This is a genomic window from Agromyces sp. NPDC057865, assembly GCF_042796995.1.
Lineage (GTDB): Bacteria > Actinomycetota > Actinomycetes > Actinomycetales > Microbacteriaceae > Agromyces.
On record NZ_JBHVMJ010000001.1, the window covers coordinates 56,795 to 172,137 of the forward strand.

General features: G+C 71.6%; 95 protein-coding genes, 2 tRNA genes and 1 pseudogene. 46 read left to right on the forward strand and 52 right to left on the reverse strand.

Features of this window, described 5'->3' with window-relative positions:
* Positions 1–106: 106 nt before the first annotated feature.
* A complete protein-coding gene (locus tag ACFVN5_RS00260; protein WP_187432516.1) occupies positions 107–271 on the reverse strand; it encodes a hypothetical protein in 165 nt (54 codons plus the stop codon).
* A gap of 309 nt (positions 272–580) precedes the next feature.
* On the opposite strand from ACFVN5_RS00260, the gene ACFVN5_RS00265 reads away from it, so the two are divergent.
* From ACFVN5_RS00265 to ACFVN5_RS00275, 3 genes are read left to right on the forward strand one after another with little or no spacing between them, the layout of a single operon-like run.
* Complete coding sequence (locus ACFVN5_RS00265; protein WP_376952622.1) at positions 581–1,462, forward strand: SDR family oxidoreductase; 882 nt, start codon at positions 581–583, stop codon at positions 1,460–1,462.
* A 39-nt stretch (positions 1,463–1,501) separates the two neighbouring features.
* The gene (locus ACFVN5_RS00270) at positions 1,502–1,768 is read left to right on the forward strand and encodes a Rho termination factor N-terminal domain-containing protein (protein ID WP_376952623.1); all 267 of its coding nucleotides are present in this window, start codon (positions 1,502–1,504) and stop codon (positions 1,766–1,768) included.
* A 7-nt stretch (positions 1,769–1,775) separates the two neighbouring features.
* Complete coding sequence (locus tag ACFVN5_RS00275) at positions 1,776–2,747, forward strand: DNA topoisomerase IB (RefSeq protein ID WP_376952624.1); 972 nt, start codon at positions 1,776–1,778, stop codon at positions 2,745–2,747.
* 36 nt (positions 2,748–2,783) lie between these two features.
* Here ACFVN5_RS00275 and ACFVN5_RS00280 read toward each other — a convergent pair whose 3' ends face one another.
* Positions 2,784–3,134 (reverse strand): hypothetical protein, encoded by a 351-nt coding sequence (locus tag ACFVN5_RS00280; RefSeq protein WP_376952625.1) that lies wholly within the window; start codon positions 3,132–3,134, stop codon positions 2,784–2,786.
* 32 nt (positions 3,135–3,166) lie between these two features.
* Positions 3,167–5,770: an ATP-dependent DNA ligase gene (locus tag ACFVN5_RS00285; protein WP_376952626.1), complete on the reverse strand. Its 2,604-nt coding sequence runs from the start codon at positions 5,768–5,770 to the stop codon at positions 3,167–3,169.
* An 82-nt stretch (positions 5,771–5,852) separates the two neighbouring features.
* Between ACFVN5_RS00285 and ACFVN5_RS00290 the strand changes: the two genes are divergently transcribed.
* Entirely contained in the window at positions 5,853–6,800 is a 948-nt protein-coding gene (locus ACFVN5_RS00290; protein ID WP_376952627.1) for a Ku protein, read from the forward strand.
* A 91-nt stretch (positions 6,801–6,891) separates the two neighbouring features.
* Here ACFVN5_RS00290 and ACFVN5_RS00295 read toward each other — a convergent pair whose 3' ends face one another.
* Positions 6,892–7,323 carry a hypothetical protein gene (locus tag ACFVN5_RS00295; RefSeq protein WP_376952628.1) on the reverse strand — a complete coding sequence of 144 codons (432 nt, stop codon included), beginning with the start codon at positions 7,321–7,323 and terminating at the stop codon, positions 6,892–6,894.
* A gap of 143 nt (positions 7,324–7,466) precedes the next feature.
* On the opposite strand from ACFVN5_RS00295, the gene ACFVN5_RS00300 reads away from it, so the two are divergent.
* Entirely contained in the window at positions 7,467–7,739 is a 273-nt protein-coding gene (locus tag ACFVN5_RS00300; protein WP_376952629.1) for a hypothetical protein, read from the forward strand.
* Positions 7,740–7,743: 4 nt separating this feature from the next.
* Complete coding sequence (locus tag ACFVN5_RS00305; RefSeq protein WP_376952630.1) at positions 7,744–8,019, forward strand: hypothetical protein; 276 nt, start codon at positions 7,744–7,746, stop codon at positions 8,017–8,019.
* Positions 8,020–8,022: 3 nt separating this feature from the next.
* On the opposite strand, the gene ACFVN5_RS00310 is transcribed toward ACFVN5_RS00305, so the two are convergent.
* Genes ACFVN5_RS00310 through ACFVN5_RS00330 form a run of 5 tightly spaced genes read right to left on the reverse strand, consistent with a single transcriptional unit; the run spans position 8,023 to position 14,964 of the window.
* Entirely contained in the window at positions 8,023–9,783 is a 1,761-nt protein-coding gene (locus ACFVN5_RS00310; protein ID WP_376952631.1) for a dipeptide ABC transporter ATP-binding protein, read from the reverse strand.
* On the reverse strand, positions 9,780–10,640 hold the full coding sequence (locus ACFVN5_RS00315) for an ABC transporter permease (protein ID WP_376952632.1): 861 nt from the start codon (positions 10,638–10,640) through the stop codon (positions 9,780–9,782). Before ACFVN5_RS00315 ends, ACFVN5_RS00310 begins: the two co-directional genes overlap by 4 nt.
* Positions 10,637–11,653, reverse strand: coding sequence for an ABC transporter permease (locus tag ACFVN5_RS00320; protein ID WP_376952633.1), 1,017 nt, complete (start codon positions 11,651–11,653; stop codon positions 10,637–10,639). The genes ACFVN5_RS00315 and ACFVN5_RS00320 overlap by 4 nt, the downstream gene beginning before the upstream one ends.
* The gene (locus tag ACFVN5_RS00325; RefSeq protein ID WP_376952634.1) at positions 11,640–13,292 is read right to left on the reverse strand and encodes an ABC transporter substrate-binding protein; all 1,653 of its coding nucleotides are present in this window, start codon (positions 13,290–13,292) and stop codon (positions 11,640–11,642) included. The genes ACFVN5_RS00320 and ACFVN5_RS00325 overlap by 14 nt, the downstream gene beginning before the upstream one ends.
* A 16-nt stretch (positions 13,293–13,308) precedes the next feature.
* Positions 13,309–14,964, reverse strand: a complete 1,656-nt coding sequence (locus ACFVN5_RS00330) for an amidohydrolase (RefSeq protein WP_376952635.1) — start codon at positions 14,962–14,964, stop codon at positions 13,309–13,311.
* Between the two features lie 190 nt (positions 14,965–15,154).
* Between ACFVN5_RS00330 and ACFVN5_RS00335 the strand changes: the two genes are divergently transcribed.
* Positions 15,155–15,898: a TetR/AcrR family transcriptional regulator gene (locus ACFVN5_RS00335; protein WP_376952636.1), complete on the forward strand. Its 744-nt coding sequence runs from the start codon at positions 15,155–15,157 to the stop codon at positions 15,896–15,898.
* Positions 15,899–15,922: 24 nt separating this feature from the next.
* On the opposite strand, the gene ACFVN5_RS00340 is transcribed toward ACFVN5_RS00335, so the two are convergent.
* Positions 15,923–17,821, reverse strand: a complete 1,899-nt coding sequence (locus tag ACFVN5_RS00340) for an adenylyl cyclase (RefSeq protein WP_376952637.1) — start codon at positions 17,819–17,821, stop codon at positions 15,923–15,925.
* 210 nt (positions 17,822–18,031) lie between these two features.
* Positions 18,032–19,138 (reverse strand): ThuA domain-containing protein, encoded by a 1,107-nt coding sequence (locus tag ACFVN5_RS00345; RefSeq protein ID WP_376952638.1) that lies wholly within the window; start codon positions 19,136–19,138, stop codon positions 18,032–18,034.
* Positions 19,139–19,353: 215 nt separating this feature from the next.
* Here ACFVN5_RS00345 and ACFVN5_RS00350 point away from each other — a divergent pair, with 215 nt between their 5' ends.
* Positions 19,354–19,815 (forward strand): methyltransferase family protein, encoded by a 462-nt coding sequence (locus ACFVN5_RS00350; protein ID WP_376952639.1) that lies wholly within the window; start codon positions 19,354–19,356, stop codon positions 19,813–19,815.
* A gap of 69 nt (positions 19,816–19,884) precedes the next feature.
* On the opposite strand, the gene ACFVN5_RS00355 is transcribed toward ACFVN5_RS00350, so the two are convergent.
* From ACFVN5_RS00355 to serS, 6 genes are all read right to left on the reverse strand, one after another.
* A tRNA-Ser gene (locus ACFVN5_RS00355) sits at positions 19,885–19,973 on the reverse strand.
* 207 nt (positions 19,974–20,180) lie between these two features.
* Positions 20,181–21,473 (reverse strand): LCP family protein, encoded by a 1,293-nt coding sequence (locus ACFVN5_RS00360; RefSeq protein WP_376952640.1) that lies wholly within the window; start codon positions 21,471–21,473, stop codon positions 20,181–20,183.
* A gap of 37 nt (positions 21,474–21,510) precedes the next feature.
* Positions 21,511–21,595, reverse strand: a tRNA-Ser gene (locus ACFVN5_RS00365).
* A 197-nt stretch (positions 21,596–21,792) separates the two neighbouring features.
* Positions 21,793–23,001, reverse strand: a complete 1,209-nt coding sequence (locus ACFVN5_RS00370) for an LCP family protein (protein ID WP_376952641.1) — start codon at positions 22,999–23,001, stop codon at positions 21,793–21,795.
* A 118-nt stretch (positions 23,002–23,119) separates the two neighbouring features.
* The gene (locus tag ACFVN5_RS00375) at positions 23,120–23,944 is read right to left on the reverse strand and encodes an HAD family hydrolase (RefSeq protein ID WP_376952642.1); all 825 of its coding nucleotides are present in this window, start codon (positions 23,942–23,944) and stop codon (positions 23,120–23,122) included.
* A gap of 2 nt (positions 23,945–23,946) precedes the next feature.
* Positions 23,947–25,215: a serine--tRNA ligase gene (gene serS / locus ACFVN5_RS00380; protein WP_376952643.1), complete on the reverse strand. Its 1,269-nt coding sequence runs from the start codon at positions 25,213–25,215 to the stop codon at positions 23,947–23,949.
* Positions 25,216–25,363: 148 nt separating this feature from the next.
* Here serS and ACFVN5_RS00385 point away from each other — a divergent pair, with 148 nt between their 5' ends.
* Positions 25,364–26,383: a diacylglycerol/lipid kinase family protein gene (locus ACFVN5_RS00385; protein ID WP_376952644.1), complete on the forward strand. Its 1,020-nt coding sequence runs from the start codon at positions 25,364–25,366 to the stop codon at positions 26,381–26,383.
* 7 nt (positions 26,384–26,390) lie between these two features.
* Here ACFVN5_RS00385 and ACFVN5_RS00390 read toward each other — a convergent pair whose 3' ends face one another.
* The 5 genes from ACFVN5_RS00390 to pheA form a co-directional block, all read right to left on the reverse strand.
* Entirely contained in the window at positions 26,391–26,702 is a 312-nt protein-coding gene (locus ACFVN5_RS00390) for a hypothetical protein (protein WP_376952645.1), read from the reverse strand.
* Positions 26,699–27,250: a hypothetical protein gene (locus ACFVN5_RS00395; RefSeq protein ID WP_376952646.1), complete on the reverse strand. Its 552-nt coding sequence runs from the start codon at positions 27,248–27,250 to the stop codon at positions 26,699–26,701. Before ACFVN5_RS00395 ends, ACFVN5_RS00390 begins: the two co-directional genes overlap by 4 nt.
* Positions 27,251–27,357: 107 nt before the next feature.
* Positions 27,358–29,748 (reverse strand): carboxypeptidase regulatory-like domain-containing protein, encoded by a 2,391-nt coding sequence (locus ACFVN5_RS00400; RefSeq protein WP_376952647.1) that lies wholly within the window; start codon positions 29,746–29,748, stop codon positions 27,358–27,360.
* A 141-nt stretch (positions 29,749–29,889) separates the two neighbouring features.
* Positions 29,890–32,280, reverse strand: coding sequence for a carboxypeptidase regulatory-like domain-containing protein (locus tag ACFVN5_RS00405; protein WP_376952648.1), 2,391 nt, complete (start codon positions 32,278–32,280; stop codon positions 29,890–29,892).
* A 136-nt stretch (positions 32,281–32,416) separates the two neighbouring features.
* A complete protein-coding gene (gene pheA, locus ACFVN5_RS00410) occupies positions 32,417–33,370 on the reverse strand; it encodes a prephenate dehydratase (protein ID WP_376952649.1) in 954 nt (317 codons plus the stop codon).
* 190 nt (positions 33,371–33,560) lie between these two features.
* Between pheA and ACFVN5_RS00415 the strand changes: the two genes are divergently transcribed.
* The 5 genes from ACFVN5_RS00415 (at position 33,561) to treZ (ending at position 43,131) form a co-directional block, all read left to right on the forward strand.
* Positions 33,561–34,862, forward strand: coding sequence for a DUF445 domain-containing protein (locus ACFVN5_RS00415; protein WP_376952650.1), 1,302 nt, complete (start codon positions 33,561–33,563; stop codon positions 34,860–34,862).
* 92 nt (positions 34,863–34,954) lie between these two features.
* Complete coding sequence (pgm, locus tag ACFVN5_RS00420) at positions 34,955–36,580, forward strand: phosphoglucomutase (alpha-D-glucose-1,6-bisphosphate-dependent) (RefSeq protein ID WP_376952651.1); 1,626 nt, start codon at positions 34,955–34,957, stop codon at positions 36,578–36,580.
* Positions 36,581–36,658: 78 nt separating this feature from the next.
* The gene (gene glgX / locus ACFVN5_RS00425) at positions 36,659–38,914 is read left to right on the forward strand and encodes a glycogen debranching protein GlgX (RefSeq protein ID WP_376952652.1); all 2,256 of its coding nucleotides are present in this window, start codon (positions 36,659–36,661) and stop codon (positions 38,912–38,914) included.
* A gap of 27 nt (positions 38,915–38,941) precedes the next feature.
* Positions 38,942–41,350, forward strand: coding sequence for a malto-oligosyltrehalose synthase (gene treY / locus ACFVN5_RS00430; RefSeq protein ID WP_376952653.1), 2,409 nt, complete (start codon positions 38,942–38,944; stop codon positions 41,348–41,350).
* The gene (gene treZ / locus ACFVN5_RS00435; protein ID WP_376952654.1) at positions 41,347–43,131 is read left to right on the forward strand and encodes a malto-oligosyltrehalose trehalohydrolase; all 1,785 of its coding nucleotides are present in this window, start codon (positions 41,347–41,349) and stop codon (positions 43,129–43,131) included. Before treY ends, treZ begins: the two co-directional genes overlap by 4 nt.
* 200 nt (positions 43,132–43,331) lie before the next feature.
* On the opposite strand, the gene ACFVN5_RS00440 is transcribed toward treZ, so the two are convergent.
* From ACFVN5_RS00440 to ACFVN5_RS00450, 3 genes are all read right to left on the reverse strand, one after another.
* Positions 43,332–44,786, reverse strand: coding sequence for an amidase domain-containing protein (locus ACFVN5_RS00440; protein WP_376952655.1), 1,455 nt, complete (start codon positions 44,784–44,786; stop codon positions 43,332–43,334).
* A 369-nt stretch (positions 44,787–45,155) separates the two neighbouring features.
* Positions 45,156–46,571 carry an MFS transporter gene (locus tag ACFVN5_RS00445; protein WP_376952656.1) on the reverse strand — a complete coding sequence of 472 codons (1,416 nt, stop codon included), beginning with the start codon at positions 46,569–46,571 and terminating at the stop codon, positions 45,156–45,158.
* 4 nt (positions 46,572–46,575) lie between these two features.
* Positions 46,576–47,388 carry a M15 family metallopeptidase gene (locus tag ACFVN5_RS00450; protein ID WP_376952657.1) on the reverse strand — a complete coding sequence of 271 codons (813 nt, stop codon included), beginning with the start codon at positions 47,386–47,388 and terminating at the stop codon, positions 46,576–46,578.
* A gap of 296 nt (positions 47,389–47,684) precedes the next feature.
* Here ACFVN5_RS00450 and ACFVN5_RS00455 point away from each other — a divergent pair, with 296 nt between their 5' ends.
* From ACFVN5_RS00455 to ACFVN5_RS00480, 6 genes and pseudogenes are all read left to right on the forward strand, one after another.
* Complete coding sequence (locus tag ACFVN5_RS00455; RefSeq protein WP_376952658.1) at positions 47,685–48,965, forward strand: ABC transporter substrate-binding protein; 1,281 nt, start codon at positions 47,685–47,687, stop codon at positions 48,963–48,965.
* A gap of 84 nt (positions 48,966–49,049) precedes the next feature.
* Positions 49,050–50,183, forward strand: a complete 1,134-nt coding sequence (locus tag ACFVN5_RS00460) for a carbohydrate ABC transporter permease (RefSeq protein ID WP_376952659.1) — start codon at positions 49,050–49,052, stop codon at positions 50,181–50,183.
* Positions 50,180–51,091 (forward strand): carbohydrate ABC transporter permease, encoded by a 912-nt coding sequence (locus ACFVN5_RS00465; protein WP_376952660.1) that lies wholly within the window; start codon positions 50,180–50,182, stop codon positions 51,089–51,091. The genes ACFVN5_RS00460 and ACFVN5_RS00465 overlap by 4 nt, the downstream gene beginning before the upstream one ends.
* The gene (locus ACFVN5_RS00470; protein ID WP_376952661.1) at positions 51,088–52,560 is read left to right on the forward strand and encodes a GH1 family beta-glucosidase; all 1,473 of its coding nucleotides are present in this window, start codon (positions 51,088–51,090) and stop codon (positions 52,558–52,560) included. Before ACFVN5_RS00465 ends, ACFVN5_RS00470 begins: the two co-directional genes overlap by 4 nt.
* 116 nt (positions 52,561–52,676) lie before the next feature.
* Positions 52,677–53,702 carry a LacI family DNA-binding transcriptional regulator gene (locus ACFVN5_RS00475; protein ID WP_376952662.1) on the forward strand — a complete coding sequence of 342 codons (1,026 nt, stop codon included), beginning with the start codon at positions 52,677–52,679 and terminating at the stop codon, positions 53,700–53,702.
* Between the two features lie 101 nt (positions 53,703–53,803).
* A pseudogene (locus ACFVN5_RS00480) lies at positions 53,804–54,682 on the forward strand (acyltransferase family protein); the annotation flags it as partial.
* Between the two features lie 54 nt (positions 54,683–54,736).
* On the opposite strand, the gene ACFVN5_RS00485 reads toward ACFVN5_RS00480, so the two are convergent.
* The 3 genes from ACFVN5_RS00485 to ACFVN5_RS00495 form a co-directional block, all read right to left on the reverse strand.
* Positions 54,737–55,660, reverse strand: coding sequence for a DNA-methyltransferase (locus ACFVN5_RS00485; RefSeq protein WP_376952663.1), 924 nt, complete (start codon positions 55,658–55,660; stop codon positions 54,737–54,739).
* A gap of 86 nt (positions 55,661–55,746) precedes the next feature.
* Positions 55,747–57,465 (reverse strand): amidohydrolase, encoded by a 1,719-nt coding sequence (locus tag ACFVN5_RS00490; protein WP_376952664.1) that lies wholly within the window; start codon positions 57,463–57,465, stop codon positions 55,747–55,749.
* Positions 57,462–58,943, reverse strand: a complete 1,482-nt coding sequence (locus tag ACFVN5_RS00495; RefSeq protein WP_376952665.1) for an APC family permease — start codon at positions 58,941–58,943, stop codon at positions 57,462–57,464. Before ACFVN5_RS00495 ends, ACFVN5_RS00490 begins: the two co-directional genes overlap by 4 nt.
* 106 nt (positions 58,944–59,049) lie before the next feature.
* On the opposite strand from ACFVN5_RS00495, the gene ACFVN5_RS00500 reads away from it, so the two are divergent.
* A complete protein-coding gene (locus ACFVN5_RS00500; RefSeq protein ID WP_376952666.1) occupies positions 59,050–59,667 on the forward strand; it encodes a TetR/AcrR family transcriptional regulator in 618 nt (205 codons plus the stop codon).
* Between the two features lie 188 nt (positions 59,668–59,855).
* Here the strand turns inward: ACFVN5_RS00500 and ACFVN5_RS00505 are convergent, their stop codons facing one another.
* The 7 genes from ACFVN5_RS00505 to ACFVN5_RS00535 are packed head-to-tail and all read right to left on the reverse strand — an operon-like array spanning position 59,856 to position 66,129.
* The gene (locus ACFVN5_RS00505; protein ID WP_376952667.1) at positions 59,856–60,707 is read right to left on the reverse strand and encodes an ABC transporter ATP-binding protein; all 852 of its coding nucleotides are present in this window, start codon (positions 60,705–60,707) and stop codon (positions 59,856–59,858) included.
* Positions 60,704–61,561: an ABC transporter ATP-binding protein gene (locus tag ACFVN5_RS00510; protein ID WP_376952668.1), complete on the reverse strand. Its 858-nt coding sequence runs from the start codon at positions 61,559–61,561 to the stop codon at positions 60,704–60,706. Before ACFVN5_RS00510 ends, ACFVN5_RS00505 begins: the two co-directional genes overlap by 4 nt.
* Positions 61,558–62,439: an ABC transporter permease gene (locus ACFVN5_RS00515; protein ID WP_376952669.1), complete on the reverse strand. Its 882-nt coding sequence runs from the start codon at positions 62,437–62,439 to the stop codon at positions 61,558–61,560. Before ACFVN5_RS00515 ends, ACFVN5_RS00510 begins: the two co-directional genes overlap by 4 nt.
* Complete coding sequence (locus ACFVN5_RS00520) at positions 62,436–63,386, reverse strand: ABC transporter permease (protein ID WP_376952670.1); 951 nt, start codon at positions 63,384–63,386, stop codon at positions 62,436–62,438. Before ACFVN5_RS00520 ends, ACFVN5_RS00515 begins: the two co-directional genes overlap by 4 nt.
* The gene (locus ACFVN5_RS00525; RefSeq protein WP_376952671.1) at positions 63,383–63,652 is read right to left on the reverse strand and encodes a hypothetical protein; all 270 of its coding nucleotides are present in this window, start codon (positions 63,650–63,652) and stop codon (positions 63,383–63,385) included. The genes ACFVN5_RS00520 and ACFVN5_RS00525 overlap by 4 nt, the downstream gene beginning before the upstream one ends.
* Before the next feature lie 36 nt (positions 63,653–63,688).
* Positions 63,689–65,011, reverse strand: a complete 1,323-nt coding sequence (locus tag ACFVN5_RS00530) for an ABC transporter substrate-binding protein (RefSeq protein ID WP_376952672.1) — start codon at positions 65,009–65,011, stop codon at positions 63,689–63,691.
* Between the two features lie 44 nt (positions 65,012–65,055).
* Complete coding sequence (locus ACFVN5_RS00535; protein WP_376952673.1) at positions 65,056–66,129, reverse strand: amidohydrolase; 1,074 nt, start codon at positions 66,127–66,129, stop codon at positions 65,056–65,058.
* Between the two features lie 101 nt (positions 66,130–66,230).
* Here ACFVN5_RS00535 and ACFVN5_RS00540 point away from each other — a divergent pair, with 101 nt between their 5' ends.
* The 4 genes from ACFVN5_RS00540 to ACFVN5_RS00555 are packed head-to-tail and all read left to right on the forward strand — an operon-like array spanning position 66,231 to position 70,177.
* Positions 66,231–66,914 (forward strand): FadR/GntR family transcriptional regulator, encoded by a 684-nt coding sequence (locus ACFVN5_RS00540; protein ID WP_376952674.1) that lies wholly within the window; start codon positions 66,231–66,233, stop codon positions 66,912–66,914.
* Positions 66,898–68,205, forward strand: coding sequence for an MFS transporter (locus tag ACFVN5_RS00545; RefSeq protein WP_376952675.1), 1,308 nt, complete (start codon positions 66,898–66,900; stop codon positions 68,203–68,205). The genes ACFVN5_RS00540 and ACFVN5_RS00545 overlap by 17 nt, the downstream gene beginning before the upstream one ends.
* Positions 68,202–69,611: an amidohydrolase family protein gene (locus ACFVN5_RS00550; protein ID WP_376952676.1), complete on the forward strand. Its 1,410-nt coding sequence runs from the start codon at positions 68,202–68,204 to the stop codon at positions 69,609–69,611. Before ACFVN5_RS00545 ends, ACFVN5_RS00550 begins: the two co-directional genes overlap by 4 nt.
* A 56-nt stretch (positions 69,612–69,667) precedes the next feature.
* Entirely contained in the window at positions 69,668–70,177 is a 510-nt protein-coding gene (locus ACFVN5_RS00555) for a flavodoxin family protein (protein WP_376952677.1), read from the forward strand.
* 208 nt (positions 70,178–70,385) lie between these two features.
* Here ACFVN5_RS00555 and ACFVN5_RS00560 read toward each other — a convergent pair whose 3' ends face one another.
* A complete protein-coding gene (locus ACFVN5_RS00560; protein WP_376952678.1) occupies positions 70,386–70,709 on the reverse strand; it encodes a hypothetical protein in 324 nt (107 codons plus the stop codon).
* A gap of 206 nt (positions 70,710–70,915) precedes the next feature.
* The gene (locus tag ACFVN5_RS00565) at positions 70,916–71,965 is read right to left on the reverse strand and encodes a biotin/lipoate A/B protein ligase family protein (RefSeq protein WP_376952679.1); all 1,050 of its coding nucleotides are present in this window, start codon (positions 71,963–71,965) and stop codon (positions 70,916–70,918) included.
* A gap of 100 nt (positions 71,966–72,065) precedes the next feature.
* On the opposite strand from ACFVN5_RS00565, the gene ACFVN5_RS00570 reads away from it, so the two are divergent.
* Positions 72,066–72,728 (forward strand): histidine phosphatase family protein, encoded by a 663-nt coding sequence (locus ACFVN5_RS00570; RefSeq protein ID WP_376952680.1) that lies wholly within the window; start codon positions 72,066–72,068, stop codon positions 72,726–72,728.
* A 25-nt stretch (positions 72,729–72,753) separates the two neighbouring features.
* On the opposite strand, the gene ACFVN5_RS00575 is transcribed toward ACFVN5_RS00570, so the two are convergent.
* The 4 genes from ACFVN5_RS00575 to ACFVN5_RS00590 all read right to left on the reverse strand — a co-directional run bounded on the left by ACFVN5_RS00575 (position 72,754) and on the right by ACFVN5_RS00590 (position 77,447).
* Positions 72,754–73,602, reverse strand: a complete 849-nt coding sequence (locus tag ACFVN5_RS00575; protein ID WP_376952681.1) for an alpha/beta fold hydrolase — start codon at positions 73,600–73,602, stop codon at positions 72,754–72,756.
* Between the two features lie 211 nt (positions 73,603–73,813).
* On the reverse strand, positions 73,814–74,659 hold the full coding sequence (locus ACFVN5_RS00580) for a transglutaminase N-terminal domain-containing protein (protein ID WP_376952682.1): 846 nt from the start codon (positions 74,657–74,659) through the stop codon (positions 73,814–73,816).
* A complete protein-coding gene (locus ACFVN5_RS00585; protein WP_376952683.1) occupies positions 74,656–75,585 on the reverse strand; it encodes an alpha-E domain-containing protein in 930 nt (309 codons plus the stop codon). Before ACFVN5_RS00585 ends, ACFVN5_RS00580 begins: the two co-directional genes overlap by 4 nt.
* Positions 75,579–77,447 carry a circularly permuted type 2 ATP-grasp protein gene (locus ACFVN5_RS00590; protein ID WP_376952684.1) on the reverse strand — a complete coding sequence of 623 codons (1,869 nt, stop codon included), beginning with the start codon at positions 77,445–77,447 and terminating at the stop codon, positions 75,579–75,581. The genes ACFVN5_RS00585 and ACFVN5_RS00590 overlap by 7 nt, the downstream gene beginning before the upstream one ends.
* Before the next feature lie 263 nt (positions 77,448–77,710).
* Between ACFVN5_RS00590 and ACFVN5_RS00595 the strand changes: the two genes are divergently transcribed.
* Together ACFVN5_RS00595 and ACFVN5_RS00600 are read left to right on the forward strand one after the other, a co-directional pair.
* Positions 77,711–78,133, forward strand: a complete 423-nt coding sequence (locus ACFVN5_RS00595; RefSeq protein WP_376952685.1) for a MarR family winged helix-turn-helix transcriptional regulator — start codon at positions 77,711–77,713, stop codon at positions 78,131–78,133.
* 5 nt (positions 78,134–78,138) lie between these two features.
* Positions 78,139–79,716 (forward strand): MFS transporter, encoded by a 1,578-nt coding sequence (locus tag ACFVN5_RS00600; protein ID WP_376952687.1) that lies wholly within the window; start codon positions 78,139–78,141, stop codon positions 79,714–79,716.
* Between the two features lie 11 nt (positions 79,717–79,727).
* On the opposite strand, the gene ACFVN5_RS00605 is transcribed toward ACFVN5_RS00600, so the two are convergent.
* Complete coding sequence (locus ACFVN5_RS00605) at positions 79,728–80,975, reverse strand: RNA polymerase sigma factor (protein ID WP_376952688.1); 1,248 nt, start codon at positions 80,973–80,975, stop codon at positions 79,728–79,730.
* Positions 80,976–81,129: 154 nt separating this feature from the next.
* Here ACFVN5_RS00605 and ACFVN5_RS00610 point away from each other — a divergent pair, with 154 nt between their 5' ends.
* Both ACFVN5_RS00610 and ACFVN5_RS00615 read left to right on the forward strand, forming a co-directional pair.
* Entirely contained in the window at positions 81,130–82,770 is a 1,641-nt protein-coding gene (locus tag ACFVN5_RS00610; protein ID WP_376952689.1) for a M20/M25/M40 family metallo-hydrolase, read from the forward strand.
* Between the two features lie 202 nt (positions 82,771–82,972).
* Positions 82,973–84,229 (forward strand): FAD-binding protein, encoded by a 1,257-nt coding sequence (locus ACFVN5_RS00615; protein WP_376952690.1) that lies wholly within the window; start codon positions 82,973–82,975, stop codon positions 84,227–84,229.
* Positions 84,230–84,287: 58 nt separating this feature from the next.
* On the opposite strand, the gene ACFVN5_RS00620 is transcribed toward ACFVN5_RS00615, so the two are convergent.
* The 5 genes from ACFVN5_RS00620 to ACFVN5_RS00640 form a co-directional block, all read right to left on the reverse strand.
* Complete coding sequence (locus ACFVN5_RS00620; protein ID WP_376952691.1) at positions 84,288–85,298, reverse strand: LacI family DNA-binding transcriptional regulator; 1,011 nt, start codon at positions 85,296–85,298, stop codon at positions 84,288–84,290.
* A gap of 96 nt (positions 85,299–85,394) precedes the next feature.
* Positions 85,395–87,527, reverse strand: coding sequence for an alpha-L-rhamnosidase C-terminal domain-containing protein (locus tag ACFVN5_RS00625; RefSeq protein WP_376952692.1), 2,133 nt, complete (start codon positions 87,525–87,527; stop codon positions 85,395–85,397).
* Positions 87,528–87,538: 11 nt separating this feature from the next.
* Positions 87,539–88,369: a carbohydrate ABC transporter permease gene (locus tag ACFVN5_RS00630; protein ID WP_376952693.1), complete on the reverse strand. Its 831-nt coding sequence runs from the start codon at positions 88,367–88,369 to the stop codon at positions 87,539–87,541.
* Complete coding sequence (locus ACFVN5_RS00635) at positions 88,366–89,301, reverse strand: carbohydrate ABC transporter permease (protein ID WP_376952694.1); 936 nt, start codon at positions 89,299–89,301, stop codon at positions 88,366–88,368. Before ACFVN5_RS00635 ends, ACFVN5_RS00630 begins: the two co-directional genes overlap by 4 nt.
* A gap of 68 nt (positions 89,302–89,369) precedes the next feature.
* Positions 89,370–90,695, reverse strand: coding sequence for an ABC transporter substrate-binding protein (locus ACFVN5_RS00640; protein WP_376952695.1), 1,326 nt, complete (start codon positions 90,693–90,695; stop codon positions 89,370–89,372).
* A 238-nt stretch (positions 90,696–90,933) separates the two neighbouring features.
* On the opposite strand from ACFVN5_RS00640, the gene ACFVN5_RS00645 reads away from it, so the two are divergent.
* The 7 genes from ACFVN5_RS00645 (at position 90,934) to ACFVN5_RS00675 (ending at position 101,144) form a co-directional block, all read left to right on the forward strand.
* Complete coding sequence (locus tag ACFVN5_RS00645) at positions 90,934–91,962, forward strand: LacI family DNA-binding transcriptional regulator (protein ID WP_376952696.1); 1,029 nt, start codon at positions 90,934–90,936, stop codon at positions 91,960–91,962.
* 74 nt (positions 91,963–92,036) lie between these two features.
* Entirely contained in the window at positions 92,037–94,709 is a 2,673-nt protein-coding gene (locus ACFVN5_RS00650; protein ID WP_376952697.1) for a family 78 glycoside hydrolase catalytic domain, read from the forward strand.
* A 193-nt stretch (positions 94,710–94,902) separates the two neighbouring features.
* Positions 94,903–95,283, forward strand: a complete 381-nt coding sequence (locus ACFVN5_RS00655; protein WP_376952698.1) for an L-rhamnose mutarotase — start codon at positions 94,903–94,905, stop codon at positions 95,281–95,283.
* A 36-nt stretch (positions 95,284–95,319) separates the two neighbouring features.
* Positions 95,320–96,486 carry an L-rhamnose isomerase gene (gene rhaI / locus ACFVN5_RS00660; RefSeq protein ID WP_376952699.1) on the forward strand — a complete coding sequence of 389 codons (1,167 nt, stop codon included), beginning with the start codon at positions 95,320–95,322 and terminating at the stop codon, positions 96,484–96,486.
* A 137-nt stretch (positions 96,487–96,623) separates the two neighbouring features.
* A complete protein-coding gene (locus ACFVN5_RS00665) occupies positions 96,624–97,565 on the forward strand; it encodes an alpha/beta hydrolase (protein ID WP_376952700.1) in 942 nt (313 codons plus the stop codon).
* Complete coding sequence (locus ACFVN5_RS00670) at positions 97,562–99,598, forward strand: bifunctional aldolase/short-chain dehydrogenase (RefSeq protein WP_376952701.1); 2,037 nt, start codon at positions 97,562–97,564, stop codon at positions 99,596–99,598. The genes ACFVN5_RS00665 and ACFVN5_RS00670 overlap by 4 nt, the downstream gene beginning before the upstream one ends.
* Before the next feature lie 115 nt (positions 99,599–99,713).
* Positions 99,714–101,144, forward strand: a complete 1,431-nt coding sequence (locus ACFVN5_RS00675; RefSeq protein ID WP_376952702.1) for a rhamnulokinase family protein — start codon at positions 99,714–99,716, stop codon at positions 101,142–101,144.
* Between the two features lie 67 nt (positions 101,145–101,211).
* Here the strand turns inward: ACFVN5_RS00675 and ACFVN5_RS00680 are convergent, their stop codons facing one another.
* Positions 101,212–101,793: a hypothetical protein gene (locus tag ACFVN5_RS00680; protein ID WP_376952703.1), complete on the reverse strand. Its 582-nt coding sequence runs from the start codon at positions 101,791–101,793 to the stop codon at positions 101,212–101,214.
* A gap of 71 nt (positions 101,794–101,864) precedes the next feature.
* Here ACFVN5_RS00680 and ACFVN5_RS00685 point away from each other — a divergent pair, with 71 nt between their 5' ends.
* The 7 genes from ACFVN5_RS00685 (at position 101,865) to ACFVN5_RS00715 (ending at position 111,089) form a co-directional block, all read left to right on the forward strand.
* Positions 101,865–102,791 carry a 2-hydroxyacid dehydrogenase gene (locus ACFVN5_RS00685; protein WP_376952704.1) on the forward strand — a complete coding sequence of 309 codons (927 nt, stop codon included), beginning with the start codon at positions 101,865–101,867 and terminating at the stop codon, positions 102,789–102,791.
* Between the two features lie 41 nt (positions 102,792–102,832).
* On the forward strand, positions 102,833–103,819 hold the full coding sequence (locus tag ACFVN5_RS00690) for a serine hydrolase domain-containing protein (protein ID WP_376952705.1): 987 nt from the start codon (positions 102,833–102,835) through the stop codon (positions 103,817–103,819).
* A gap of 105 nt (positions 103,820–103,924) precedes the next feature.
* Entirely contained in the window at positions 103,925–105,571 is a 1,647-nt protein-coding gene (locus ACFVN5_RS00695) for a CHAT domain-containing protein (protein ID WP_376952706.1), read from the forward strand.
* A gap of 91 nt (positions 105,572–105,662) precedes the next feature.
* On the forward strand, positions 105,663–107,564 hold the full coding sequence (locus ACFVN5_RS00700) for a CHAT domain-containing protein (protein ID WP_376952707.1): 1,902 nt from the start codon (positions 105,663–105,665) through the stop codon (positions 107,562–107,564).
* Between the two features lie 23 nt (positions 107,565–107,587).
* On the forward strand, positions 107,588–107,986 hold the full coding sequence (locus ACFVN5_RS00705; RefSeq protein ID WP_376952708.1) for a CU044_2847 family protein: 399 nt from the start codon (positions 107,588–107,590) through the stop codon (positions 107,984–107,986).
* Positions 107,987–107,993: 7 nt separating this feature from the next.
* A complete protein-coding gene (locus ACFVN5_RS00710) occupies positions 107,994–110,009 on the forward strand; it encodes a CHAT domain-containing protein (RefSeq protein ID WP_376952709.1) in 2,016 nt (671 codons plus the stop codon).
* A gap of 99 nt (positions 110,010–110,108) precedes the next feature.
* Complete coding sequence (locus tag ACFVN5_RS00715) at positions 110,109–111,089, forward strand: NYN domain-containing protein (RefSeq protein WP_376952710.1); 981 nt, start codon at positions 110,109–110,111, stop codon at positions 111,087–111,089.
* Positions 111,090–111,116: 27 nt separating this feature from the next.
* On the opposite strand, the gene ACFVN5_RS00720 is transcribed toward ACFVN5_RS00715, so the two are convergent.
* On the reverse strand, positions 111,117–111,620 hold the full coding sequence (locus tag ACFVN5_RS00720; RefSeq protein ID WP_376952711.1) for a DUF1707 domain-containing protein: 504 nt from the start codon (positions 111,618–111,620) through the stop codon (positions 111,117–111,119).
* A 129-nt stretch (positions 111,621–111,749) separates the two neighbouring features.
* Between ACFVN5_RS00720 and ACFVN5_RS00725 the strand changes: the two genes are divergently transcribed.
* Positions 111,750–112,508 carry a FadR/GntR family transcriptional regulator gene (locus ACFVN5_RS00725; protein WP_376952713.1) on the forward strand — a complete coding sequence of 253 codons (759 nt, stop codon included), beginning with the start codon at positions 111,750–111,752 and terminating at the stop codon, positions 112,506–112,508.
* Between the two features lie 28 nt (positions 112,509–112,536).
* Positions 112,537–113,934, forward strand: coding sequence for an alpha-hydroxy-acid oxidizing protein (locus tag ACFVN5_RS00730; RefSeq protein WP_376952714.1), 1,398 nt, complete (start codon positions 112,537–112,539; stop codon positions 113,932–113,934).
* On the opposite strand, the gene ACFVN5_RS00735 is transcribed toward ACFVN5_RS00730, so the two are convergent.
* The 3 genes from ACFVN5_RS00735 to ACFVN5_RS00745 all read right to left on the reverse strand — a co-directional run bounded on the left by ACFVN5_RS00735 (position 113,924) and on the right by ACFVN5_RS00745 (position 115,217).
* The gene (locus ACFVN5_RS00735) at positions 113,924–114,256 is read right to left on the reverse strand and encodes a hypothetical protein (protein ID WP_376952715.1); all 333 of its coding nucleotides are present in this window, start codon (positions 114,254–114,256) and stop codon (positions 113,924–113,926) included. The genes ACFVN5_RS00730 and ACFVN5_RS00735 overlap by 11 nt on opposite strands.
* A gap of 86 nt (positions 114,257–114,342) precedes the next feature.
* The gene (locus tag ACFVN5_RS00740) at positions 114,343–114,864 is read right to left on the reverse strand and encodes a hypothetical protein (RefSeq protein ID WP_376952716.1); all 522 of its coding nucleotides are present in this window, start codon (positions 114,862–114,864) and stop codon (positions 114,343–114,345) included.
* A 5-nt stretch (positions 114,865–114,869) separates the two neighbouring features.
* Positions 114,870–115,217 (reverse strand): hypothetical protein, encoded by a 348-nt coding sequence (locus ACFVN5_RS00745; RefSeq protein WP_376952717.1) that lies wholly within the window; start codon positions 115,215–115,217, stop codon positions 114,870–114,872.
* Positions 115,218–115,343: the final 126 nt, after the last annotated feature.

Genomic DNA, 115,343 nt, shown 5'->3' on the forward strand with positions numbered 1-115,343 from the left:
ATGTGTTTCGATGCGCGAAACGGCCCCTCGGCACGGGTGCCGAGGGGCCGGAGCAGAAACGTGGGAGCGGACGACGGGGGTCGTCCGCTCCCGAGGGGGGTCTGGGTCAGACCGTCCGGTTCCCGCCGATGAAGCGCACGAGGAACACGATGGCCGCGATGATCAGGAGCGCGATGCCGACCCACAGCAGGAAGTTCAGCGTGGGCACCACTCCACCCGTGATGAGCAGGATGATGGCGGCGATGGCGATGACGGCGACGAGGATGTTCATGATCTCTCCTTCAGGGTGATCCGCACCCGTGTTCGACGGGGCGGATCCGCCCGACGGGTGCGGGCGGGGCATTCCGGACGCAGTTCGTCCGTGTCTCCGACGCTAGGGGGCCGCCGCGACGTCGGCCTAGGGGTTGACCCCCATTCGCGGGTCGTGCTAATTCCTGGGCGCGATCCCCGTCATTCCGCGCAAGCAGGGCCCGAATGGCCGTGACGGCGGCGTCCACCGGGCGCCCGCTGTCAACCCCGTGCAGGCCGGGTCGGCGCCCGCGTACCGTGGCAGACCTGACCGAAGGGGGCTTCACAGGTCATGAACGAGCAACTCATCGATCCGACGACCAAGCACACGACGGATCCGTTCCCGAAGCAGGAGCAGGCGCCGCCCGGGATGACCGAGCGCATGACGCCGCAGCCCGACCACGGCGAGCACAGCTACCGCGGGAGCGAGCGGCTCGTGGGTCGGCGCGCGCTCATCACCGGCGGCGACTCGGGCATCGGCCGCGCAGTCGCCATCGCCTTCGCACGAGAGGGCGCCCAGGTCGCGATCGCCTATCTGCCGAGCGAGCGGGACGACGCCATGGAGACGGCGCACTGGATCACCGACGCCGGCAGCGACCCGCTGCTGCTGCCGGGCGACCTGCGCAGCGAGGAGCACTGCAAGGACCTCATCGTGCAGACCGAGCAGGCCTTCGGCGGACTCGACCTCCTCGTGCTCAACGCGGCGCACCAGCGCAACCGCGGCGGCATCGACGAGATCCCGACCGCGGACTTCCAGGCCGTGGTGCAGGTCAACCTGTTCGCGCCCGTGTTCCTCGCGCGCGCGGCCGTGCCGATCATGGAGGCGGGGTCGAGCATCATCACGACGACGTCGATCCAGGGGTTCGACCCGTCGAGCGCGCTCGTGGACTACGCCATGACGAAGGCGGCGCTCGTCGCGTTCACGAAGGCGCTGGCCGAGGAGCTCGGGCCCCGCGGCATCCGCGTGAACGCCGTGGCCCCCGGCCCGATCTGGACCCCGCTCATCCCCGCGACCGGGTGGCCCGACAAGCTGCCCGAGTTCGGGCACAACACGCCGCTCGGGCGAGCGGGCCAGCCGGCGGAGCTCGCGGGCGCCTACGTGTACCTCGCGTCGGACGACGCGTCGTACGTGTCGGGCGCCGTGCTGCCGGTCACCGGCGGCCGGGCGCTCTGACCGGGCGCCGGCGGTCGCCGAGGGAGGAAGGAGGACCCCATGCCGGGTCGCAGGAACGCATCGCTGAAGGATCCGGAGCTGTACGAGGAGCTCCGCGACGACGGCGCGTCGAAGGAGAAGGCCGCGCGCATCTCGAACGCCGCCGCGAACCGGGGTCGCAGCGCGGTCGGTCGCAAGGGCGGCGAGAGCGGCGACTACGACGACTGGACCGTCGAGCAGTTGCGCAAGCGCGCGAAGGAGCTCGGCCTCACCGGGTACAGCGGCAAGCGCAAGTCCGAGCTGATCTCGGCACTGCGCAACCACTGAGCCGCGGATGCCGCGCCTCAGGCGGGTCGAACCCTACGTGTCACCCGGGTTCACTCGGCTGCGGCGCGGTCGCGGGTTCGCCTACGTGCACGCCGACGGCGGCGTGGCCGGACGGGCCGAACGCGCCCGCATCGCGGAGCTGGCCGTGCCGCCCGCGTGGGAGCAGGTGTGGATCGCGGATGCGCCGAATGCGCACATCCTCGCCGTCGGCGTCGATGCGGCCGGCCGGCGCCAGTACCTCTACCATCCGGTCTGGCGCGCGAAGCAGGACGAGGAGAAGTTCCTGCGCATGACCGCACTGGCCGAGGTGCTGCCCTCGGCGCGGCGCACCGTGCGGCGCGACCTCGCGCTCGCGGACCTGCCGCGCGAACGCGTGCTCGCCGCGGCGTTCCGCACGCTCGACCTCGGGGCGATCCGCATCGGGTCCGAGGAGTCGCTCGCCGACTTCCGCAGCCGTGGACTCACCACCCTGCTCGTGCGCAACGCAAGGCTTGACGACGCCGACACCGTGCGGTTCCGGTTCCGCGCCAAGGGCGGCATCGCACAGGACATCCGGGTCACGGATGCCGCGCTCGCGACGTTCGTGGAGCGATCGGGCGAGCGTTCGCCGGCCTCACGGCTCTACGCGTGGCTCGACGGCCGGCGCACGCGCGCCGCGATCGCGTCCGACGTGAACGAGGACATCCGCGCCCGCACCGGCGGCGACTTCACGGCGAAGGACTTCCGGACGCTGCGCGGCACGATCGCCGCGGCCGATCGGCTGGCCGAGATCGGGGTCGTGGAGACGACCAGGGCACGGGGGAAGGCGGTCCGCGACGCGATCGAGGTCGCCAGCACGGTGCTGGGCAACACCCCCGCGATCGCGAAGGCGAGCTATGTCGACCCGCGCGTGGTGATCGCGTACGAGCACGGGCGCACGATCGAGCGTCGCGGTGGGCGCGAGCAGGCGCTGCTGGCGCTGCTCGTCGACGACGCGTGAGGTCGGGCTGGGCCGCGGTCGGGCCGCGACGACCCGTCAGGCCGCGATGACCGGGGCGGCCTCGGGCTCGGGCTCGGGCTCGGGGACGTCGACGTGCTCCTCGACGAGCATGATGCCGCCCGTGCTGTTGGCCGAGCGCATCAGGTCCTCGACCCACTCCCGGCTCAGGTCGGGCGTCTCGGGCTCGTCGAACACGAAGCGCAGCGGGATGGTGGGGTGCACCCAGAGGGTGCTCCGTCCGCGCGGCTGGTCGTCGGGATGCTTCCACGACAGGGTGAAGCTCTCGCCGCGGCGGAGCTTGGTGGTGATCGCGAACTTGAGGTGCGCCAGTGCGCGGTCCTCGATTCCGATCGGGGTGCCGGAATCGCCGTAATAGAGTATGCCCACCGAGGAAGCCTACCCCGTTGAGGGGTCACGGATTACGCTTCCCGCACGACCTCATCTGGGGATTTGTCGGAACGGAGCCCTCGCCACCTCGGGTGCCGGGCGACGCCCGTGCGGGTCCACTCGCCGAATTCGATCTCGCCGACGAGCTCGGGCCGCACCCAGACCGCGTCCTTGGCATCGATCGCCGGCACCTCCACGAAGGGCGGCGTCGGCTGCTCGAGTCCGTCGAGCTGTTTCAGGAGCCGGTCGAGCTCGACCTCCTTGAAGCCGCTGCCGACGCGCCCCGCGTACTCGAGCCCGTGCTCGCCCGGGATGCCGACGAGCAGTGAGCGGATGTGGCCCGTTCGCGTGCCGATGCCCTTGCGATAGCCGCCGATCACGACCTCCTGCGTGCGCGTGAGCTTCAGCTTCAGCCAGTCCTCCGAGCGCACGCCCGGCCGGTAGGGCGAGTCGGGGCGCTTGGCCACGAGCCCTTCGAGGCCGAGGCGGCGGCTCTCCTCGAACGCCTCGGCGGGTTCGCCCGTCGCCGCAGCCGGCACCTCCACCGGGACGCCGGCGCGCGGGCGCAGCAGTCGCTCGAGCAGCTCACGTCGCCGGCGGTACGGCAGCTGCATGACCGGCGACCCGGCGATCTCGAGCACGTCGAAGAGCAGCAGCCGTACCGGCACGGATGCCGCGACCCGCTCGATCTCGCGCGGACGGGCCAGGTTCATCCGCTGCTGCATCAGCTCGAAGCTGGGACGCCCCTCGTCGTCGAGCGCCACGATCTCTCCGTCGACGAGGGCGTCGCCGCGCAGGACCCTCGGAAGCCCCGCGAGCTCGGGGTAGGTGGCCGTCACGTCGTTCCCCCGGCGGCTCAGCAGGCGGATGCCGCCGCCGTCGGCCCGGGCGAGCACGCGGATGCCGTCCCACTTCCACTCCAGCGCCCACTCCTCCCCCGCCAGGCGGCCGAGCGTGCCCGAGGTCGCGAGCATGGGCCGGACGAGGATGGGTTCGACGCCGTCGTCCTCGGCCTCCGGGGGTCGAGGAGCCGGCTCCGCCGGCGTCTCGAGACCTGCGTGCGCGGACCCCGCGGGTTGAGGAGCCGGCTCTGCCGGCGTCTCGAAACCCGCTTGCGCAAGGGGGTTTCGAGACGCGTCCGGCTCCGCCGGGCGCTCCTCAACCCCCGGACTCTCCGCCGGGCGCTCTTCAACCAGCGAAGACACGTTCCGTTCGTGCCGTGCCTTCGACGACGGGCTCCAGTGCCCGGCACGCTGGTCCTTCATGCGGTGCAGGAGCCACTGCGACTTCTCCCCCTCGCCCTCCGTGCGGATGAGCGCGAGGCGCACCTCGCCGAGCGGGCCGCCCGGACGGCCGGTGAGCGTGAAGATCACCTCCTCGTCGCGCCACTTCTCGGTCTCGTAGGTGCCGGTGTCCCACACCGTCATGCCGCCCGCGCCGTACTGCCCGGCCGGGATCGTGCCCTCGAAGACGAGGTATTCCATGGGGTGGTCCTCGGTCTGCACTGCGAGGTTGTTCCGGTCGGTCCCCTCGGGGACACCCCTCGGCACCGCCCAGCTCTTCAGCACGCCGTCGCGCTCGAGCCGCAGGTCGTAGTGCAGCCGACGGGCGTGGTGCTCCTGGATCACGAACCGCGGCAGGCCGTCGCTCGACGCTCCCCACGCCGATGAGGGCATCGGCTCGGGCGTCGCGCCGGCCTCGCGCATCGAGAGGTAGGTGGCGAGCGGTCCAGCCCCTGAGCCGCCGGATGCCGCGAGCGGGGCGGTCGGGTCGATGCCGGCGGCCACACGCTCGAGCACCTCGTGCGCCTCGAGGTGCCGCAGGTCGGGGTCGTCGAGCTCCTCCCACGTGCGCGGCGCCGCCACCGTCGGACGGAACCGCCCGCGCAGCGAGTACGGCGCGATCGTCGTCTTGTTCTGGTTGTTCTGGCTCCAGTCGATGAGCACCCGCCCCTCGCGGAGCGTCTTGCGCATGCTCGACACGATGAGCTCGGGGTGGTCAGCCTCGAGGGCGCGCGCGAGCTCGTGCGCGACGGCCGAGATCTGCTCGGACGTCTGTGCGCCGTCGAGCGGAGCGTAGAGGTGGATGCCCTTGCTGCCGCTCGTCACGGGGAACGCCTCCAGCGACATCCCGTCGAGGATCGCCCGCACGAGCCGGGCCACCTCGGCGCATTCCGCGAGCCCCATGCCCGGGCCGGGGTCCAGGTCGAACACCATGCGGTCGGGGTTGCCGCGCCCGCCGTCGGGGCGGAAGCGCCACTGCGGCACGTGCACCTCGAGCGACGCCTGCTGCGCGAGCCAGACGAGCGTCGCCCGGTTGTCGGCGATCGGGTAGGTCTTCGGCCCGTCGGAGTGCTGGATGACCCCGCGGCGCACCCAGTCGGGCGCGTGCTCGGCGAGGTTCTTCTCGAAGAACACCTGGCCCGGGGCATCCGGGGTGCCCACGCCCTGCACCCACCGCTTGCGCGTGACCGGTCGCCCGGCGGTGAGGGGCACCATGACGGGGGCGACCTCCGCGTAGTAGGAGATCACCTCGCCCTTGGTCATGCCCGTCTCGGGATACATGACCTTGTCGAGGTTCGTCAGCCGGAGCCTCCGACCGTCGACCTCCACGAGCTGGCGCGTGCCCTCGGCCACGCGTCCATCCTCGCGCACCACGGCGAGTCACCGCGAGGGCAGGGGGTTCCGCCCGCGCGGGCCCGGGGTGTGTACTGGAGGCATGCGAGCCGTCTGGAAGGGGGCGGTCACATTCGGCCTGGTCAATGTGCCCGTCAAGTTGTACAGCGCTACCGAGGACCACGACGTGTCACTGCACCAGGTGCACGACGCGGACGGTGGGCGCATCCGCTACCAACGCATCTGCGAGATCGACGGCAAGCCCGTCGACTACAAGAACATCGACAAGGCCTACGACGACGGCGAGCGCACGGTGATCATCACCGACGAGGACCTGAAGTCGCTGCCCGCCGAGCGCAGCCGCGAGATCGAGGTCGTCGAGTTCGTGCCGACCGAGCAGATCGACCCGATCATGTTCGACAAGAGCTACTACCTCGAGCCCGACTCGGCCTCGAACAAGGCGTACGTGCTGCTGCGCCGCACGCTCGAGTCGACCGACCGCACCGCGATCGTGCGCATGGCGCTGCGCCAGAAGACCCGGCTGGCTGCGCTGCGCGTCTACGGCGACGTGCTCATGGTGCAGACGCTGCTCTGGAGCGACGAGGTGCGCGAGGCCGCCTTCCCGTCGCTCGACGAGCCCGTGAAGATCTCGTCGCAGGAGCTCGAGCTGTCGAAGCAGCTCGTCGAGAGCCTGGTCTCCGACTTCGAGCCGGCGCAGTTCGTCGACGAGTACCAGCAGGAGCTGCGCACCCTCATCACGGCCAAGCTCGAGCAGGGCGACGCGATCGACACGGCCGCGACGTTCGGCGAGCAGCCCGAGGAGGAGGCCGGCGGCGAGGTCATCGACCTCATGGAGGCGCTGCGCCAGTCCATCGCGTCGAAGCGGGGCGGATCGGATGCCGCGAAGTCGAGCTCGTCGGGCTCGTCGAAGAGCGGCTCGGGCGCCAAGTCCACGTCGAAGTCGGCCGCGGGCGGCGCGAAGTCGTCGGGCGAGGGGGCGAAGAAGAAGGCCCCCGCGAAGAAGGCGCCGGCCAAGAAGGCGGCGTCCTGATCGCGGTGTCCTGACCGCGCGAGCGGCCGCATGACGACGGCGCGCGGCATCCGATGAGCGGATGCCGCGCGCCGTTCGCGTGGGGCGGGTGTCAGCCCGCGTCGCAGGAGTTGGTGACCTCGGTCGCCGCCTCGGCGATCGCACCCTGCTGCTCGGCCACGGCCTCGGAGTCGACCTCCGCGTCGGGATCGGTGGGCAGCGTCGCCGCGAACGAGGATGCCGCGTCGATCTGCTCGTTGAGCACGCCGAGCGCCTCCGACGTGCCGGTGTCGGAGCCGTACTGCTCGTCGAGCGCGGTCACCCGCTCGCTGTAGCCGTCGAGCGAATCCTGCATCTCGCTCGGGTCGCCGCCGGCGGCGAGCACGTTCTGCGCGCCGTTCGAGATGTCGCGGACCTCCGAGTTGACCGCCTGGCACGGGTCGGCGGCGGCGGCGCTCGTGGAGCCGCCTCCACCGGCGGTGCAGCCGGCCAGCAGCAGGGCGCCGGCGAACACCAGCGCAGCGGACGTCATGATTCGTTGCATGGTTGCAATCCCCCTGATCGTGGTGTGATCCAGCCTAGCCATGACCCCCCGACAGGGGACGGTTGCATGCGTCGGCATGGAGGCGGCACCGAGCACGTGTCAAGGGCCTGCCGGCGCGGCATCCGTCGACCTACGCTCGGCGCATGAGCACGGCAGACGAGACCGGTTCCGGTCGCAACCCCGACGCCGGCACCGGCGACCGCGGAGCGCTGGACGATGCCGAGCAGACCCGCAAGGACGTGAGCTACAGCCCAGCCAGCGAGCAGGAGACCGCCGCGAAGCAGCGCGACCCGCTCCCAGACGGACTCGACGACGACCTCGACACCTCCCGGGTGCGGGCCGTGCCGGGCACGGGCGGCCCCGACGACACCGGCGACGTGGACTTCGACCTCGAGGAGGTCGAGGAGTGGGAGTGATCGGATGCCGCGAGCCCGCGGCATCGGGGAAGGGAAGGACACCGTGACCGACTTCGTCGACCCGCTCGAGGAACCCTTCGCGCAGGACCGCGACCCGCGGCCGCCGCTCGACCCCGACCTCGAGGAGGAGCTCGTCGAGTCCGCCGACGCCGACCGGCAGGCCGCCGAGGAGGGCACGTCGCCCGGCGCCTCCCCCGATGCCCGCGACGGCTCCGAGGTGACGAGCGCGAGCGAGGGCGACCCCCTCGACGAGACGACCCCGGTGGACAACCTCGAGTAGCGGTCAGGCGAGCACGCGATCAGCCGCCTCGACGACGGATGCCTCGTCCCACGCGGGTCGCGGCACCGAGTCGAGCAGCAGCCGGGTGTACGGATGCCGCGGTGCGTCGAGCAGTTCCGCCGTGCGGCCGCGCTCGACGATCTCGCCGTGCTGCATCACGACGGTCTCGTCGCAGACCCGCCGCACGACCGCGAGGTCGTGGCTGATGAAGAGCACGGTGAGGCCGCGCTCGCGGCGGATGCGCGCGACGAGGTCGAGCACCTGCGCCTGCACCGAGACGTCGAGCGCGCTGGTCGCCTCGTCCATCACGAGCAGGTCGGGCTCCACGGCGAGCGCACGGGCGATGGCGACGCGCTGGCGCTGGCCGCCCGACAGGGTCTTCGGCCGGGCGTTCGCATGGCGGGCATCGAGGCCGACCTGCTCGAGCAGGTCGAGCACCCGGGCGCGAGCCTCGGCGGTCGACAGCTTGGCGTGCAGGCGCAGGGCGTCCTCGACGGCACGGCCCGCGGTCACGCGTGGGTCGAGCGAGAGGTACGGGTCCTGGAACACCATCTGCACCGACCGGGCGTGCGCGAGCCGCTCGGCGCGGGTGCGCGGCGCGGCGGTGCGCTCGCGTCCGTCGATCCGGATGTCGCCGGAGTCGGCCTGCTCGAGTCCGACGATCATGCGCGCGAGCGTCGACTTGCCCGACCCCGACTCGCCCACCACACCGAGCGCACCGCCGCGGGGGATCGCGATCGAGGCGCCGGCCACGGCGCGCACCGGGGTCCGGCCGCGCGGACGGTAGGTCTTCGCGAGCGCCGTCACGACGAGCATCGGCTCGGGGGCGGCGGATGCCGCGGGGGCGACGTCGGCGGCGGGTGACGCGGTGCGCGCGGCATCCGTCGGCGTCGCGGCATCCATCGTCGCCGGCTCTGGGTCTCGAGACGCGGCTTCGCCGCTCCTCGACCCGCGGGAGGAGGACGCGGCTTCACCGTCGGCCGACCCGCGGATCGCGATGGTCGGCGTGGCCGCGACGAGCCGCTTGGTGTACTCGGCCTGCGGATCGCGCAACACCTGCCGGGCGTGGCCGCGCTCTACGACGCGGCCCTTGCTCATGACCACGATGCGGTCGCAGAGCGAGGCGGCGAGGGTGAGGTCGTGCGTGATGAAGAGCATGCCCATGCCGCGACTCGCCTGCTGCTCGACGAGCACCGAGATGATCTCGGCCTGCGTCGTCACATCGAGCGCGGTCGTCGGCTCGTCGCAGATGAGCAGGGGCGGCGAGCTCATGAGGGCTCCCGCGATCATCACGCGCTGGAGCATGCCGCCCGACAGCTCGTGCGGGTGCTGGGACAGGTGCTCGTCGGGGCGCGGCATCCGCACGGCGCCGAGCAGCTCGACCGCGCGGGCACGGGCCTCGGCTGCGGGACGCCGGTCGGCGATCCGCGTGGCCTCGGTGAGGTGGTCGCCGATCGTGCGCATGGGGTTGATGCCGGCGCGCGGGTCCTGGAACACCATCGCGGCACTGCGACGGCGCAGGGCGAGCAGCTCGCGCGTGGACGCGCCGAGCACCTCGCGGCCCTCGAGCCGCACGGAGCCGCCGGTCGTCGCCCGATCGGGGAACAGGCCGAGCACCGAGCGCGCGGTGAGGGACTTGCCCGAGCCCGATTCGCCGACGAGTCCGACGGTCTCGCCGGGAGCGACGCTGAGCGAGATGCCGTCGAGCAGGCGCGGGCCGTCGGGCAGGTCGAGCGTGAGTCGATCGATGTCGAGGAGGGTCATGCGGGGATCTCGCCTCCGATGCGGTCGGACAGTTCCTCGCCGATCACGTTCACGGCGACCACGACTACCACCACGGCGACGGCCGGCACGAGGGCGGGCAGGAAGTAGCCGCCGATGAGGCCGGCCTGGGCCTCGTTGATCATGGCGCCCCAGTCGGCGGTCGGCGCCTGCACGCCGAGGCCGAGGAACGAGAGGGCGGCGAGCTCGGCGAGCACGTAGCCGAAGTTGAGCGTGGACTGCGCGCCGACGATCGGGGTCACGTTCGGGAGCACCCGGCGGAACGCGATCCAGCCGCCGCCGAACCCCTGCACGCGGTAGGCCGCGACGTACGGACGGCTGCGCTCCGCGGTCACGAGCGACCGGGTGAGCCGGGCCACGAACGGCATGTACGCGATGCTCATGGCGATGACCGGAGCGACGAGCCCCTTGCCGAACAGGGCGACCGCCATGATCGCGATGAGCAGCGACGGGAAGGCGAACACGACGTCGAAGATGCGGCCGAGCACCGCGTCGAGCCAGCCGCCGCGCCATCCGGCGAGCAGGCCCAGCAGGATGCCGAGCACGGTCGACGTCAGCACGACGAGGAGCGGGCCGAGCAGCGCGGTGCGGGCGCCGTAGATCAGGCGGCTCAGCAGGTCGCGGCCGAGGGCGTCGGTGCCGAGCCAGTGCGCGGCGCTCGGTCCGGCGTGCACGGCGCCGAGGTCGACCTGGTCGGGCGGGTACGGCGCGATGAGCGGGGCGAGGATCGCGGCGAGCGTCATCACGGCGACGATGCCGACGCTGACGAGGAAGGTGGTGTTCGCCCGTCGGGCGCGCGGCGCGCGCAGCACCTCGACGGCGAGGGTAGGGGTGGTCATCGGGCACCAGCTCCTGCTGCGGATCGCGGGTCGATCCATGGTTCGAGGAGGTCGACGATCGCGTTCACGACGACGAACGCCGCGACCACGAGGAGGACGATCGCCTGCACGACCGGGAAGTCGAGCCGGTCGACCGACTGCACGAGCAGGGAGCCGACACCCGCGAGCCCGAAGGCCGCCTCGACGATGGAGCTCGCCACGAGCAGGCCCGCGACGAGCAGGCCGCTCACCGTCAGGATCGGGCCGATCGCGTTGCGGAACACGTGGCGGCGCACGACGGTCGCGCGCTTCAGGCCGCGACTCGTGGCCACCTCGACGTGCTCGCGGTCGAGCTGGTCGACCATCGACGAGCGGGTGACCTTGCCGACGAGCACGACGAACACGATCGCGAGGGCGATCGACGGCAGCACGAGGTGGTACGCGGTGTCGAGGCCGCCCTCCCCCGAGCCGAACGACGGGAACCACCCGAGCTGTACCGCGAAGATCGCGATGAGCACGATCGCACCCACGAACGACGGGATCGCGCCGAGCACGGTGAGCCCGATGAGCACCGCCCGGTCGAGCACGCGGCCGCGGTTGAGGGCCGCGATGATCCCGGCGACGATGCCGACGACGGCGATCATGAGCCCGGCCATGAGCACGAGCCCCAGCGTCACGGGGAGCCGCTCGCCGATGACGGTCGAGACGTCCTGCCGGTACTGGAGCGACCGGCCGAAGTCGCCGTGCAGCACGCCCGCGATCCAGTTCATGTACTGCTGCCAGGGGGGCAGGTCGAGGCCGTACTGCTCGGTGACCTGGGCCACCGCCTCGGGGCTCGGCTTGCGTCCCCGCAGCAGGAAGCTCACGGGGTCGCCGGGTACGAGGAACCTGGAGAAGAACACGAGCAGCGACGCCAGGAAGAGCGTGAGGGCGAGGGCTCCGAGCTTGCCGCCGACCCGGCGGAGCGTGGCCGTGCCGGCCCACGCCCCGCCGGATCGGGCGGCGGTGCGCCCGGCCGGATCAGCGAGCGCCAATGGTCGCCGCCCACGGGTAGTAGAGGAACGCGATCGACGGCGAGACGCCCGTGATCCGCTCGCCCATGAACACCGGCATGGGGCCGATGAAGAGCGGCAGCCAGGGCAGCTGCTCGTTCGCGATGCGCTGCGCCTCTGCGGTCTTCTCGGAGCGGGCGGCCGGGTCGTCGATCGCGATCGCCTCGTTGACAACCTGGTCGAACTCGGGGTCGCTCCACTCGCCGTAGTTGCTGAACTCGCCGGTGCGCAGCACGCTGTACATCTCGAGCGGGTCGGGGCTCGACAGGTACCAGACCGTGTAGAAGAGGTCGATGCCCTCGCGGGCGCTCGGGTCGGAGAACAGCGCCGTGTACGCGTTCGGCGTCACCGTCTCGATCGTCGCCTTCAGGCCGATGGACTCGGCCGCGGCCGCGGTGGCCTGGGCGATGATGTTGAAGTCGCTCCCGATCGGCGCGGTCGCGAAGGTGATCTCCTCGCCCGTCGCGCCGGCCTCCTCGACGAGGCGCTTGGCCTCCTCGAGGTCGTACGGGTACTCCTCGAGGCCCTCGAACGCCGAGTCGAGTGCGGCGTCGCTCGCACCGACCCACACGGACTCGGTGGTGAGCGCGTTCGTCACGTCGCCGTAGCCCTTCGCCGCGGCATCCACGATGCCCTGGCGATCGAGCGCCATGAGCAGCGCGGTGCGCACGCGCAGGTCGCCGAGCGGGCCGTCGAGGTTCGAGACGATGAGGCTCGAGACCGCGGTGCTCAGGCCGAAGTACACGTCGCCGACCCCGGATGCCTCGAGCTGGCCGATCGCGTCGAAGGGGATCATCCAGCCGCCGTCGACCTCGCCCGACTTCAGCGCGTTGACGCGGGCGGTGGCGTCGTTCATGAAGAGGAACTCGACCTCGCCCGACTTCGCGCGCAGTGAGTCGTCCCAGTAGTCGTCGTAACGTGCGAGCGTGATGGACTCGCCCGACTTCCACTCCTCGAGCGAGAACGGGCCGGTGCAGTTCACGCCGCCGCTGGAGTTGCCGTAGTCGGCGCCCGCGGCCTCGAGCGTGGCAGCGGACTCGACCACGCCGGCCGAGCCGCCCATCGCCAGGTTGAACTGCGAGTCGGGGATCGCCTCGGTGACAGTGACCTCGCGGTCGCCGGTCTGCTCGATCGAGACCACGTTCTGGTAGACGGAGTACCACGACGAGCCCACCGCGGGATCGAGGTGGCGGCTCATCGACGCGACCACGTCGGCCGCCGTCAGCGGCGTGCCGTCGTGGAAGGTCACGCCGTCGCGGATCGTGTAGACCCACGTCTCAGGGGTGGGATGCTCGTACGACTCCGCGAGCCCGGGCGACAGCGTGTAGTCGGGATTCAGTCGCAGCAGCGACTCGCAGACGTTGGCGAGCACCTGGTTGTCGGCGTAGTCGAACGCGTAGGCGTAGTCGAGCGAGAACGGCTCGGCGTAGCTCACCCACGTGTACGAGTCGATGTCGCCCGACGGGGCGTCGGTAGTCGCGGTGAGCTCCCAGTCGACGTTCGTGTCGGGTGCGGGCTCGGGCGTGCAGCCCGCGAGGGCGAGGACGGCGCCGAGGCCGCCGGCGACGATCGCCGTGGTGCGCCGGAACCGGCGCCGGGCAGGGAGGCGTGGCGTGGTCATGATGCTCCTCAGGGGGTCAGGTGGTGCGGGAGTAGACGAGCTCGCCCTCGATCCACGTGGACTCCACGGTGGATCGGTGGATCTCGTCGGCGGGGAGGGAGAACGGGTCGGGGTCGAGCACGACGAGGTTGGCGAGGTAGCCCTCGCGCACGTGACCGGTGTCGTGGTCGCGGTGGTTCACCCAGGCGGTGCCCGAGGTGTAGGCGGCCATCGCGGTGGCGAGGTCGAGGCGCTGGTGGGCGCCGCCGAGCGGCTCGTCGTCGCGGCCGGGCGCGACCCGCGTGACGGCGATGTGGATCGCGTCCATCGGGTCGGCGCTCGAGACCGGCCAGTCGCTGCCCGCGGCGAGCCGGGCGCCGTGTCGCACGAGGTCGCCGAACGGGTACTGGCGCGCCTCGGCGCCGTCCTGGAGGAACGGCAGCGTGAGCTCGTCGATCTGGTCCTCGTGGGTGGCCCAGAGGGCCTGGATGTTGGCGACCGCGTCGAGCTCCGCGAAGCGGGCCGTCTCGGTCTCCTCGACGACCTGCAGGTGCGCGAGGTGGTGCCGCCCGTCGGTCGGGCCGTTCGTGGCTCGGGCGGCCTCGACCGCGTCCAGCGCCTCGCGCACGGCCCGGTCGCCGAGCGCGTGGAAGTGCACCTGGAATCCGGCGCGGTCGAGCTGCGTGACGATCTCGCGCAGCTGCTCGGGGTCGATGAACGAGAGGCCGCTGTTCGCGGTGTCGTGCCCGTGCACGTCGCGGTAGGGAGTCAGCATCGCGGCGGTCTGGTTCTCGGCGACGCCGTCGACCATGATCTTCGTCGTGCCGAGCGTGAAGCGGCCGCCGTCGAGCGCCGCGAACTCGGCCCGCCGCGCGGTCATCTCCTCGACCTGCTCGAGGCCGCCGGCGCGTTCCCACCACTGCGCGCCCACGACGTGGGCGCGCAGCGTTCCGTCGAGCAGGGCACGACGGTAGACGGATGCCACGTCCTGCACGCCGCCGAGTCCGGTGCCGACCCACGCGTCCTGCCATCCGGTGATCCCGAGCGCGATGAGCTCGTCCTGCGCGCGGAGCAGGCCCGCGTAGGCGAGGTCGGCGCCGATCGCCGGGCGGACGTGGTCGAAGAGGTTGCTCGCGCCCTCGTGGAACGTGCCTGCCGGCGTGCCGTCGGCCTCGCGCTCGACGCGACCGTCGGCGGGGTCGGGCGTCGCGGCGTCGATGCCGGCCGCGGTGATCGCTGCGGTGTTCGCCCACGTCGAGTGGTGGTCGCGGCTCATGAGCACGATCGGGCGGTCGGGCACGACCGCGTCGAGCAGCGTGCGCACGGGCGCTCCCCCCGGGAAGTGGTCCATCGACCAGCCGCCGCCCTGGATCCAGGCCTCGTCGGGGTTCGCGTCGGCGTAGGCCTTGACCCGTGCGACGGCGTCCGCGGCATCCGTCGCCTCGGTGAGGTTGCACATGAGCAGCTCGACGCCTGCGCTCAAGGGGTGCACGTGCGCGTCCTGGAAGCCCGGGCTGAGCAGGGCGCCGGCGAGATCGACCACCCGGGTGGCCTCGCCGACGTGGGCGGATGCCTCGGACTCGGGCACCACGGCGGTGATGCGGTCTCCCGTCACGACCACGGCATGCCCGTGCAGGGGCTCCCCGGTTCCGGTGAACACGGCTCCGCCGGTGAACAGTACGTCTGCAGGCAACAGCGCCCCTCGCTTCCTCGTCGAACGGGTGGGATTCGGCGAGCGTAGTCGCGGCGCAACACCGATGTCAACATTGTTGACAGCACCGTTGGCCGATTCGTTATGCTGGAGCCCTGCCACGCCCGCACGTGTGGTGACACGGGGGTCGCGGGCGTGGCACCATGAAGGACCAGCGACGAGCAGGAGCACCATGACGACGACGAGCGAGGGACGTCCGAAGGCGGCGCGCGCCGGGACCGCCGCGTCCACGGGGTCCGCGGCGTCGCGCGCCGGGTCCGGTGCCAAGGTGCGCCTCGATCGCGACACGATCATCGCGGCGGGGCTCGAACTCGCGGCCGTGCCCGGCACGACCTCCATCTCGGTGCGCGAGCTCGGAGCCCGGCTCGGCGCCGACCCCACGGCGATCTACCGCCACTTCCGCAGCAAGGAGCAGCTCATGGAGGCGCTCCTCGACGGGCTCATCGGCCGCTGCGTGGCCACCGTGACGGCCGACCCCGAGGACTGGCGCGGACGCATCCGCCAGCTCGCCGACGTCACGCTCGACCTGTTCGCCCGCTACCCGGCGATCGGCGTCGAGGCGGTCGTGCTCACGACGCACGGCCCCGGCGAGCTCGACGCCGTCGAGCTCATGCTCGACGCGTTCTCACGCGCCGGGCTCGTCGGCGAGGACCTGGTGCGCCACTACGCGCTCCTCGCGTCGCACACCCTCTCGAGCGCCGCCGGCATCGCCCGGGCACGCAGCGAGCGCGGCCAGGTCGACGTCGAGGACAGCCCGTGGATCGATGGGCCGCTCCTCGCGGATCCGCGCACGCACCCCCGCATCGCCTCGGTCAGCACCCTGCTCGCCGACCTGCAGGACCGAGACCTGTTCGAGCTCGGCGTCGAGTCGGTCATCCAGTCCGCCGAGCGCACGGCCGCGGCATCCGCCGGCTGAGACGGATGCCGCGACCGGCGTCGACTACGGCGCCGGGAAATCGACGACGTAGACCGGCACGCCGATCCTCGTCGTGTCGGCCGCGTCGCCGATGCCGTTCACGACGTGCAGGATCGTGCCCGCGCTGAGGTTCACCGTCATGATGTGGTGCAGCGAGATGCCCGCGCCGTCGGGCGCCTCGAACCCGTTCTCGGTGACGATCGACGGGTTGTTCTGGTTGAACACGTACACCCCGCCGCCGTACAGCGTGTGCTCGGCGACGTCGTCGGCGACCTTGTAGCCCGGCCAGCCGAGCGTCCCGTCAGGCCTCGTCCAGTCGGCCTGCGTCGGCGGGTCGTAGGGCAGCTCGTTCTGGTAGAGCACCGTCGTGCCGCGCTCCCCCTTCCAGAGGGTGTTGTACTGCTGGAAGTGCTCGACGAACAGGCCGGTCGCCGTGACGTCGTCGCCGTTCACGACCACGCCCGTGCGGCCCGTGTTGGTGTTCCAGCGGTCGGTGTCGTCGTTCACGCCGTCGACGAACGGCTCGACGCCGTGGTCGGCGCGCCACACCCAGGTGTGGTCGATGAGCACGTGGTCGCTGTTCACGACGAGCGCCGTGTCGACCTTGCCGACGTGCGGGCCGCCGACGCGGAAGTAGACGTCGGACAGCGTGATCGGGTTCGCGGGATCGACCTTCTTGGACTGCCCCTTCCCGGGCTTGCCGACCTCGAGGAGCGTGGGCGACTCGACGGTGCCGGCGTCGATCGTGACGCCGGCGACGACGATGCCCGGGGCATCCGCGACCTTCAGCGGCACCGCGCCGCCGACGGCCGTGAGGGTCGCGTGGCCCATGCCGAGCACCACCGTGTCGGCGCGCTTGACCTGGATGCTGCTGCCGACGTCGTACACGCCGGGCGTCAGCAGGAGGTGCTTGCCCTTCGCGAGCTGCGAGTTGAGCTGGCCGATCGAGTCGCCGGGCTTCGCGATGACGAAGTCGCGCAACGGGATGCTGCGACCGGGCGTCTCGCCGTCGGCCCACGTGATCCCGCGCGTGTCGGTGGCCGCGGCGGGCACCCGCACGAACCAGCTGCCCGCGTCGTCGACGTAGAGGTACGGCTTCTCGCGGCTGACCGGGGTCTCGTCGAGCGTGGTGTACGGCGGGCTCGGGAAGGTCGCGTCATCCGGTGCGCCCTCGACGCCCGAGAACACCTGGTTCCACACGCCGTTCGACCAGCCGCCGATCTCGCTGTTGCGGATGAGCCACTGCTGCTGGGAGCCGTTGATCACGAACGGCAGCCGCGAGTCGGCGATGAACCCACCGCTCGCGTACTGCGGTCCTGCGGTGCAGTAGTCCATGAGCGAGAGGTTCGCCCCGCTGATGTCCACTCGGCGCATCGACACCGCCTGCGAGACGGCCCAGAAGTTCGCGGAGGCGCGGCATCCGTCCTGGCCGAGCGCGTTCACCTGCAGCGAGAGGTTCGAGATCGTGCGCCAGAAGTTCACGAGCGCGAGGCAGTTCGCGGTGCCGCCGGCGTCGAGGCAGCGGTTGTACACCTCGAGCTTGCCGTTCACGGCGACGTCGGTCGGCTGCGCACCGAGGCCGGCGACCTCGGTGTAGTACCCGATGCGCGCCTGGAGCGGATCGCCCGCGGAGCCGTACGCGCCCGGCATGAAGAGCACGCTGTGCCGGTTCGAGCCCATCTCGTCGTCCACCTGCGCCGCGGCGAGGCCGTCGAAGATCGCCTGGATGTCGTCGGTCGGCATCGAGGGATCGACGATCGTGACGTTCGGCCCGAAGTCGGGAGCACCGGCGACGGCGAGGACCGGACCGGGCGGAGCGGCGTTCGCGGCGCCCGCGCCGCCGGCGACGAGCGCCGCGATCGCGGTCATGGTGAGCACGACGCCCGCCAAGCGTCGTGGACCGATTCGGGTGGGTTCGGGCATGCGCCGACCTCCTCGTCGAGGTGTTGCTCGTGTTCGGCTCGGCGCGCCTCGGGCGGCCCCGAGCTGAGGGATCCTCCATCCCGAGGTCAGGGTAGGGGCGGGCGGATGCCGCGCGCAAGGCGTTGCGGGGCACGGCATCGAGCGCGTCGGCCGCGGCATGACGGAGAGCCCCCGGCGATTCGCCGAGGGCCCTCCGGGTCTGGATCGCGACTACGCGGCCGCGAGCGCCTCCTGCCATTCGATGAGGTCGGCGATCTTCGCGACGAGGGTGTCGTCCTGGAGACCGTGCGCCTTGCCCTTGGCCTGCTTGAGCACCTCGATCGCGCCCTCGTGGTCGCCCGCGTCGGCCGCGGCCTCAGCGGTCTCGAGGTAGGCGTTGACGCCGGCCGAGAGCTTCTCGACCCGGTTCGAGCCGTCGGCGAGGCCGGCGATGATGCCGTCCACCTCGTTGAACGTCACGCAGTCGCCGCCACCGGTGACCTTGCCGGCGGTCCACTCGATGCCGCCGAGCACGTGCGCGAGGAAGAGCGGGTCACTCCACGAGGCATCCGTGTGCCCCGCGCCCTCGTACCACGATCGGCCGCCCTCGAAGTTCTGGCACCAGGCGAGCGGGTGGTCCTCGCCCATGCGGCCGCTGCCCGGGTTGTAGGTCGACTCGTCGAGCGTGATGAGCACGTGCACCGACTCGCGCGGGTTCGCCGTGAAGTTGTACCACTCGTCGAAGCGCACCCATTCAGCGGGCAGCATGGTGGTCGACGGATGCCCCGGGCTCTCGACGCGCATCGTCGCCGTCTGCTGGGCGGGGTGGTTGCGGAAGCGCGCGCTGCCGCCGGTCAGCTCGCTGTACCACGGCACGGTGTGCATCGAGTCGGTCGCCGCATGGAGGCCGACGTAGCCGCCGCCCCCGCGGATGTAGCCCTGGAACGCTGCGAGCTCGGTGTCGTTCAGCAGGCGGGGTCGGTTCGGGTCGAGGTTGTTCGTCCCGTCGACCGGCGACGCGAAGATGATGGTCGCGTACTTCGACAGGTCGGCGGCCGTCGTGAACGGCGAGCTCGGGAGGGTGAGGGTCGGCTGGCCGGGCGAGCTGCCCTGCGGCGGGTCCCAGACGTCGACGCCGAAGCCGTTCTCCTCGCCGAGGGCGATGATGGCGCGCGTCGTGTCGTCGATGTGCGAGTGGCGGAAGCCGAGGGTCTCCCCCACGACGAGCACCTGGTAGTCCTCATCGGCGGCGTTCGCGGGCGCCGCCGCGATGCCGAGGCTGAGCGTGACCCCGACGGCGCAGAGCCCGGTGATCGCCCGTTGGACGTGTTGCTTCATTGGTCGTTTCTCCTCTTCGAGTGGACCCTGCCGAACGCCGCCTGCACCGATGTGCACGGTGAATATGTTGCCGCAGACGACATATTTACAGACCTGACCCTATTGCCGCGCGGTGACGGATGTCAACCGCTTTCCCGTCACCTTTCGCCGAGCATCCTCGAAAGAGAGGAATGCTTCCTCGGGCTCCGGGGCGAGCGCCGGGCTACACTGCGGGCATGGCCGACGCGCCCGCCTACCGGATCTGGCCGCCGATCGCACTCGGTGTGCCACTCGTGATCGGGTGGGGCGTCACGGCCATCGTGGGGGACCCGATCCCGATGCCCGTCACGCTCTCGCGGACGGTGGCGATCGTCCTCCTCATCGCGTTCGCCATCTGGAACGGCTGGGCACTGTGGCTCATGGGCCGGCATCGCACGGCCCTGCTCCCCGGCGACTCGACGAGCACGATCCTCGACACCGGGCCGTTCGCGGTGAGCCGCAACCCGCTCTACCTCGGGTTGATCGCACTCGACGTGGCGTTGGCGTTGCTCTGGCCGTCGTTCTGGGCGCTCGTGCTCACGCCCGTCGGGGTCGCGGCGCTCTGGTGGGGGGCGATCGCTCCCGAGGAGCGCTATCTCAGCTCGAAGTTCGGCGCGGAGTACGACGCGTATCGAGCGCGGGTGCGGCGCTGGTTGTAGCCACCCGGCCGCCACGGCAGAAGAGCCCCACCGTCCGTGAACTTCTGGACGATCGGGGCTTTCATCGAGCGGAGACGGCGGGATTTGAACCCGCGGTCCCCTTACGGGGACTCCACCTTAGCAGGGTGGTGCACTCGACCGGACTATGCGACGTCTCCTCGCGACGCGCTTGCGCGCAGACGCGACAGCCATCATAACCCGCGGATGCCGCGAACGACGATTCGGGCGCATCAGCTCCCACCGGCGGCCGTCAAGAGGACGCGAAACGCCCTCCCCGAACCGAGGGAAGGGCGTTTCGCGTCACCTCGACGGCGACCGAGCCACAGCCAGGCAACTAGCCGGCCGGGCAGCCGCCGAGCGAACGCCTACTGGTCGTCGAGCGAGCGCCCCGCCGAGCAACGGGTCTCGGCCGCGGTCTGGCCCGACACGTCAGTGGGCAGCGCCTCCGCGGACGCGACCGGCGGTGCCGCGGCATCCGACGCGGGGGCCTCCTCGGCGGGCGGCGCCTCCTCGGCCGGGGCCTCGGCGGGCGGTGCGGCGTTCGGGTCGCCGGCCGACGCGAAGGCCGACGAGGCGCTGTCGTAGTTGAACGAGACCGGACGGTCCTCCTGGAGTGCCAGGTTGACCAGCTGGGCCGAGTCCGTCGGCACGACCGCGTCGTCGGAGTAAGCGGTCGGGTACTGGATGAACGCGATCGAGCCGAGGTCGGTGTCCTTCAGGGCTTTGGCGATCGAGATCATGCGCGCGGGGTCCGCGAGGCTCGAGGAGAGCTGCATGTTGGCGAGCGCGGCCTTGGCGATCGAGTACAGCTTGACCGGGTCGCTCAGCGTGCCCTCGCCCTGCAGCTTGCGGGCGAGCGCCGACATGAAGACCTGCTGGTTCGAGATGCGGCCGAGGTCGCTGCCGTCGCCCACGCCGTGGCGCGTGCGGAGGAACTGCAGGGCGGCGACGCCGCTCAGCGTGTGGTTGCCGGCGTCGAGGAACGTGCCGGTGTACTCGTCTTCAATCGGGTCAGCGACGCAGACCTCGACGCCGCCGACGGCCTCGGAGAGGCCGGCGACGCCCATGAACTGCACGATGCCCGCGAACGGGATCGTCACGCCGGTGAGCGACTGCACGGTCTCGACGACGCAGTTCATGCCGCCGTACGAGAGCACGGAGTTGATCTTCACGCCGTAGAGCTCGTCGAGCGTGCTCGAGGGATCGTTCGGATCCTGGCAGGCGGGGACGTCGACGAGCATGTCGCGGGGGAAGCTCACGACGGAGGCGTTCGTGTGGTCCTGCGAGATGTGCATCAGGATCGTCACGTCGTTGAGGACGGCGGTCTCCTCGTCGGGATCGCCGAAGCCGTCGCCCTGGCCGGCGCGGCTGTCGCTGCCGATGAGCAGCAGGTTCACGCCGCCCTCCATCGCACCGACGTCGGGCACGCCCTCGAGCGCCTTCTCGCTCTCGAGCTTGACCGTGGGCTGCACGGTACTGGCGAGGTCCCAGGCCGCGTAGGCGGCGACGGCGGAACCGGAGATCAGGGTGATCGCGACGACGGATGCCGCGACCTTCGCCACCGTCCTCCACGCGCTGTGGGCCTTGAGCCGGCCGTGACGTGCGATGGACGAGGTCTTCGCGGCGCGACGTGAGCTGTGACGCAGGTCCTGATTCACCCGATGCCTCTCGTGTCGTGGTCAAAGGTCGTGCGCGCGGAGGGCGTGGGATTCGAACCCACGAGGCATTGCTGCCCACTGGTTTTCAAGACCAGCTCCATCGGCCGCTCGGACAGCCCTCCAACCGGCGCGCCGAAGCCCCGTGAGGGGCCACGTCGCACAGGCAGGCCCCGATTCTAGCCGAAGCGCACTCCCACGAGCCTCTCATTCGACCCTGAGAAGGCGCTGATTCGGGTCGGTCGACGGATGCCGCGAGGCGCACGCTTCCCCACCATCACGGCCTGCACCACGGGCTGCGGGCGGATGCCGCGGCCGCGCGTCAACCTTCGTTCGCGCTCGAGCAGCGCACGTCGGCCGCGGTCTGGCCCGTCACGTCCGACGGCAGGGCGTCAGCCGGCGGCGCGGTGGCCGGGGCATCCGTCGCCGGCGCCTCGGCGGGAGGCGGCTCGGCCGGAGCCGGCGCGTTCGGGTCGGTCACGGTGCCGAAGTCGGAGCTGTTCGTCGCGTTGGGGTCGATCGCGATCGGGTGGTCGGCGACGAGCGCCGCATTGAGCGCCTGCGCCGACTCGGCCGGCACGACCGCCGAGAACCCATCGGTGTACACGGTCGGGTACTGCACGAAGACGATCTTCGAGAGGTCGATGTCCTGCAGCGTCCTCGCGATCGCCATGAGCTGGGCCGGGTTCTGCAGCGCGGTCGAGAGCGTCATGTTCGAGAGCACGGCCTTGGCGATCGAGTACAGCTTCACCGGGTCGCCGAGGGTGCCCGAGCTCTGCATCGTGCGCATGAGCGACGCGAGGAACGTCTGCTGGTTCGAGATGCGCCCGAGGTCGCTGCCGTCGCCGACGCCGTGCCTGGTGCGGAGGAACGCGAGGGCATCCATGCCCTGCAGGGAATGCGTCCCCGGGTCGAGGAAGAGCCCGGTATAGGGGTCTTCGATGCGGTCGACGACGCAGACGTCGACGCCACCGATCGCCGACGACAGGGCGGCGACCCCGTAGAACTCGACGATGCCGCCGACGGGGATCTGCACCCCCGTGAGTTGCTCGATGGTGGCGGCGACGCAGCCGAAGCCGCCCCACGAGAGCACCTCGTTCATCCTCGTCTCCGACAGCGCGGAGAGCCGCTCGCCCTCGGGGTTGTTCGGATCGACGCACTCGGGCACGTCGACGAGCATGTCGCGCGGGAAGCTGACGACCTCGACGTGACTGTGGTCCTGCGAGATGTGCAGCAGCATCGTGACGTCGTTGAGCACGGCCGACTCCTCCGCGGGGTCGCCGAAGGCACCGTCGTCGGGACGCTTGTCGCTGCCGACGAGCAGGAAGTTGAGCCCGCCCTCCATCGCCCCGATGTCGGGCACGTTCTCGAGCATCTTCTCGCTCTCGAGCTTCACGGGCGGCTTCACCGCGGCCGTCGCGAGCAGGTCCACCGCGGCGTAGCCGACGACCGCGGTCGCACTGATGGCGAGCACGGCGACGACGGCCGCCGCGATCTTGCCGTAGGTCGCCCAGGCGCCGTGGCGCGGCATCCGCCCGTGTCTCGGGACGGCAGGCTCGACGGGCCCCTCCGGTGCAGACCGACCGCTCATCGCGCCCCTCCCGACTCGCTGATGATAACCGGCGAGGCCCCGAGCGTGCGGGAAGTCGTCAGGGAAGCGAGTCGAGCACCGCCGCGAGACCGGCGTGGTCCACGTCCTCGGCGGTCTCCGCCGCGGCCGCGCGCACCTCGGCGGGGGCCTGGCCCATGGCCACTGAGCGGCCTGCCGCGCCGGCCCACGAGAACATCTCGATGTCGTTGCGGCCGTCGCCGACGGCGATCACCCGGTCGGACGGGAGATCGAGCCAGCCGCGGACACGCTCGAGGGCGGTGGCCTTGCTCACGCCGTCGGGGGCGATGTCGAGCCATGCGGTCCAGCCGATCGCGTAGCTCACCTGGTGGAGGCCCATCTCCTCGACGATCCGCAGGAACTCCTCGAGCTCGTGGTCGGGCGACACCACGACCACGCGCGTGGCGAGCTGGTCGAGCAGCTCGTCGAAGCGCACCTCGTGGGCGTTCTCGAGGTTCCAGTCGGTCATTCCCTGCGTGAAGAGGCGGTACCCGTCGGGCAGCTCGACCATGAACCGCCCGCTCGGGAGGAAGGACCGGATGCGCTCGAGCACCGCGGTCGGGTCGAAGGTCTCCACATGCGCACGCGAGTAGCCGCCGGATGCCCCGTCGTCGCGTCGCATCGTGATGGCGCCGTTCGCGCACACCACGTACTCGGGGCTGAGGCCGAGGCGCTCGAGCACGGGCAGCGTCGTGGCCCACGACCGCCCGGTGGCGAGCGTCACCTCGTGGCCGCGCTCACGCGCCGCGAGGATCGCGTCGGCGACGCGCTCGTCGATCGACTCGTCTTCGTGCAGGATCGTGCCGTCGACGTCGAGCGCGACGAGCCACGGCTCCGCGGCTTCGGCGGGTCGGGGGGCCGGCATGCTCATGCGCGCTTGGGCTCCAGCACCTCGAGGCCGCCGAGGTACCCGCGGAGCGCCTCGGGCACCACCACCGAGCCGTCGGCCTGCTGGTGGGTCTCGAGGATGGCGACGATCCAGCGCGTCGTGGCGAGCGTGCCGTTGAGCGTGGCGACCGGCGCCGTCTTGCCGCTCTCGGTGCGGTGGCGGATGTCGAGGCGGCGCGCCTGGAACGTCGTGCAGTTCGAGGTGGAGGTGAGTTCGCGGTAGGCCTGCTGCGTCGGCACCCACGCCTCGACGTCGAACTTGCGCGCGGCGCTCGAGCCGAGGTCGCCGGCCGCCACGTCGATGACGCGGTAGGTGAGGCCGAGGGACTGCAGCATGTCCTCCTGCCAGCCGAGCAGGCGCTCGTGCTCGGCCTCGGCATCAGCCGGGTCGACGTAGCTGAACATCTCGAGCTTGTCGAACTGGTGCACGCGGATGATGCCGCGGGTGTCCTTGCCGTGGCTGCCCGCCTCCCGGCGGTAGCAGGTCGACCAGCCCGCGTAGCGGAGCGGGCCGTCGGAGAGGTCGATGATCTCGTCGGAGTGGTACCCGGCGAGCGCCACCTCGCTCGTGCCCACGAGGTAGAGGTCGTCGGCGGGGAGGTGGTAGACCTCCTCGGCGTGCGCGCCGAGGAACCCCGTACCCTGCATGATCTCGGGACGCACGAGGGTCGGCGTGATGAGCGGGGTGAAGCCGTTGGCGATGGCCCGGTCGAGCCCCATGTTCATGAGCGCGAGCTCGAGCCGGGCGCCGACGCCCTTGAGGAAGTGGAAGCGCGCGCCCGAGACCTTGGCGCCGCGCGACATGTCGATGGCGTCGAGCAGCTCGCCGAGCTCGAGGTGGTCGCGCGGCGCGAAGTCGAACGCCGGGATCTCCCCCACCTCGCGGAGCACGATGAAGTCGTCTTCACCGCCGGCCGGGACGCCGTCGATGACGACGTTGCCGATGCGCTGCATGGCCGTCGTGAACGCGGACTCGGCCTCGCCGGCGCGCTGGTTCGCCTCCTTCACCTTCGCGGCGAGCTCCTGCGCCTGCGCGACGAGCGCGGCCTTCTCCTCCTTGGGCGCCTTGGCGACCTGCTTGCCGAACGCGTTCTGCTCGGCGCGGAGGGACTCGAACTCCGAGATGGCGGTGCGGCGCGCGGCATCCGCGGCGAGCGCGTCGTCGACGAAGCCGGATGACTCGCCGCGCAGCTCCTGCGATTGCTTGATCAGCTCGGGGTTCTCGCGGAGCAGCACGGGGTCGATCACGCGAGCCAGTCTAGCCCGGGCCCACCGACCGCCCGGGGCCGCCGACCGCCCGGGGCCGGGGCGGGAGCGCGGACGGGCGCCGGTCGGGCGCCGGACCGACGGCGACGGCGCGGGGCATCCGCTCGGCTCGAAGCGATACGGTTGCAGCGTGACCGGGGATGCGCATCACAAGGCGGCCACAGGCGTGGACGGGGCCGGCGGGCAGCTGCGCGCGGCCGTGATCTACAACCCGACGAAGAGCGGGATCGACCTGCTGCGCGCCGCCGTGAAGTCCGCGGAGGATCGGCAGCACTACGCCCCGTCGCTGTGGCTCGAGACCGCGGTCGACGACCCGGGCAAGGGCATGGCGCGCGAGGCGATCGCCGCGGGCGTCGACCTCATCATCGCGGCGGGCGGCGACGGCACCGTGCGGTCGGTGGCGGCCGCCGTGCGCGGCACGGGCGTGCCGCTCGGCCTGGTGCCGCTCGGCACGGGCAACCTCTTCGCCCGCAACCTCGGCATCCCCGTGAACGACCACGACGACGCGGTCGTGCTCGCCTTCGCGGGCGTCGACCGGGCGATCGACGTGCTCGTGGCCGACATCACCCGCGCCGACGGCACCAACGAGACGCACGCCTCGCTCGTGATGTCGGGCATCGGCATCGACGCCGCCATGATCGCGAACACCAACCCCGACCTGAAGAAGCGGGTCGGCTGGCTCGCCTACGTGGACGCGGGGCTGCGTGCGATCCCCGCGTCGAAGCCGTACCGGGTGGTGTACCGAACGGATGCCGGGCGCCTGCACCGCTCGCGGGTGTCGAGCATCCTGGTGGCCAACCTCGGCTACCTGCCGGGCAACATCGAGCTCATTCCCGACGCCGAGCTCGACGACGGCAAGCTCGACGTGGTGGTGCTGCAACCACGCAACCTCATGGGCTGGCTCCTCGTCTGGCGCCGCGTAACCTGGGAGAACCGCGTGCTGCGCAAGAGCGCGCTCGGGCGCCAGTTCCTCGACCTCACGGGCGGCAGCCGCCGTCGCGAGGTCGTCTACTCGCGCGGCCGGTCGGTCGACATCGAGATCGAGGCGGATGCCGAGGAGTTCGAGATCGACGGCGACGAGTTCGGCACCGTGGTGTCCGCCCGCTTCCGCGTGGACCCCGCCGCCCTGCTCGTGCGTGTCGAGGACTGACGGCAGATCAGCGCTCGTCGGACCTCTCAGCGCGACGACGCTCGAGGTCGGCGTCGACCACGCGGTTCGTCACGGCGCCGACGATGATGAAGCCGAGCAGCGCGACCACGCCCACGAGCGTCGCGGGCTGCGGGATCGCGTTGGCGACCTGGATGATGCGGTACTGCGCGATGGCCGCCTCGCTGGGATCGGGATTGAGGAAGATCTCGCCGGTGTCCTCGACCACGACACCCACCGCCCAGATGGTGAGCGCGGCCGCGGCGAGCACGATCACCGCCAACGCGATCGCGGCGGGGTTCCGCAGCAGCCGGGCGATCACGAGTGCTCCGAATGGCGGCGGGCCCAGCGGATGCCCGTCCACACGAACATGGCGACGAGCCCGAGCAGGCCGCCCTGGATGAGCGACGGCGCGACGACCCAGCCGACGTACTGGAGCCACCGGTCGGACTGGTTCACGCCCGAGAACGGATTGTCGGCCATGAGGCCCGCCCACCAGAACGCGCCGCCCACGACGATCGCGATGACGGCGACGCCCCAGGCGGCGAGGAACCACGGGTCGGCGGGCGACGGCTCGTCGTCGGCCTCCGCGAACTCGGGCGGGAAGAGGTCGCCCTCCTCCTCCTCGGGGTTCCGCTCGAGTACGGCGAAGTCGTCACGTGGCTCAGCACGCATCGGGCGAGGCCTCGCCGTCGGGTCCGACCGTCGCACCGGAGTCGCGGGCGCGGGCGGCGGAGAGTCGACCGGCGCGATGACGATGGAGGGCGGCTGGTCGCCTGCCTCGGCCGCGGCGGCATCGGGCACGTATCCGCGCTGGTACTGCGGATCGAACCGAGGGTCGATCCCGGGTTCGGGCCGTGTCTCCGTCATGGCGTCCTCCGTCGTCGCCGATCAGCGCCACAGTACCGCGATCCCGTGCCGGGTGGCCCCAGACGCCTGCCGACTGGCTCGCCCGGCACGGGATCGCAGACTGCGATTCAGCTCACGAAGGAGAGGTGACCCCATCCCGTCCCGACGACCGACGGCAGCTTGAACAGGCCGCCGTAGCCCGGGTAGAGGTGGAGGTTGCCGCTCCGGTCGCGGCCCATGATGTCATCCCAGCCGTCGCCGTCGAAGTCGCCGGCGCCGAACACGGCGTCGAACATGTTCCAGCCGATGCCGGCCCGGTACTGACTCATCCATCCGCCGTAGCCGGACGCCTGGTAGACCCAGAGGTCGCCGTTGGGCATGCGGCCCATGACGTTGGCCTCGCCGTACCCGCCGAAGTCGCCCGCGGCGAACACGGTGTCGAAGATGTTCCAGCCCGACCCGACCTTCGACACGGCACCCCAGCCGCCCTTGCCGTCGCCGGGGTAGAGCCACAGGTCGCCTGCTGCGTCACGAGCCATCACGTCCGCGTTCCCGTCGCCCGAGAAATCGCCCGGGCTGAAGATCGACGTCATGTGACCCCACCCGGTGCCCACGACGCCCCAGCCCAGCCAGCCGCCCTTCCCGTCACCTCGGTAGAGGTGCAGACGCCCGGCGGCGTCGCGCGCCATCACGTCCTCGTGGCCGTCGCCCGAGAAGTCACCGGCGGCGAACACGTGGTTCATCACGGTCCAGCCGGATCCGATCGTCGACACGCCCTTCCACCCGGCCTCGCCATCGCCCGTGTACATGAGCATCGCACCGGCCGAGTTGCGAACGAGCACATCAGGCAACTCGTCACCTGAGAAGTCCCGATCGAACTTCAGGAGTTCCACCGCCAGGTCGAGGGTCACCTTCGCACCGTCCGCCACCGTGACCGCCGGCGACAGGTTGGCCCGGGTGCGCCAGCCCCAGTGGCCGCCGACCGTCGCCCGGATGATGCCGGGCACCAGTCCGTCTTCAGTGCTGAACGTGTATTCGGCCGCTCCGTCGACCGCATCGGTCGGCGTCGCCAGCACGGTTCCGAGGTACACCCATACCGGCGCGGCGCGGGTGCCGACATTGCGCTCGAACTGGACGTACAGGTTGTCGCCGACCTCGGGTTCGTCGCAGCGGTCGCAGGTGATCGAGCCGGAGATGCTGCGGTAGCGCGGCATCGCTGCGTCGACTCCCGTGCGTTGCTCGGCTTCAGCGAGGTTGATCTCGTAGGGGATCCAAGTGCGGGCGTACCCGTCGGCGGTGACCTCGAGGTAATACACAGCCGGCGGGAGGGTCGTCAACACGTAGGAGCCATCGGGTGCCGTGACCACACTGCCGAGCTCGCCTGAGGTCCAGTACTCGGGGTCGTAGGCCGTCGCGGTCACCTTCGCGTTCGCGATCGGCACGCCGTCCTGGTTGCGCACGGTGCCGGCGATGGAGCCACCCACCGGGAGCACAACGTCCCGCGTCAGGGGTTCCTCTCCGAGGGCGAAGCTCGTGGCGGGGGTCGGGACCGCCTTGCCCGGCCACCACTGATCGACGTAGCCCCCGGCGCCCTGGTAGTCGAAACGCAGGTCGTACCGTCCACGCTGCAGCGCCGCGAATGAATACGAACCGTCGGGTTCGGTGCGGACGGAGGTGTCGGTCCACTCCTCGGTCCCCGTCGCATAGCGGCGAGCCGTCACCACGACGTCGGCACCGGCGGGGACGCGGTCGGGACCGAGCACGACCCTCCCGGAGATGGAGGCCGATGCCGGAAGCACCACGTCCTTGCCGCTGACGTCGAGCGATGCGGTGTTGATCGTCGCGGTCACCGGCGCGAGCGGACCCTGGAATTCCTGTCCGCGCACGTACTCGAACTGCACGGTGTAGTCGCCGTGAGCGAGCCCCGTGAAGCTGTAGCGGCCCGCGGCATCCGTCGACACGGACGGAATCGTCGAGCATGCACCTTCGAGGCAGGCCGTGGCGATGGCCCGGACGTCGCCTTCGCCGGCCGGCGTGTCCGTGTTTCCGAGGAAGACGCGGCCGGAAAGGGATCCTCGGGGCGGGACCGTGATGTCCATGTCGGAGATCGCCGCGGACCCGACCTGAACGACCGTGGCCGAATACTGCGAGGCGACGCCGCCCCACCACACGGCCTGGTACTCGGATGAGGAGGGCGTGAATCGCAGCTTGTAGGTCCCCGGTTCGAACGAGAGGGAGTAGCGTCCCTCGGCATCCGTTCGAACGCCCTCAGCCGGACCCGCCACGTAGTGGTTGGTGACGTACTTCTGCCAGGTGACGACTGCGGTGACGCCTTCGGGGTGGTTCCCGTCGGTGCCGAAGCTCACGGTGCCCGAGACGTTCTGCGGCGCCGCGACCGCCGGCGCCGCCGTCAACGACAACGAGGCGAGCACGGTCGCCGCGACGGTCAGGAACGACACGAGCATTCGGCGGTGAGTGGTGCGATGACGGGACGGGATGCGGGTGACGGTTCGGGTCACGATGCACGTCGCTGAGGCATCGATGGGGCTCCATTCATGTAGGGATGGGGGAACCTTCAGGTGCTGTCGGCAGGAAGCTATCAGCGCCGAAGCGCCAAACGCAATAGATCTGCGCTGCTCCCGCGACGAACGCAGGAATCCTCAGCTCACGAAGGCGAGATGACCCCATCCGGTGCCGACGATCGACGGGGTTCCCCAGACGGATCCGGACCGCTTGGCGGGATAGAGCCACAGCCGTCCGGATCGATCGCGGCCCATGACGTCGTCGAGCCCGTCGCCGTCGAAGTCGCCCGATCCGAACACCGCATCGAAGATGTTCCACCCCGTCCCGACCCGGGACGGGGTGGACCAGCCGCCACCACCCGAGGCGGGGTACAGCCACAGATCGCCGGATGGCGTGCGGGCCATGACGTTCGCCTCGCCGTAGCCGAAGTCGCCCGCGGCGAAGACGGTGTCGAACATGTTCCACCCGGAGCCGACCTTCGACACGGCACCCCAGCCGCCCTTCCCATCACCCGGGTAGAGCCAGAGGTCGCCGGCACCGTCGCGCGCCATGACATCCGCGTTCCCGTCGCCAGAGAAGTCACCGGGGCTGAAGATCGCCGTCATGTGCCCCCAGCCGGTGCCCACGACGCTCCAGCCGAGCCAGCCGCCATTCCCGTCACCCCGGTACAGGTGCAGCCGACCGGCATTGTCGCGGGCCATCACGTCCTCGTGCCCGTCGCCCGAGAAGTCACCGGCTGCGAACACGTGGTTCATGGCCGTCCAGCCCGACCCGATCGTCGACGCGCCCTTCCAGCCGGATGCCCCATCGCCGGTGTACATCAGCATGGCGCCGGTCGAGGTGCGAACCAGCACGTCGGGCTTCTCGTCACCGGAGAAGTCCCGATCGAACTTCAGGATGTCGGCCACCAAGTCCAACTCGACGTTCGCTCCATCCTCGATGGTGATCGCGGGCGATACGTTCGCCCGCATACGCAATCCCGTGTTGCCGACGACCTTTGCACGATAGATGCCAGGAACGAGATTGACGTCGCTGTTGCGGAAGTCGTAGGAATTGCCGTACGTGTCCCGATATGCGGCGTCGACCCAGACCGGCTCGGAGCGCGTCCCGACGTTGCGCTCGAGTCGGACGCCGAGTCGACTGGTGATGGCGTAGTCATCGCATCCGTCGCACTGGATCCAGCCGAACAACCGCGTGAACCGGTACATCGTCACGTCGGCCCCCGACCGGACCTCGCCCGCACCGAGGCTCTGCCTGATCGAAGTCTGCACGTACCCCTGCCCGACCGAGGCCTGGACGTCGTAGCTCGCGGGCGGAAGGTCTGGGAACGCGTACGCGCCGTCCGCCCCGGTGACGACGGTCCCAAGGGTCGACGTGGTGTGGTTGCCCGTCGAGTCGTAAACGGAGACGTTCGCCAGGACGGTGACGCCGGCGATCGGCGCACCGGTCGCGTTTCGAACGGTGCCTGACAGGGACGTCGCCTTCGGCAACGTGATGTCACGCGTGAGGGGGGATTCCATGACGGAGAAGTTCGTGAGGTTCGACGCGCGAGCAGGGTGCTGCGGCCAGACCTGGTCGGCGAACCCGGCGCTCCCCGCGTAGTCGAAGAACAAGTCGTACACTCCGAGCGGAAGGCCGGAGAGCTGATAACGGCCGTCGGCGCCCGTGCGTGTCGAGACGCCGTTCTCCGCGCCCCACTTCATGGCGGTGACGATCACCTCATCCGCACCGGCGAGGGTGCCGGCCGGTCCGAGCCGAACGACGCCCGAGATCGATCCGGTCGGCGCCATCGTTACGTCCCGCGCGGCGAACTGCTGCTGCCAGTTGCTCACGGTCACGACCACCGGACTCGGCGGCAGGAACTCCACGCCGGGGACATACGCGAAGCTGACGGTGTAGGTGCCGTTCACCAGGCCTGTGAACGCGTACGACCCCTGCGCGTCGGTGAGCGTGCTGGATTCGCCCCTCGTCGAGCATCCGCCCTCCGAGCAGAATGCCGCCGTCACCTTCACCTGTCCCTCGGCGGCGAGCCGGGCACCGCTCCCGAGGAACACGCGACCCGAGATCGATCCGGTCCTCGGCAACGTGGTGTCGATCCCGGTGACGGGGTAAGTGGCCACGGGTTCCTGCGTGACGTACAGCGTGCTCGCCTGGTCGCGCACCGTCGTCGCCTTCCAGTACATCGCCTGGTAGTCGCCCGACGACGGCGTGAACTTGAGCCGGTACAAGCCGGGCTCCAGGTCGATCGAGTACCGCCCCTGGGCGTCGGTCGGAACCCCCTCGACGGGTCCGGGCGTCCAGGTCGCACCGGTCTGGAGCTCCCAGGTCACCTTCGCGGTCACCGCCTCGGGGTGAGTACCCGTGATGCCGAAGCTGACCGTCCCCGACACAGTCCGCGGGGCGGCCCACGCTGGGGCCGCGGACAGGGTCTGCGTCATGAGGACGACCGCGAGCACCGACACGACGAGCGTGCGGGTGCGGCGGTGCAGGGTGGTGCGGTCGACGAGTGGGACAGGAGGGCGCGTCACGAGACGCGTCGCATGGGCAGGGCCATCGGCGGGGTCCGTTCGGGTAGGGTCAGGCGGACGCTATCAATCCCCTGTGTCCCTGCGCAATGCTCGAGTCACCCCAGTTCGAGGCCACGCGACTTGAAGGCTCCCGCCGTCAGTCGGGCTCGCCGCTGAGCAGTCCCCGCAGCCAGTCGCGCGCCTCGATGAAGATCTCGTCGTCGTACTTCGAGTGGTACGACACCTCCTGGCGGTCGGCGCGCGGGTAGGAGCCGAGGAAGATGACGTTCGGGCTGGTGCGCCGGAGGCCGAGCAGGGCGTCGGCGACGCGCTCGTCGGCGATGTGCCCGTCGAGGTCGACGACGAACCGGTACCGGCCGAGGGCGTCGCCGATGGGACGGGACTGCAGCAGCGAGAGGTTCACGCCGCGCGTCGAGAACTGCTCGAGCATCGCGAGCAGCGATCCGGGTTCGTCGTCGGGCAGCTCGACGATGAGGCTCGTCTTGTCGGCCCCCGTGGGCTCGGCGAGGGTCCTCGAGCGGGAGACGAGCACGAACCGGGTCACCGCGTTGGGGTTGTCGCCGATGTCGCGGGCGAGCACCTCGAGGTCGAGGTGCTCGGTGATGCCGGGCGGGGCCACCGCGGCATCCGCCTGGCTGCCTTCGAACAGGGAGGCGGCGGCCTGCACGTTGCTCGTCGCCGGGATGTGCCCGTGCTCGGGCAGCTCGCGCTCGAGCCAGCCGCGCGACTGCGCGTAGGCCACGGGGTGGGCGTTCACGATGCGGACGTCGCCGAGCGCGGTGCCGGGCCGGGCCACGAGCACGAAGTTCACGGGGACGACGTACTCGCCGACGATGCGGAGGCCGGGCACGGTCGCGAGCGCGTCCTGCGTGGCGGAGACGCCGCCCTCGACGGAGTTCTCGATCGCGATCATCGCGGCCACCGAGCGCCCGCTCGTGACGTCGGCGAGCGCCTCCCCCACGTTGTTGACCGAGCGCCAGTGCTTGCCGGCGGCCTCGGGCACCTGCTTCAGCGCCGCCTCGGTGAACGTGCCGGCCGGCCCGAGATAGGAGTAGGTCTCCTCGGGGGGCGTGGGGGCGGCATCCGTCATGGACGCAAGCCTATCCAGCGGCGGATGCCGCGCCGGCGCGCCCCCGCCGCCGCCGGCCCGCCCTCCCAGCCACCGTTCTCAGGAATTCCCGGCGCGAATCGCGCCCGGCCGCGGCGTGTTCTCCTGAGAAGCGGGCGTTGTGTCCCAGCGCGTCCTGAGAAAGGCTAGCGAGAGCAGGAGGGGACGGCGCATGACGACCATCGGGGAACGCGAGGCCGCACCGGCACGGACGCCGCGCCCGCTGCCGACGGATGCCGAGCGGCTCGCGGCGCTCAAGCGCATGAAGCGCGTCGCGACGAGCCTCCTGCTCGTCGCCGCCGTCGTGTTCGCGGTGTCCTTCGCACTGCAGGACGAGATCCCGTGGCTCGGCTACGTGCGCGCGGCTGCAGAGGGCGCCATGGTCGGCGCGATCGCGGACTGGTTCGCGGTCACCGCCCTGTTCCGGTACCCGCTCGGGATCAAGATCCCGCACACGGCGATCATCCCGACCCGCAAGGACGAGATCGGCGCGACGCTCGGCGCGTTCGTCGAGCAGGAGTTCCTCTCCGAGGAGGTCGTTGTCGGCAAGCTCCGCTCGGTCGGCATCGCGCGGCGTCTCGGCGAGTGGCTCGCCGTGCCCGAGAACGCCGACCTCCTCACCTCCGAGGCGTCGGTCGCGGCGCGCGGCGTGCTCACGCTGCTCGGCGACGACGACGTCGAGGACGTCATCGAGCAGCTCGCCAGGAAGCACCTGTTCGAGCCCGAGTGGGGTCCAGCCATGGGCCGGCTCGGCGCGCGGCTCGTCGCCGCCGACCAGCAGCGCGCCGCGATCGACGCCGTGCTCGAGAAGGCCGAGGCGTGGCTCTTCGCGCACCCCGAGGCGTTCGGCTCGATGGTGTCCGACCGGCTGCCGAAGTGGCTGCCGGGCTTCGTCGACAAGCTGGTCGACGACCGGGCGCATCGGGAGGTGCTCGCGTTCGTGCGCACGGTGCGCTCCGACCCGCAGCATCCGCTCCGCGACGCCATCGACCACTGGCTGGCCGAGCTCACCGACGACCTGCAGCACGACCCCGCCATGATCGACCGGGTCGAGCGGCTCAAGGCCGACCTGCTCGACAGTCCGCGCGTGCGCGAGTTCGCGGGCGAGGCATGGGCGAGCGTGAAGGCGACGCTCGACCAGGCGCTGGCCGACCCCGACAGCGAGCTGCGCAAGGGCTTCCGCTCGGCCGTCCTCGAGGTGGGCGCGCGCCTCGCGACCGACGAGGAGCTCGCCGCCAAGGTCGACGAGTGGGTGACGGATGCCGCGGCCTACGTCGTGCGCAACTACCGGCACGAGATCGCGGGCGTGATCACCGAGACCGTCGAGCGGTGGGACCCGCGCGAGACCACCGAGAAGCTGGAGCTGCAGGTCGGCCGCGACCTGCAGTACATCCGCATCAACGGCACGGTCGTGGGGGCGCTCGCGGGCGTGACGATCTACTCGATCGCGACGGCGGTGCAGGCGCTGGTCTAGGCATTCGGCACCCACTACCACGGGGCCGCGAACGACCGACAGCCCGTCCGGAGGGGGTGTCGCCCGCCGGACATGCGCGGCAGACTGTGAGGATGCACGAGCGAGCGGGAACCCCGGCGACCGAATCCGATCTCATCGACGTCGAGGCTCTCGTCAGGGCCTACTACGACCTCGAACCCGACGTCTCGATCCCCGAGCAACGCGTCGTGTTCGGCACCTCGGGCCACCGCGGCTCCTCGTTCAACCGCAGCTTCAACGAGCGGCACATCCTCGCGATCACGCAGGCGATCGTCGAGTACCGCACCGCCCAGGGCATCACCGGTCCGCTCTTCATCGGCGCCGACACGCACGCGCTGAGCGCCCCGGCGCAGACCACGGCGCTCGACGTGCTCGTGGCGAACAACGTGCGCGTGCTCACCGACCAGTACGACGACTACGTGCCGACGCCGGCGCTGTCGCACGCGATCCTGACGTGGAACAACGACCCCGCGAAGCGCGCCGAGGGCGAGGGCGACGGCATCGTCATCACGCCGTCGCACAATCCGCCACAGGACGGCGGCTTCAAGTACAACCCGCCGCACGGCGGCCCGGCCGACTCGGACGCCACGACCTGGATCGCGAACCGCGCGAACGACCTCCTCGCCGACGACTGCCGCGAGGTGAACCAGGCCGAACCGAGCGGTGTCGAGATGTTCGACTTCCGCTCGAACTACGTCGACGACCTCGGCAGCATCATCGACTTCGACGCCATCCGCGAGTCGGGCATCCGCATCGGTGCCGACCCGCTGGGCGGGGCATCCGTGCACTACTGGGCCGCGATCCGCGACCGGTACGACATCGACCTCACGGTCGTGAACGAGCGCGTCGACCCAGCCTGGTCGTTCATGACGCTCGACTGGGACGGCAAGATCCGCATGGACCCGTCGAGCCCGTCGGCCATGGCCTCGGTGCTCGCGAACGCCGAGGGCTACGACATCCTCACGGGCAACGACGCCGACGCCGACCGGCACGGCATCGTCACGCCCGATGCCGCACTCATGAACCCCAACCACTACCTCGCGGTCGCGATCGAGTACCTCTACACCCACCGCCCCGAATGGCGGTCGGATGCCGCGATCGGCAAGACGCTCGTCTCGAGCTCGATGATCGACCGCGTCGCCGAGTCGCTCGGCCGCCGCCTCTGGGAGGTCCCGGTCGGCTTCAAGTGGTTCGTCCCGGGCCTGATCGACGGATCGGTCGCGTTCGGCGGCGAGGAGAGCGCGGGCGCCTCGTTCCTGCGCACGGACGGCACCGTCTGGACGACCGACAAGGACGGCATCCTGCTGTGCCTGCTCGCGTCCGAGATCCGCGCGGTCACGGGCAAGTCGCCGTCGCAGCTCTACGCCGAGCTCGTCGAGCGGTTCGGCGACCCCGCCTACCAGCGCACGGATGCCGCGGCCACCCCCGCGCAGAAGGCCGCGCTGGGCAAGCTCGACGGCGACGCGATCGCGGCGACCGAGCTGGCCGGCGAGCCCATCACGGCGAAGCTCTCGCACGCCCCCGGCAACGACGCGGCGATCGGCGGCGTCAAGGTGGCGACGGCCGACGCGTGGTTCGCGGCGCGGCCGAGCGGCACCGAGGACGTGTACAAGATCTACGCGGAATCGTTCAAGGGACCCGAGCACCTCGCGGTCGTGCAGGAAGAGGCCAAGCGCGTGGTCGACGCAGCCCTCGGCTGACGCGCCTCGACGCGCGACGATTCCCCACCCCGATCCCCGGGTGCGACGATGCACGCGACCGACCTCCAGAGGAGCCCCATGGAAGCCTGGCCCGGCACCGCCTACCCGCTCGGTGCGACGTTCGACGGCAGCGGCACGAACTTCGCGATCTTCAGCGAGTCCGCCGAGCGCGTCGAGCTGTGCCTCTTCGACGAGGACGGCACCGAGACCCGGGTCGAGCTGCAGGACGTCGACGCGTTCGTCTGGCACGCCTACCTGCCGCAGGCGCAGCCCGGCCAGCGCTACGGCTACCGCGTGCACGGACCGTACGATCCCGAGCACGGGCACCGGCACAACCCCAACAAGGTGCTGCTCGATCCGTATGCGAAGGCGATGGCCGGATGGTTCGACTGGGACCAGTCCCTGTTCGGCTACGACTTCGGCGACCCCGACTCGCGCAACGACGACGACTCCGACGCCCACGTGATGCATTCGGTCGTGATCAACCCCTTCTTCGACTGGGCGGGCGATCGGCATCCCAACACGCCCTACTCGGAGTCGATGATCTACGAGGCGCACGTGAAGGGCCTGACGGCGCTGCATCCCGACGTCCCCGAGGAGCAGCGCGGCACCTATGCGGGCGTGGCTCACCCGGCCATCATCGAGCACCTGCTGAAGCTCGGCGTGACGGCCATCGAGCTCATGCCCGTGCACCAGTTCGTGCAGGACTCGACCCTCGAGGAGAAGGGCCTGCGCAACTACTGGGGCTACAACACCATCGGGTTCTTCGCGCCGCACAACGAGTACTCGTCGACCGGCGAGCTCGGCCAGCAGGCGCAGGAGTTCAAGAGCATGGTGCGTGCCCTGCACGAGGCGGGCATCGAGGTGATCCTCGACGTCGTGTACAACCACACCGCGGAGGGCAACCACCTCGGCCCGACCATCGGCTTCCGCGGCATCGACAACGCGGCGTACTACCGTCTCGAGGACGACGACAAGCGGTACTACACCGATTACACCGGCACGGGGAACTCGCTCAACGTGCGGAACCCCCACGCGCTGCAGCTCATCATGGACAGCCTGCGGTACTGGGTGCTCGAGATGCGCGTCGACGGCTTCCGGTTCGACCTCGCGGCCACGCTCGCCCGTGAGTTCTACGATGTCGACCGCCTGTCGAGCTTCTTCGAGCTCGTGCAGCAGGACCCGGTGGTCTCGCAGGTGAAGCTCATCGCGGAACCCTGGGACGTCGGCCCCGGCGGCTACCAGGTGGGCAACTTCCCGCCCCAGTGGACGGAGTGGAACGGCAAGTATCGCGATACGGTGCGCGACTTCTGGCGCGGCGAGCCCTCGACGCTCGGCGAGTTCGCCTCGCGCATCACCGGGTCGGCCGACCTCTACGAGAACAGCGGCCGGCGACCGGTGGCGTCGATCAACTTCGTGACCGCCCACGACGGCTTCACGCTGCGCGACCTGGTCTCGTACAACGAGAAGCACAACGAGGCGAACGGCGAGAACGGCAACGACGGGGAATCGCACAACCGGTCGTGGAACTCCGGGATCGAGGGCGACACCGACGACCCCGAGGTGCTGACGCTGCGTGCCCGCCAGCAGCGCAACTTCCTGGCGACGCTCCTGCTCTCGCAGGGCGTGCCGATGCTCGTGCACGGCGACGAGCTCGGCCGCACCCAGCGCGGCAACAACAACACCTACGCACAGGACAACGAACTGAGCTGGGTGCACTGGGACGAGGCCGACCGTCCGCTCGTCGAGTTCACCGCGGCGGTCTCGCAGCTGCGCAGGGACCACCCCACGTTCCGGCGCAGCCGCTTCTTCGACGGCCGGCCGGTCGAGGGCGAGGAGGTCCCCGAAGGCCCCGAGGGCCCGCTGCCCGACATCGTGTGGCTGCGCCCCAACGGCACGCCGATGCGCCCGAAGGACTGGGACGCCCCGCTCGGACGCGCCGTCGGGGTGTACCTGAACGGCGGCGGCATCCGGCAGCGCGATGCCCGCGGCGAACCGATCACCGACGTCGACTTCCTGCTCTTCTACAACGCCGAGCCCGAGCCGACGCGGTTCACGATCCCGTCGCGCACGCAGCAGCAGTGGGACGTCGTGATCGACACCGCCGGGCGCACGGCCGACTCGCCGCCGAAGGGCGCCGGGGAGACGTTCGAGCTCGAGGGACGCTCGATGCTCGTGCTCCGGGCGCACTCCGAGCCCGCGACGGAACCCGACCACTCCGTGGCGGCGTCGCTCGCCGTGCGGACCTCGCAGTCCGAGCAGCTCCCGGGCGCCGCACGCGGACCGACGGTGTCGGGTCGCCGGCAGTCCCCGACCGCGAAGCCCGTCGAATAGCCGTCACGACGCCATGGGGGAACACCGGTGAAGGCGCCCGTCTCCACGTACCGCATCCAGGTGCGGCCGTCGTTCGATCTCGATGCCGTCGCCGGCATCGTCGACTACCTGCACGACCTCGGCGCGGACTGGGTGTACCTCTCACCGCTGCTCGAGTCCGAGGCCGGCTCCGACCACGGCTACGACGTGGTCGACCACTCACGGGTCGACGCCGCGCGCGGCGGCCCCGAGGCGCTCGAGCGTGCGGCCGCCGCCGCGCACGGGCACGGCATGGGCGTGCTCGCCGACCTCGTCCCGAACCACGTCGGCGTCGCGACGCCCGCGGCGATGGCGTGGTGGTGGGACGTGCTGGAGAACGGCCGGGGGTCGCGGTACGCCGAGGCGTTCGACATCGACTGGGACTTCGGCGGCGAACGGCTGCGGATCCCGGTGCTGGGCGGCGCCGACGACTTCGCCGCGCTGCGGCTCGTCGCGGCGGCGGACGGCGAGGGCTTGGAGCTGCGCTACTGGGATCACTGGTTCCCCGTGGCATCCGGCACCGCGGAGCCCGGCGACGACCCCATGGCCGTCCACGACCGACAGCACTACGAGCTCGTCGACTGGCGGCGTGCCGACTACGACCTGAACTACCGGCGCTTCTTCGCCGTGAACACACTCGCGGCGATTCGCGTCGAGGTGCCGTGGGTCTTCGACGAGAGCCACGTCGAGGTGCTGCGCTGGCTGCGCGACGGGCTCGTCGACGGGCTCCGGGTCGACCACCCCGACGGGCTGCTCGACCCGGGCGCGTACCTGGAGCGGCTCGCGGAGCGCACGTCGGGCGCGTACGTGCTCGTCGAGAAGATCCTCGAGGGGCCCGAGCGGATGCCCCCGGGCTGGCCCACCGACGGCACCACCGGGTACGACGCGCTGGCCGACCTCGACCGCGTGCTCGTCGATCCCGCGGGCGAGGCACCGCTCACCGCGCTGGACACGAGGCTGCGCGGCGGGGAACCCGTCGACTGGGGGGAGATGATCCACGGCACCAAGCGCGTGATCGCCGACGGGATCCTGCGCTCGGAGGTGCTGCGGCTCGACCGCACGCTCGTGGATGCGGTCGCCGAGCCCGTCGAAGCGAACCCCGCGTCCGTCCCTTCGACGAGCTCAGGGACCCCACCCTCGCTCGCTGAGCCCGTCGAAGCGAGCTCAGGGACCGTCGCCGACGCAGTCGCCGAACTGCTCGCGTGGTTTCCCGTGTACCGGTCGTACCTGCCGTTCGGCGTCGAGCACCTGCACGAGGCCGCGGAGCGGACCGTGCGGCACCGGCCCGACCTCGGCCCGGTCGTCGAGCGCCTGCTGCCGATCCTGTCGGATCCGGGGCATCCGGCAGCCCGGCGGTTCCAGCAGACGAGCGGCATGGTCATGGCGAAGGGCGTCGAGGACACCGCGTTCTACCGCTACACCCGGCTCACGAGCCTCACCGAGGTGGGCGGCGACCCGGCCGAGTTCGCGATCGGGGTCGACGAGTTCCACGCGCGGTCGCGCGACCGGCACGAGCGGATGCCGCGGTCGATGACCACCCTGTCGACGCACGACACGAAGCGCGGCGAGGACGTGCGGGCCCGGCTCGACGTGATCGCCGAGGTGCCGGGCGAGTGGAGCGCGATCCTCGACGAGCTGCGCGAGCTGGCGCCGCTCGGCGACGGTCCCCTCGAGCACCTGCTCTGGCAGGCGATCGTCGGCGCGTGGCCGGCGAGCCGGGAGCGCCTGCACGCGTACGCCGAGAAGGCCGCACGCGAGGCCGGGAACTCGACCACGTGGTACGAGCCCGACGCCGCGTTCGAGGCACGGATGCACGCGCTCGTCGACGCCGTGTTCGACGACGAGCGCGTCGCCGCGCTCGTCGGCCGGGCTGTGGCCCTGCTCGAGGCGCCGGGCTGGTCGAACTCGCTGTCGGCGAAGCTCATCCAGCTCACGGCGCCCGGCGTGCCCGACGTCTACCAGGGCAGCGAGCTCTGGGAGCAGTCGCTCGTCGACCCCGACAACCGGCGTCCGGTGGACTTCGACCTGCGCCGGCGCATCCTCACGATGCTCGACGCGGGCGCACTCCCCCAGGTCGGAGCGGGCGGGGCCGCGAAGCTCCTCGTCACGAGCCGAGCCCTGCGCCTGCGCCGAGATCGGCCCGACCTGTTCGGCGACTACGTCCCGCTCGCGGCATCCGGTGGCGCTGCCGATCACCTGATCGCGTTCGACCGCGGCGGCGCCATCGCGTTCGCGACCCGGCTGCCCGTCGTGCTCGCCGCCCGCGGCGGCTGGGGCGACACCGTGATCGACATCGGCAGCGCGCCCGTGGTCGACGTGATCACCGGGCGACGGCACGCCGGCGGTGAGTTGCGGGTCGCCGAGCTGCTCGATCGCTACCCGGTGGCGTTGCTCGCCGAGGAGGGAGGCACCGCATGAGCGCGGCCGACGTGAACGCCCCGACCGAGTTCCGCGTGTGGGCGCCCCGAGCCGAGCGGATGACGCTGCAGGTCGATGGGGCGCGGCATCCGATGACCGCCGAAGCCAGAGGCTGGTGGCGCGCCACGGCCTCGGGGCACGACTACGGCTACCTCATCGACGACGCGGAGACCCCGCGCGCCGACCCGCGCTCGCGCTGGCAGCCCGACGGGGTGCACGGCCTCTCGCGCGTGTTCGACCCGGGCGCTCACGAGTGGCAGGACGCGGCGTGGACCGGCCGCCAGCTCGCGGGCGGGGTGATCTACGAGCTGCACCTCGGCACGTTCACGCCCGAGGGCACGCTCGACGCGGCGATCGAGCGGCTCGACCACCTCGTCGAGCTCGGCGTCGACTTCGTCGAGCTGCTGCCGGTCAATGCGTTCAATGGCGAGTGGAACTGGGGCTACGACGGCGTGCTCTGGTACGCCGTGCAGGCGTCCTACGGCGGGCCGGCGGCCTACCAGCGCTTCGTCGACGCCTGCCATGCCCGGGGGCTCGCGGTGATCCAGGACGTGGTCTACAACCACCTCGGCCCGAGCGGCAACTACCTGCCCGAGTTCGGTCCCTACCTGCACGAGGGGCGCTCGAACACTTGGGGCGCGTCGCTCAACCTCGACGGCCCGGACTCCGATCACGTGCGCGAGCACATCATCGGGAACGCGCTGATGTGGCTCGACGACTACCACGTCGACGGGTTGCGGCTCGATGCGGTGCACGCGCTGGTCGACCACCGCGCCGTGCACCTGCTCGAGGAGCTCGCCGAGCGGGTCGACGCGCTGTCGGCGCACGTGCGCCGACCTCTGACGCTCATCGCCGAGAGCGACCTCAACGACCCGCGGATGGTCCGACCGCGCGAGGCGCACGGCTACGGGATCACGGCGCAGTGGAGCGACGACTTCCACCACGCGGTGCACGTGGGGGTCTCGGGCGAGACGGTCGGCTACTACGAGGACTTCGCGCCGCTGGACGCGCTGCGCGAGGTGTTCGAGCGCGGGTTCTTCCACGCGCGCACGACGTCGACGTTCCGCGGCCGGGTGCACGGGCGGGCGCTCGACGAGGTCACGCCGGCGTGGCGGCTCGTCGTGTTCGACCAGGACCACGACCAGGTCGGCAACCGTGCGACGGGCGATCGGCTCGCGGCATCCGTGGACGACGGCGGCCTCACGATCGCGGCCGCGCTCACGCTGCTCTCGCCGTTCACGCCCATGCTGTTCATGGGCGAGGAGTGGGCGGCGACCACGCCGTGGCAGTTCTTCACGTCGCATCCCGAGCCCGACCTCGGCCGGGCGACCGCCGAGGGCCGCATCGCGGAGTTCGAGCGCATGGGCTGGGACCCCGCGGTCGTGCCCGACCCGCAGGACGCCGAGACGTTCCGCCGCTCGAAGCTCGACTGGGGCGAGCCGTATCCCGGCGCCGACGCTGCCGCGAGCCGTCACACGCGGATGCTGCGGTGGTACCGATCGCTCATCGCGTTGCGTCGCTCGCGACCCGAGCTCACCGACCCGCGGATGCCGCTGACCCGCGTCGAGGTCGACGAGGAGGCGCGCACCGTGCTCGTGCACCGCGGCGCGCTCGTCATCGCGGTGAACCTCGGTCCCGCGGGCGCGGCGACGACGCTCGCCGGACGCGTGCTGCTGCACTCGGGCGAGCTCGCGGGCGACCACGTCCCCGACACGGCCGACGCGCTCGTGCTGCCGGCGCGGTCGGTCGTGGTGGTCGATACCGCGGACCTCGCGGGTTGAGGAACTCCGCGGGTTGAGGAGCGCCGGCGGAGCCGACGCGTCTCGAAACCTGCCGCGACGGTTAGCGGTTCAAGGACACCCACCCCGGGTTCGAATGCAGGAACTTCTCGGCGTTCGGCGGCGGGTCGCACGTCAGCGCGCGGCGTGTCGGCCGGAAGTTCCTGCATTCGGCGCGGACGGTACGGGACCAGCGAATCCGGTTACCGGATCGAGAAGTAGCTCACCGAGCCACCGCCGTTGGCGAGGGCGGTGTCGACGTCCCAGTAGTCGGCGTCCTTCGTGTGGCCGCCGACCCAGACCTTCGTGCCCGCATCGGTGTGCTCGACGCGCGTGACGACGGCGGTGTGGTCGCGGTCGCCCGAGTCGTCCCAGTCGAACTGGGCGATGTCGCCGACCTTGACTTGCGAGCGCTGCGAGTCGTCGAGCTCGGTCGCCCGGTCGGTGCGGGTCCGGAGGTAGTCGCGCAGGGCCGTGGAGCTCGCCCAGCTCGGCGACATCGCGCCGCTGCCGTCGAGGTACCAGCCGCCGTCCATCGTCCAGCCGCGGGCGACGAGCGACTGGCTCGCGAAGTTCGCGCAGTCGTAACCGTCGATGACCGGGTACTGGTCGGTGTTGTAACTGCTCCAGTAGGCGAGCACGTAGGCGACCTGCGCGTCGATGCCGGGGTCGCTCGTGTAGGTGAGGGTGAGCGTCCGGGGCGTGGTCGGCGCCGCGGCGACGGGCTGGCCGGTGAGGGCGCCCTCGAGCGGCTGCACCACGGAGGTGCCGGCGGCGACCACGGCGGTCGGCATCTCGACGTCGATGGGCTGGCCCGCGGCATCCGCGAAGTGCACCTCGGCCGTCGAGCCCGTCGCGGTGTCGGCGACGGCCGGCACGGCGAAGGTGACCTGGCCGTCGTCGGCCGACACGATGCTCGCGGCGGTGTCGCCCACGCTGACGGCGGCGACCTCGTCGAGTTGCTCGCCCGTGACCGTCACCTGCGTGCCACCGGTGAACGGCGCCGAGGTGACGGAGAGCTCGCCCGTGACGGACGGTCCCTCGTCGACCTGCGGCGCGGGCTCGGCGGCGATCGTGTCGGTCGGGGTCGCGTGGTCGGCCGCGGTCGCCGAGACCACGGTGTCGGGCGACGCGTCGTCGTTCGCGGCCGCCGCGACGGCGCCGAGCGCGGTCACGCCCATGATCGCCGACGCGCAGCTGAGGGCGACCGTGCGGCGGAACGCGGCGCCCGGCGTGCGACGGTTGCGCACGCGCTCGGCGCGGTGGCGCGGGCCCTTCGGGCTCAGACGGGGCTCCGTCGTCAGCTCGGGCTCGTCTGCGGCGGCGGGCTCGAGCGCGGCCGTCGGCTCGGTCGCGTCGGCGGTTGCGTCGGCATCTGCTGCGAGGACGTCGAGGGTCGCGTCCGGCTCATCGGCCTCACCGAAGCGGACGGTGCTGGTCGCGTCCTGCTCGGCCTCGATCGCCGGCTCCTCGGGAGCGGGGATCGCGTCGAACTCGGAAGCCGCACCCGGCTGCCAGTCGGCGCCGAGTTCGACCGTCACGGTCTCGGTCGGGTCGATGGCGCCGATCGCCGCCGCGACGTCGTCAGGGGTCGAGGGGGCGCGGAAGGTGGTGCGGAAGCGCACGGGAAGTTCAGGGGTATCGGGGGTCTTTGGCACAGCGAGGATCCGGGGGTGTCGGCATTAAGGGGGACACGACAGCCCACCACGCGTGTTTGTGAGGAACCCTCTCGCTTACTGGGAGAAGCGTGAGAGCGCGATCACGACCATGATTCGGCATTGGGCGCCGCATGCGGCCACGGCGCCGCGTCCACAACCACGAGGAATCCTCGCGAGGGACCCACCGACCCTACGCCCGGCTCCCTGAACGGTCGCTGGGATTCCATGCGTGCGCATCGGATGGACTGGTGGTCGGCCCACCGGATTCCCGTTCAGCCGGTGGAATCCCGATCCGCCGGGGTTCCAGCGCACGGGTGGGATTCCGGCGCACGGGTGGGACCCGGGAGAAGGGGCTCAAGGCCCAAGACGTCAGGCAGTCGCCTGGCGGCCGATCATGCGCAGGCGCAGCGCCGCGATCGCGAGCGGCACGAGCACGAAGATCGCCACCACGTTGACGGCCGCGAACCCGCCGACGCCGAGCACGACGCCCGAGATCGCGGCCGCGCACGCCGCGGCGACGTTCATCGCGGCATCCGTCGCGCCCTGCAGCGGCACCCGGATGCGCTCGTCGACCGTGGTCGTGAGCAGGGTGGACCCGCCGATGAGGCTGGCCGACCAGCCGAGGCCGAGCAGGCCCAGCGCGAGCGGGAGCAGGAGCACGTCGTCGGGCGGGGCGAGGATGCCGATGACCGTGGCCGTCACGAGGATCGCGGCGCCGATGCCGATGACCCGGATCGAGCCGATGCGGTCGGACAGCCACCCCATGATCGGGCTCGCTCCGTACATGCCGAGGATGTGGATGCTGATCACCACGCCGACGAGCGACAGCGACAGGCCGTGCTCGGACATGTGCACGGGCGTCATGACCATCACGCAGATCATCACGGTCTGCGAGCAGACGATCGCGAGGATCGCTACGAGCGCCCGCGGTTCGCGCACCGCGATCCGCAGCGCCTGCCACGAGCCGACGCGCCGGGCCGGTGGAGCGGTCGTGACGGATGCCTCGCTGTCGACGGGTGCCGCAGCGGCCGCGGGCGTGGCGGCGGGGTCGACCGCGGCGGCCTCGGTCGCGGCATCCGCCGATGCCGATGTCGCCGGCTCGACCGGACCCGGCTCGCTCGCGACATCCGGCGTCGCAGTGGGGTCGATCGCGAGGTGACCCGCCTTCGGGATGCGCAGCAGCGTGGCGACGAGCACCGTGGACGTCGCGAACGCGACCGCCGAGAACACGAACGGGCCCACGAGCGGCGGGAGCCCGATGGCCTGCCCCACGGAGTCGCCCGTCTGCGAAAGCAGCGGCCCGGCGACCGACCCGATCGTGGTGGCCCACAGCACGAGCGACATGGAGCGCGCCTCGAAGCCCGGCACGGCGACCTCGGTCGCGGCGAAGCGGGCCTGCAGGCTCGCGGCCGCGGCCGCACCGAACGCGGCGAGGCCGAGGAAGACGAGCGGGGCGAAGGCGCTCGCGGCCGCGACGATCACGATCACGGCTCCGATGAACGCGAGCGCATAGCCCGTCGCCAGCGCGACGTGGCGGCCGGATCGCACGGCGAGCTTGGCCAGCGGCACCGCGACGATGGCGGCGCCGAGCACGCTCGACGACTGCGCCAGCCCGCCCATGGCGAGGGCGCCCGTGAGGTCGGTGGTCAGGATCGCGGCGAGCGCCATGCCCGTCGCCACGCCCACGCCGGCGAGCAGCTGGTTGACGATGAGCACCGCGAGCCCGAGGCCGCGCCGCGGCATCCGCGTGCCCTCGGCCGTCGTCGCAACGGTGCGAGCGGTCATCGGATCAGCCGTAGTCGGGAGCTGCCGGGAGGCCGAAGAACTCCTCGAGCGTGGTCACGCCGGTGTCGCGCATCTCGGTGGCGAGCTCGACGCCCACGTAGCGGAAGTGCCACGGCTCGAAGCTGTAGCCCGTGACGGGGGTCTTGTCGGCGGGGTACCGCAGGATGAACCCGAACCGGTACGCGTTGTCTCGCAGCCAGGCGCCCTCGGGCGTGTCGGCGAAGCAGACGTCGAGCGAGCACTCCCCCGACAGCGGGCCTATGTCCATGGTGAGCCCGGTCTGGTGCTCGCTGTACCCGGGCCGGGCGGTCGTGGTGTCGTCGCCGTCGTAGACGTTCTCCTGCGAGGAGTACGAGCGGTAGGCGCTGTTCGACGCGAGCTCGAGGCCGGCCTCGGCGTACGCCGCGTCGAACATCGCGACCACGGCGTCGGACGCGACCTGGCGCAGCTCGGGCTCGTTCGTATAGTCGACCGGGACCTCGACGAGATCGGGCGGCTCGAAGTCCTGCGGGTTGACGGGCCGGAGCTTGTTGACCACGACCCAGATGCTGTTCGGGTCGTCGATCGAGTTCGCCGCGCGGTTGAACGTGTCGACGCTGGCCGGTGCGGGCGCCTCACCTGGCGACGGACGCGGCGTGGGCGTCTCCGTCTCCTCAACGGCCGTCGACGAGTCGTCGCCCGACGACGGGAGTCCGGTCACGTAGCCGATGACCATCACCGCGATCGCCAGCAGGACGAGGCTCAGCGACCCCGCGATGACGAGCCGACGGCGCTGTCGCACCTGGTCGGACGGTCCTTGCCGCTGGCTCGAAGACACCCGACGAGTCTACGCCGCGGATGCCGCGCAGCCTGAGCGTGCGCCGGAGGGCCGGCCGCGCCGAACGTCCCGTTTCCCGACTGGCCGCCCACCCAGCGACCGGCCCCGAGCGGCGCATCCCCACACCGGAATACATCACGGCTCGATAACGAAACGCTTTCGTGAGAGCGCTCTCTTGACATTCGTGAGAGCGCTCTCGTAGCATCTCGTCTTGCATCGTGAGAGCGCTCTCACCCTCGGTGGAGCGCGCCTTCACGTGACCATTCCGAACCCACCATCCACACGCACACAAGGGAGTGACCGTGAAGCTTTCACGACGCACCACGGTGATCGCAGCCGCCGCAGGCGCCGCCTCGATCGCCATCATCGCCGCCGGCTGCGCGCCGGCGTCCGACTCCGGCTCGGACGACGGCGGCAAGGTCGAACTGACCGTCGCGACGTTCAACGACTTCGGGTACACCGACGAGCTCCTCCAGGAGTACATGGACGAGAACCCGAACGTCACCGTCGTGCAGAACAAGGCGGCAACGTCGAACGACGCTCGCGCGAACTACTTCCAGAAGCTCGGCAAGAAGGGCCTCGCCGACGTCGAGGCCATCGAGGTCGACTGGCTGCCCGAGGTCATGCAGTACTCCGACCTGCTCGCCGAGGTCCCCTCCGGCACCGCCGACCGCTGGCTCGACTGGAAGGTCGACGCCGCCACCGACGCCGACGGCCGCCTCATCGGCTATGGCACCGACATCGGCCCCGAGGGCGTCTGCTACCGCTCCGACCTCTTCGCCGCGGCCGGCCTCCCCACCGACCGCGAGTCGGTCGCCGCCCTGCTCGAGGGCGACTGGGCCAAGTACTTCGAGGTCGGCGCGCAGTACACCGCCGCCACGGGCAAGGCCTGGTTCGACTCGGCCGGCGGCACCTACCAGGGCATGGTCAACCAGGTCGAGGCGGCCTACGAGGACCCCGACTCGGGTGACATCACCGCGACCGACAACGCCGAGGTCGAGGACATCTACAACCAGGTGCTCGACGCGAGCGCCACGCAGTCGGCCCACCTCGGCCAGTGGAGCGACGACTGGTTCGCCGGCCTCTCGAACGGCGCCTACGCGACCATGCTCTGCCCGGGCTGGATGCTCGGCGTCATCTCGGGCAACGCCGAGGGCGTGACCGGCTGGGACGTCGCGAACGTCTTCCCGAACGGCGGCGGCAACTGGGGCGGCTCGTACCTGACCGTCCCCGCCAACGGCGCGCACGTCGAGGAGGCCCAGAAGCTGGCCGACTGGCTGACCGCTCCCGAGCAGCAGATCAAGGCGTTCGTCAACGCGGGCACCTTCCCGAGCCAGAACGACGCGTACAGCGACGAGGCCCTCACCGGCTTCGTGAACGAGTACTTCAACAACGCGCCGGTGGGCCAGATCTTCACCGACCGTGCGAAGGCCGTCTCGGTCGCGCCGTTCAAGGGTGCGTTCTACTTCCAGATCAACGACGCGATGCAGAAGGCCCTGACCCGTGTCGAGGACGGCACGCAGGACAAGCAGGCCTCGTGGGACCAGTGGGTCTCCGAGGTCGAGGCCATCGGCTGACCTGAGGCGACGCCTCGCGTGGCGGGTCGGGCACGTCCCGGCCCGCCACGCCCCTCGCACCCGACCGGAACGCAAGGAACCACCGTGACCACGACTGCAACGACCGAGACGGCCCCGCCGTCCTCCCCGAGCCCCGACCCGGCTCGGCCCGATCGACCCCGACGCGAGCCGCGACGCATCGCGTTCGGGCACCGGCTCAGCCGGTGGGACCTGAAGCTGTCGCCGTACCTCTACGTCTCGCCGTTCTTCATCCTCTTCATCGTCGTCGGCCTGTTCCCCATCGCGTACACCGCGGTCATCTCCTTCATGGACTGGGACCTGGTGCGGAACTCCGGCGAGTTCATCGGCTTCGACCAGTACGTCTACGTGCTCACGCAGCCGAAGTTCTGGATCGCCCTGCGCAACACGTTCAGCATCTTCCTGCTCTCGAGCATTCCGCAGCTGATCCTCGCGATCTTCATCGCCGCGATGCTCGACCAGAACATCCGCGCGAAGACCTTCTGGCGCATGGGCGTCCTGCTCCCCTACGTCATGGCGCCCGTCGCCGTGGCCCTCATCTTCAGCAACATGTTCGGCGACAAGTACGGCCTCGTGAACACGACGCTCGCCGACCTCGGCATCCCGCCGATCATGTGGCACAGCGACGCCTTCGCCAGCCACATCGCCATCGCCACGATGGTGAACTTCCGCTGGACCGGCTACAACACGCTGATCCTGCTCGCGGCCATGCAGGCGATCCCGCGCGACTACTACGAGGCCGCGGCAATCGACGGCGCGTCGAAGCTGCGACAGTTCTTCGCGATCACCGTGCCGAGCCTGCGCCCGACGCTCATCTTCGTGATCATCACGTCGACCATCGGCGGCCTGCAGATCTTCGACGAGCCGCGCATGTACGACCAGTACGGCACGGGCGGCGCCGACTCGCAGTGGCTGACCATCACGCTGTACCTCTACGACATCGGCTGGGGCCAGTGGAACTTCGGTCGCGCCGCCGCCCTCGCGTGGATCCTCTTCCTCATCATCCTGGCCATCGGCATCATCAACCTGCTCGTCACCCGGCGGGTGGTGCGCGACGAGGGCTCGCGCGGCAGCCTCGGCCGCCGCGAGCAGCGCGCCGCCGCCCGTGCGGCCCGGCGCGACCTGCGTCGTGCGACCTCGTCGGGCACGCTCGCGGATGCCCCGGCCCCCACCATCGACACCCAGGAGGCCGCGCGATGAGCGTCCTGAACCCCGCACCCCTCGCCGTCGTCGAGGAGGGCATCCCGAACGCCTCCACCCAGCGCCGGCGTCCCCGCCGCGTGCAGGGCTCGCGTCCCGGCTGGTTCGTCTACACGAGCCTCGCCATCGTCCTCGGCGCGGCGATCTTCCCCTTCTACTGGTCGTTCCTGATCGGCTCCGGGGATGCCTCGACGATCCGCGACCCGAACATGTCCTGGCTGCCCGGGGGCAACTTCCTCGAGAACGCGGCATCCGTCATCAACGACCCGGCCGTGAACTTCTGGCGCGCGCTGTGGAACTCCATCTACAGCTCGGCGCTCATCGCGGCATCCGTCGTCTTCTTCTCGACGCTCGCCGGCTGGGCGTTCGCGAAGCTCCGCTTCCGCGGCTCGAAGTGGCTGCTCGTCTTCGTGGTCGCCACGATGGCCGTGCCGACGCAGCTCGGCGTCGTGCCGCTGTACATCCTGTTCAGCGACCTCGGCTGGACGGGGAACATCGGGGCGATCATCATCCCGGCGCTCACCAGCGCCTTCGGCGTGTTCTGGATGACCCAGTACCTGCAGCAGGCGGTGCCCGACGAGCTCATCGAGGCGGCCCGCGTCGACGGCGCGAGCTCGTTCCGCACGTTCCTGACGGTGGGCCTGCCCGCCGCGCGGCCCGCCGCCGCGATGCTCGGCCTGTTCACGTTCGTCTCGGCGTGGAACAACTTCTTCTGGCCGTTCATCGTGCTCGACCGCAACGACCCGACCCTGCCCGTCGCGCTCTCGCTCCTGCAGTCGAACTACTTCGTCGACTACTCGATCGTGCTCGCCGGCGTGCTGCTGTCGACCATCCCCCTCCTCATCCTGTTCGTGTTCGCGGGCAAGCAGCTCGTGAGCGGCATCATGGCGGGAGCCGTGAAGGGATGACCATCGAACTCCGAGAGGACCGCACCGCCGTGACCGACGTGGCCGCATCCACCATCGCCCCCGCACGCGCCTTCCCCGCCGACTTCCTGTTCGGCACCGCGACCGCGGCCTTCCAGATCGAGGGCGCCGCGTTCGAGGGCGGCCGCACCGCGTCGATCTGGGACGCGTTCTGCCGCGTGCCCGGTGCCGTGATCAACGGCGACACGGGCGACGTCGCGTGCGACCACTACCACCGGATGCCGCAGGACGTCGCCCTCATGAAGGACCTCGGCCTGCAGACCTACCGGTTCTCCACCTCCTGGTCGCGTGTGCGGCCCGACGGCGGGCCGGTGAACCCGACGGGCATCGACTTCTACTCGCGGCTCGTCGACGAACTGCTCGGCGCCGGCATCAAGCCGTGGCTCACGCTCTACCACTGGGACCTGCCGCAGGCGCTCGAGGAGCGCGGCGGCTGGGCGAACCGCGACACCGCGGAGCTCTTCCGCGACTACGCGCTCTCGATGCACGACGCGCTCGGCGACCGGGTCGACGTCTGGACGACGCTCAACGAGCCGTGGTGCTCGTCGTTCCTCAGCTACACGGGCGGCGCGCACGCGCCGGGCCGGCAGGATGTCGCGGCCGGCCTCGCGGCGGGTCACCACCTGCTGCTCGCCCACGGGCTCGCGGTGCAGGCGCTGCGCGAGCGCGACCCCGGACTCGAGCTCGGCATCACGCTGAACCTCGCCCCGGTGCATCCGGTCGACCCCTCGGATGCCGGCGACGTCGACGCCGCCCGCCGCATCGACGGGCAGTTCAACCGCTTCTTCCTCGACCCGATCTTCCGCGGGGCGTACGCCGACGACCTGCTCGCCGACGTCGGCCCGCTCGGGCTCGACGCGGTCGTGCGGCCGGGCGACCTGGAGGTCATCTCGACGCCCATCGACACGCTCGGCGTGAACTACTACCACGGCGAGCACGTCAGCGCCCGGCCCGCGCCGGTCGCGCTCCAGGGCAGTGCGCCGACCGATCGGCCGACGCGGTCGCCGTTCCCCGCCGCGGAGGGCGTGCACTGGCACCCGCAGGGCCTGCCGACGACGGCGATGGACTGGGAGGTCGAGCCCGATGGCCTGCGCGAGCTGCTCGTGCGCGTGCATCGCGAGTACGCGGATGCCGCCGGCGTGAAGCTCTACGTCACCGAGAACGGCGCCGCCTACGACGACGCCGTCGCCGCCGACGGCGCGGTGCACGACGCGGAGCGCGCGGAGTTCCTGCGCGGACACCTCGGGGCGATCCTCGACGCGATCGACGAGGGAGCGCCCGTGCGCGGCTACTTCTACTGGTCGCTGCTCGACAACTTCGAGTGGGCCTGGGGGTACGACAAGCGCTTCGGGCTGGTGCGGGTCGACTACGACACCCAGGTGCGCACCGTGAAGGACAGCGGGCTCGCGTACTCGGCGATCATCCGCGACCGGGCGCTGCCGGGTCGCTGACCCGGCATCCGGGCCTCCGCGACACGTGCGGAGGCCCGTGATTCCGCGGTAGACCGCGCGAGACCCGCGACGCAAGGCGGCGCGGGAAACGACCGCGCGGAAATAGACTGACTGACATGCAGGGGGGTGGTGGCATCAAGACACGACCCACCGCGCCGACCCTCGAAGAGGTCGCGCGCGAGGCCAACGTCTCGCGTGCGACCGTCAGCCGGGTCGTGAACGGCTCCCCCAAGGTCAGCCCCGACGTCGTGACCGCCGTCAACGCGGCGATCGCGAAGCTCAACTACGTGCCGAACCGCGCCGCGCGCTCGCTCGCGAGCCGCACGTCGGGGGCGATCGCGCTCATCGTCCCCGAGGACACCACCATGTTCTTCGGCGACCCGTACTTCGCGGCGATCGTGCAGGGCATCACCCGGCGGCTCGACGAGAGCGAGTTCCTGCTCAACCTGCTCGTCGCGTCGACCGATCCGAGCCACAAGACGCTGCGCTACCTGCGCTCGGGCGTCGTCGACGGCGCGCTCGTCATCTCGCACCACGAAGGGGACGACCTGCAGCGGGAGGCCGGGCTGGCGCTGCCGCTCGTGTTCGGCGGACGCCCGTCGCAGGCGGGCGACCACATCTTCGTCGACGTCGACAACGTCGAGGGCGGGGCGACGGGGACGTCGCACCTCGTCGACATCGGCCGGCGACGCATCGGCACGGTCTCGGGCCCGCTCGACATGCCCGCCGGCGTCGACCGCCTCGAGGGCTATCGTCGGGCGATGGATGCCGCGGGCATGCCGTCGGACGCATACGAGGTCGCCGACTTCACCGCGGCCGGCGCGATGGAGGCGACCCGCCGCCTGCTCGATCGGTTCCCCGATCTCGACGGCCTCTTCGTCGCGAGCGACCTCATGGCGGTCGGCGCGTTCGCGGCACTCGCCGAGCGCGGACGCTCGGTGCCCGACGACGTCGCGGTGGTCGGCTTCGACGACAGCCCCGCGGCGCTGTCGGGCCCGACCCCGCTCACGACCGTGCACCAGCCGTCGGAGCAGATGGGCTTCGAGATGGCCGATCTGCTGCTGCGCCACCTCGGCGGCGACGCCGACGTGCCGCACCGCAACATCATGCCGACGCACCTCGTGAAGCGCGAGTCGGCCTAGCGCCCGAGCGGTACCCCGCCGGATGAGTGCGACGCGCACGCACACCGAGATCACAGGCGCCACCCACGTGCCTCGGAGGCCGCCTCCGTAGCGTGGGGACGATGGTGCAGCAGATCGCGCGCCGGGACGCGTCGGTCGACGTGGTCCGGATCCTCGCGATCGTGGCCGTCGTCGCTGGTCACGTCTGGTTCGATCCTGCCGCGCGGCTGGCGACCTATACCTGGCAGGTGCCGGTCTTCTTCGTGCTGAGCGGCTATCTCGGCTCCACGTCGCCCGGTTCCCTCGGCGCGTTCGTGCGGCGGCGCGCCCGTTCGCTGCTCGTGCCGTACGCGGCCTGGCTCCTCATCATCGGCCTCCTGCTCGGCACGATCCGCCAGCCGCTGCGCGTGCTCGAGGGCGGCGCCGGGATGCCGCACGGGTTCACCGCGTTCTGGTTCGTGACGGCGTTCTTCGTCGCGCTCGTCGCGGCTGCCGTGATCGAGCGGATGCCGCTGGCCGCCCAGTGGGCCATCGCCCTCGCCCTGGTCGGCGCGGGCTGGCTGGCCGGACCCCTCATCGCGCTCGTGCCGCTCTCGGCGGGGATCGGCCTGACCTGCGTCGTGTTCGTCGTGGCGGGGCGCACGCTGCGTCGCGTGCGCGACCTCCTTCCGCGGCCGGCCCTCACCGGGGTGGTCATGCTCGCCGCGGCCGTCGGGCTCGTCGTGTCGGGCGCCTCGGCGCCGCTCGACCTCAAGCAGGGCGACTTCGGCACGCCCGTCGTCAGCGTCGTGACGGCGCTCCTCATCTCGTGCGGGCTCATCCTCGTCGCCCGGCGCGCGTTCGCGAACCTCGGCGAGCGCGCCGGCTCCGTCGTGTCGCGGCTCGCGCTGTGCGGGTTCGCGGTCGTGCTGACCCACGCCGCGGTGCTCTACGGGATGCACAAGCTCGGCGCGTCATCCTGGATCGCGTTCGCGGTCGCGATCGTGGTGCCGTGGGCGATCGCCATGGTGCTCCTGCGCACGCCGCTGGCGCCGGTGCTCTGCGGGGTCCCCCGCTCAGCCGGCGGACGCGGGGACACCCACCTCGAACCGCACGCCCGCGATGCCCGCGAAGCGCGCCCGCATGACCTCGATCGCCTCGGGGTTCTCGTCGACGAGCACGAAGCGCCGGCCGAGGGTCGCGGCGACCGCGCCCGTCGTGCCTGACCCGGCGAAGAAGTCGAGCACCCAGTCGCCCTCGCGCGTCGACGCCTGCACGATGCGCCGGAGGATGCCCTCGGGCTTCTGCGTCGGATAGCCCGTCTTCTCGCGTCCGGTCGGCGACACGATCGTGTGCCACCACACGTCGGTGGGCAGCTTGCCGAGCTCGGCCTTCTCGGGCGTCACGAGCCCCGGCGCCATGTACGGCTCGCGGTCGACCGCGGTCGAGTCGAACCAGTACCGGTCGGGGTCCTTCACGTACACGAGGATCGTGTCGTGTTTCGTCGGCCAGCGCCGCTTGGCCTTGGCGCCGTAGTCGTAGGCCCACACGATCTCGTTGAGGAAGCACTCCCGGCCGAACAGCGCGTCGAGCAGCACCTTCGCGTAGTGCGCCTCGCGGTAGTCGAGGTGCAGGTAGAGCGTGCCGTCGTCGGCGAGCACCCGCCACGCCTCGGCGAGCCGTGGCTCGAGGAACCCCCAGTAGTCCTCGAAGCGGTCGTCGTAGCGCAGCAGGTCGCCGCGGATCCGCTCGTACTGGCGGCCCTGGAAGCCCGTGATGGTCGAGACACCCCCCGAGCTCGTCGAAGAGGGCGCGTCCGCCGCATCGCGCGCGGCATCCGACCCGGTCACCCGTACGTGACGGGTGGACTGCCGCGCCTGCGGTCGGCCGGTGTTGAACGGCGGATCGAGGTAGACGAGGGTGAAGGCGCCGTCGGGCAGCGACGGCAGCACCGCGAGGTTGTCCGCGTGGATGATGCGGTCTTGGTCGTCGGATGCCACGGGCACCAGTCTGCCAGCGACGCCTGTCCCCGGTGGTCGAGGAGCGCCCGACGGAGTCGGACGCGTCTCGAGACCCGAGCCTCCCCTCAGTGCACGTGCACGTGCGCGTCGGCCGCGCCGCCTCCGACCGCCACGGGATCCTCGGCGACGGGCGCCCCCACCGCCTCCGCGACCGCACCCGCCGAGTGCACGACCCGACCGCCGACGACCGTGACCTCGGCGTGCTCCCCGAGCAGTCCCGCGGGATCGTGCTCGTGCCGGTACAGGTCGTTCGACCAGACGACGAGGTCGGCATCCATGCCGGGTGCGAGACGCCCGCGCGACCCCTCGAGGTGCCACGCCCGCGCGCCGTGCACGGTGTACGCCTCGAGCGCGCGATCGAGTCCGACGCGCTCATCGGCCGTCCACGCGTCGTGGCCGTCGAGCCCGGCGCGAGTCGCCGCCGAGTACAGCCCGACGAGCGGATCCATCTCCCCCACCTGCCAGTCGCTCGAGAACGCGACGGTCGCGCCCGAGCGCAGCAGGCTGTCGAACCGCCACGCGCGGTTCCAGCGCTCCTCGCCCACGTTGTCCATCCAGGTGCCCGCCACGAGATCGGGCGAGCAGTGCCGCGGCTGCATCGCCGCGGTCACGCCGAGCGCGCGAAAACGCGGCAGGTCGTCGGGGTGGAGGCACTCGACGTGCACGATGCCGTGGCGGCGGTCGCGCGTGCCGTTGACGCGGGCGGCGTGCTCGATCGCGTCGAGGGCGAGGCGGATGCCGCCGTCTCCGGTCGCGTGGGTGTGGGTCTGGAAGCCCATCCGGTCGAGCTCCCCGATGACGCCGACGAGCTCGCGGTCGGGGTAGCTGGGGCGACCGCGGACGCCCGGCCGGTTCGCGTAGTCCTCGAACATCAACGCCGTGTGCGGCTCGATCACGTCGTCGGCGTACAGCTTCAGCGGGCCGAGGCGCAGGAGGCCCGCGGCATCCGGAGCGGCGGCCGCCCGGTCGACCGCGTCGCGCAGCCGGCGCCGGAACGCGGCATCCGCCCCCACCGGGTGGAACAGCGCGGTGATCACCCGCGACGCGAGCACGCCCTCGGCGAGCGCACGCTCGAAGAGCGGCAGCTCGGCCAGCGGCACCTGCGGCTCGACGACGGTCGTGATGCCGAGCGCGGTCGCCATGCGCATGCTCGAGCGCAGCTTGCGGTAGCGGCGTTCGGGCGAGTACATCGGGATGTCGCGCTGCAGCGCCGCGAGCCCCGCGACGGTCATCGCACTCGTGTAGAAGTCGGTCACCCACCCGGTCGGCTCGCCCGTCGCCGGATCGCGTTCGGGCCGGCCCCAGGCGAGGTCGCCGCCGTCGGCGACGCCGAGTGCACGCAGCGCCGCACGGTTGAGCCAGACGGAGTGCTGGTCGTAGGTCGTGACGAACACCGGCCGGTCGGTGAGCCCGTCGAGGTCCGCCGCGTTCGGACGCCGGCCCTCGACGATCGAGTAGACCGCGTTCTCGGCACAGATCCAGTCGAGGTCGGGCCGGCGCGCGGCGAACCCCGAGATGCGGCGTCGCACCTCCCCGAGGTCGTGCGCGCCCTCGAGCGAGACGGCGTCCTCGTCGAAGCCCAGCAGCAGGTGGTTGTGGCTGTCGATGATGCCGGGGGTCACGAGCCGGCCGTCGGCCTCGATGCGTCGGCGCGCGTTCGGGGCATCCGCCGCCGGCCCCACGTAGGCGATGCGCTCGTCGACGATGCCGACGGCCTCGGCCCACGGCACATCGGGATCGAACGTGCGCACGCGGGCGCCGGTGATCAGCGTGTCGAGCATCATGCCGAGAACTCCTCGTCGTCGTCGCCGTGCAGCAGGTGGAGCGCGGCGGGGCTGCGTCGCAGATAGAGCGCGTAGTAGGCGAATCCGGCGCCGACGATGCCGAACGCGATCCCCAGGCTGAGCCACTGGGCGGGGTCGAGGATGCCGATGACGAAGATCGCCCCGATCGACAGCAGCGCGATCGCCGGCGGCAGCGGCCACAGCGGCATCCGATAGCCACCGGTGCGTGCGGATGCCACGGCAGTCGCGTCCCGGTCGGCGGATGCCGCGGCATCCGTCGCACCCCGACGCCGCACCACGAACGCGGCCAGCGCGATGAACCCGTAGCTGAACGCGAGCGTCGAGCCGGTGGCGTTCAGGAGCACGTCGAACGGGATGAAGCACGCGGCGAGCGCGAGCACGCCCATGACGATCGTCGCGGCGACGGGCATCTTCGTGCGCGCCGACACCACCGCGAGCGGCCGTGCGATCGCGGCGGGCAGCGCCCGGTCGCGGGCCGCGGCGAACAGGAGGCGGCCCGACTGCAGCGCGATGGCGATGATCGCGTTGACGATCGCGAGCGCGATGGCCACGAGCACCACGACGGAGACCGCCTCGCCCGCATTGGCCGAGAGGAACGACTCGACGGGCAGCGCCGCGCCGAAGAGGTCCTCGAGCGAGTCGGCGCCCATCAGGATCGCCGTCAGCGGCACGAGCTCGGCGAGCACCGTGATGCCGGCGCTCCAGAGCACGGCCTTCGCGATCGCCCGGCGCGCGTCCTTCGTCTCCTCGGCGAAGTACACCGCGCCGCCGTAGCCGTTGTACGAGAAGATGCCCTGCGTCACGGCGAGCACGAGCCCGGCGATGCCGAGCGGCGCGAGTCCGCCCGTCGCGGCGTCGAGCGCCTGCGGGTCGAGCAGGTCGGTGATCGGGCGCTCGACGTGCACGAACCCGAGCAGGGCGAGCAGGGCGAGCGCGGCCATCTCCACGAACAGGAACGCGCCGGTGACCCAGGCGTTCGTGCGGATGTTGAAGCACGCGGTCACGACGGCGAGCGCGATGACGATGAGCGCAGTCGCCAACGGGTCGAGCCCCGCGATCGCGACGCCGAGGTAGTCCGCGACGCCGAGGGCGAAGATCGCGACGATGAGCGGCAGGCTCACGAGGCCGATGAAGAACACGGCCGCGCCGGCCGCCGGGCCGAGCACGCGGCTGACGAGCGAGTAGTCGCCGCCGGCGATCGGATGCCGCGAGGCGAGCTCGGCGTAGCAGACCGCGATCAGGATGCTGATGACGCCGGCGAGCAGGAAGCCCCAGAAGACACCGGTGCCGTAGCCGGCGAGCGCGGCGCCGCCGAGGATGAACACGCTCGACGCGGGCGAGATGCCCGAGAGCGTGATGAGGACGTTGCCGCCGACGCCGAGCGATCGCGAGAGGTGCGCGCCGTGCGTGGTGGTCGACGCCGTGTCGAGCGTAGGTGCTGGTCGGTTCAGGGCCATGGGAGGTCTTCCTCGGTCGGGGGTCCGAAGTCCCGCGTGAATTCTTCGACATCAGTGTCGAAGAATGCCGAGGAGTCTGACACGACCGGTCGGGTAGTGTCAACACATGGCACGACCGAAGCGGCAGGAAGCGCGTCGTGCCGCGCTCATCGAGGCGACGTATGCCGCGGGGCGCATGCACGGGCTGCGGTCGCTCTCGCTCACGGATGTCGCGGAGCAGGCCGGGCTCAGCCGGGGCGCGGTGCTCTACTACTACGAGGACCTCGACGCCCTGCTCGTCGAGGCGCATGCCGCGGGCGTCGAGCGCTTCTGCGACGAGCGCGACCAGCTCGTCGCAGAGCTCGACGACCCGCGCGATCGGCTCGGCGCGGCCATCGAGGGCGGGCTCCCCACCGGACCCGACGACGCGCTCATGAGCCTGCTCTACGAGTTCGACGTGCTCGCGGGCAACTCCGAGCTGCACGACGAGCTCGTGCAGACCATGTACCTCCGCCAGCTCGCGACCTACCGCGGCATCCTCGCCGCCGGCCGCGAGGCGGGCGTCTTCGCGCCGCGCCTCGAGGACGACGAGCTCGCGATGACCTTCGTCGCCCTCGAGGACGCGTACGGACTGCACATCGTGGGCGGCAACGCCCTCATGACGGTCGAGGTCGCCGCGGCGGCCATGCGTGCGGTCGCACGCGACCTCGGCTGCCCGACGAGCAGCCCCCCGGTGGTCGAGTAGCGCCCGACGCACACCGCCCGGTGGTCGAGTAGCGCCCGACGCAGGAGCCTCCGGTGGTCGAGTAGCGCCCGACGCACACCCGCCCGGTGGTCGAGTAGCGCCCGACGCAGTCGGACGCGTATCGAGACCCGCCTACTGCGCCCCAGGAATCGAGACCGATCACGAGGTCTCGATACGCTCCTTCGTCGCTACTCGACCACCGAAGGTGCCGGCACCGCCCCCGCGAGCTGCGACCGCCGGCGCGGAGTCCAGCCGGGACGCGGCACCGCGGCGACCAGCGTCCGCGTGTATTCGTGCGCCGGGCGATCGAGCACCTGGCGCGTGTCGCCCTCCTCGACGACGACGCCCTGCTCCATGACGATCACGCGGTCGGCGATCTGGTTGACGACCGCGAGGTCGTGCGTGATGAAGAGGTAGCTCACCGGGCGCTGCGCCCGCAGGTCGGCGAGCAGGTTGAGGATCTGCGCCTGGATCGACACGTCGAGCGCGGCGACCGCCTCGTCGAGGATGACGAGCCGCGGGTTCGCCGCCAGCGCGCGGGCGATGGCCACGCGCTGGCGCTGGCCGCCCGACAGCTCGTGCGGCAGCCGGTCGGCGAACCCGTCGCCGAGGCCCACGTCGTCGAGGAGGGCCTCGACGACGAGTCGGCGATCGGCGCGCGAGAGCTCGGGGCGGTGGATCCCGACGGACGTGTCGACGACGGCGCCGACGCGCTGACGCGGGTTGAGCGACGAGTACGGGTCCTGGAACACGTACTGCACCTCGCTCGCCCACCGTGCCCGGTCGCGATGCCGGGTCGGCGGCCGGCCGCGCTCCACGCCGTCGATCGCGATGGTGCCCGAGGTCGGCCGCTCGAGGCCGACGACCGCCTTGGCGACCGTCGTCTTGCCCGAGCCCGACTCGCCCACGATGGCAAGGCACTCGCCCGGATGGACGTCGAGGTCGATCCCGTCGACGGCGACGACGGGATCGCCGCCGCGCACGGGCGACGGGTACTCCTTGCGGAGCTGACGGACGGACAGGACCGGGGTGGCGTTCATGCGATGCTCCTCGCCTTCAGCTGCTCGTGGGTCGTGCGGTTGTAGCGGAGCACGGGCAGGCGCTCGGCCCGCACGTCGATGCCTGGCCGGGCGGCGAGCAGCTCCTTCGTGTACGGATGCCGCGGATCCTCGGCCACGTGCGGCCCCTCCTCGACGATCTCGCCCGCGTACATCACGGCGATCCGGTCGCAGCACGCGGCCGCGAGCTCGAGGTCGTGCGTGATGAACAGGAGGGCGAGCCCGCGCTGGGCGCGCTGCTCCTCGAGGATCGCCATCACGTCGGACTGCGCGGTCACGTCGAGCGCGGTGGTCGGCTCGTCGGCGAGCAGCAGTCGCGGTTCGGCGAGCAGCACCGACGCGATGAGCACGCGCTGCAGCAGGCCGCCCGAGAGCTGGTGCGGGTACTGCCGCAGTCGCTGGCCCGGATTGCGGACGCCGACGTCCGCGAGCAGGGCGACCGCCCGCTCCTCGGCCTCAGCGCGCGAGACGCCGCGCGTCGTGCGGAGCGCCTCGGTGAGGAAGTCGTCGACGCGGTGCACCGGATTGATGTGCGCCCGCGGGTCCTGGAAGATCATGCCCACCTCGCGGCCGCGGAACCGCCGCAGCTCGTCGCGGCCCATGCCGAGCACGTCGCGGCCGTCGTGCGAGATCGATCCGCCGACGCGGAACGACGCGGGCAGCAGCCGCATCACCGTGCGGGTGGTCAGCGACTTGCCCGAGCCCGACTCGCCGACGAGCGCGACCGCTTCGCCGGCACCGACGCCGAGGCTCACGCCGTTCAGCAGGCGCTTGGATCCGGCTCGCGCCGGGGTCTCGACCGTGAGGTCGCGGATGGAGAGCAGCGGCTCGGTCATTTCGGGCTCCTTGCCGAGGCGGTGAGACGGTCGCCGATGACGGTGACGCAGAGGACGATGAGGACGATGAGCGTGCCCGCCGCGGCGGACTCCATGAAGAACCCGCGCAGCACGCTGTCGAAGCCGCTCTTCACCATGAGGCCGAGGTCGGCCGTCGGCGGCTGCACCCCGAGGCCGAGGAACGAGACCGCGGCGAGGTCGATCACCGCGAATCCGAGCGCCGAGACCGCCTGCGCGACGATGAGCGGCGTCAGGTTCGGCAGCAGCTGCCGCGTGGTGATCGCGCCCCCGCGCTGGCCCTGCAACCACGCGGCGGAGACGTACGGCAGGCTCCGCTCGCGCAGGGCGGCGCCGCGCACCACGCGGGCCACGTACGGGATGTACGCGATCGTGAGGCCCGCCACGACGGTGCCGAAGCTCGGACCGAACAGGGCGACCGCGATGAGGGCGAACACGACGCCGGGCACCGCGAACATCACGTCGAGGACCCATGAGATCCCGGCATCCGTCCTGCCTCGGAACCAGGCGGCCGTCAGGGCGAGTGCGGTGCCGACCAGCGTCGACAGCACGATGACGATGCCGGGCCCGACGATCGTGAGGCGTGCGCCCCACATCAGCCGCGAGAGGATGTCGCGGCCGAGCGCGTCGGTGCCGAGCCAGTGCGCGGCGCTGGGTGAGGCGAGCACGTTCAGCAGGTCGGGCTCGTCGGGGTCGTACGGGGCGATCCACGGTGCGAGCGCCGCGACGAGGATGATGACGCCGAGCACGACGGCGGCGGTGACGCCGACGGTGCCGAGGCGGTCGACGAGGCCCGAGCGCCGACGCGTCGTCGCGCGGAACGCGGGCAGGGCGGTGGTGGTGAGCACGGACTGGCTCATGCGGTCCTCCCGAGAGCGATGCGCGGGTCGATGACGCTGTAGAGCACGTCGACCACGGCGTTGATGATGACGAAGCCGAAGACCATGACGAGCACGACGGCCTGCACGACCGCGAAGTCCCGCTGCAGGATGGCCTTCACGAGGAGCGACCCGAGCCCGTCGATCGCGAACACGTTCTCGACGACGACCGCGCCGGCGATGAGCGAGGCGATGGTCAGGCCGAGCACGGTGGTGATCGGGATCAGCGCGTTGCGCAGGATGTGCCGGCGGATCACGACCTGGCGCGGGAGCGCCCGCGCGACCGCCGTCTGCACGTGCTCACGGCCGCGCTCCTCGTCGACCGACGCGCGGGTGATCCGGACCAGGTACGCGGCGCCGCCGACGCTGAGCGCGATGGCGGGCAGCGTCAGGTGGTACACCGTGTCGAGCCCGCCCGAGCCGCTCCCGAACACGGGGAACCAGCCGAACGCGACGGCGAAGACGCTGATCAGGGCGACGCCGATGACGAACACGGGCGTCGACAAGGCGACGGAGGCGAGCGACGAGATCGTGCTGCCGGTCGCGCCGCCGCGCAGCGCGGCGGTCGTGCCGAGCACGATGCCGACGATCGCGATCACGACAGCGGCGATCGCCACGAGCGCCGCGGTGGTGCCGATGCGCCCGTCGATCATGTCGGAGACGTCCTGCCGGTAGACGATCGACTGGCCGAAGTCGCCGTGGAGCACGTCGCCCAGCCAGGCGACGTACCGGGCGAGGAACGGCTCGTCGAGGTGGTACTTCTCGGTCACCGCGGCGATCTGCTCCGGCGTCCCGCCGCGCGGGCCGAGCAGGAACGACAGCGGCGTCCCGGGCGCGAGGTAGAGCAGCCCGAACACGAGGAACGACGTGACGAGCAGCACCAGGAGCAGGCTGCCGAGGCGCTTCAGCGCGTAGACGGCGATGTTCACTTCGACTCCGTTCCGCCGATGGTCGCGGCCCACGGCTGGTAGAGGTAGGCCATGGAGGCCGTGGCACCCGAGACGCGGGCGTTCTGCACGAGGATCGTCGGCAGCGAGACCAGCGGCGTCCACGGCACGTCGCGCGTGACGGCCGCCTGGATGTCGATGACCTTGCGCGCCCGCTCGGCCGGGTCGAGCGTGGCGATCGCCTCGCCGACCTGGTCGCTCACCTCGTCGTAGGCGCCGTAGTTGTTGTAGCCGTCGGCGACGAACATCGTGTACGCCTCGAGCGGGTCGGGGAAGTTGCCGTATCAGGTGGTGAAGAACCCGTCGAGGCCCTCGCGTGCGGTCGGGTCGTTGTACAGGTTGCCGAACTGCTCGACCGGGATCACCTTGGTGCGGATGTCGAGGCCGAGCTTGCGTCCGGCGGCCTGGATCACGTTCGCCGTCTGCTCGTGCACGGCCGAGCTGCCCTGGATGCCGATCACGATCGGGTCCTGCGGGCCGGCCTCCTCGAGCAGGGCCTTCGCGCGCTCGACGTCGGTGTCGACGTCGAACTCGTCGTACGCGGCGGCGAACGCCTCCTCCTCGTAGCCCCAGTAGTCGGGGCCGGCGAGGGACGGCGTCGGCAGCGCGGCGCCCTGGAGCACCACGTTCGCGATCGCCGTGCGGTCGATGATCGCCGAGAGCGCCTGGCGCACGCGCACGTCGGCCATCGGACCGGTGTCGTTCGCGCCGATGAGCGCGAAGAACACGAGCGACTCCCCGTAGTCGAGCGTGAGCGCGTCGTCGTTCTGCAGCTGGATGAGGCCGGCGGGCGGCAGGTAGAAGTACTGCCCGTCGATCTCGCCGCTGCGCAGCGCGTTCACGGCGGTCGACTCGTCCGCGATGAAGCTGAACTCCACGCGCTCGGCCTTCGGGCGGAGCGCGTCGTCCCAGTACGCGTCGTTGCGCTCGATCACGAGGTCGCGGCCGGGCTCCCACGACGCGAAGCGGAACGGCCCGGTGCACATCACGCCGGTCTGCGGCGTGCCGTACGCCTCGCCGGCGTCTTCGGTGAACGCCTGTTCCGAGATCGCGCCCGCGGCCGTGGCCATCGCCTGCTCGAACAGGGCGTCGGGCTCGGTGAACCGCACGGTCACCTCGAACGGGCCGGTGGCCTCGATCGACGCGACCTTGCCGTAGTACCCCGCGAAGTACGAGCCGTTGTCGGGGTCGAGCTGGCGGTTCAGGCTGTACGCGACGTCGTCGGCCGTCATCGGGCTGCCGTCCCAGAACTCGACGTCGTCGCGCAGCTCGTAGACCTGGGTCAGGTCGTCGGGCTCGTCGACCCGCACGGCCAGGCCGGGCTCGGTCTCGAGGTCGGGCGTGAGCCGGAGCATCGACTCGCAGAGGTTGGCGATGACCGTGTTCTCCGCGTAGTTGAACGAGCGCATCGCGTCGATCGAGAACGGCTCGTAGGGCAGGTTCCAGCGGAGCTCGTCGAGCTCGCCGGGGCCCGGCGGAGTGGTGGTCACGAGGTCGGACCGGTCGATGGCGGTGCCGTACGGATCGGCGCCGGGCAGCGAGCATCCGGCCAGCGCGACGACGACGGCCGTGGCGACGAGCGGGATGACGGCTCGGGGGGCATGCATCTGGAGACTCCTTCGTCTTCGGTGCGGGTGGTCGGGGGTCGGTGTCAGCCGGTGAGATCGCCGTTGCGGGCGATCACGCGGCCGTCGCGGATGACGCGGGCGGGCGCCGGGCGGTCGACGACGACCTGCGCGAGGCATTCGCCGTCGAACTCGAGGCGGTCGGACGAGTCCGCGTCGACGGGTCCGGCGGGCAGGCCGAGCAGCTCGGCGCCGGCGCGCGAGCAGGCGTCGTAGGCGAGCTCGAGGTCGACGTCCGTCATCGCGTCGGTGCGGTACGCGAGCAGGTGGGCGCGGTCGACCATGCTGCCCGTGCCGAAGGGCGTCCACGAGTCGCGCACGCCGTCGGAGCCGATGGCCACGCGCACGCCGCGGTCGCGCAGGAACGCCACGGGCAGCACGGGGTCGCCCCCGAGCGCGCAGGTGGTGAGCCACACCCCGGCGTCGGCGAGCGTGTCGGCGATCGACGAGAGCGCGTCACCGGATGCCTCGGCGACCGCGAAGGCATGGCTGATCGTGACGCGACCCTGCATGCCCTCGGCGACCGCACGTGCGGCGATGCGACGGGTCTCGTCGAGGCCCGGCTCGCCACCGTCGTGGAGGTGGATGTCCACGTCGACGCCGTGCGTGGCCGCGAGCCCGAACACCGCGTCGATGTGCCCGTCGAGGTCCTGCTCGAGGCCCACGGGGTCGATGCCGCCGACGAGGTCGGCACCCTCGCGCAGCGCCTGGTCGAGCAGGTCGAGCGTGCCGGGCGCGGTGAGCAGGCCCTGCTGCGGGAAGGCGACGACCTGCACGTCGAGCCGGCCGCCCAGGCGTTCGGATGCCGCGCGCACCCCGTGCACGTTGGCGAGCCCCTGGGCCGGCCCGACGTCCACCTGCGCGCGCACCGCCCGGGTGCCGTTCGCCACGGCCGTGCGGAACAGCGCGAGTGCGCGCTCCTCCACCGATCGGGTGGACGCGGCCTGCGTGCGCACGTCGTGCTCGATGAAGTCGCGCAGCGTCGCCGCGGGCCGCCGGGAGAGCCACGGCCCGCCCCACGACGACTTGTCGGGGTGGACGTGCGCGTCCACGAGCGGCGCGGCGACGACGACGGTCGTCGGGTCGGATGTCGCGGACACGGTCACCTGCTTCCTCGAACGGAATTGCTCGAACTCGAGACTGTCGTCCGAATTCGTCAGATGATATGGTTATCACACATCTTCGCGAGAGGGAACCCGCAATGCAGCAGATCGCACGCGTCTCATTGGTCGACACGGTCGTCGAACGGCTCCGTGCCGAGATCAAGAGCGGCGAGTGGCCGATCGGCAGCAAGATCCCCACCGAGGCCCGGCTCGTCGAGTCGCTCGGCGTGAGCCGGCCCTCCGTCCGCGAGGCCGTCCGCTCCCTCGTGCAGCTCGGCCTCCTCGAGACCCGCCAGGGCGACGGCACCTACGTGGTGGCCGACGACGAGACCACCGTCGCACTGCAGCACGCGATCGACGGCGCCGACGACGCCGAGGTCGTCGCGGTGCGCCGTGCGCTCGACGTCGTCGCGGCCCGCGAGGCGGCGGCGAAGCGCACCGACGCCGACCTGCGACAGTTGCGCGATGCCCTCGACGGGCGCGCCGCCGCGGTCGCCGCCGACGACCTTGCCGCGTTCATCGACCACGACGTGGCCTTCCACATCGGCATCGCCCGCGCCTCGAAGAACGCGCTGCTCACCGGCATCTACCTGAGCTTCGAGCCGTCGCTGCGCGACTCCGTGGCCCGCACGAACTGCATGGCCGTGTCCGACGACCCCGAGGGCGGGTTCCACGAGGCGCTGTTCGCCGCGATCGACGGGGGCGACAGCCCGGCCGCGACCGCTGCCGCGCTGAGCGTGCTCGACGACCACGAGCAGCAGTGGCATGGGTCGCAGGACTGACCCGCGCCAGCACGGCCACCGCTCCACCGTCGTCGCCTCGGCCGCACTGGTCGTCGCCGCGGGCCTGAACCTCCGCGACCCGATCACGAGCGTCTCGGCGACGCTCGACGCCGTGTCCGCGCACTACGGGCTCTCACCCGCCGGCGCCGCGGTGCTCTCGAGCCTGCCGGTGCTGCTGCTCGCGGTCGGCGCGCCGCTCGGTCCGCTGCTCGACCGCCGGTTCGGCCCCGAGCGGTCGGTCCTGGTGATCGCGGCGGCGCTCGTGCTCGCCGTCGCGCTGCGCCCGATGGGCACGGTCGCGCTCTTCGCCGGCACGATCGTGGCGGGCGCGGCCATCTCGGGACTCAGCGTGCTGATGCCGCGCGTGATCCACGACCGGCTCGGCTCGCGCGCGGGCCTCTGGTCGGGCGTGTTCTCCACGAGCTTCGGCGTGAGCGCGGCACTCGGCGCCGGCTTCACGGTCCCCCTCGTCGCCGCGTTCGGCTCGCTCCCGCTCGCCCTCGCAGCCTGGGCGGTGCCGGCGCTCCTCGTGGTCGCGGTCGCGGCGATCGCGGTCGGGCGCGCCGGTCGACGGACGACGATGCTCGCCACGGCGGGGCGGCCGCGGCATCCGCTGCGCGCGGGCCGGTTGCTCTGGCAGGTGACGGCGTTCTTCGGATGCCAGGCGCTCGTGTTCTTCGCGACCGCGGCCTGGCTGCCGACGCTCTACGTCGACCGCGGCGCCACGCCCGAGCACGCCGCGGCGCTGCTGGCGTGGCTCAGCCTCGCCGGACTGCCCGCCTCGCTGGTCGTGCCGGTGATCGCCGGGCGGATGCCCCGCCAGCACGTCCTCGTCGCCATCGCCGCTGCGGGAACGCTCGTCGGCCTCGCCGGGGTGGCGCTCGCGCCCGTCGAACTCGCCCCCGTCTTCACCGGGGTGCTCGGACTCGCGCAGGGCGCCGCGTTCGGCCTCGGGGTCGCCCTCATCGTGCTCAAGGCGCGGAGCGACGTCGCCGCCTTCTCGGCGTTCGCGCAGGGGTTCGGCTACGCGTTCGCCGCGCTCGGTCCGCTGGTGCTCGGGCTGCTGCACGCGGCCGCGGTGCCGTGGGTCGGGGCGGTCGGCGTCCTCGCGGCGGTCGTCGGCGGCGAGGCGATCGCGGGATGGGCGGCCGGGCGGCACGTGGTGGAGCGAGGCACTTCCGCCGGCGGTTTCGCGCTCGACGCGGCATCCGGTGCCGACGCAGAGCACGCGAACGATGCGGCATCCGTTGCAGCGGCCGACACCGACGCGGTCGGGGCATCCGAGCGATGACGCACGAACTCTCGCCCACCGCGGCGACCGAACCCCTCGACCTCGTCATCCGCGACGCCGACGTGCTCGCCTGCTTCGACGACGCCGGCACCGAGCTTGCCGGCGGATGGCTGGCGATCGACGACGGTGTGATCGTCGGGCTGGGCGATCGAACGACGACGCCGCCCGCGGCGCGGGAGGTCGTCGACGCGCGCGGCTGCGTCGTGCTCCCCGGCCTCGTCAACGCGCACCAGCACCTGTACCAGAACCTCACCCGCGCCTACGCGCCGGCCGAGCAGGTGGAGAGCCTCACCGACTGGTTCTGGACGTACTTCACCGCGTGGGCCCGGCTCGACGCCGACGCCGCGGCGATCTCGACGACCGTGGGCCTCGCCGAACTCGCCCTCAGCGGCTGCACGACGAGCGCCGATCACCTGTACCTGCACCCCGAGCCCGCCTTGATGGACGCGCAGATCGAGGCGGCCCGGGCGGTCGGGCTTCGGTTCAGCCCGGTACGGGGATCGATGACGATCGGCCCCGACGATGGCGGCGTCTGTCCGCCCGGACTCGTCGAGCGTCTCGACGCGGTGCTCGACGAGACCGCGCGGCTCGTCGCCGAGTACCACGATCCGTCGCCGGACTCGTTCGTGCGGGTCGGCGTCGGGCCCAGCACGCTGATGAGCAGCTCGGCCGACGCCATGGTCGAGTCGCGCCGGCTGGCGGAGGCGCTCGACGTGCGGCTGCACAGCCACGTCGCCGACGATCCCGACGAGGAGGCGTTCGTCCGGGCGCGTTACGGTCGGCGGCCGCTGGAGGTGTTCGAGGACCTCGGCTGGCTGAGCGACCGCACCTGGCTCGCGCACGTCGTCTACCCCGACGAGCGGGAGGTCGCGATGCTCGCCGCGACGGGCGTCTCCGTCGCGCACTGCCCGAGCATGACGATGATCGACGGCGGACTGCCCGGCGGTCCGCCGCCCATCCGGCCGATGCTCGACGCGGGCGTGAACGTGGGCATCGGATGCGACGGCGCGACCGCCGCCGACCACCAGTCGCTGTGGCTCGAGACGAAGCTCGCGATGCTGCTGAGCCGGCAGCGCGAGGGACGCGCCACGGCCATGAGCGCCCGCGACGCACTGCGGATGGCGACGCGCGGCGGCGCCCGTGCGCTGGGTCGCGAGGGCGAGATCGGGCAGCTGTCGATCGGCGCGAACGGCGACGTGTCGGTGTGGCGTGTCGACACGCTCCCCTACGCGGGCGTGCTCGCCGATCCGATCACCGGGCTCATGCAGTGCGGGCCGGCGTGGGCCTGGCACACGGTCGTCGGCGGACGCTTCGTCGTGCGCGACGGGCAGCTGCGGACGGTCGACGTGCCGCGGTCGCTCGAGCGGCACCGGCGGGCGTCCGAGCGGATCCAGCTCGGACGCTGAGCGGTCCTTCCCATCGGGCCGCGCTGAGCGTAGGTTGCGGAGCGGGGGTGGTCGACATGCGCACGCTCATCGTCGTGGAATCCATCTGGGGCAACACCGAGGCGATCGGCCGCGCGATCGCGACCGGCATCGGCGGCGACGTCGAAGTACTGGGCACGGATGCCGCGCCCGACCGCATCCCCGACGACATCGACCTGGTCGTGGTCGGCGGCCCCACCCACGCGTTCTCGATGTCGACGCCCGCGACCCGCAAGTCGGCGAAGGAGCAGGGCGCGGAGCACGTGCCGATCCGCGGCATCCGCGAGTGGCTCGACGGGCTCGCCACGCCGACGCAGCCGCCGCGCGTGGCCACGTTCGACACCCGGACGGTGTCGCCCCGGCTACCCGGCTCGGCCGCGAAGAAGGCGATCAAGCACCTCGTGCGCCGCGGGATGCAGCCCATCGCGAAGCCCGAGACCTTCGGGGTGCACGGCTACTCGGGTCCGCTCGCCGACGGGGAGACGGCGCGCGCCGAGCGCTGGGGGCGCGAGCTCGTTCGGTCGATGTCGCGGTCGTCCGCGGGTTGAGGAGCCAGCGAAGCAGGCGTCTCGAAACCCGCTCGCCGCGCAGGGGGTTTCGAGACGCGTCCGGCTCCGCCGGGCGCTCCTCAACCACCGGACTTGTCCGGCTCCGCCGGGCGCTCCTCAACCACCGGAGTCGTCCGGCTCCGCCGGGCGCTCCTCAACCACCGGAGTCGTCCGGCTCCGCCGGGCGCCCCTCAACCCTCGGGCGGGGTCAGCGGTGGTCGATGTCGAGCCGGATGCGACCGCGGAACCGGTCGGGATCGTCGTCGTCCGCGGCATCCGCGGCGAACGCGATGCCCTTGTCGCCGTCGCCCGGCGAGGGCGCGGGCGCGGGGAGTCGGCTCTGCCGATCGAGCTCGACCGCGGCCTCGTGCTTGCGCGGCGCGAAGACCTCGTCGCCGATCATCATGACGCCGCCGCCACCGCCGCCACCGCGTCGCGTCTTGTCGGAGAGGTCGATCCAGCCGAGCCGCACGGCGAGCCAGCCGAAGGCCACGACGACCACGGCGATGCCGACCCAGATCCACCAATCCACCCGGCGATTCTAGCGGGCGTCGCTGAGCCTTCCTCGACGGGGTGCCCGCGGCACTCGTCACTCGGTGTCAAGCGGTGCGGATATACGATCCGACTCGCCCCGCATCGGGCTTCGTCGGCGGGGTGTCCGATCGTATATCCGAAGCGCTTTGCAGCGCGGAGTCGATCACGCGGGATCAAACGGATCGGAGCACGCCCGACTGCGGCTCACGGCACGCGGTAGAGCCACTCCCGCGTCGAGAACTTCGACTCGACGAGGGCCTCGGCCTCGGCGCGCTCATCGTCGGCGATCTGCCCGCGCGTCGCGCCGTAGAGGTCGGTGAACGTCTGCTTCAGGCTCTCGATGATCGCGCCACGGCTGAGGCCCGTCTGCGAGCGCAGCGGGTCGACGCGCTTGGCCGCCGACGCGATGCCCTTGTCGCTGATCTTCTCGCGACCGATGCGCAGCACCTCGAGCATCTTCTCGTTGTCGAGGTCGTACGCCATGGTCACGTGGTGCAGCACACCGCCGGAGCCGAGGCGCTTCTGCGCGGCGCCGCCGATCTTGCCGAGCGGGCTCGCGATGTCGTTGAGCGGCTGGTACGTCGCCTCGATGCCGATCGCACGCAGGCCCTGCAGCACCCAGTCGTCGAGGAACGCGTACGAGTCGGCGAAGCTCATGCCCTGCACGAGCTCGGACGGCACGTAGAGCGAGTACGTCACGACATTGCCGCGCTCCATCATCATCGCGCCGCCGCCCGAGATGCGGCGCACGACGTCGAACCCGTACTTCTCGGCGCCCTCGGGATCGACCTCGTTCTTCACCGACTGGAAGCTGCCGATCACCACGGCCGACTCGTCCCACTCCCAGAAGCGCAGCGTGGGCTTGCGGCGGCCCTCGCCGACGCGCGTCGCGAGCACCTCGTCGAGCGCGAGGTGCAGCCGCGGGGACACGGCGGGCTCGTGCACGATCTCCCACTCGTAGTTCGCCCAGCTCGTGGCATCCGTCATCGCTCGACGCACGGCCACGGCGATCGCGTCGGCCGAGAAGCCGAGCATGACCGCACCCGGTCGAAGGCCAGCGGTGATCGCGGCCGAGAGCTGCTTGGCATCGGATGCCGCGGGCAGGCCCTCGAGCGCCGCGTCGATGTCGGCGAGCGCCTCGTCGGGCTCGAGGAAGAAGTCGCCCGCCACGCGGGGATTGCGGATCACCCCGTCGACGACGTCGAAGTCGACGACCACGAGCTTGCCACCGGGCACCTTGTACTCACCGTGCATGGGCTCCAGCCTACGGATGCCGCGGGGCTCGTCGAGCCCGTTTCGCCCACGGCGAGAGCGGGCCCTGCTCGCGCGCGACCGACGGTGCTAGCGTGCCGCCATGACCACGTTCTTCCTCGCCCGCCACGGCGAGACCGTGTGGCACGCCGAGCACCGCTACGCCGGCAACTCGGACGTCGCGCTGACGCGACACGGGCTCGGGCAGGCCGCCGCGCTCGGTGCCTGGGCGGTCGACGCCCAGCTCGACGCGATCGTCGCCTCGCCGCTCAGCCGGGCGCAGCGATCCGCCGCGCCGTCGGTCGAGACGACCGGCCTCGAGCTCCGGACCGACGAGCGGCTCGTCGAGATCGACTTCGGCGTCGCCGAGGGCCTCACGCCCGACGAGATCGCCGCGCAGTACCCCGAGGAGTGGGCGGCGTTCCGCACGGCGCCGGCGACCAATCCGCTGCCCGGCGGCGAGAGCGGGCTGGCGGGCATCGCGCGTGCGCTGCCCGTGTTCGACGACCTCCACCGCGAGTTCCCCGACGGCCGGGTGCTCCTCGTCGGACACGCGACCCTCATCCGGTTGCTGTTCTGCCAGCTGGCGGGCATGGACCCCGACGGCTACCGCGACCTGTTGCCGGTGCTCGGCAACTGCCACCTGACGACGATCGTCTATCCGTGGGCGACCGAGTCCCGGGCGATGCACCACCCGCGGATCCGACTGCTGGGGTTCGACGTGCCGCCCGCGCAGGCGCACATGGGCGCGGTGCTCGGCGCCTGAGGCATCGGCGTCGGCGCCGTTCGCCTCAGTCGACCGCGAAGCGCTCGTCGAGCCAGCGGACGAGGTCCTCGCGAACCTCCTGGCGATTGATCTCGTTGAAGACCTCGTGCCGTGCGCCCTCGTAGACGATGAGCGTCGCGTCGACGAGGTGCGCGCGGCGCACGAAGTCCTTCAGGAGCGCCTTCGCGCTGCGCTCCCCGGCCACCGGATCGTCGGAGCCGACCATGACGAGCAGCGGCAGCTCGCTCGGGATCTGCTTCGACGGCCTCGTGATGAGCGAGAACGACTGCGGCCAGCCGAACAGCTGCTGCAGCGTGCGCTCGGTCGTGTACGGGTCGCGCATGAACTCCTCGGCGACCTGCGGATCGCGGCTCAGCCACTCGACCGGGGTGCCGCCCGGCCGGGCGAACCGCTTGTTCAGGTCGCCGGTGTTGGTCCAGCCGAGCTGCAGCCAGGCGGTGCCGGTGAGCACGACCGCGTCGTAGCGGTCGGGATGCCGGTTCACCACGTGCTGGGACATGAACGATCCCCACGAGTGGCCGAGCAGCACGAGCGGCACGTCGCCGCCCTCGGCGTCGCGGATCACGTCACCGAAGCGCTCGAGGCCCGCGATCGCGGCACCCATGCCGCCGGGCCCCGGACGACCCATGCGGCTCAGGTCGCCGCCGTGCTGCTCGAAGCCGGTCTGCCCGTGGCCCCGGTGGTCGTCGGCCCACACGGAGTAGCCGGCCGCGTTCAACGCCTCGATCAGCTCGCGGTAGCGGCCGATGTGCTCGCCGATCCCGTGCGCCAACTGGATGACGGCGTTCGGCTCGGGCACGCGCCACGACTCGTAGTGGATCCGGACTCCGTGGTCGTCGGTGAACGTCGGCATGCCGACATCATGTCAGGCGCGACATCCGCTGCCCTGTGATGTTCGCAATTCAGGTGCGCCCATGTTCGCAATTCAGGTGCGCCCTCGGCATGTCGGCCCGACACGCCGGGCCGGCGCACGACGACACGCCTCCGCACCTGAATTGCGCACGACGCAGGTCGGGTTGGCCGCACGCGACGCGGCCGCCGAGGCGCGGCATCCGCTCGCGGGCTCAAGCGACGCGGGTGACCTCGACCGAGACGAACAGCTCGGATGCCCCGGGGCCCGCGTACACGCCCCGCAGCGGGGTGACGTCGCTGTAGTCGCGTCCACGGCCGACGAGGACGTGCAGCTCGCCGACCTCCTTGAGGTTCGTGGGGTCGTAGCCGCGCCACTCCCCCGCGAACCACTCGACCCAGGCGTGCGACTCGCCCACCACGGTCTGCCCGATGTCGGCGTCGGGATCGGGGTGCAGGTAGCCCGACACGTAGCGCGCGGGGATGCCGACCGAGCGCAGCGCGCCGAGCGCGACGTGCGCGATGTCCTGGCAGACCCCCTTGCGCTCGTCCCAGGCCTCGGTCGCGGTGGAGTGCACGCCCGTGACGCCGCGCACGTACTCCATGGCGCCGCCGACGGCGCGGCTGATCTCGAGCGCGGTCTCACCCACGGGCGCGCCCTCGGCGGCGATCTCGCGCGCGAGCTCCGCGACCTCGGGTGGCGGGGTCGTGGCATCCGAGAACGACGACGCTTCGACGAGCCCGATGGTCGACCCTGCCGCGACCTCGAGCTCGTCCCAGGAGAGTTCCGACCGCGGCACGGGCGACGGTCGGACCTCGACGAGGCTCGTGGCCGTGACCGACAGCTCGCGGTGCGGCGTCAGCACCTCGAACGTGGAGACGCGCGTGCCCCAGTAGTCGAGGTACGAGTGCTGCGTGGCTCCCGGCCGGATGTCGAGGCCGGCCTGCAGCACGAACTGCTCGCCGCCCGAGTGCGGCAGCATGCGGGCCTCGTTGTACGACGCGGTCGCCGGTTCCTCGTAGGTGAAGCCCGTGCGGTGCACGATGCGGATGCGGCTCACGAGACCTCCCCGATCCAGACCGGTGCGACGCTCGCGGGGAAGTACCGCTGGCGGATCGCCTCGCTCGCGCCCGACACGACATCCTGCACGTGCTCCATGTTGCCCGATAGGTCGGTGAGGATCTCGGCGATCGGACGGTACTCGAACTCCGAGCGGATCTGGCCGAGCAGGCGCCTGGCCTGATCGGTGACGCCGACCCGGCCGGCGCGCGGATCGATCTCCCGGAGCGAGTCCTCGGCACGGATGACGCTCGAGATGATCGACCGCGGGAACAGCCGGTCGAGCAGCAGGAACTCCGCCGCCGACTGCGTAGACGGCACTCCGCGGTAGCTGCGCAGGTACGCCTCGTAGCCGCCGCAGCTGCGCAGGATCGTGGTCCAGCTCGGGCCGCTCGCCTCGGTCAGCGACCGAGTGGCGAGCAGCCGTGCGGTCATGTCGGCGCGCTCGATCGAGCGTCCGAGGGAGAAGAACTGCCACGCCTCGTCCCGGCTCGTGGCGGAGTCGACGACGCCGATCGCGAGCGCCGAGCGGTCGCGGACCCACCGGAAGAACTCGTGCGTCTTGTCGTGTGCGACGCGTCGCGGCATCCGTGCGTTCGTCTGGTTCAGGGCTTCCCACAGCTCCGTCGAGACGATCTCGCGGGCGCGGCGGGCGTTCTCGCGGGCGGCGGCGATGGAATGCGCGATCGAGGCGGGATGCGTGCGGTCGACGGCGAGGAGCGCGATGACGTCGTCGCGGGTGAGGCTCGCGCCCGGCTCGGCCTCGGAGCCCATGACCGAGAGGAGGGAACGGCAGGCGGTGTCCTCGTCGATCCACGGGTCCTCGAGGAGGAGCTGCAGGTGCACGTCGAGGATGCGCGCGGTGCCGTCGCTGCGCTCGATGTAGCGGCCGATCCAGAAGAGGGATTCGGCGATGCGGCTCAGCATGCGGGTGCCTCCTCCTCCGGTCCCGGTGGTCGAGTAGCGCCGTCGCGGAGCGGCGACGCGTATCGAGACCTGGTGACGCGTGCTGGGTCGCCAGGTCTCGATACGCGGCCGGCTTCGCCGGGCGCTACTCGACCACCGGGGGCAGCGCCGGGCGCTCCTCGACCACCGGACTGCTGCTGTTGCTGCTGTTGCTGTTGCTGCTGCTGCTGGCGCACCGGGGCGTCCTCGTCCTGCGGGGAGGCCTCGGGGCGATGGCTGCGGTGCGGCGCCGCCCGCTCGGCCTCGACGACGGGCGTCGACCCGGTCGGCGCGACCACCACCGGTGCCGTCGCCTGGTCGGCGACGACCGAGCCGGCCGTGTGCCGCGCCGGCACGAGGCCGGCGATCGGGCCCGTGATCGTCGTGTCGTCGAGCACCCAGGTGTCCTTCGACCCGCCGCCCTGGCTCGAGTTCACGACGAGCTGGCCCTCGGGCAGCGCGACGCGGGTCAGGCCGCCGGGCAGCACCCACACGTTCTCGCCGTCGTTGACGGCGAACGGGCGGAGGTCGGCGTGGCGGGGGCGCATGCCGTCCTCCACGAGGGTCGGGATCGTCGAGAGCTGCACGACGGGCTGCGCGATCCACCCACGGGGGTCGGCGAGGAGCCGGGCGCGCAGGTCGGAGAGCTCGTCGCGCGAGGCATCCGGACCGACGACGAGGCCCTTGCCGCCCGAGCCGTCGACCGGCTTCACGACGAGCTCGTCGAGTCGGTCGAGCACCTCGGCGAGCGCCTCGGGTTCCTCGAGCCGCCAGGTGTCGACGTTGGGGAGGATGGGCTCCTCGCCGAGGAAGTAGCGGATGAGGTCGGGCACGTAGGTGTAGACGAGCTTGTCGTCGGCCACGCCGTTGCCCACGGCGTTCGCGATGGTCACGTGGCCGAGTCGCGCCGCGAGCATGAGCCCGGGCGCACCGAGCACGGAGTCGGGCCGGAACTGCTGCGGGTCGAGGAACTCGTCGTCGACGCGGCGGTAGATCACGTCGACGCGGGTGGGGCCGGCCGTCGTGCGCATCCAGACGCGGCCGCCGGAGCAGAACAGGTCGCGGCCCTCGACGAGCTCGACGCCCATGAGCCGCGCGAGCAGCGTGTGCTCGTAGTACGCCGAGTTGTAGACGCCCGGCGTGAGCACGACCACGGTCGGGTCGTCGACGCCCTCGGGCGCGCTCGCGCGCAGCGCCTGCAGCAGCCGGTTCGGGTAGTCGCCGACCGGACGCACGCGCATCGAGGTGAACAGCTCGGGCAGCGTCTGCGCCATGACCCGGCGGTTGGAGATGACGTAGCTCACGCCGCTCGGCACGCGCACGTTGTCCTCGAGCACGCGCCACGCGCCCTGCTCGTCGCGGATGACGTCGATGCCCGAGACCTGGATGCGCACGCCGTTGGCGCTCACGATCCCCGTCGCCTGCCGGTGGTAGTGCGTCGACGAGCTGATGAGCGCGGCCGGGATCACGCCGTCGCGCACCGCGTGCTGCGGCCCGTACACGTCGGCGAGGAACCGCTCGAGCGCGCGCACGCGCTGGGCGACGCCCGCCTCGACCATGCTCCAGTCGGATGCCGCGATGACGCGTGGCACGGCGTCGAGCGGGAACGGCCGCTCCTCGCCCGCGAAGTCGAACGTGACGCCCTGCGCGAGGTACGAGCTCGCGAGCGCCTCGGTGCGGCCGCGGAGCTCGTCCTGCGTCATGGCGGCCAGCGCAGGATAGAGCTCGCGGTACGGCTCGCGGACGGCGGCCGCGTCGGCGGGGAACATCTCGTCCCACGGCTGCGTCGCGCGCTTGCGGGCCGCCGCGCGGGTCGCGGTGTAACCGTCGAAGAGCGTTCCCATGACGGAAGGTTTCCACCCGACGATTACCGGGATGTTTCCGACACGCGACGGGCGCGGCATCCGCTCACGCTCGCCACCCTCGTCAGCCTCGTCACCGTGCGCAATTCAGGTGCGCACCCGGCGTGTCGGCCCGACCCGCCGACGATCAGCGCACCGACACACCTCCCGACCTGAATTGCGCACCACCCACCGCCACCACGACCGGAGCACCGAGCCTCCGAAGCATTTTGTTTAGCAAGGCTAATGAGCTAGGCTAATGATCCATGGCCACGATCGCAGAACAGAGCTCGGAGCTGCGCCTGGCGACCTTCCGGCTGGGCCGCCGGATCCGCGCCGAGAAGTCCGTCGAGGCCCTCTCCGACGGCCAGCTCGCCGTGCTGGGCAACCTGTACCGCAACGGCACGCAGACCCTCGGCCAGCTCGCCGAGCGCGAGCGGGTGTCCGCGCCGTCGATGAACCGCACCGTCAACTGCCTCGAGGAGGGCGGCTACCTGACCCGGGTGGCCGACGACGTCGACCGTCGCAAGGTCAACATCGCTCTCAACGAGGCCGGCCGGGCCGTCGTGAAGGAGACCATCTCCAAGCGCGACGCCTGGCTCACCAACCGCCTGCGCGAACTCTCCAGGGAGGACCGCGAAGTGCTCGCCCGAGCCGCAGAACTGATGGGAGGACTCGCCACCCTGTGAGTGCCATGTTCCGCTCCCTCGCCAGCGCCGACTACCGAATCTGGTTCGTCGGCGCACTCGTCTCCAACATCGGCGCCTGGATGCAGGCCACCGCCCAGAACTGGGTGGTCCTCACCGAGCTCACCGCGAACGACGCCCTCGCCGTGGGCATCACCATGGCGCTGCAGTTCGCCCCGCAGCTCCTGCTCGTACCCATCACCGGCCTCATCGCCGACCGGTTCGAGCGACGCAGGATCCTCATGGTCACGCAGACCTGCCTCATGCTCCTCGGCCTGGCGCTCGGCCTCCTCCTCATCTTCGGCCACGCGCAGCTCTGGCACCTCTACGGCTTCGCCCTCGCGCTCGGCATCGTCAACGCCGTCGACACCCCCGCTCGCCAGACCTTCGTCGCCGACCTCGTGTCGGGCTCCGACATGTCCAACGCGGTCGCCCTCAACTCGGCATCCTTCAACGCGGCGCGCATGATCGGCCCCGCCGTCGCGGGCCTGCTCATCGTGCTCGTCGGCTCGGGCTGGGTCTTCGTCATCAACGCCGCGACGTTCCTGGCGGTGCTCGTCTCGCTCTGGCTGCTGCGCGACATGAAGGTGCGACGGATGCCGCGAGTGAGTTCCCGCGGCCAGTTCGTCGCCGGGTTCCGCTACGTCGCCGGCCGTCCCGACCTCGTGATCGTGTTCGTGATCGTCTTCATCATCGGCGCGTTCGGCATGAACTTCCCGATCTTCTCGTCGACCATGGCCGTCGAGTTCGGACGCGGCGCGGGCGAATACGGCCTGCTCAACTCGATCATCGCGATCGGCTCGCTCACGGGGGCGCTGCTCGCCGCCCGGCGCGAGCGCGCCCGCATGCGGGTCATCATCCTCGCGTCGGGCTTCTTCGGGGTCGCGGCCCTGCTCGCCGCACTCATGCCGACCTTCTGGACGTTCGCCGCGTCGACCATCCTCATCGGCTTCGGCGCGGTCACGATCCTCACGACCGCGAACGGCTACGTGCAGACGACCACCGAGCCCGACCTCCGCGGCCGGGTCATGGCGCTCTACATGGCGATCCTCGTGGGCGGCACGCCCATCGGCGCCCCCATCGTGGGCGCCGTCGCCGCGCAGTGGGGTCCGCGCTGGGCGCTCGGCGTGGCCGCGATCGCGGCGGGCGTCGCCGCGCTCATCGGCCTGGGCTGGCTCGTGTTCGCCCGGGGCATGCACCTGGCGCGGCATCCGCAGGTCGGGTGGCGGCCGGTGCTGCAGTTCGCGGATGCCCCGACGGCGGCCATCGCGGTCATCCCCACGCGGCCCGTGCACGTCGTGCCCGCCCAGCCCCGACCGGTCCCCGAGGACTTCTCCGAGCAGGTGGCGCTCACGTCGCCCATCGCGCTGCCGCGGCATCCGCTCGCCGACCGCGAGGCGTCGACCCACGACGCGACGCACGACCCGACGCACCACGTGCCGCCCCACCACGAGCCGTTGCCGCCCGAGGTGGCGCACCACGCGCCCTCGCAGCACGAGCCGTCGCGGCACGTCGCCGCCCCGCGCCCGCGTTCGTCGCACGAGCCGCGACCGTCGAACGCGGGCTGCCGGCCGGCGGCCGACTAGCACCGAGTCGGCTACCCGTCGAGCTGCCCGCGTCGCCCGGTGAGGTAGGCGACCTCCGCGGAGTTGCCGGCCAGCTCGATCGCGCGATCGTAGGCCGCGCGGGCCTCAGCCGGGCGAGCGAGTCGCCGCAGCAACTCGGCGCGGGCCGCGTGGAACGCGTGGTAGCCGTCGAGCGCCTCCCCGAGCCGGTCGACCGCGTCGAGTCCGGCCTCGGGTCCGTCGAGCTCGGAGACCGCGATCGCCCGGTTCAGGGCCACGATCGGGCTCGGGTCGATGGCGGCGAGCCGGTCGTAGAGGGCGACGACCTGCGACCAGTCGGTGTCGCGGGCGTCGGGCGCGGACGTATGGACCGCGCCGATCGCGGCGAGGACCTGGTAGCGGCCGGGGACCGCGTCGCCGCGGGCCACCACGTCAAGGCGCTCGCGCACGATGGCGAGGCCCTCGGCGATCATCGCGCGGTCCCACGTGCTGCGGTCCTGCTCGTCGAGCGGCACGAGCTCGCCCGAGGCCGAGACCCGCGCCGAGGCGCGCGCCTCGGTGAGCAGCATGAGGGCGAGGAGCCCGGCGACCTCGCCGTCGCCGGGCAGCAGCGCGTGCACCAGTCGCGTCATCCGGATGGCTTCCGCGGTGAGGTCGCGGCGGACGGGGTCGGACTCCTCGCCCGAGGCGAGGTAGCCCTCGTTGAAGACGAGGTAGAGCACGGCCAGGACGCCCGCGACGCGCGCGGGAAGGTCCTCGGCCTCGGGGACCCGGTACGGGATGCGGGCGGCCGCGATCTTGTCCTTCGCGCGAGTGATGCGCCGAGCCATCGTGCCCTCCTGCACCAGGAACGCATGGGCGATCTCGGCGACGGTGAGCCCGCCGATCATGCGCAGGGTCAGCGCCATCCGCGCTTCCATCGAGAGCGCCGGGTGGCAGCAGGTGAAGAGCAGGCGGAGCCGGTCGTCCTCGACGGCGCCGATCGGCTCGGGCGGGCTGTCGTCGTGCAGCACGAGCGCCTCCTGCTGCTTCGAGGCCCGCCGCGCCTCTCGCCGCAGTCGATCGATCGCCTTCCGATTGGCCGTGGTCGTGATCCACGCGCCCGGATTCGGGGGCACGCCGTCGCGCGGCCACCGCTCGACGGCGGTCGCGAACGCCTCGGCGGCCATCTCCTCGGCGAGGTCGAGGTCGCCGAACCGTCGGGCGAGCGAGGCGACGACCCGCGCCCACTCGTCGCGGTGGACGCGCGTGATGGCCGCCTCGACGATCGCCCGATCCATCCGACCAGACTGCCGCAGATCGGGGCGGATGGCTCGCAACCCCTTGACCTCGAAGCCGAGGCATGCTCAGGGTGGACGGGTCCGTCGCACACGATTCGGCGGGCGAGCCGGAGCGTACCCACGCCCTGGCACTGCAACGAAGCAGGGAGAAACCGTGAAGAAGCACACAAGAGTCGCGGTGGGGATCGCGGCGGCCACGGCCGCCATCACCCTCGCCGCAACGGGCACGGCATACGCGGCCGTTCCAACCGACACGACCGCACTGCGCAACGCCGTGACCGCCGACGGCATCATGCAGCAGCTCGCCGGACTCCAGGCGGTCGCCGACGCCAACGGCGGCACCCGGGCGAGCGGCACCCCCGGGTACGACGAATCCCTCGAGTTCGTCCAGACCCAGCTCGAGGCCGTGGGCTACGAGGTGACGGTCCAGCCGTTCCTGTTCAACTCGTTCCGCGAGCTGTCCGATCCCGTCTTCGAGCAGGTCTCGCCGGATCCCACCACCTACGTGCCGGGTGAGGACTTCTTCACCGCCGAGTACTCCGGCAGCGGCGACGTGGAGGCCCCGCTCGAGGCCGTCGACCTCGTTCTGCCGCCCGGGGCGCAGGCCAGCACCTCGAACAGCGGCTGCGAGCCCGAGGACTTCACCGGCTTCACCGAGGGCAACATCGCCCTGGTGCAGCGCGGCACCTGCGACTTCTCGGTCAAGGCCCAGAACGCGTACGACGCCGGCGCAGCCGGGGTCATCATCTTCAACGAGGGTCAGGAGGGTCGCACCGAGACGCTCAACCCGACGCTCGGCGACCAGTTCAGCGCCGACCTGCCCGTCATCGGCACCTCGTTCGAGATCGGCAACGACCTCGCGACGCTGCTCGAGCAGGGCGAGGTCGTCATCCACCTCCAGACCGAGACGCAGATCGAGCGGGATGTGCAGACCTACAACCTCATCGCGGAGACGCCGACCGGTCGCGACGACCGCGTCGTCATGGCCGGCGCCCACCTCGACTCCGTGCCGGACGGCCCGGGCATCGAGGACAACGGCACGGGATCGGCGACGCTGCTCGAGACCGCGATGCAGATGGCCGAGCTCGGCATCCAGCCGCGCAACACCGTGCGCTTCGCCTGGTGGGGCGCCGAGGAGGCCGGCCTCGTCGGCTCGCAGTACTACGTCGACTCGCTCGACAAGCGTGCCGCGAAGAACATCCAGCTCTACCTCAACTTCGACATGATCGGCTCGCCGAACTACGGCCGCTTCATCTACGACGGCAGCGGTGACGCGTTCGGCATCAAGGGACCGGCGGGGAGCGGGAACATCGAGGGCATCTTCGAGCAGTACTTCGCCTCGCAGGGCCTCGCCTCGGAGCCGACCGCGTTCGACGGACGTTCGGATTACGACGCGTTCATCGCCGCCGGCATCCCGGCCGGTGGCCTGTTCACCGGAGCCGAGGACGCCAAGGAGGCGGACGAGGTGGCCCTCTATGGCGGCCTCTCCACCTTCGAGGGCGAGCCGGTGTCGTACGACCCGTGCTACCACCAGCCGTGCGACAGCATGGACCCGATCGGCGACGGCGCGGACGCCGACCTCTACGAGGCACTGAATGAGGCATACGACGGCGCGCTCGAGTGGAACAACGAGATCACCAACGTGAACACGCAGGGACTCGAGGAGATGGCGGATGCCACGGCGCACGCCATCCTCACGTTCGCGATGTCGACGAGCGCGGTGAACGGCACGGCCAAGGCCTCGCCGAACGCCATGCAGCACGGCGAGCGGGTCGGCGAGCACTTCCGGCGCTGACCGCCCGCACCACCTGATCGGCCTCCCGCGCCTCGCGTGCGGGAGGCCGATCCGGTCTGCGGCCCGAGCGGATGCCCCGCCGCCGCGATCGCGCGATGCGACGACACGCACGGCTGTCCGCGGCATCCGCGGCGGTACGCTGGCACGCACGTGCCCGCGGCCCCTGGGCCCGCGACCGCCGCGCGACGAGGAGGAGCGACGCATGACCGAACGCAACTGGGCGGGCAACTATGCGTACCGCGCCCCGATCGTGCAGGCGGGCTCGATCGAGGACGTGCAGTCGCTCGTGCGGGCGGGCGGGCGGATCCGCGCGCTCGGCACCCGGCACTCGTTCAACGACCTGCCCGACACCGACGGCACGCTCGTGTCGGTCACCGGCATCGATCCGGGCTTCGTGCTCGACGAAGAGGCCCGCACGGTCGAGGTCGGCGCGGGCACGCGGTACGGCATCCTCGCGCGCTGGCTGCACGAGCGCGGCTGGGCGCTGCACAACCTCGGCTCGCTGCCGCACATCTCGGTCGGCGGCGCGACCGCGACGGGCACGCACGGCTCGGGCGACCGCAACGGCGTGCTCACCACGGCGATCCGCGCGATCGAGTACGTCGACGCGACCGGCGAGCTCGTCCGGGTCGCGATCGGCGAGTCCGACTTCGCCGGCCGGGCCGTGGGCCTCGGCGCGTACGGCATCATCGTGCGGCTGACGCTCGCCGTCCAGCCCGCCTACCGCGTGCGCCAGGACGTGTACACCGACCTTCGGTGGGATGCCGCGCTCGAGGACCTCCCCGCGATGACGGGCGCCGGCTACAGCGTGAGCCTCTTCACGCGATGGGGCGGCGACGGTGCGGGCCAGCTCTGGGTGAAGACGCTCCTCGACCGCGACGACGCCCCGGTCGTGGACGACCTGCTCGGCGCCCGGCGGATGCTCACGTCGGCGAATTCGATCGGCGACGCGATCGCCGACAACCTCACCGAGCAGGGCGGGGTCCCCGGTCCGTGGCTCGAGCGCCTGCCGCACTTCCGGCTCGACGCGACGCCGTCGAACGGCGACGAGATCCAGAGCGAGTACTTCGTCGCGCCGACCGACGCGGCCGACGCGCTGCGCGCCGTGCGCACGCTCGCCGACCGCATCGCGCCGCACCTGCTCGTGAGCGAACTGCGCACGGCGGCGCCCGACGACCTCTGGCTGAGCGGCGCCTACGAGCGCGGGCTCTTCGCCATCCACTTCACCTGGGCCAATGAGCCCGAGGCCGTGCTCGGCGTGCTCCCCGAGATCGAGTCGGCGCTCTCGGACTTCGCGGTGCGCCCGCACTGGGGCAAGGTGCACACGCTCGGGCGTGAGGACCTCGAGCCCACCGTTCCCCGGCTCGCCGACGCGCGAGCGCTCTACGAGCGGCTCGACCCCGAGGGCGTGTTCACGAACGCGTACCTCGAGCGGGTGGGCGTGCGCGAGGCGCGCTGACGCGGCATCCGACCGCTCGACGGCGAACGGAGACGGCGAGCGGCGCCGACGACCCCCGCTACCGCGCCCGCGTCGAGTCGCGCACCACGAGCTCGGGCTGGAACACCACCTGCTCGGGCGTGAACCCCTCGCCCGACGCCGCCTCCTTGAGCAGCAGGTCGACGGCCGTGTAGCCGATGAGCGACGCGGGCTGCCGGATCGACGAGAGCGGCACCACGGCCGCCGACGCGAAGTCGATGTCGTCGTAGCCGATGAGCGCGACGTCGTCGGGCACGCGGACCGAGCCGAGCATGTTGAGCGCCTGCAGCACGCCCATGGCGAGCAGGTCGTTCGCCGCGAAGACCGCATCGGGGCGCTCGCCCGCCGCACGCTCGCGGATCGCCTCGCCCGCCGCGCGACCCTCCAGCACGGTGAGCGACTCGGTCTCGATCACCTCGAGCGTCGCGTCGGGCTCGGCCTCGACCGCGCGCCGTGCGCCCGCGAGGCGGTCGGCGACCTGCCGGATGCCCATGGGCCCGCCGATGAACGCGATGCGGCGGCGGCCCGTCTCGATGAGGTGGCGCACGGCGAGCTCGCCGCCGACCACGTCGTCGACCGAGACCGACGAGAGGTTGCGGTCCTCCGAGACGCGGTCGACGAGCACGACGGGCGTGTCCCGGCCGCGCAGGCGCTGCAGCCGCGTCTCGTCGTCGCCGAGCGGCGAGATGAGCACGCCGTGCACGCGCTGCTCCTCGAAGAGATCGAGGTACGCGCGCTCGCGGTCGCCGTTCTCGTCGCTGTTGCCGAGCAGGATGGTCATGTTGTCCTCGGCGGCCCGGTCCTCGGCGCCGCGGGCGACGTCGGTGAAGAACGGGTTGCGCACGTCGAGCACGACCAGCCCGATGCTGCGGCTGCGGCCCGCCCGCAGCTGCCGCGCGGCGTCGTTGCGCACGAATCCGAGCTCGTCGATCGCGGCCAAGACGCGCGCCACGGTGTCGGGCGCGACCTTCTCGGGCCGGTTGAGCACGTTCGAGACCGTGCCCACCGACACGGATGCCGCGGCCGCCACGTCGCGGACACTCACTGCCATCTGCTGCCTCCCCTGGCGGCCGCGCACGCGGACTCCGCCCAAGCCATGATCGCAGCCCGCGCCCCTCAGGCGGGCGTCACGAATGAAACGTTTGCATCATGCCCCGGATGCCGCGGCATCGGCGGCTCCCCCGCCGACGTCCGCCGAAGGCGGCTGCGCCCACTCCACGGTCGCGGGACCGGGCACCGCGTGCCCCTCGCGCACGAGGACGGTGCCCGCGGGCACCTGCACGGTGACCGTCGATGCGTCGGCGATCACGACGATGTCGCCGCTCGGCGCGGGCACCACGGCCGACGCCCACGCGAGGTCGCCGAGGTCGGGCTGCACCGCGAACCGCGACCAGCCGTCGTCGAGCGGCCGCAGGCCGAGCACCGCCTCGGGGAGGATCGCCGCGGGTCCGGACGCCCACGCGTGGCACAGGCTGCGACCGAACGGGCGTCCGTACATCGCGAGCGGCTCGTCGTCGAGCGTCGCCTCCTCCCAGAACGTGCCGGGTCCGCGGTCGAGCATCGCACCCCACGTGGCGCGCACCTGCTCGAGTACGGCCGGTGCATCGCCGGCGGCGAGCAGCGCCCGCAGACGGAACGCCGTCATGAACGGCGTCCCCGCGACCCCGACCCGGATGGCGTCGGTGACCCCGTCGGGCACGTCGCCGTCGTGCATGCCCGCGAGCACCGCGAGGAAGTTCGCGTACCGCGCGGGCCGGCGCGACTCGCGTGCGTCGAGGTAGTCGGCCCACCGCCCGTTCCGGGCGAGCCACGCGCGTTCGCGCAGCGTCGCCTCGAGCGTGTCGGCGAGCTCGCTCCATCGGGCCGCTCCCGGATGCCCCGTGCGCTCGAGCACGCGCTCGGCGCTTCGGAGGGCCCAGTACCAGAGCATCTGCAGCGCCACCGGGTCGCGTCCGTGCTCGAGCGCGAGCCCCCAGTCGAGGAAGACCGAGCCCGGTCCGGAGTCGACGAACCCACCACGCTGCGCGGCCGGACGGAACACGCCGTCGTGGCCGGCGTGCTCGGCGAGGTCGGCGACGAACCGGTCCAGCCGGTCCGCCTCGGCGAGCGCGAACGCCTCGTCGCCGAAGCAGCGCAGGCGCAGGTCGGCGTTCACGACCTGCCAGAGCGAGTAGTCGGCGATGCCGTTGACGTACCCGTGCTCGGGGCGGCCCAGCGCGACCAGCCCGTCGGCCACGACGCCGCCCTCGCCGAGCGCGAACGCGTTGGCGAGCGTGCTCAGCGCTTGGTCGCCCGCCCACGGCATGCGGTCGCGCTTGATGCCGTCGATCATGAGGCCCTGCATGCAGAGGCGCAGCGTGTACTGCGCCGCCGCCCAGATCCGGGTGAGCTCCTCGTCGGAGCACGCGAACGCGCCGGGCCGCTCGACCACGTGCACCGAGGCGCGCACCGCGACCGACTCGGGCGGGGCATCCGATCGCACGACGAGGTACCTGAAGCCCAGCGGATGCCGCGTGGTCCACCCGCCGTCGGGCAGCTCGACCAGGTCGTGGCGGGTCTCGTGCGTCGCGGGGTCGGCCAGCGCCTCCGCGATGCTCTCGCCGCTGGACACGCCGGGTCGCGGCCCGGGCGGCAGCACCGGACGGCCGAGCACCGGCGCGCCGACGTCGTAGAGCGCACCAGTGTCGTCGAGCCCGTCGCGGATGCCGCGGGCCACGACCTCGACCGTGCCCACCGGGGCGAGGTGCGGCGGCGCGTCGCCGCCCGGCCGTGGCCGCACGTCCTCCCACGCACCGTCGGCGACGCGCGCGCGCCAGCCGCGGAGCGGGACGCCGGGGTCGATCGCGATGGCGGGGACGTGCCGGTCCGAGGCTGCGAGCTCCAGCTCGAGCTCGGCGTCGGCACGGCGCAGGGGCAGTTCGATCGCGTGGGAGCCCGCGGCATCCGACGGCTCGAGCCCACCGATGTCGACCGGCTGCCCGTCGACGGTCGCGGCGACGAGCGTGCCCGTGACGCGGAGGCGGGCCGTCGCGGCATCCGTCGCCCTGGCCGTGAACGCGACGCGCTCGGCCACCTGTCCGTGGTTGCGGGGGTAGTGCACGTGCCGGTTCGCGGCGAAGCCCTCCTCGACGAGGCGGGCCAGCTGCGCGAGCTCGTACTGGCCCGGCCCGTAGAGCCAGGTGGTGCCGCCGGGCGGCGGCACCACGGCGTCGTCGGCGAAGGGCTGGGGCGAGCGGTCCCGCACCCACCGCCGCACACCGTCGGCGGTGCGTGGCGGCATCGGGTCGGCGTTCACCCCTTCACGGCGCCCGAGGTCATGCCCGCGACGATCTGACGCTGGAAGAAGACGTACATGATCAGCGGCGGGATCGTGATGATCAGGACGTTCGCGAAGAGCAGGTTGTCCGAGGTGACCGCCTGCGAGATGTAGTTGAACGTCGTGAGCTGCACCGTGGCGTTCTCGTCGCCCGGCAGGAAGTACAGCGCATAGGCGAAGTCGTTGAAAACGGCTACCGATTGGACCACGATGACCGTCACGATCACCGAGCGCAGCAGCGGGAAGACGACGCGGAAGAACAGCTTGATCGGCCCGGCACCGTCGATGATGGCCGCCTCGTCGAGCTCGCGCGGGATGGTCGCGACGAACGCCCGGAACAGCAGGATGCAGAACGAGAGCCCGAACGCGACGTGGACCGCGACGAGTCCGGGGATCGTCTTGAAGAGCTCGATGCCCTGCAGCACCCAGATCGTGGGAACGACCGCCGGCGGGATGATGAGTCCCGCGAGCACGAACGCGTTGACGAGGGGATTCCACCGCGACTTGCGTCGCTGCAGGACGTAGCCGACCATGGCGCCGAGGATCACCATGATGGCGACCGCCGAGACCGTGAGGATCGTGCTGTTGACGAAGGCGCGCACCAGCAGGAAGTCGCGATTCTGGATGACGGTGACGATGTTGTCCCACAGCACCCACTCGGTCGGCCAGGTGAACTGGAGGGCGGCCGCCTCGGCCTGGGTCTTGCCCGCGGTGAACACGATGAACGCGAACGGCACCACGAAGACGACGACCGTGACGAGGATGGCGACGGTGCCGGCGCCCCACCTCCATGCGGTGTTCCTCATCGCTCGTCCTCCTTGCGGTTGAGCCACCATGACAGCGGGAAGATGATCGCCGCGACGACGACGAAGAGCACGACGTTGCCGGCGGTGGAGAGGCCGAAGAATCCGGCCTGGTACTGCTTGTAGACGACCGACGCGAGCACGTCGCTCGAGAACCCGGGGCCACCGCCGGTCATCGTCCAGATCAGGTCGAATCGGCGCAGGCCGCCGATGAGCGAGAGCAGCACGACGGTGACGGTGGCGGGTCGCAGGAGCGGCAGCGTGATGTGCCGGAAGGTGCTCCACGCGCTCGCGCCGTCGACCTTCGAGGCCTCGAAGTACTCCTGCGGGATGGCCACCATGCCCGCGATGTAGATGAGGGTCGCGAGACCGACGCCGGCCCAGATGTCGACGATCGCCACGGAGACGAGCGCGAGCGACGGATCGGTGTACCAGCCCGGTCCGTCGATGCCGATCGCGGCCAGCCCCTCGTTGATCGGCCCGTCGAACGGGTCCATGAGCACCTTGAACAGGATGCCGACGCCGATGACGCTGACGAGCACCGGGAAGAACACGACCGAGCGGATGAAGCCCCGGGCGATGATCTGCGAGCTGAGGAACACCCCGAGCAGCAGGCCCAGCACGACCTTCGCTCCTGAGGTCAGGAAGGCGTAGATGAACGTGTTGATGAAGCCCTGGACGAGCTGCGGCTCCTGGAAGAAGCGGACGAAGTTGTCGAAGCCGATGAACTCGACGTTGAACAGCGTCCAGCGGGTGAGTGAGAAGTAGAACGACGCGAGGGTCGGGACGAGGAAGAGGACGAGGTAGAACACGCCGGCCGGGATGAAGAACCACGTGGGATACGGGCTCTTCATGGGCCGGCGCTTGGCCGGCCCGGCTGGGCTGATCGCCCCCGGCGACGTCGAGGTGCGGCCTTGGGCCGTCGCGGTGGTCATGGTGGATCTCCCGGATATGGCTGCGGGGTCGGACCGGCCGGCCCGACCCCGCAGGCGATCAGTGCGGCTTACCAGCCTTCGATGCCGAGCTGCTGGGCCTGCTTCTTGACATCCTCGTCGTACTGGGCGGCGCCGTCAGCGGCCGAGGTGATTCCGGATCCCACGGCGACGGTGATCTGCTCGAGGGCCGGGCCCTTGATGGGCGAGAGGAACTCGAGGGCGAGGTTGGTCTTGCCATCGTCGAAGTACTGCTGCAGGTCGGAGACCATGGCCGGCACGTCGTCGGGCAGGTCGCAGCCCTCGATCACGAACGGACCCTGCGGGGCGTTCGCCTCGGACTGGATGTCGCAGGCCTCGGGCGTGGCGAGGAACTCGAGGAACTTCTTGGAGGCCTCGAGCTTGTCGCCCTCGGTCGACTTCGGGATGTAGACGGTGTTGGTCGGCATCCACACGGTGAGGCCGTTGGTCGAGGCATCCGGACCCGGCAGCGGGAAGGTGCCGACCACGTCGGCCGCCTCGGGGTTCGTGGTCATGAGCTGCCCGGCGGCGAACGTGAGGATCGGGTACTGCGCACCCTCGCCGGTGGCGACCATCGTCACGCCGTCGGCGTAGGTCGCCGACGCGAAGTCCTCGTTGAAGAGGCCCTTGTCGAACGCCTCCTGCAGGTGCTCGAACCCGGCGAGTGCCGGCTCGTCGACGTACTTGGCCTTGTTGTTCGTGTACTCCTCGGCCCAGTCGGGGTTCTCGGCCAGCACGTTGTTGAAGTCGCCGAGCACGAAGAGCTGCGACGTCCACGTGTCGCCGTAGGTCTGCACGATCGGAGCGGCGACGCCCGCCTGCTTGATCGCCTCGCTGTTCGAGATGAACTCGTCCCAGGTCGTCGGGACCTCGAGGCCGAGCTGCTCGTAGATGTCCTTGTTGTAGATCACGGCGCCAGCCATCGACTGCCCCATCGGGACGCCGTAGAGGCCGTTCTCGGTCGAGACGCTCTGCACGAACCGGTCGTCGAACTTGCCGACGTAGTCCTCGTCGGCCAGGTTCACGAGCGTGTCGTCGGGGCTCAGCGCCTGCATGAGCGAGCCGGAGTTGTACTGGAACAGGTCGTCCATCTCGCCGGTGGCGAGGCGCGTCTTCACGACGTTGTCACCGTCGGCGCCCTGCGGGCGCGTCTCCACCTCGATGCTGATGTCGGGGTTCTCCTCCACGAACGCGTCGACGAGGGCCTGCGCGGTGGCGACGGTCGCTTCGCCGTTGTCGACCAGGAAGGTCAGGGAGGTCGCGCCTCCCTCACTGGAACCGGAACCGCCTGCGGTGCAGCCGGCGAGTGCGAGCGACAGGGCGAGACCGCCTGCGCCGATGGCGACGAGGGAACGTCGCTGGGAACGGGGGACCATCTTCTTTACCTCCATGTAAAGCAACTGCGCTGTTGAGTGCTCCGAATGGTCTCGGTGCTGTGGCGTGGCCCACGTTACGAGCGTCGGAGAAAGTTTGTCAACCGATCTACACAAATTCCTTGAAACGATTTACGATCGATCCCATGCCACGACGTAGATCGGTCTATTCCGCTCGACGGCGCGGTGTATCGTGACAGCCAGCCGAACATCCGACCATCGAAGGCGAAAGGGGGAGACCGTGGCACAGGCGAGAGCAGCGACCATCGAGGACGTGGCCCGCGAGGCCGGCGTCTCGCGCGCGGCGGTCTCCAAGGTCATCCGCAATGCCTACGGCGTGAGCCCCGCGATGCGGGAGCGCGTCACGGCCGCGATCGAGGCCCTGGACTATCGCCCACGGGTCGCCGCCCGGGCGATGCGCGGATCGAGCTTCACCCTCGGCATCGAGATGCCGCACATCGGCAACCCGTTCTTCACGAAGATCGTCGCAGGAGCCACCGCCGCGCTCGCCGGCACCGACTACCAGCTCATCATCGCGCCCGCCGACGTCGACGGCGAGGAGGGCGTGCGCGCCATCGGTGCACTCGCCGATCGCCAGGTCGACGGCATCGTCGCGATCTCCCCGCTCGTCTCCGCCGAGTGGCTCGAACGGCTCGCGGGTCGCGTGCCCGTGGTCATGCTCGGTCGCCACGACAACTCCACGGCCTACGACACCGTGACGGGCGACGACGTCGAAGGCACGCGGCTGGTCATGGAGCACCTGTTCGAACTCGGCCATCGCCGCATCGTGCACCTCACGCGCAGCGAGGAGGTCACTCGCCCGGGGTCCGGCAACCCCCACGCGCTGCGCCTCGAGGGGTACCTCGAGCGCATGCGCGAAGCCGGCTACGCCGACGACATCCGCGTCGTGCGGACGGGCCTCGACGAGGAGTCGGCACGGCTCGACACGCTCGCCCTGCTCGACGACGACGTGCCGACCGCGATCTTCGTGGGCAACGACGAGCTCGCGTTCGGCGCGCTCCGGGCCCTGGCCGAGCATGGGCTCTCATCCGACGTCTCCGTCGTCGGCTACGACGACGTCGACATCGCCAGCTACCCGGCGATCTCGCTCACCAGCGTCAACCAGGCCGGCGAGGCGATGGGCGAGCGGGCGATCCGCCTGCTGCTCGAGCGCATCCAGGGCCGCACCGACCCGATCCACTTCTCCGTCGAGCCGTCGCTCAAGGTGCGCGACTCGACCCGGCCCGTAGCGGTGGAACCGACCGCCTGACCGAAACCGACCCCTCGAACCGCCGGCGCGACCACGATCCGGTCGCGTCGGGCACCACCCATGGAAGGACACGGATGTCCACGCACCTCCCCTCACCCACGACCGGCGACCCCGGCGCGCACGTCGTCGCGCTGCGGTCCCAGTACCCCGACGGCCTGCTCGGGGTGCCGCGCACCGGCCTCCGCCTCAGCTGGCGCGCCGACGCGGCATCCGCCCAACTCGGCTACCAGGTGCGCTGGAACGGCGCGCACTCGGGCGAGGCCGACCCGGTCGCATCGGATGCCGCGATCGGCGTCGTCGCCCCGGGCCCCGAGCTCGAGCCCGGCGAGGAGCGCCGCTACGCGGTGCGCATCGCGACCGAGGCCGGCTGGTCGGGCTGGAGCGACGACCTCGTGGTCGACGCCTCCATCGACGCGGCCGCGCTCGAGGCCCGGCCCATCGGCGGCTCGCAGCCGACGGAGGGGCCGGTCATGCTGCTGCGCACCGGGGTCGCGCTCCCGGCCGAGCCGGTTCGGGCGCGACTGCGCGCCACGTTCTGGGGCGTCGGTGAGCTGCGCGTCAACGGCGTGCGCGCGACCGAGGAGCACCTCTCCCCGGGGTGGACCGCGTACCAGCACCGCGTGGTGCTCGGCACCTGGGACGTGACCGACCTGCTGCACGCGGGCGACAACGCGCTCGGCGTGCAGCTCGCCGATGGCTGGTACCGCGGTCGGCTCGGCTGGGAGGACGGGACCGAGCAGTACGGCACCGAGCTCGCGGCGCTCGTGCAGCTCGACGTCGAGTGCGCCGACGGCTCGCACGTGCGGGTCGGCACGTCGCCCGAGTGGACGACCTCGGTGGGCGGCATCCGCTCGGCGAGCCTCTACGACGGCGTGGAGATCGATCTCCGCGACGAGCCCCCCGGCTGGGATGCCCCCGGATTCGACGACTCGGGCTGGGCGCCGGCCCGCGAGATCGCCGTCGACGCCTCGGTCGTCGAGCCGCGCCTCACGACCGGCGTCCGCACGGTCGCGGAGTGGGACGTCGCGGTGCAGCCACGCGAGGGGCACGCATTCCTCGACCTCGGACAGAACATCGCCGGGTGGCTCCGCCTCACTGTGCGGGGCCGAGCCGGCGACCGCGTCGAGGTGCGCCACGCCGAGGTGCTCGAGCCCGATGGCTCGATCCACACGAAGTCGCTGCGCACCGCTCGCGCGGCCGACGGGTACGTGCTCGCCCACGACGGCGAGACGACGCTCGAGCCGACGTTCACCTTCCACGGATTCCAGTACGCCGAGGTCACCGGCGCCGAGGTCGTGGCGGCCACGGCCGTCGCCGTCTCGAGCGCCGACCGCGTGCGCTCGACGTTCGAGAGCGCCGACCCCCGCCTCGACCGGCTGCACTCGAACGTCGCCTGGTCGCAGCGCGACAACTTCGTGTCGCTCCCGACCGACTGCCCGCAGCGCGACGAGCGCCTCGGATGGACGGGCGACGCGCAGGCGTTCGCGCCGACCGCGTCGACGCTGTTCGACGTCGAGGCGTTCTGGATGTCGTGGCTGCGCGACCTCGAGCTCGACCAGGACGCCGAGGGGGCGGTCGCCGCCGTCGTGCCGAACATTCTCAAGGACGACCAGATCGCGGGCGGCGAGTGGATCACGATGGGCCGCGCCGGCTGGGCGGATGCCGCGACGATCGTGCCGTGGTCGGTCTACGAGTCGTACGGTAGCGACGAGGTGCTCGTGCGCCAGCTCGACAGCATGCGCCGCTGGGTCGCGAGCCTCGAGCGCCGCGCCGGCGCCGGCGACGGCCTGCTGCCCACCGAGTTCCAGTTCGGCGACTGGCTCGATCCGGATGCCCCGGGCGACAAGCCCTGGGCGGCGAAGGTCTCGTCGGACTACGTGGCGAACGCCTTCTTCGCGCGCAGCGCGCACCTCCTCGCCGAGGCCGAGCGCCTCGTCGGCGACCCCGCCCTGGCGGAGGCGGCCGACCGGCTCGCCGACCGCGTTGCGCGCGACACCTGGGAGCGCTGGGGCGCGGAGGCCGTCGAGACGCAGACCGGCGCCGCGATCGCGCTCGAGTTCGGCATCGCGCCCGAGGTGGAGCGCGAGCGCATCGCCGAGGGCCTCGCGCGCAACGTGCGCGAGGAGCGCGGCCGCATCGCCACGGGCTTCCTCGGCACGCCGCTCGTGCTCTTCGCGCTGGTGCGCGCGGGGCATGTCGATGAGGCGTTCCTCATGCTGCTGCGCCTCGAGCCGCCGTCGTGGCTCTACCAGGTGGAGATGGGCGCGACGACGGTGTGGGAGCGCTGGGACGCCCTCGCGCCCGACGGCACGATCCACTCGGGCGAGATGGCGACCGACGACAGCTCGGGCATGCTCTCGTTCAACCACTACGCGTACGGCGCGGTCGTCGACTGGGTCTACCGCTACGTCGGCGGGCTCGCCCCGACGCTCGAGCGCCCGGGATACCGTCGCATCGTCGTCGCCCCGCGCCCGTCGACGGCGATCCCGTGGGCACGTGCGTCGGTGGAGACCCGGCTCGGCGCGGCATCCGTCGACTGGCGCCTCGTCGACGCCGACCTCCATCTGGACCTCGTCGTGCCGTTCGGCGCCGAGGCGGTGCTCGACCTGCCCGTCACCGAGGCGTCGTCCGTCGAGGTCGACGGCGTGCCGCACGACGGCGCACCCCTCGGCCCCGGCTCGCACCGGGTCGTCGCCACGGCCGTGCGGGTCGCCGACCCGGCCGCACTCGTCACGCCGACACACTGACGCCGTCGCCCGGGGCCGACGCCGACGCGGCGGCCCCGGGTCGTGCGGGAGTCCCCTGCACGCTGCGGGCGTCCGTTACGATGGAAAACGCATTCCCCACTTGCGTCCCATCGTTCGAACGCCTACGCTTGAAACGATTCACAACGAATCGTCACCGACCGACCGGCACGACCACGAGACGGAGAGCTCGACGATGAGCACTGCACCCCGACCGAGCGAACGAGTCTGCTTCCAACTGCAGGTCGACGCCGCCCGGCTCGGCGAGTACCGCGAGCGTCACGCCGCAGTCTGGCCCGACATGCTCCGCGCCATCGAGGCGTCGGGCCGGCGCAACTACTCCCTCTTCCTCCGCGAGGACGGCCTGCTCATCGGCTACTACGAGACCGAGGACGACGCGGCATCCCAGGCCACACTCGAGGCCGACCCGCGCACCGCGGCCTGGGAGGCCGAGATGGCGCCGTTCTTCGTCGCCCTCGACGGCCGCCCCGACCAGGGCGCCCCACGACTTCCCGAGGTCTTCCACCTCGAGGACCAGCTCGCCGCGCTCGACGCCGACGCCGACGCCGAGCGCTGAGCTCCCACCGACCACCAGCACAGAAAGCAGCGACCAGTGAGCACCCTTCCCGCCGCCATCCTGTCCGAACTCGAGCTCCAGTCGATCGAGCTCCCCTCGTGGGCGTTCGGCAACTCGGGCACCCGCTTCAAGGTCTTCGCGACCCCGGGCACCCCGCGCGATCCGTACGAGAAGATCGCGGATGCCGCGCAGGTGCACAAGTACACCGCGCTCGCGCCGACCGTGGCGCTGCACATCCCGTGGGACAAGGTCGACTCGTACGACGACCTGCGCACGCATGCGGACGACCTCGGCGTCTCGCTCGGCACCATCAACTCCAACACGTTCCAGGACGACGACTACAAGTTCGGCGCCCTCACGCACGAGGACCCCGCGGTGCGCCGCAAGGCCATCGACCACCACTTCGAGTGCATCGACATCATGCACGCGACGGGCAGCCGCGACCTGAAGATCTGGCTCGCCGAGGGCTCGAACTACCCCGGCCAGGCCGACCTGCGCGGCCGGCAGGACCGCCTGCACGAGTCGCTGCAGGAGATCTACGCACGCCTCGGCGACGACCAGCGCCTCGTGCTCGAGTACAAGTTCTTCGAGCCGGCGTTCTACCACACCGACGTCCCCGACTGGGGCACGAGCTACGCCCAGGTCGCCGCGCTCGGCGACAAGGCGATGGTCTGCCTCGACACCGGCCACCATGCACCGGGCACGAACATCGAGTTCATCGTCATGCAGCTGCTGCGCCTCGGCAAGCTCGGCTCGTTCGACTTCAACTCGCGGTTCTACGCCGACGACGACCTCATCGTGGGCGCGGCCGACCCGTTCCAGCTGTTCCGCATCATCTTCGAGGTGATCCGCGGCGGCGGCTTCAACCACCCCGATGTCGCGTTCATGCTCGACCAGTGCCACAACGTCGAGGACAAGATCCCCGGCCAGATCCGCTCGGTGCTCAACGTGCAGGAGATGACCGCGCGTGCGCTGCTCGTCGACACCGAGGCGCTGCGCGCCGCGCAGGTGTCGGGCGACGTGCTCGAGGCCAACCGCATCTTCATGGACGCGTTCTACACCGACGTGCGCCCGGCCCTCGCCGAGTGGCGCGAGTCGCGCGGCCTCCCCGCCGACCCGATGCGGGCGTTCGCGGCATCCGGCTACCTGCAGCAGATCGCGGCCGACCGCGTCGGCGGCGTGCAGGCCGGTTGGGGCGCCTGACCCCCTGCCTCCCTCCCCTTCCCCCTCGCGAGTGGGCGATCTTGGCGGTCTCACATCCGTCGATATCGCCAGGATCGCCCACTCGCGGAACCTGAACCGACGACGAGAGCGACGAGCGTGACGAGAGGAGCGAGCGGATGACGCAGCAGACGCCGTACGGCGCGGCCGACGGCCTCGTGCGGGTGTACCCGGCGGATGCCGCGGCGCTCCGTCCGACGCCCGGGCTCGTCTGGGCGCACGGCGGCGGCTTCGTCGCGGGCGACCTCGACATGCCCGAGGCGGACTGGGTCGCGCGCGCCCTCGCCGCCCACGGGATCACGGTCGTCTCGATCGACTACCGCCTGGTCGGCGACGGCTCGGGGCGCTACCCGGCCGGGTCCGACGACGTGCTCGCGGCCTGGACCTGGACGCTCGACCACGCCGACGAGCTCGGGCTCGACCCGGAGCGCGTCGCGATCGGCGGCGCGAGCGCGGGCGCCAACCTCGTGACGGGCGCGGTGCTGCGGCTGCTCGGCTCCGACCGGTGGTCGAGTAGCGGCGTCGCACGCGACGCGAATCGAGACCCGGCGCCACGTCTCGATACGGCTGCTTCGCGGCCTACTCGACGACCGCTCCCGGCCGGCGTCGTCCTCGCCTACCCCACCCTGCACGCCGTGCAGCCCGCACCCGATGCCGCGCTGCGCGCCCTCCTAGACGCGAACCCCGCCGCCGACCGCTTCTTCCCCGCCGCCGTCCGCGACATGTACGAGGCCTACCTCGGCGGACCCGTCGACGACGCACCGATCACCGCCGTGCCCGGCAGCGCCGCGGCCTCCGACCTCGCCGGCTTCCCGCCGGTGCTCATGGTCAACGACGAGGCCGACGAGCTCCGCGTCTCGGGCGAGGCGTTCGCCGCGACCCTCGTGGAAGCCGGCGTCCCCGTCGACGTCGTTGTCGAGCCCGGCACCGAGCACGGCCACCTGAACCGACCCGACGAGCCCGCGGCATCCGCCTCGATCGAGCGCGTGGTGCGCTGGATCGCGTGGCTCGAGACCCACCACCGGACCACCCTCCGACTCACCGAAGGAATCACCCCATGACGAACCAGGCAGCTGCCGACCTCATCGCGCGGTCGAACCGCCTCGGCGCCGACCCGAAGAACACGAACTACGCCGGCGGCAACACGTCGGCGAAGGGCACCGAGACCGACCCGGTCACGGGCGAGCCCGTCGAACTGCTCTGGGTGAAGGGCTCGGGCGGCGACCTCGGCACCCTGAAGGAGTCGGGTCTCGCGGTGCTCCGCCTCGACCGGCTCCGCGACCTCGTCGAGGTCTACCCAGGCGTCGAGCGCGAGGACGAGATGGTCGCCGCGTTCGACTACACGCTGCACGGCAAGGGCGGCGCGGCGCCGTCGATCGACACGGCCATGCACGGCCTCGTCGACGCGGCGCATGTCGACCACCTGCACCCCGACTCGGGCATCGCGATCGCGACCGCGGCCGACGGCGAGGAGCTGACCGGCAAGATCTTCGGCGACAAGGTCGTGTGGGTGCCGTGGCGCCGCCCGGGCTTCCAGCTCGGCCTCGACATCGCCGAGATCAAGGCGAAGAACCCGCAGGCGGTCGGCTGCATCCTGGGCGGGCACGGCATCACCGCGTGGGGCGACGCGTCTGAGGAGTCCGAGCGGAACTCGCTCTGGATCATCGACACCGCCGCCGCGTACCTCGCCGAGCACGGCAAGGCCGATCCGTTCGGCGCGGTCGTGCCCGGCTACGAGCCGCTCCCCGAGGCCGAGCGCCGCGCGAAGGCCGCCGCCCTCGCGCCGACGATCCGCGGTCTCGCGTCGTACGACCGCCCGCAGGTGGGCCACTTCACCGACGCCGACGTGGTGCTCGAGTTCCTCAGCCGCGAACAGCTCGCCCCGCTCGCCGCACTCGGCACGAGCTGCCCCGACCACTTCCTGCGCACCAAGGTCAAGCCGCTCGTGCTCGACCTCCCCGCCGACGCGTCGATCGAGGACTCGATCGCACGCCTGAAGGAGCTGCACGAGCAGTACCGCGCCGACTACCAGGCGTACTACGACGCGTATGCGACGCCCGAGTCCCCCGCGATCCGCGGCGCCGACCCGGCGATCGTGCTCGTGCCGGGCGTGGGCATGTTCTCGTTCGGCGCGAACAAGCAGACCGCGCGCGTCGCGGGCGAGTTCTACGTGAACGCCATCAACGTGATGCGCGGGGCGGAGTCGCTCTCGACGTACGCGCCGATCTCCGACGAGGAGAAGTTCCGCATCGAGTACTGGGCGCTCGAGGAGGCCAAGCTCCAGCGCATGCCGAAGCCCAAGACGCACGCGACGCGCATCGCGCTCGTGACCGGCGCGGCATCCGGCATCGGCAAGGCCATCGCGACCCGACTCGCGGCCGAGGGCGCGTGCGTCGTCATCGCCGACCTCGACCTCGAGAAGGCGCAGGCGGCCGCGGCCGAGCTCGGCAACAGCGACGTCGCGATCGGCGTGCAGGCGAACGTGACGGATGCCGCCGCGATCCAGCGCGCGATCGACGACGCGGTGCTCGCCTTCGGCGGCCTCGACCTCGTGGTGAACAACGCCGGCCTGTCGCTGTCGAAGCCGCTCCTCGAGACCACCGAGGCGGACTGGGACCTGCAGCACGACGTCATGGCGAAGGGCTCGTTCCTGGTGTCGAAGGCCGCGGCGAAGGTGCTCATCGAGCAGGGCCTCGGCGGCGACATCATCTACATCTCGTCGAAGAACTCGGTGTTCGCCGGCCCGAACAACATCGCCTACTCGGCGACGAAGGCCGACCAGGCCCACCAGGTGCGCCTCCTCGCGGTGGAACTCGGCGAGTACGGCATCAAGGTCAACGGCATCAACCCCGACGGCGTCGTGCGCGGCTCGGGCATCTTCGCCTCGGGCTGGGGCGCGAACCGCGCCAAGACCTACGGCATCGAGGAGGAGGACCTGGGCAAGTTCTACGCCCAGCGCACGATCCTCAAGCGCGAGGTGCTCCCCGAGCACGTCGCGAATGCGGTGTTCGTGCTCACCGGCCCCGAGCTGAGCCACACGACCGGCCTGCACATCCCGGTCGACGCGGGCGTCGCCGCGGCCTTCCTCCGATGAGTACGCACCGGTGGTCGAGGAGCGCCCGGCGCAGCCGGACGCGTATCGAGACCATCGCACCGCGTCTCGATACGCGTCGCCTGCGGCGGCGCTGCTCGACGACCGGGGTGGACCGATGACCGGCGGGTCGGTCGCCGCGGTCGACCTCGGCGCGACGAGCGGCCGCGTCATCGTCGGCCACGTCGACGCCGCGGCCGGCCGGCTGGAGCTCGACCAGGTCGCCCGGTTCCCGAACGGGCCCGTGCGGCTCGCGTCGGGCCTGCACTGGGACCTCACCGGCCTCTACCGCGACCTCACGCGCGGGCTCGCGGACGCGTTCCGCCGCGAGCCCGGTGTCGCGTCGATCGGCGTGGACTCCTGGGCGGTCGACTACGGCCTGCTCCGCGGGGACCGCCTGCTCGGCGAGCCGTTCCACTACCGCGACGAGCGCAACGAGCGCGCGGTGGAGCGGGTCCACGCGATCGTGCCGTTCGAAGAGCTCTACCGCCGCAACGGGCTGCAGTTCCTCCCGTTCAACACCGTCTACCAGCTCGCGGCCGAGCAGTCGGGCGGCCTGCTCGACCTCGCCGACTCGATGCTCCTCGTCCCCGACCTCATCGGCTTCCAGCTCACGGGCACTCGAGTCGCCGAGCTGACGAACGCGTCGACGACCGGCCTCGTCGGGGTGGAGACGGGCGAGTGGGACTACGCGCTCGTGGAGCGGCTCGGGCTCGAGGCATCCGTGCTGCCCCGACTCGTCTCGCCGGGTGCGTCGCTCGGCGCCCTCCGCCCCGACGTCGCGGCCGACCTGGGCGCGCCCGCGGGCGTCGAGGTGGTCGCGGTCGGCTCGCACGACACCGCGTCGGCGGTCGTCGCCGTGCCGATGCGCGCCGAGTCCGCCGCCTACATCTCGTGCGGCACCTGGGGTCTCGTCGGCGTCGAGCTCGAGCAGCCGGTGACCACGGATGCCGCGCGCGAGGCCAACTTCACGAACGAGGGTGGCGTCGACGGACGCGTCCGCTTCCTGCACAACGTGATGGGGCTCTGGCTGCTGTCGGAGTCGGTGCGCTGGTGGGAGCGCGACGGATCGTCGATCGACCTGCCCGAGCTGCTCGCGCAGGCGGCCACGGTGACGACCGACGTCACGGTGTTCGACGCGAACGACCCGCGGTTCCTCGCGCCGGGCGACCTGCCCGGGCGCATCGCCGAGTGGTGCGCCGAGCGCGGCGTGCCCGCGCCGCAGAGCCGCGCGGAGTTCGCCCGCTCGATCATCGAGAGCCTCGCCGAGGCGTTCGCGAGTGCGGTGCGCACGGCGTCGATCCTCTCGGGCGTCGACGTCGAGACGATCCACGTCGTCGGCGGCGGCGCGCTCAACGAACTGCTCTGCCGGCGCACGGCCGACCGCTCAGGACTCCCCGTGCTGGCCGGCCCGGTCGAGGCGACCGCCATCGGCAACGTGCTCGTGCAGGCCCGCGCGGCCGGCTTCGCCGGGGCCGACCTCGAGTCGCTCCGGGCGCTCGTCGCGGCGTCGTTCCAGCCCGTCCGCTACGAGCCGCGGGTCCGCTGAGGTCGTGCATCGGGGTGCGGGGTCTCGAGACGGCCGCTGCGCGGCCTCCTCGACCCGCGCAAGCCGATCAGTGCCCGTGCGCGAGCTGCTGCAGCAGGATCACGCCGGCACCGAGCGCGAGCAGGATGCCGAGCGAGACGAGCTGCTTCCACCAGGCGACGCGCGTGCGACGCACGGCGAACCAGCCGATGAGGCCGAGCGTCACGAGGTAGACGATGGATGCCGCGCGCAGCGCACCCTCGAGCTGGAACACCCCGAGCACGGCGAGCACGAGCAGGATGAGCGGCACGCCCGCGGACGCGATCGCCGTTCCCGAGACCCGCGCCATGCGGCCCAGCTCGCCGCCGTCGGGGAACGCCTGATGCACGGCGAGGTGCGCGATGACCTCGGCCACGAAGCCCGCCGCCGAGATCGCGACGATGCCGACGAGCAGGGTGAGCGTCGCGCGCGTGGCCGTGAGGTGCTCGACGTTGTTGATCTGCACGAGCACGATCGCCAGCCCCGTGAAGGTCGCGTAGACGCGCTCCTTGAGCGCCTCGGCCCGCTCCTCGACCGGCCGGTCGGGGTGGTCCGGCGGGAGGCCCGGTCCGCGCCCGCGACGCGCTCGCCCGCGGTCGCGTCGGTCGTCGGCTGCAGCGGCCTCGTCCATGGCGGCCACGGTAGCAGCCGCACGGCAGCGCCTCTCCGCTCGCATCGGCGTCGCTCTGGAAGGATGGCCGGATGAGCGAATCCCGCCTCCTCGTGACCGTGCCCGGCGAGACCCTGCGACGGGCGATCGGCACCCCGCCCGAGGGCGTCGACATCGAGCTCTGGGACATGGACTCCCCCGCTCCCGCCGACCACATCGACCTCGTCGTGCCGCCGTACATGGGCGCGGCCGACCGGCTCGGCGCGCTCGAGGGCGTGTCCACCCGGCTCGTGCAGTCCCAGTCGATCGGGTACGACGACGTGCCCGCTGCGCTGCCGGCGGGCCAGGTGTTCGCGAACGCGGCATCCGTGCACGAGACCTCGACGGCCGAGCTGACGCTCGCCCTCGTGCTGGCGGCGCAGCGCGGCATCCCCGACTTCGTGCGCGCCGCCGAGGAGGGGCGCTGGGCGCCCGCCCGGCACGAGAGCCTCGCCGACCGGCGCGTGCTGCTGCTCGGCTACGGCGGCGTCGGCCGCGCGGTCGAGGCCCGGCTCGAACCCTTCGAGGTCGACCTCGTGCGCGTCGCCACGCAGGCCCGCGACGACGAGCGCGGACGCATCCACGGCATCGACGAGCTGCCCGCGCTGCTGCCCGAGACCGACATCGTGATCGTCGGCGTGCCGCTCACCGACGCGACGACGGGGCTCGTCGACGACGCGTTCCTCGCCGCGCTGCCCGACGGCGCGCTCGTCGTGAACATCGCGCGCGGCAAGGTGGCCGACACCGATGCGATCCTCGACCACGCCACGCGTGGACGCCTGCGCGTCGCGCTCGACGTGACCGATCCCGAGCCGCTGCCGCAGGGGCACCCGCTGTTCGCGCTGCCGAACGTACTCATCTCCCCGCACGTGGGCGGCGCCTCGACCGCGATGATGCCGCGCATGGCCCGGCTGGTGCGCACCCAGATCGAGCGGATGCTGCGCGGCGACGAGCCCCTCAACGTCGTGCTGCGCACCTGACCCGGCCACCGACCCCTGTAACTCCCCGAGAGGACTCCCCCATGCCGCAGTTCGACGCCGCCTTCGACTGGGTCCGCCGCAACGTGCACGACGGCCCGCTGCCGTCGGCCGTGCTCGGCGTCGCCACGGCGGAGGGGGTCGTGGCGCTCGAGGCCTTCGGCGCGACCGGCGGCCACGCGGCATCCGTCGACGACCACTACCCGCTGTTCTCGATCACGAAGCCGATCGTCGGACTCGCGGCCCTGCACCTCATCGAGCAGGGACGACTCACGCCCGAGACACCGCTGACGCGCGCCGTGCCCGAGTTCGGCGGCTGGCGCGACGACATCGTGCGCCTGCGCCACCTCGTGAGCCACACCTCGGGCATCAGCGAGCCGCCGCTCGACGTGCCCGACGGCCTCCGGCCGTCGTTGCTCGTGCCGTCGCGCGACTTCCCGGCGGGCGCCGCCTCGCGCTACTCGTCGATCGCGTTCGAGGGCATCGCCGCACTCATCGAGGACGCGTCGGGCGCGCCCTGGGAGCAGGCAATCGCGAAGGTCGGCGAGCGCGCGGATGCCCCGGGCCTCACGTTCGACGCCGACTCGACGCCGCACCTGCCGGTCGACGTCGTCGAGCAGGGCCTCGACTGGGGGCAGTTCACGTCGCTGCGGCATCCGGGGGCCGGACTGTTCGCCCGTGCCGCCGACCTGCTCGCGATCGGCAGCGCGCTGCTGCGCAACGACGGGTCGCTCGTGGCGCCCGTGACCTTCGAGGCGATGCGCCGCCCGCTCACCGCCGGCCTGCCGAAGCTCGAGCCGTACATCGAGTCGCGTGGCCAGGACTGGGGCTTCACGTGGAACCTCCGGCACTCGGCGCCGGGCCTGCTCGCGCGCGACACGTTCGGCCACGGCGGCTGGGCCGGCACGGAGTTCTGGATCACGCCGTCGCTCGACGTCTGCTTCGTGCTGCTGACGAACATCGGCGGGGGCTTCGGCCGCTTCGGCGTCGACGGCGACGAGCTCCACAACGCGGTCGCCGCCGCGGCCTGAGCCGCGCCGCTGCGGCCGCTCGCGCGGCCGCGACCTGTCCGGGATCCCGGAACCGGCGTACGCTGGGAGTCGGCCGAACGTCTGCCGCGCGATCCGAGACACCGCATGGACACGGTGATGGAGATGGAGATCGGTCCCGGTCCCGAGCCGGGAACGTACGTCTCACGTGTGCTCCGATCGATCGGCGGCGGCGAGCCGAGCGAGACGTTCCGGCTCGACGTCGACGAGCTGCTGCGTCGACGTCCCGACCTCGAGGCCAGCGTGCTGCTCTCGTCGGTGTCGGCGCGTCGCATCATGTCGGACACCGAGGCGAACCTGCAGGCGCTCGGGCGCGAGCTGTTCGAGGCCGCGTTCGCGGGCGACGTGTACGCCGCCTACCGTACGAGCGAGGCCGTCGCGTCGGAACGCGGATCGGGCGTGCAGGTCGCGCTGCGCCTCTCGGCGCCGGGGCTGTCCGCCCTCCCATGGGAGGCGCTGTACGACCCGGCCACCGAGATCTACCTGTGCCGCAAGGAGCCGCTGGTCCGGCGAGTGCCCGCCCCGCACGCGCCGGCGCCGCTCGCGATCGACCTCCCGTTGCGCGTGCTCGCGATGGTGTCGTCGCCCCGCGGCCTGCCGCCCCTCGACGTCGAGCACGAACGGGAGCTCCTCGAGGAGGCGCTGCGACCGCACCTCGACGCCGGGCGCGTACGGATCGAGTGGCTCGAACCCGTCACGTGGTCGGGCGTGCACGACAAGCTGCTCGAGCAGGAGTGGCACGTGCTGCACTTCATCGGGCACGGGACGTACGACCTCGACACCGACGAGGGCGTGCTCGCGTTCGTCGGGCGCGACGGCCGGCCCGACTACGTCGCGGCATCCGCCCTCGCCGACCTGCTCGCCGAGGCCGAGCCGACGCCGCGGCTCGTGCTGCTGAACTCCTGCCGATCGGCAGCGGGCGGACCCGACGACCTCTTCTCGGGCACGGCGGCCGCACTGGCGCACAGCGGCATCCACGCGGTGGCCGCGATGCAGTTCTCGATCAGCGACACCGCCGCGATCGAGTTCTCCCGCGGGTTCTACTCCGCGCTGGCGCACGGCCGAGGGATCGACGAGGCGGTGCGGAGCGGCCGCATCGGCATCCTCGGCCTGGGCCGCGGCACGCTCGAGTGGGTGACCCCCGTGCTGTACCTGCGCGGAGAGGACGCGCACCTGTTCGACGTGTCGTCCGTCGAGACGCCGGTCGCCGCCGCATCCGCGTCGAAGCGCAGCCGGAGGCCGTGGCTGGTGGGTGCGGCCGTGGCCATCGCGGCCGTGGCTGCCGCGCTCATCACGTTCGCCGTCCTCCCTCGCACAGATGGCGGCGGCTCCGGCGCCAGTGACCCCGATGGAAGCGGAGGCGGCTCCGCGTCCTCGACGGAGATCTCGGTCCCGCTCACGACCGCGTGGACGAGAACGGGCGTGTCCTGCGATGCCGGCGACTCCATCCACATCTCCGCCCGCGGCGAGGGCGGCTACGACGCGAGCGGCGATCCCGTCGGGCCGGGCGGGATCGCGACGGACCAGTTCGTGGAGGAACGCGTCTACTCGGACATGTTCCCGTTCGCGCTGATCGGCCGGCTGAACAACCGGTCCGACGCGTTCCCGGTGTACGCCGAGTACACCTACGAGTGCCCGCAGGCCGGCGAACTGCTGCTCGGGCCCAACGACAACCTGCTCGAGGACAACAGCGGCGCGTTCACCGTGACCGTCGAACTCGAGTCGGCGGGATGAGGCGGGGTGACGTGATGTCCGGGTCATCCCGCAGCGCGCATTCAGGGGCTCCACGCTGTTCCGGCGCCTCCGGACCGACGAGGATTCGCCCATGGACACCGTGATGGAGTTGGAGATCGGGCCCGGGCCCGAACCGGGCTCCTACGTGGTGCGCGTGCTGCGGTCGGTCGGGGGCGGCGAGCCCACCGAGACGGTCCGGCTCGACCTCGACGATCTCGTCGACCGGCGCCCCCACCTGGAGGCCAGCGTGCTGTCGTCGTCGGTGACGGCGCGCCGGGTCATGTCCGACACCGAGGCGGCGATCCAGGACGTCGGGCGCCGCCTCTTCGACTCGGCGTTCGCGGGCAGCGTCGCCGGCGCGTACCGCACGAGCATGGCCGTCGCTTCGGAGCGAGGGAAGAGCGTGCAGATCGCCCTGCGCCTGACTGCTCCGGGCCTCGCCGCGCTGCCGTGGGAGACGTTGTACGACGCGCAGACGCAGACGTACCTCTGCCGCAAGGAGCCGCTCGTGCGCAACGTGCCGGCTCCGTACTCGCCCGCGGCGCTCGCGGTGTCGCCGCCGCTGCGCGTGCTCGCGATGATCTCGTCGCCCCGCGGGCTCCCCGCCCTCGACATCGACGACGAGCGCGAGCGGCTCGCGAGCGCGCTGAAGCCTCACCTCGATGCGGGCCGCGTCGAACTGCACTGGCTCGAGGATGCCTCGTGGGACGGCATCCACGCGAAGCTGCTCGAGCGCGAGTGGCACGTGCTCCACTTCATCGGCCACGGCGCCTACGACACCGACACCGACGAGGGCGTGCTCGCATTCGTCGGACGCGACGGCCGCGCGGACTACGTCGCGGCATCCGCCCTCGCCGACCTCCTCGACGAGGCCGATCCGACCCCGCGCCTCGTGGTGCTGAACTCCTGCCAGTCGGGCGCGGCCGGCACCTCCGACCTGTTCTCGGGCACGGCCGCGGCGCTCGCGCACAGCGGCATCCGCGCGGTCGCCGCGATGCAGTTCTCGATCAGCGACGTCGCGGCCATCGCGTTCGCCCGCGGCTTCTACACCGCGCTCGCCTACGGACGCGGCATCGACGAGGCCGTGCGCAGCGGCCGCATCGGCATCCTCGGCATCGGACGCGGCACGCTCGAGTGGGTCACGCCCGTGCTCTACCTGCGCGGCGAAGACGCCCACCTCTTCGACGTCGCGCCCCTGCCCGCGGCGCCGCCGCCGCAGAAGCGCCCCGAACCCGTCACGACGTCCGGCAGGATGTCCGGCGCGATGCCCGCCCTCGTGGAGGAGACCGCGCACCCCCGACCGACCGTCGGGGCCCCGCCTGCCGCCGCCTCGGCGCCGACGGGCTCGACGGGCTCATCGGATGTCGCGCGCGAGGCGCCCGTTCCGCCCCGCCCGCCCGCCGACGTGCCGCCACCGCCGGCGGCCCCGCCGTCCTCGGGTCCTCCGACCTCGCCGCCCGGGCCGCCATCCGGCTCGCCGCCCACGGCACCGACCCCGCGGCATCCGTCGAAGCGGCCGTCGCGCGCGAAGCCGTGGATCACCGTGGCCCTCATCGCCGCCGTCGCCATCGGCGGTGCGATCGCCACGTTCCTGCTCCTGCGGCCGGACACCGACGGCGGCGGCGGCGACGCGAGCACCGCCGAGCTCGCGCTCCCGATGGACACCGCCTGGACGGACGTCGGTCTGTACTGCGAGCAGGGCGACGAGTTCGTCATCACGGTGACCGGCACGGCGTACCACGACGGCACGGCCGAGTCCGAGGTCGGTCCCGACGGCCTGACGAACGGCGAAGGCGCGCAGTACCGGGTGCTGGCCGACGCGAACACCGCTTCGGTCATCGGCAGGCTGGACACGATCCCCGAGATGTTCCCGGTCGGTTCGGGAACGACCTACGTGTGCCCGGCGCAGGGCGGCCTGGAGCTCGGCATCAATGACACGGGACTCGTCGGCAACAGCGGTGAGTTCCACGTGTCGGTGGTGAAGAACAGCTGACGCGGGCGAGAGGGATGGACGTCATGGAACGGATCGCGATCTTCACGACCGACGACGGTGGCGAGGTCGCCATCCAGGTCGCCGACGACGGCCTGATCCCGGTGACGTCCGACGCGGACGTCGAGGCCCAGCGCGAAGGCCTGACGCTGCGGGGCATCCCCGAGGGCGCGCTGGCCACCCGCGGCATCCCGAGCGGCCGTCTCGTGGAACGCGCCCAGCAGAGCCTCGACGACGTGCTCGCGCACGCACGTCCGGCGGTCTCAGCGCTGGTGCGACAGGTGCGCGCCCAGGAGGACGCTCCTGACGAGCTCGAAGTGGAGTTCGGCTTCCAAGTGAGTCTCGAGGTGGGGGCGTACATCGCCGCGGCCGGCTCGATGGCCAACTTCCGCGTGACGATGCGCTGGCTCGCCGACGGGAGGTGACGGAGCCGTGGACGCTGCGATGGAGCTCGAGATCAGCCAGGGCGCCGAGCCCGGGACGTACGTCGTCGAGGTGCTGCGATCCGTCGGGGGTGGCGAGCCCACGGCCACGTTCACGCTCGACGTCGATGAGCTGCTCGACCGTCGCCAGGCACTCGAGGACAGCGTGCTGTCGTCCTCCGTCGCGGCACGCCGGATCATGCCGGCGACGGAGGTCGCGATCCAGGGCGTCGGCCGCCTGCTCTTCGAATCCGTGTTCCGTGGCGAGGTCGAGACGGCGTACCGCACGAGCCTCGCGGTGGCATCCGATCGAGGATCCGGAGTGCAGATCGTGCTTCGGCTGACCGCCCCTGGCTTGGCGGCGCTGCCGTGGGAGGCGCTGTACGACCCCGAGACGGGCTCGTACCTCTGCCGCAAGGAGCCGTTGGTGCGATACGTCCCCGCGCCGTACTCCCCGCCGACGCTCGCCCTGACCCCGCCGCTGCGCGTGCTCTGCATGATCTCCTCGCCCCGTGGCCTCCCGTCGCTCGACGTCGAGGGAGAGAAGGAACTGCTCGAGCAGGCGCTGCGACCTCACCTCGACAGCGGGCGCGTGCAGGTCGAGTGGCTCGAGCAGGTGACCTGGTCGAGCGTGCACGACAGGCTGCTCGAGCACGAGTGGCACGTGCTGCACTTCATCGGGCACGGCACCTACGACACCGAGACGGACGAGGGCGTCCTCGCGTTCGTCGGGCGCGACGGGCGAGCCGACTACGTCGCCGCCTCGGCCCTCGCCGACCTGCTCGCCGAGGCGGAGCCCACGCCCAGGCTCGTCCTCCTCAACTCCTGCCGATCGGGCGCCGGTGGTGGGGACGACCTCTTCTCGGGCACCGCTGCGGCGCTCGTGCACAGCGGGATCCACGCGGTCGCCGCGATGCAGTTCTCCGTCAGCGACCCGGCCGCGATCGAGTTCGCTCGCGGCTTCTACGCCGCACTCGCGCACGGTCGCGGCATCGACGAGGCGGTTCGCAGCGGCCGCATCGGGATGCTCGGCGTCACGCGCGGCTCGCTCGAGTGGGTGACCCCGGTGCTCTACCTGCGCGGGGACGACACGCGGCTCTTCGATGTCGCGGCGACGTCGAAGACGATTCCGGTGCCCGCTGCGGGGTCCGTGCCGCCGACGCCGCCTCCCACCGCGCCGACACGCCCGGTTCCGCCCCCCGGCGCGGGAAGCCCCGACGCCATGCCGCCGATCCACTCCGCGGACACCGGGGACGTCCCCGCGACGCTGATCCCGATCGTGCGAACGGACGTCGCCGCCGCCGGCACAGCCCCGAGCAGGCCGATGCCCCCGCCGCCGCCCACCGACGCGCACGCCGTGCCGCCGACCGCGCCGGCGACGCCGCCGTCGCCACCACCTCCCCCACCGCCACCGCCGCCCTCCGGCGGTCCGGCCGTGCCACCGACGCCGCCACCGCCCCGCACGGACGACGAGACCCACACGACCCACGACGACGAGAAGCCGCGCCTCGCGCCCTGGCTCATCGTGCTCATCGTCGTCCTCGGACTCGTCATCGGCGGGGGCATCGTCTACGCCCTCGTGCCCAAGCCCGGTCCCTCGCCCGAGGGGAACGGAAGCCAGCCGACCGGCGAGCCCGCTCCCACACCGCGCGCGGTGGTCTCCGTGCCGGGAGCGGGGCCCGACGTCGTCACGGACCTCCAGTGCGCCGCGGGCGAGGTCGTCGCGATGTCGGCCACGGGGACGGTCGACCAGGACACGGCGGTGGGCGATCCCCTCTTCGGCCCCGAGGGTTACACGGGACCGCCGGCCGGGTACCGGGCGGTGTACCCGGAGTTCGCGCCGGGTGCCCTCGTGGGCGGCCTGCTCCCGGTGGACGGCACAGACCTCTTCGGCGGCTTCGCCGACGACGGCACCGGCACGTTCCGGGCCGAGTACACCTGCCCGGCCGCCGGGACCATCTGGCTCGGCGTCAACGACCCCGTGCTGTTCGACAACGCCGGAAGCTTCGACGTGTCCATCTGGTGACGTCGGCGGCGAGCGACCGCCATCGGGAGCCCGCTTCCCCCGCGCAGCAGCCCGGGCGTTCTACGATCGGGGAACAACGCCCAACGACGGAAGGTCGACATGCCCGCCTCGGCAGAACCCCGCGTGGCCCTCTACTTCGACTTCGACAACATCGTCATCTCGCGCTACGACCAGCTGCACGGCGACGGCGCGTATCGCAAGGACACCTCGCGCAGCAAGGCGCCCGCCTCGGGCACGCAGGCCGCGGGGCGCCTGGTCGAGGCCACGGTCGACGTCGACGCGGTGCTCGACTACGCGTCGACGTTCGGCACCATCGCGCTGGCCCGCGCGTACGCCGACTGGTCGACCCCGGTCAACGCGAGCTACCGCGGGCAGCTCATCGACCGCGCGGTCGACCTCGTGCAGCTCTTCCCGCTCGTGAAGTCGATGAAGAACGGCGCCGACATCCGCCTCGCGGTCGACGCCGTCGAGGACCTGTTCCGCCTCGACGGACTCACCCACATCGTCATCGTCGCGGGCGACTCCGACTACGTGCCGCTCGCGCAGAAGGCCAAGCGCCTCGGCGCCTACGTCGTCGGCATCGGCGTGGCGGGCGGCACCAGCCGGGCCCTCAGCGCCGCCTGCGACGAGTTCGCCGACTACGACGCGCTGCTGTCGACGGATGCCGCGGTCGACGAGGACGAGAACCCGCCCGCGTCGCCCGAGGCCGCGCCCGAGCCGGCATCGAAGCCGTCGCGCGGTCGGTCGAAGAAGGCGACGGATGCCGCGCCCGACGCCGCCCAATCGCCGAAGTCGGGCGGCGCGGCATCCGCACCCGCCGAGCCCACGCCGCCGGCCGCACCGCCGACGCGCAACCCCGGCCGCCTGCTGCTGAAGGCGCTCGAGCTGCTGCGCGCGCGGAACGACCAGGAGTGGCAGCCGTCGGGCGCCGTGAAGAACCAGATGCAGCGGATGGACCCGTCGTTCCAGGAGCGCAAGCTCGGGTTCGGCTCGTTCAGCGACTTCGTGAAATCGCGCGCCGGCGTCGTGGAGCTCGACGAGGCGGGGAACCGCATCCGGATCCGCCCGAAGAAGGGCTGACCCGGCTCGCGGCACGCGCCGGCGTGGTCAGCGCCGCGAGCGACGCCCGTCGGCGCCCGGCCCGTAGATCACGACGCCCGCGATCGGCACGAGCAGGAACCAGAGCCAGGACCACGCGAAGCTGCCCATGAAACCGGTGATGAAGAACAGCGCGACGGCGAGCAGCGGGACGAGCGCCATGATCGTGGCGCCGACGCGCCCGCCCAGCGCGCGGCTGCCCCCATCGACGGGTTCCGCGGCCCGGTAGGCCGCGCCGAAGCCCGAGGCCGGCTCCGGCGGCGGGGGCACCGGTCCCGGCGTCGCCGCGAGCGGCACCGCCTGCTCGGCCGCGGGCGACTCCGGCAGGTCGGCGAAGAGCGGCACGAGGTCGGCTCGGGTCACCGCGCGGCGCGCCGCCGCGGACCGCTCCCCGTACTCCTCGGTCGAGAGGCGGCCCTCCGCGTGCGCCTGTGCGAGCCCGCCGACCGCCTCCTCGCGCTCGGCGTCGCTGAGGCGCTGGTCGGGTCGTTCGGGGGACGTGTATCCGCTCATGCGTCCAGCGTGCCCGAATGCGGCCGAGCGGTGGAAGGGTTTCGGAGGATTCCTTCCGGCGGGCTGTGGTCTGACCACATGTGCTAGTGTGGTCAGACCACATCGGAGCGGGCGAGAGGAGCGAGCAGCATGGCCGCTGCGGCATCCCAGGCGCCCGAGGCATCCGACGCCCCCGCTGCCGTCGTGCCCGACACGCCCCGCGCCTGGCAGACCGTGCTCGAACACGTCGAGCGGCAGCTGCTCGAGGGCTCCCTCTCGGTCGGCGACCACCTCCCCGGCGAGCGCGCCCTCTCCGCAGAGCTCGGCGTCGGCCGGTCGAGCGTGCGCGAGGCGCTGCGCGTGCTCGAGGTGCTCGGCCTGATCCGCACGCAGACCGGGTCGGGCCCCACCGCGGGCGCCATCATCATCGCGACGCCCGGTGGCGGCATGAGCGCGCTCATGCGCCTGCAGGTCGCCGCACGCGGCTTCCCCGTCGCCGACATCGTGCGCACCCGACTCCTGCTCGAGACCTCGGTGGCGGGCGACCTCGCCGACGCCCCGCACGCCGACCTCGCCCCCGCCCGACGCCTGCTCGACGCCATGGACGTCCCCGGCCTGTCGCCGTCGGAGTTCCTCGCGCTCGACGCGGCCTTCCACCTGGCGCTCGCCGAGGCATCCGGCAACCAGGTGATCACCGCCACCATGGCCGGCCTGCGCAGCGGCATCGAGGGCTACGCGCTCGCGGGCCTCGCGAACATCGACGACTGGGGCGCGACGTCGGGCCGTCTTCGCCACGAGCACCGGGGCATCGTCGAGGCGATCGACGCAGCGGATGCCCCGGCCGCCCGCTCGCGCGTCCACGAGCACATCTCGGGCTACTACGCCGAGACCCTCCCCGACCCGACCTGACCCACCAGCAACGAGAGAGAGCGACACCATGGTGCAGCGCCAGTTCCCGAACCCCAAGGAGCTCGCCGAGCTCATGCGGTTCAAGAAGCCGACGACGAACCCCACCGACCGCCGGCTCGAGAAGGCCCTGACGATCTGGGACCTGCGCGACATCGCGAAGCGCCGCACGCCCAAGGCCCCGTTCGACTACACCGAGGGCGCCGCCGAAGGCGAGCTGTCGCTCGCACGCGCCCGCCAGGCGTTCCAGGACGTGGAGTTCCACCCGTCGATCCTGCGCAACGTGCCCGTGGTCGACACGACCCGTGAGGTGCTCGGCGGCCCGAGCGCGCTGCCGTTCGGCATCGCCCCCACGGGCTTCACGCGCATGATGCAGACCGAGGGCGAGATCGCCGGCGCCGGCGCCGCGGGCGCGGCGGGCATCCCGTTCACGCTCTCCACGCTCGGCACGACCTCGATCGAGGACGTGAAGGCCGCCAACCCCAACGGCCGCAACTGGTTCCAGCTCTACGTGATGCGCAAGCGCGAGATCTCGTACGAGCTCGCGAAGCGCGCGGCATCCGCGGGCTTCGACACGCTCTTCTTCACGGTCGACACTCCGGTCGCGGGCGCCCGCCTGCGCGACAAGCGCAACGGCTTCTCGATCCCGCCGCAGCTCACGCCAGGCACCATCATCAACGCGCTGCCGCGGCCCGCCTGGTGGATCAACTTCCTCACCACGCCGAAGCTCGAGTTCGCGTCGCTGTCGTCGACGGGCGGCACCGTCGGCGAGCTGCTCGACTCGGCGATGGACCCGACGATCTCGTTCGAGGACCTCGACATCATCCGCGAGATCTGGCCGGGCAAGATCGTCGTCAAGGGGGTGCAGACCGTCGAGGACGCGAAGCTCCTCGCCGATCGCGGCGTCGACGGCATCGTGCTCTCGAACCACGGCGGCCGCCAGCTCGACCGTGCGCCGATCCCGTTCCACCTGCTCCCGCACGTGGTGCGCGAGGTCGGGAACGACCTCGAGGTGCACGTCGACACCGGCATCCTGAACGGCGCCGACATCGTGGCATCCGTCGCCCTCGGCGCGCGCTTCACGCTCATCGGCCGCGCCTACCTCTACGGGCTCATGGCCGGCGGACGACGGGGCGTCGACAAGACCATCTCGATCCTGCGCACCGAGGTCGAGCGCACGATGAAGCTGCTCGAGGTGGCGACGCTCGACGAGCTCGGCCCCCAGCACGTCACGCAGCTCGCGCGGCTCCAGCCCATCGCGAAGCCGGTGGCGGATGCCGCGGAGGCCGCGGTCGCGTCGAAGCCCACGACCGTGCGCTCGCCGCGCGCCTCCTCGACCGCACGCACGGCGTCGAAGAACGGCGCGACGAAGGCCGCAGCCGCCAAGCCCGCCGCGTCGAAGCCCGCCAATCGGACCGTCACGAAGTAGACGGCACCCGGTCAAGTACCCGCTCCCCGTCCTGCGCATCCGTCGCGGGGCGGGGAGCGTTCCACGTCGGCCGGTAGCGCAGGAACCACAGCAGCATGAGCGCGGAGGCCACGAGGTAGAACCCGTGCAGCAGCCAGATCGGCCCGAACGGGAGCGAGAACACGTAGACCGAGTAGACGAGGTTGCCGAGGTTCGTGGTCGCGAGGTTGCCGAGGCTATACGACGAGAGGTCCCTGGTGCGCGCCGCCTTCAGCAGCATGGGCAGGTAGCTCATGACGAAGAGGCCGGTCGACACGACGCCGGCGAACACGGCGAGGTCCATGACACCGAAGCTAGGCTCCGCGATCGGCCACGGCATCGGGAGAATCCCCCATTCGGTCGCGCCGAACGGAGCCGGTCGGTGCGCCGTCAGGAGCGACGGCGGCGGCCGGCTAGCTCGACTCGCTTCGCGCGCCGCTGCAGGTCCTTCATGTCCTGCTTCGCCTGCTCCTTCTCGGTCGGCGTCGTCACGGCCTGCACGACGGTGTGCATGGCGACGGACTTGGCCATCTTCTGCACCTGCTTGGCCTGCTTGCGACGGCGCTTCAGCGTCTTCGCGCGGGCCTTCGCGCGTGCGTCCGCGTCGGTGTCCTTCGGCGTGGCCCTGGCCTTGCCGACGTCGCCGCTCGGGCCCATCCGCAGCGAGGCGCGCTCGAGCTGCGCCGACGCGCGAGCGGCCTGTCGAGCGGCACGACGTGGTGTCGCATCGCGGCCGGCCTCCGCTGCACGACGCGTCGTCGCGGCATCCGCCACGACGGCTTCGAACTTCGCCCGCGGGGCGCCCTTCGGCAGCTGCTTCGCGAGCTTGCCGGCCTCCTTCTCCGCCTTCCGGGCGGCGCGGATCGCCGACTTCGCCTGCTTCCGGTCGTCGCGCTCGGTCGTCGTGGCCATGTGAATCAGTCCCCGTCGATGAGCTCGAGCAGCTTCTTCGCGTCGTCGCGGATGTCGTCGTGGTCGAACTGGCCGGCGCGACTCTCGGCCGAGATCACGGCGCAGCGGTGCACCTTGGCGAAGTCGCCGTAGGGGAAGCTGTAGTGCCCCTTGGTGTCGCGGTCCATGTCGTCGTCGACCCCGAGGTGCCACTTGCTGTACTCGCCCCACCCGTGCTTCTCGATGAAGTCGTTCTCGTCCTGGGCGCTCGGCGCGTCCTCGCTCCAGGCGTCGCGCTCGTCGCGCACGACCTTGCCGTCGCGCACGAGCGAGCGGGCGTGCCGGATCCCGGTCTGGTTGAGCTTCACGGCCATCCGTCGGCTCCCTTCGTCGGATCGCGTTCGCGACGCGATCATTCCCGGTCTACGTGGCCGCGATTCCGGCGTCAACGGGTTGCGGGAACGCCTGGATGCAGGAAGAACCGGCCGACACGCGGCATC

Coding starts and splice junctions, on each gene's coding strand:
- ACFVN5_RS00655 (WP_376952698.1), top strand. CDS start 94,903: ATGAGCACTGCACCCCGACCGAGCGAACGAGTCTGCTTCCAACTGCAG.
- ACFVN5_RS00650 (WP_376952697.1), top strand. CDS start 92,037: ATGTCCACGCACCTCCCCTCACCCACGACCGGCGACCCCGGCGCGCAC.
- ACFVN5_RS00700 (WP_376952707.1), top strand. CDS start 105,663: ATGGACACCGTGATGGAGTTGGAGATCGGGCCCGGGCCCGAACCGGGC.
- ACFVN5_RS00595 (WP_376952685.1), top strand. CDS start 77,711: ATGGCCACGATCGCAGAACAGAGCTCGGAGCTGCGCCTGGCGACCTTC.
- ACFVN5_RS00675 (WP_376952702.1), top strand. CDS start 99,714: ATGACCGGCGGGTCGGTCGCCGCGGTCGACCTCGGCGCGACGAGCGGC.
- ACFVN5_RS00740 (WP_376952716.1), bottom strand. CDS start 114,864: ATGGCCACGACGACCGAGCGCGACGACCGGAAGCAGGCGAAGTCGGCG.
- ACFVN5_RS00445 (WP_376952656.1), bottom strand. CDS start 46,571: ATGACCGCTCGCACCGTTGCGACGACGGCCGAGGGCACGCGGATGCCG.
- ACFVN5_RS00720 (WP_376952711.1), bottom strand. CDS start 111,620: ATGAGCGGATACACGTCCCCCGAACGACCCGACCAGCGCCTCAGCGAC.
- ACFVN5_RS00735 (WP_376952715.1), bottom strand. CDS start 114,256: ATGGACCTCGCCGTGTTCGCCGGCGTCGTGTCGACCGGCCTCTTCGTC.
- ACFVN5_RS00600 (WP_376952687.1), top strand. CDS start 78,139: ATGTTCCGCTCCCTCGCCAGCGCCGACTACCGAATCTGGTTCGTCGGC.
- ACFVN5_RS00695 (WP_376952706.1), top strand. CDS start 103,925: ATGGACACGGTGATGGAGATGGAGATCGGTCCCGGTCCCGAGCCGGGA.
- ACFVN5_RS00555 (WP_376952677.1), top strand. CDS start 69,668: ATGCGCACGCTCATCGTCGTGGAATCCATCTGGGGCAACACCGAGGCG.
- ACFVN5_RS00315 (WP_376952632.1), bottom strand. CDS start 10,640: ATGACCACCCCTACCCTCGCCGTCGAGGTGCTGCGCGCGCCGCGCGCC.
- ACFVN5_RS00550 (WP_376952676.1), top strand. CDS start 68,202: ATGACGCACGAACTCTCGCCCACCGCGGCGACCGAACCCCTCGACCTC.
- ACFVN5_RS00270 (WP_376952623.1), top strand. CDS start 1,502: ATGCCGGGTCGCAGGAACGCATCGCTGAAGGATCCGGAGCTGTACGAG.
- ACFVN5_RS00465 (WP_376952660.1), top strand. CDS start 50,180: ATGAGCGTCCTGAACCCCGCACCCCTCGCCGTCGTCGAGGAGGGCATC.
- ACFVN5_RS00670 (WP_376952701.1), top strand. CDS start 97,562: ATGACGAACCAGGCAGCTGCCGACCTCATCGCGCGGTCGAACCGCCTC.
- ACFVN5_RS00525 (WP_376952671.1), bottom strand. CDS start 63,652: ATGTTCGTCGCCGACGGCTACAACAACTACGGCGCCTACGACGAGGTG.
- ACFVN5_RS00665 (WP_376952700.1), top strand. CDS start 96,624: ATGACGCAGCAGACGCCGTACGGCGCGGCCGACGGCCTCGTGCGGGTG.
- ACFVN5_RS00680 (WP_376952703.1), bottom strand. CDS start 101,793: ATGGACGAGGCCGCTGCAGCCGACGACCGACGCGACCGCGGGCGAGCG.
- ACFVN5_RS00415 (WP_376952650.1), top strand. CDS start 33,561: ATGACGACCATCGGGGAACGCGAGGCCGCACCGGCACGGACGCCGCGC.
- ACFVN5_RS00500 (WP_376952666.1), top strand. CDS start 59,050: ATGGCACGACCGAAGCGGCAGGAAGCGCGTCGTGCCGCGCTCATCGAG.
- ACFVN5_RS00575 (WP_376952681.1), bottom strand. CDS start 73,602: ATGCCGACGTTCACCGACGACCACGGAGTCCGGATCCACTACGAGTCG.
- ACFVN5_RS00505 (WP_376952667.1), bottom strand. CDS start 60,707: ATGAACGCCACCCCGGTCCTGTCCGTCCGTCAGCTCCGCAAGGAGTAC.
- ACFVN5_RS00490 (WP_376952664.1), bottom strand. CDS start 57,465: ATGATGCTCGACACGCTGATCACCGGCGCCCGCGTGCGCACGTTCGAT.
- ACFVN5_RS00295 (WP_376952628.1), bottom strand. CDS start 7,323: ATGCAACGAATCATGACGTCCGCTGCGCTGGTGTTCGCCGGCGCCCTG.
- ACFVN5_RS00630 (WP_376952693.1), bottom strand. CDS start 88,369: ATGAGGAACACCGCATGGAGGTGGGGCGCCGGCACCGTCGCCATCCTC.
- ACFVN5_RS00515 (WP_376952669.1), bottom strand. CDS start 62,439: ATGAGCCAGTCCGTGCTCACCACCACCGCCCTGCCCGCGTTCCGCGCG.
- ACFVN5_RS00590 (WP_376952684.1), bottom strand. CDS start 77,447: ATGGGAACGCTCTTCGACGGTTACACCGCGACCCGCGCGGCGGCCCGC.
- ACFVN5_RS00685 (WP_376952704.1), top strand. CDS start 101,865: ATGAGCGAATCCCGCCTCCTCGTGACCGTGCCCGGCGAGACCCTGCGA.
- ACFVN5_RS00260 (WP_187432516.1), bottom strand. CDS start 271: ATGAACATCCTCGTCGCCGTCATCGCCATCGCCGCCATCATCCTGCTC.
- pheA (WP_376952649.1), bottom strand. CDS start 33,370: ATGACGGATGCCGCCCCCACGCCCCCCGAGGAGACCTACTCCTATCTC.
- ACFVN5_RS00335 (WP_376952636.1), top strand. CDS start 15,155: ATGACGACGACGAGCGAGGGACGTCCGAAGGCGGCGCGCGCCGGGACC.
- treZ (WP_376952654.1), top strand. CDS start 41,347: ATGAGCGCGGCCGACGTGAACGCCCCGACCGAGTTCCGCGTGTGGGCG.
- glgX (WP_376952652.1), top strand. CDS start 36,659: ATGGAAGCCTGGCCCGGCACCGCCTACCCGCTCGGTGCGACGTTCGAC.
- ACFVN5_RS00745 (WP_376952717.1), bottom strand. CDS start 115,217: ATGGCCGTGAAGCTCAACCAGACCGGGATCCGGCACGCCCGCTCGCTC.
- ACFVN5_RS00375 (WP_376952642.1), bottom strand. CDS start 23,944: ATGCCGGCCCCCCGACCCGCCGAAGCCGCGGAGCCGTGGCTCGTCGCG.
- ACFVN5_RS00310 (WP_376952631.1), bottom strand. CDS start 9,783: ATGACCCTCCTCGACATCGATCGACTCACGCTCGACCTGCCCGACGGC.
- ACFVN5_RS00640 (WP_376952695.1), bottom strand. CDS start 90,695: ATGGTCCCCCGTTCCCAGCGACGTTCCCTCGTCGCCATCGGCGCAGGC.
- ACFVN5_RS00350 (WP_376952639.1), top strand. CDS start 19,354: ATGGCCGACGCGCCCGCCTACCGGATCTGGCCGCCGATCGCACTCGGT.
- ACFVN5_RS00395 (WP_376952646.1), bottom strand. CDS start 27,250: ATGACGGAGACACGGCCCGAACCCGGGATCGACCCTCGGTTCGATCCG.
- ACFVN5_RS00470 (WP_376952661.1), top strand. CDS start 51,088: ATGACCATCGAACTCCGAGAGGACCGCACCGCCGTGACCGACGTGGCC.
- ACFVN5_RS00690 (WP_376952705.1), top strand. CDS start 102,833: ATGCCGCAGTTCGACGCCGCCTTCGACTGGGTCCGCCGCAACGTGCAC.
- ACFVN5_RS00545 (WP_376952675.1), top strand. CDS start 66,898: ATGGGTCGCAGGACTGACCCGCGCCAGCACGGCCACCGCTCCACCGTC.
- ACFVN5_RS00495 (WP_376952665.1), bottom strand. CDS start 58,943: ATGGCCCTGAACCGACCAGCACCTACGCTCGACACGGCGTCGACCACC.
- ACFVN5_RS00370 (WP_376952641.1), bottom strand. CDS start 23,001: ATGCCGCGCCACGGCGCCTGGGCGACCTACGGCAAGATCGCGGCGGCC.
- ACFVN5_RS00265 (WP_376952622.1), top strand. CDS start 581: ATGAACGAGCAACTCATCGATCCGACGACCAAGCACACGACGGATCCG.
- ACFVN5_RS00305 (WP_376952630.1), top strand. CDS start 7,744: ATGCCGCGAGCCCGCGGCATCGGGGAAGGGAAGGACACCGTGACCGAC.
- pgm (WP_376952651.1), top strand. CDS start 34,955: ATGCACGAGCGAGCGGGAACCCCGGCGACCGAATCCGATCTCATCGAC.
- ACFVN5_RS00635 (WP_376952694.1), bottom strand. CDS start 89,301: ATGACCACCGCGACGGCCCAAGGCCGCACCTCGACGTCGCCGGGGGCG.
- ACFVN5_RS00620 (WP_376952691.1), bottom strand. CDS start 85,298: ATGGCAGTGAGTGTCCGCGACGTGGCGGCCGCGGCATCCGTGTCGGTG.
- ACFVN5_RS00625 (WP_376952692.1), bottom strand. CDS start 87,527: ATGCCGCCACGCACCGCCGACGGTGTGCGGCGGTGGGTGCGGGACCGC.
- ACFVN5_RS00530 (WP_376952672.1), bottom strand. CDS start 65,011: ATGCATGCCCCCCGAGCCGTCATCCCGCTCGTCGCCACGGCCGTCGTC.
- ACFVN5_RS00540 (WP_376952674.1), top strand. CDS start 66,231: ATGCAGCAGATCGCACGCGTCTCATTGGTCGACACGGTCGTCGAACGG.
- ACFVN5_RS00570 (WP_376952680.1), top strand. CDS start 72,066: ATGACCACGTTCTTCCTCGCCCGCCACGGCGAGACCGTGTGGCACGCC.
- ACFVN5_RS00275 (WP_376952624.1), top strand. CDS start 1,776: ATGCCGCGCCTCAGGCGGGTCGAACCCTACGTGTCACCCGGGTTCACT.
- ACFVN5_RS00615 (WP_376952690.1), top strand. CDS start 82,973: ATGACCGAACGCAACTGGGCGGGCAACTATGCGTACCGCGCCCCGATC.
- ACFVN5_RS00345 (WP_376952638.1), bottom strand. CDS start 19,138: ATGAAGCAACACGTCCAACGGGCGATCACCGGGCTCTGCGCCGTCGGG.
- ACFVN5_RS00565 (WP_376952679.1), bottom strand. CDS start 71,965: ATGCACGGTGAGTACAAGGTGCCCGGTGGCAAGCTCGTGGTCGTCGAC.
- ACFVN5_RS00290 (WP_376952627.1), top strand. CDS start 5,853: ATGCGAGCCGTCTGGAAGGGGGCGGTCACATTCGGCCTGGTCAATGTG.
- ACFVN5_RS00730 (WP_376952714.1), top strand. CDS start 112,537: ATGGTGCAGCGCCAGTTCCCGAACCCCAAGGAGCTCGCCGAGCTCATG.
- ACFVN5_RS00340 (WP_376952637.1), bottom strand. CDS start 17,821: ATGCCCGAACCCACCCGAATCGGTCCACGACGCTTGGCGGGCGTCGTG.
- ACFVN5_RS00715 (WP_376952710.1), top strand. CDS start 110,109: ATGCCCGCCTCGGCAGAACCCCGCGTGGCCCTCTACTTCGACTTCGAC.
- ACFVN5_RS00325 (WP_376952634.1), bottom strand. CDS start 13,292: ATGACCACGCCACGCCTCCCTGCCCGGCGCCGGTTCCGGCGCACCACG.
- ACFVN5_RS00510 (WP_376952668.1), bottom strand. CDS start 61,561: ATGACCGAGCCGCTGCTCTCCATCCGCGACCTCACGGTCGAGACCCCG.
- ACFVN5_RS00605 (WP_376952688.1), bottom strand. CDS start 80,975: ATGGATCGGGCGATCGTCGAGGCGGCCATCACGCGCGTCCACCGCGAC.
- ACFVN5_RS00300 (WP_376952629.1), top strand. CDS start 7,467: ATGAGCACGGCAGACGAGACCGGTTCCGGTCGCAACCCCGACGCCGGC.
- ACFVN5_RS00705 (WP_376952708.1), top strand. CDS start 107,588: ATGGAACGGATCGCGATCTTCACGACCGACGACGGTGGCGAGGTCGCC.
- ACFVN5_RS00725 (WP_376952713.1), top strand. CDS start 111,750: ATGGCCGCTGCGGCATCCCAGGCGCCCGAGGCATCCGACGCCCCCGCT.
- ACFVN5_RS00475 (WP_376952662.1), top strand. CDS start 52,677: ATGCAGGGGGGTGGTGGCATCAAGACACGACCCACCGCGCCGACCCTC.
- ACFVN5_RS00585 (WP_376952683.1), bottom strand. CDS start 75,585: ATGCTGAGCCGCATCGCCGAATCCCTCTTCTGGATCGGCCGCTACATC.